Origin of the sequence: Spongiimicrobium sp. 3-5 (assembly GCF_046557915.1) — a bacterium.
Lineage (GTDB): Bacteria > Bacteroidota > Bacteroidia > Flavobacteriales > Flavobacteriaceae > JBHEBG01.
The window spans coordinates 568,708-684,050 of record NZ_JBHEBG010000001.1; the positions used below are offsets into that span (position 1 = coordinate 568,708).

Annotated in this window: 87 protein-coding genes and 2 tRNA genes (2 of these 89 only partly in view); 29 read left to right on the top strand and 60 right to left on the bottom strand. The window is 39.9% G+C overall.

Going from position 1 to position 115,343, the window contains the following annotated elements:
• From ACEQ81_RS02610 to ACEQ81_RS02625, 4 genes are all read left to right on the top strand, one after another.
• Window positions 1-1,329: the 3' end of an aminotransferase class III-fold pyridoxal phosphate-dependent enzyme gene (locus ACEQ81_RS02610; protein ID WP_411029287.1), read on the top strand. It extends 1,713 nt beyond the left edge of the window; 1,329 of the gene's 3,042 nt are visible here — the last part of the coding sequence; the start codon falls outside the window, past its left edge; it ends in the stop codon at window positions 1,327-1,329.
• A 12-nt stretch (window positions 1,330-1,341) separates the two neighbouring features.
• Entirely contained in the window at window positions 1,342-4,479 is a 3,138-nt protein-coding gene (locus ACEQ81_RS02615; protein WP_411029288.1) for a glycoside hydrolase family 2 TIM barrel-domain containing protein, read from the top strand.
• A gap of 253 nt (window positions 4,480-4,732) precedes the next feature.
• A complete protein-coding gene (locus tag ACEQ81_RS02620; RefSeq protein ID WP_411029289.1) occupies window positions 4,733-6,937 on the top strand; it encodes a peptidase domain-containing ABC transporter in 2,205 nt (734 codons plus the stop codon).
• Between the two features lie 9 nt (window positions 6,938-6,946).
• The gene (locus tag ACEQ81_RS02625; protein WP_411029290.1) at window positions 6,947-8,245 is read left to right on the top strand and encodes an HlyD family efflux transporter periplasmic adaptor subunit; all 1,299 of its coding nucleotides are present in this window, start codon (window positions 6,947-6,949) and stop codon (window positions 8,243-8,245) included.
• 21 nt (window positions 8,246-8,266) lie between these two features.
• Here ACEQ81_RS02625 and ACEQ81_RS02630 read toward each other — a convergent pair whose 3' ends face one another.
• From ACEQ81_RS02630 to kduI, 13 genes are all read right to left on the bottom strand, one after another.
• A complete protein-coding gene (locus ACEQ81_RS02630) occupies window positions 8,267-9,181 on the bottom strand; it encodes a thiopeptide-type bacteriocin biosynthesis protein (RefSeq protein ID WP_411029291.1) in 915 nt (304 codons plus the stop codon).
• Complete coding sequence (locus tag ACEQ81_RS02635; protein ID WP_411029292.1) at window positions 9,174-11,438, bottom strand: lantibiotic dehydratase family protein; 2,265 nt, start codon at window positions 11,436-11,438, stop codon at window positions 9,174-9,176. The genes ACEQ81_RS02630 and ACEQ81_RS02635 overlap by 8 nt, the downstream gene beginning before the upstream one ends.
• 7 nt (window positions 11,439-11,445) lie before the next feature.
• The gene (locus ACEQ81_RS02640) at window positions 11,446-12,660 is read right to left on the bottom strand and encodes a lanthionine synthetase C family protein (RefSeq protein ID WP_411029293.1); all 1,215 of its coding nucleotides are present in this window, start codon (window positions 12,658-12,660) and stop codon (window positions 11,446-11,448) included.
• A gap of 128 nt (window positions 12,661-12,788) precedes the next feature.
• A complete protein-coding gene (locus tag ACEQ81_RS02645) occupies window positions 12,789-13,025 on the bottom strand; it encodes a class I lanthipeptide (RefSeq protein ID WP_411029294.1) in 237 nt (78 codons plus the stop codon).
• Between the two features lie 209 nt (window positions 13,026-13,234).
• Window positions 13,235-13,423: a class I lanthipeptide gene (locus ACEQ81_RS02650; RefSeq protein WP_411029295.1), complete on the bottom strand. Its 189-nt coding sequence runs from the start codon at window positions 13,421-13,423 to the stop codon at window positions 13,235-13,237.
• Window positions 13,424-13,761: 338 nt separating this feature from the next.
• Window positions 13,762-14,691: a glycerophosphodiester phosphodiesterase family protein gene (locus ACEQ81_RS02655; protein ID WP_411029296.1), complete on the bottom strand. Its 930-nt coding sequence runs from the start codon at window positions 14,689-14,691 to the stop codon at window positions 13,762-13,764.
• Window positions 14,692-14,826: 135 nt separating this feature from the next.
• Complete coding sequence (locus ACEQ81_RS02660) at window positions 14,827-16,242, bottom strand: RagB/SusD family nutrient uptake outer membrane protein (RefSeq protein WP_411029297.1); 1,416 nt, start codon at window positions 16,240-16,242, stop codon at window positions 14,827-14,829.
• Between the two features lie 19 nt (window positions 16,243-16,261).
• Window positions 16,262-19,783: a TonB-dependent receptor gene (locus ACEQ81_RS02665; RefSeq protein WP_411029298.1), complete on the bottom strand. Its 3,522-nt coding sequence runs from the start codon at window positions 19,781-19,783 to the stop codon at window positions 16,262-16,264.
• A gap of 207 nt (window positions 19,784-19,990) precedes the next feature.
• Entirely contained in the window at window positions 19,991-21,118 is a 1,128-nt protein-coding gene (locus ACEQ81_RS02670) for a FecR family protein (protein ID WP_411029299.1), read from the bottom strand.
• Between the two features lie 131 nt (window positions 21,119-21,249).
• Window positions 21,250-21,840, bottom strand: coding sequence for an RNA polymerase sigma-70 factor (locus tag ACEQ81_RS02675; RefSeq protein ID WP_411029300.1), 591 nt, complete (start codon window positions 21,838-21,840; stop codon window positions 21,250-21,252).
• 359 nt (window positions 21,841-22,199) lie between these two features.
• Window positions 22,200-23,375, bottom strand: a complete 1,176-nt coding sequence (locus ACEQ81_RS02680; RefSeq protein ID WP_411029301.1) for a DUF4861 family protein — start codon at window positions 23,373-23,375, stop codon at window positions 22,200-22,202.
• A gap of 9 nt (window positions 23,376-23,384) precedes the next feature.
• Window positions 23,385-24,179 (bottom strand): gluconate 5-dehydrogenase, encoded by a 795-nt coding sequence (locus ACEQ81_RS02685; RefSeq protein ID WP_411029302.1) that lies wholly within the window; start codon window positions 24,177-24,179, stop codon window positions 23,385-23,387.
• 5 nt (window positions 24,180-24,184) lie between these two features.
• Entirely contained in the window at window positions 24,185-25,024 is an 840-nt protein-coding gene (gene kduI / locus ACEQ81_RS02690) for a 5-dehydro-4-deoxy-D-glucuronate isomerase (RefSeq protein ID WP_411029303.1), read from the bottom strand.
• Between the two features lie 97 nt (window positions 25,025-25,121).
• On the opposite strand from kduI, the gene ACEQ81_RS02695 reads away from it, so the two are divergent.
• Together ACEQ81_RS02695 and ACEQ81_RS02700 are read left to right on the top strand one after the other, a co-directional pair.
• Window positions 25,122-26,150: a LacI family DNA-binding transcriptional regulator gene (locus ACEQ81_RS02695; RefSeq protein ID WP_411029304.1), complete on the top strand. Its 1,029-nt coding sequence runs from the start codon at window positions 25,122-25,124 to the stop codon at window positions 26,148-26,150.
• Between the two features lie 13 nt (window positions 26,151-26,163).
• Entirely contained in the window at window positions 26,164-27,384 is a 1,221-nt protein-coding gene (locus ACEQ81_RS02700; RefSeq protein ID WP_411029305.1) for a glycoside hydrolase family 88 protein, read from the top strand.
• A 100-nt stretch (window positions 27,385-27,484) separates the two neighbouring features.
• Here ACEQ81_RS02700 and ACEQ81_RS02705 read toward each other — a convergent pair whose 3' ends face one another.
• The 8 genes from ACEQ81_RS02705 to ACEQ81_RS02740 form a co-directional block, all read right to left on the bottom strand.
• A complete protein-coding gene (locus tag ACEQ81_RS02705) occupies window positions 27,485-29,872 on the bottom strand; it encodes a TonB-dependent receptor domain-containing protein (protein WP_411029306.1) in 2,388 nt (795 codons plus the stop codon).
• A gap of 114 nt (window positions 29,873-29,986) precedes the next feature.
• Window positions 29,987-30,544 (bottom strand): hypothetical protein, encoded by a 558-nt coding sequence (locus ACEQ81_RS02710; RefSeq protein WP_411029307.1) that lies wholly within the window; start codon window positions 30,542-30,544, stop codon window positions 29,987-29,989.
• Window positions 30,545-30,587: 43 nt separating this feature from the next.
• Entirely contained in the window at window positions 30,588-31,598 is a 1,011-nt protein-coding gene (locus ACEQ81_RS02715; RefSeq protein WP_411029308.1) for an alpha/beta hydrolase family esterase, read from the bottom strand.
• Window positions 31,599-31,675: 77 nt separating this feature from the next.
• Window positions 31,676-32,239: a Crp/Fnr family transcriptional regulator gene (locus tag ACEQ81_RS02720; protein WP_411029309.1), complete on the bottom strand. Its 564-nt coding sequence runs from the start codon at window positions 32,237-32,239 to the stop codon at window positions 31,676-31,678.
• A gap of 122 nt (window positions 32,240-32,361) precedes the next feature.
• On the bottom strand, window positions 32,362-33,846 hold the full coding sequence (locus ACEQ81_RS02725; RefSeq protein ID WP_411029310.1) for a cytochrome C: 1,485 nt from the start codon (window positions 33,844-33,846) through the stop codon (window positions 32,362-32,364).
• Between the two features lie 158 nt (window positions 33,847-34,004).
• Window positions 34,005-37,289, bottom strand: a complete 3,285-nt coding sequence (locus ACEQ81_RS02730) for a protein O-mannosyl-transferase family (protein ID WP_411029311.1) — start codon at window positions 37,287-37,289, stop codon at window positions 34,005-34,007.
• A gap of 81 nt (window positions 37,290-37,370) precedes the next feature.
• Complete coding sequence (locus ACEQ81_RS02735) at window positions 37,371-38,303, bottom strand: helix-turn-helix domain-containing protein (protein ID WP_411029312.1); 933 nt, start codon at window positions 38,301-38,303, stop codon at window positions 37,371-37,373.
• Between the two features lie 179 nt (window positions 38,304-38,482).
• Window positions 38,483-39,532, bottom strand: a complete 1,050-nt coding sequence (locus tag ACEQ81_RS02740; protein WP_411029313.1) for an adenylate/guanylate cyclase domain-containing protein — start codon at window positions 39,530-39,532, stop codon at window positions 38,483-38,485.
• 284 nt (window positions 39,533-39,816) lie between these two features.
• Here ACEQ81_RS02740 and ACEQ81_RS02745 point away from each other — a divergent pair, with 284 nt between their 5' ends.
• Window positions 39,817-40,827, top strand: coding sequence for a S1C family serine protease (locus ACEQ81_RS02745; protein ID WP_411029314.1), 1,011 nt, complete (start codon window positions 39,817-39,819; stop codon window positions 40,825-40,827).
• A gap of 230 nt (window positions 40,828-41,057) precedes the next feature.
• Here the strand turns inward: ACEQ81_RS02745 and ACEQ81_RS02750 are convergent, their stop codons facing one another.
• The 9 genes from ACEQ81_RS02750 to ACEQ81_RS02790 form a co-directional block, all read right to left on the bottom strand.
• The gene (locus ACEQ81_RS02750) at window positions 41,058-42,203 is read right to left on the bottom strand and encodes a porin (RefSeq protein WP_411029315.1); all 1,146 of its coding nucleotides are present in this window, start codon (window positions 42,201-42,203) and stop codon (window positions 41,058-41,060) included.
• 26 nt (window positions 42,204-42,229) lie between these two features.
• Window positions 42,230-42,973: a succinate dehydrogenase/fumarate reductase iron-sulfur subunit gene (locus ACEQ81_RS02755; protein WP_411029316.1), complete on the bottom strand. Its 744-nt coding sequence runs from the start codon at window positions 42,971-42,973 to the stop codon at window positions 42,230-42,232.
• 6 nt (window positions 42,974-42,979) lie between these two features.
• Window positions 42,980-44,890, bottom strand: a complete 1,911-nt coding sequence (locus ACEQ81_RS02760; RefSeq protein ID WP_411029317.1) for a fumarate reductase/succinate dehydrogenase flavoprotein subunit — start codon at window positions 44,888-44,890, stop codon at window positions 42,980-42,982.
• Between the two features lie 9 nt (window positions 44,891-44,899).
• Window positions 44,900-45,568 (bottom strand): succinate dehydrogenase cytochrome b subunit, encoded by a 669-nt coding sequence (locus ACEQ81_RS02765; RefSeq protein ID WP_411029318.1) that lies wholly within the window; start codon window positions 45,566-45,568, stop codon window positions 44,900-44,902.
• A 15-nt stretch (window positions 45,569-45,583) separates the two neighbouring features.
• Complete coding sequence (locus ACEQ81_RS02770; protein WP_411029319.1) at window positions 45,584-46,663, bottom strand: type II asparaginase; 1,080 nt, start codon at window positions 46,661-46,663, stop codon at window positions 45,584-45,586.
• Window positions 46,664-46,765: 102 nt separating this feature from the next.
• On the bottom strand, window positions 46,766-48,184 hold the full coding sequence (gene aspA, locus ACEQ81_RS02775) for an aspartate ammonia-lyase (RefSeq protein ID WP_411029320.1): 1,419 nt from the start codon (window positions 48,182-48,184) through the stop codon (window positions 46,766-46,768).
• A 23-nt stretch (window positions 48,185-48,207) separates the two neighbouring features.
• Entirely contained in the window at window positions 48,208-49,509 is a 1,302-nt protein-coding gene (locus ACEQ81_RS02780; protein ID WP_411029321.1) for an anaerobic C4-dicarboxylate transporter, read from the bottom strand.
• A 205-nt stretch (window positions 49,510-49,714) separates the two neighbouring features.
• Window positions 49,715-50,362 carry a hypothetical protein gene (locus ACEQ81_RS02785; RefSeq protein ID WP_411029322.1) on the bottom strand — a complete coding sequence of 216 codons (648 nt, stop codon included), beginning with the start codon at window positions 50,360-50,362 and terminating at the stop codon, window positions 49,715-49,717.
• 80 nt (window positions 50,363-50,442) lie between these two features.
• Complete coding sequence (locus ACEQ81_RS02790; protein WP_411029323.1) at window positions 50,443-51,027, bottom strand: DUF3313 domain-containing protein; 585 nt, start codon at window positions 51,025-51,027, stop codon at window positions 50,443-50,445.
• 364 nt (window positions 51,028-51,391) lie between these two features.
• Between ACEQ81_RS02790 and ACEQ81_RS02795 the strand changes: the two genes are divergently transcribed.
• Entirely contained in the window at window positions 51,392-52,447 is a 1,056-nt protein-coding gene (locus ACEQ81_RS02795) for an adenylate/guanylate cyclase domain-containing protein (protein WP_411029324.1), read from the top strand.
• 318 nt (window positions 52,448-52,765) lie between these two features.
• Here ACEQ81_RS02795 and ACEQ81_RS02800 read toward each other — a convergent pair whose 3' ends face one another.
• On the bottom strand, window positions 52,766-55,099 hold the full coding sequence (locus tag ACEQ81_RS02800) for a TonB-dependent receptor (RefSeq protein WP_411029325.1): 2,334 nt from the start codon (window positions 55,097-55,099) through the stop codon (window positions 52,766-52,768).
• A gap of 483 nt (window positions 55,100-55,582) precedes the next feature.
• Between ACEQ81_RS02800 and ACEQ81_RS02805 the strand changes: the two genes are divergently transcribed.
• From ACEQ81_RS02805 to ACEQ81_RS02825, 5 genes are all read left to right on the top strand, one after another.
• The gene (locus tag ACEQ81_RS02805) at window positions 55,583-55,879 is read left to right on the top strand and encodes an antibiotic biosynthesis monooxygenase family protein (RefSeq protein ID WP_411029326.1); all 297 of its coding nucleotides are present in this window, start codon (window positions 55,583-55,585) and stop codon (window positions 55,877-55,879) included.
• 69 nt (window positions 55,880-55,948) lie between these two features.
• Window positions 55,949-56,107, top strand: coding sequence for a hypothetical protein (locus ACEQ81_RS02810; RefSeq protein ID WP_411029327.1), 159 nt, complete (start codon window positions 55,949-55,951; stop codon window positions 56,105-56,107).
• Between the two features lie 13 nt (window positions 56,108-56,120).
• Entirely contained in the window at window positions 56,121-56,471 is a 351-nt protein-coding gene (locus tag ACEQ81_RS02815) for a GIY-YIG nuclease family protein (protein ID WP_411029328.1), read from the top strand.
• Between the two features lie 306 nt (window positions 56,472-56,777).
• Complete coding sequence (locus ACEQ81_RS02820) at window positions 56,778-57,857, top strand: hypothetical protein (protein ID WP_411029329.1); 1,080 nt, start codon at window positions 56,778-56,780, stop codon at window positions 57,855-57,857.
• 7 nt (window positions 57,858-57,864) lie between these two features.
• Entirely contained in the window at window positions 57,865-59,763 is a 1,899-nt protein-coding gene (locus ACEQ81_RS02825; protein ID WP_411029330.1) for a PQQ-binding-like beta-propeller repeat protein, read from the top strand.
• Window positions 59,764-59,882: 119 nt separating this feature from the next.
• On the opposite strand, the gene ACEQ81_RS02830 is transcribed toward ACEQ81_RS02825, so the two are convergent.
• The 7 genes from ACEQ81_RS02830 to ACEQ81_RS02860 all read right to left on the bottom strand — a co-directional run bounded on the left by ACEQ81_RS02830 (window position 59,883) and on the right by ACEQ81_RS02860 (window position 67,738).
• Window positions 59,883-61,205: an alpha-L-fucosidase gene (locus tag ACEQ81_RS02830; protein WP_411029331.1), complete on the bottom strand. Its 1,323-nt coding sequence runs from the start codon at window positions 61,203-61,205 to the stop codon at window positions 59,883-59,885.
• Between the two features lie 365 nt (window positions 61,206-61,570).
• Window positions 61,571-61,825 (bottom strand): bacteriocin immunity protein, encoded by a 255-nt coding sequence (locus ACEQ81_RS02835; protein ID WP_411029332.1) that lies wholly within the window; start codon window positions 61,823-61,825, stop codon window positions 61,571-61,573.
• Between the two features lie 82 nt (window positions 61,826-61,907).
• Entirely contained in the window at window positions 61,908-62,570 is a 663-nt protein-coding gene (locus ACEQ81_RS02840; protein WP_411029333.1) for a hypothetical protein, read from the bottom strand.
• An 8-nt stretch (window positions 62,571-62,578) separates the two neighbouring features.
• Entirely contained in the window at window positions 62,579-64,651 is a 2,073-nt protein-coding gene (locus ACEQ81_RS02845) for an AHH domain-containing protein (protein WP_411029334.1), read from the bottom strand.
• A gap of 12 nt (window positions 64,652-64,663) precedes the next feature.
• A complete protein-coding gene (locus ACEQ81_RS02850) occupies window positions 64,664-65,998 on the bottom strand; it encodes a T9SS type A sorting domain-containing protein (protein ID WP_411029335.1) in 1,335 nt (444 codons plus the stop codon).
• Window positions 65,999-66,247: 249 nt separating this feature from the next.
• Entirely contained in the window at window positions 66,248-66,904 is a 657-nt protein-coding gene (locus ACEQ81_RS02855) for a response regulator (RefSeq protein WP_411029336.1), read from the bottom strand.
• Between the two features lie 504 nt (window positions 66,905-67,408).
• Entirely contained in the window at window positions 67,409-67,738 is a 330-nt protein-coding gene (locus ACEQ81_RS02860; RefSeq protein WP_411029337.1) for a YciI family protein, read from the bottom strand.
• Between the two features lie 124 nt (window positions 67,739-67,862).
• Between ACEQ81_RS02860 and ACEQ81_RS02865 the strand changes: the two genes are divergently transcribed.
• Genes ACEQ81_RS02865 through ACEQ81_RS02880 form a run of 4 tightly spaced genes read left to right on the top strand, consistent with a single transcriptional unit; the run spans window position 67,863 to window position 70,582 of the window.
• Window positions 67,863-68,228 (top strand): YciI family protein, encoded by a 366-nt coding sequence (locus ACEQ81_RS02865; protein ID WP_411029338.1) that lies wholly within the window; start codon window positions 67,863-67,865, stop codon window positions 68,226-68,228.
• Complete coding sequence (locus ACEQ81_RS02870; protein ID WP_411029339.1) at window positions 68,203-69,477, top strand: RNA polymerase sigma factor; 1,275 nt, start codon at window positions 68,203-68,205, stop codon at window positions 69,475-69,477. Before ACEQ81_RS02865 ends, ACEQ81_RS02870 begins: the two co-directional genes overlap by 26 nt.
• Before the next feature lie 42 nt (window positions 69,478-69,519).
• A complete protein-coding gene (locus ACEQ81_RS02875) occupies window positions 69,520-69,942 on the top strand; it encodes a hypothetical protein (RefSeq protein ID WP_411029340.1) in 423 nt (140 codons plus the stop codon).
• 22 nt (window positions 69,943-69,964) lie between these two features.
• Window positions 69,965-70,582 (top strand): DinB family protein, encoded by a 618-nt coding sequence (locus ACEQ81_RS02880; protein WP_411029341.1) that lies wholly within the window; start codon window positions 69,965-69,967, stop codon window positions 70,580-70,582.
• A gap of 357 nt (window positions 70,583-70,939) precedes the next feature.
• Here the strand turns inward: ACEQ81_RS02880 and ACEQ81_RS02885 are convergent, their stop codons facing one another.
• From ACEQ81_RS02885 to mce, 8 genes are all read right to left on the bottom strand, one after another.
• On the bottom strand, window positions 70,940-72,187 hold the full coding sequence (locus tag ACEQ81_RS02885) for a phospholipase D-like domain-containing protein (protein WP_411029342.1): 1,248 nt from the start codon (window positions 72,185-72,187) through the stop codon (window positions 70,940-70,942).
• Window positions 72,187-73,023 (bottom strand): hypothetical protein, encoded by an 837-nt coding sequence (locus ACEQ81_RS02890; RefSeq protein WP_411029343.1) that lies wholly within the window; start codon window positions 73,021-73,023, stop codon window positions 72,187-72,189. Before ACEQ81_RS02890 ends, ACEQ81_RS02885 begins: the two co-directional genes overlap by 1 nt.
• Window positions 73,020-74,615 carry an AAA family ATPase gene (locus tag ACEQ81_RS02895; protein ID WP_411029344.1) on the bottom strand — a complete coding sequence of 532 codons (1,596 nt, stop codon included), beginning with the start codon at window positions 74,613-74,615 and terminating at the stop codon, window positions 73,020-73,022. Before ACEQ81_RS02895 ends, ACEQ81_RS02890 begins: the two co-directional genes overlap by 4 nt.
• On the bottom strand, window positions 74,612-76,225 hold the full coding sequence (locus tag ACEQ81_RS02900; protein WP_411029345.1) for a restriction endonuclease subunit S: 1,614 nt from the start codon (window positions 76,223-76,225) through the stop codon (window positions 74,612-74,614). The genes ACEQ81_RS02895 and ACEQ81_RS02900 overlap by 4 nt, the downstream gene beginning before the upstream one ends.
• Window positions 76,222-77,646, bottom strand: coding sequence for an N-6 DNA methylase (locus tag ACEQ81_RS02905; RefSeq protein ID WP_411029346.1), 1,425 nt, complete (start codon window positions 77,644-77,646; stop codon window positions 76,222-76,224). The genes ACEQ81_RS02900 and ACEQ81_RS02905 overlap by 4 nt, the downstream gene beginning before the upstream one ends.
• Window positions 77,647-77,709: 63 nt before the next feature.
• A complete protein-coding gene (locus tag ACEQ81_RS02910; RefSeq protein WP_411029347.1) occupies window positions 77,710-77,925 on the bottom strand; it encodes a helix-turn-helix domain-containing protein in 216 nt (71 codons plus the stop codon).
• 672 nt (window positions 77,926-78,597) lie between these two features.
• Window positions 78,598-78,671, bottom strand: a tRNA-Ile gene (locus ACEQ81_RS02915).
• A gap of 159 nt (window positions 78,672-78,830) precedes the next feature.
• Window positions 78,831-79,235, bottom strand: a complete 405-nt coding sequence (gene mce / locus ACEQ81_RS02920; RefSeq protein ID WP_411029348.1) for a methylmalonyl-CoA epimerase — start codon at window positions 79,233-79,235, stop codon at window positions 78,831-78,833.
• A 50-nt stretch (window positions 79,236-79,285) separates the two neighbouring features.
• On the opposite strand from mce, the gene rbfA reads away from it, so the two are divergent.
• Both rbfA and ACEQ81_RS02930 read left to right on the top strand, forming a co-directional pair.
• Window positions 79,286-79,678 (top strand): 30S ribosome-binding factor RbfA, encoded by a 393-nt coding sequence (rbfA, locus tag ACEQ81_RS02925; protein ID WP_411030363.1) that lies wholly within the window; start codon window positions 79,286-79,288, stop codon window positions 79,676-79,678.
• A 2-nt stretch (window positions 79,679-79,680) separates the two neighbouring features.
• The gene (locus ACEQ81_RS02930; protein WP_411029349.1) at window positions 79,681-80,895 is read left to right on the top strand and encodes an ABC transporter permease; all 1,215 of its coding nucleotides are present in this window, start codon (window positions 79,681-79,683) and stop codon (window positions 80,893-80,895) included.
• A gap of 22 nt (window positions 80,896-80,917) precedes the next feature.
• On the opposite strand, the gene dusB is transcribed toward ACEQ81_RS02930, so the two are convergent.
• Complete coding sequence (gene dusB, locus ACEQ81_RS02935; protein WP_411029350.1) at window positions 80,918-81,910, bottom strand: tRNA dihydrouridine synthase DusB; 993 nt, start codon at window positions 81,908-81,910, stop codon at window positions 80,918-80,920.
• A 56-nt stretch (window positions 81,911-81,966) separates the two neighbouring features.
• A complete protein-coding gene (locus ACEQ81_RS02940) occupies window positions 81,967-84,378 on the bottom strand; it encodes an outer membrane beta-barrel protein (RefSeq protein ID WP_411029351.1) in 2,412 nt (803 codons plus the stop codon).
• A gap of 211 nt (window positions 84,379-84,589) precedes the next feature.
• Between ACEQ81_RS02940 and lepA the strand changes: the two genes are divergently transcribed.
• Complete coding sequence (gene lepA / locus ACEQ81_RS02945; RefSeq protein WP_411029352.1) at window positions 84,590-86,386, top strand: translation elongation factor 4; 1,797 nt, start codon at window positions 84,590-84,592, stop codon at window positions 86,384-86,386.
• Between the two features lie 29 nt (window positions 86,387-86,415).
• On the opposite strand, the gene ACEQ81_RS02950 is transcribed toward lepA, so the two are convergent.
• From ACEQ81_RS02950 to ACEQ81_RS02960, 3 genes are all read right to left on the bottom strand, one after another.
• Window positions 86,416-86,658 (bottom strand): hypothetical protein, encoded by a 243-nt coding sequence (locus tag ACEQ81_RS02950; protein WP_411029353.1) that lies wholly within the window; start codon window positions 86,656-86,658, stop codon window positions 86,416-86,418.
• 130 nt (window positions 86,659-86,788) lie between these two features.
• On the bottom strand, window positions 86,789-88,642 hold the full coding sequence (locus tag ACEQ81_RS02955; protein WP_411029354.1) for a cation:proton antiporter: 1,854 nt from the start codon (window positions 88,640-88,642) through the stop codon (window positions 86,789-86,791).
• Window positions 88,643-88,697: 55 nt separating this feature from the next.
• Window positions 88,698-90,902, bottom strand: coding sequence for an amino acid permease (locus ACEQ81_RS02960; protein ID WP_411029355.1), 2,205 nt, complete (start codon window positions 90,900-90,902; stop codon window positions 88,698-88,700).
• 110 nt (window positions 90,903-91,012) lie between these two features.
• On the opposite strand from ACEQ81_RS02960, the gene ACEQ81_RS02965 reads away from it, so the two are divergent.
• From ACEQ81_RS02965 to ACEQ81_RS02975, 3 genes are all read left to right on the top strand, one after another.
• Window positions 91,013-91,873 carry an MBL fold metallo-hydrolase gene (locus tag ACEQ81_RS02965; protein WP_411029356.1) on the top strand — a complete coding sequence of 287 codons (861 nt, stop codon included), beginning with the start codon at window positions 91,013-91,015 and terminating at the stop codon, window positions 91,871-91,873.
• A 146-nt stretch (window positions 91,874-92,019) separates the two neighbouring features.
• Entirely contained in the window at window positions 92,020-93,669 is a 1,650-nt protein-coding gene (locus ACEQ81_RS02970) for a S8 family peptidase (RefSeq protein WP_411029357.1), read from the top strand.
• Window positions 93,659-95,527: a M1 family metallopeptidase gene (locus ACEQ81_RS02975; protein ID WP_411029358.1), complete on the top strand. Its 1,869-nt coding sequence runs from the start codon at window positions 93,659-93,661 to the stop codon at window positions 95,525-95,527. Before ACEQ81_RS02970 ends, ACEQ81_RS02975 begins: the two co-directional genes overlap by 11 nt.
• 38 nt (window positions 95,528-95,565) lie before the next feature.
• On the opposite strand, the gene ACEQ81_RS02980 is transcribed toward ACEQ81_RS02975, so the two are convergent.
• Together ACEQ81_RS02980 and ACEQ81_RS02985 are read right to left on the bottom strand one after the other, a co-directional pair.
• Window positions 95,566-96,786, bottom strand: coding sequence for a succinylglutamate desuccinylase/aspartoacylase family protein (locus tag ACEQ81_RS02980; RefSeq protein ID WP_411029359.1), 1,221 nt, complete (start codon window positions 96,784-96,786; stop codon window positions 95,566-95,568).
• 3 nt (window positions 96,787-96,789) lie between these two features.
• The gene (locus ACEQ81_RS02985; RefSeq protein ID WP_411029360.1) at window positions 96,790-98,640 is read right to left on the bottom strand and encodes a CBS domain-containing protein; all 1,851 of its coding nucleotides are present in this window, start codon (window positions 98,638-98,640) and stop codon (window positions 96,790-96,792) included.
• 106 nt (window positions 98,641-98,746) lie between these two features.
• On the opposite strand from ACEQ81_RS02985, the gene rnpA reads away from it, so the two are divergent.
• The 3 genes from rnpA (at window position 98,747) to ACEQ81_RS03000 (ending at window position 102,003) form a co-directional block, all read left to right on the top strand.
• Window positions 98,747-99,133, top strand: a complete 387-nt coding sequence (gene rnpA, locus ACEQ81_RS02990; protein WP_411029361.1) for a ribonuclease P protein component — start codon at window positions 98,747-98,749, stop codon at window positions 99,131-99,133.
• A complete protein-coding gene (locus ACEQ81_RS02995) occupies window positions 99,117-100,745 on the top strand; it encodes a S41 family peptidase (protein ID WP_411029362.1) in 1,629 nt (542 codons plus the stop codon). The genes rnpA and ACEQ81_RS02995 overlap by 17 nt, the downstream gene beginning before the upstream one ends.
• A 64-nt stretch (window positions 100,746-100,809) precedes the next feature.
• A complete protein-coding gene (locus ACEQ81_RS03000; RefSeq protein WP_411029363.1) occupies window positions 100,810-102,003 on the top strand; it encodes a hypothetical protein in 1,194 nt (397 codons plus the stop codon).
• 33 nt (window positions 102,004-102,036) lie between these two features.
• On the opposite strand, the gene ACEQ81_RS03005 is transcribed toward ACEQ81_RS03000, so the two are convergent.
• From ACEQ81_RS03005 to ACEQ81_RS03015, 3 genes are read right to left on the bottom strand one after another with little or no spacing between them, the layout of a single operon-like run.
• Entirely contained in the window at window positions 102,037-102,480 is a 444-nt protein-coding gene (locus ACEQ81_RS03005) for a GNAT family N-acetyltransferase (RefSeq protein ID WP_411029364.1), read from the bottom strand.
• Window positions 102,481-102,484: 4 nt separating this feature from the next.
• Entirely contained in the window at window positions 102,485-103,405 is a 921-nt protein-coding gene (locus ACEQ81_RS03010; RefSeq protein ID WP_411029365.1) for a cation diffusion facilitator family transporter, read from the bottom strand.
• 10 nt (window positions 103,406-103,415) lie between these two features.
• Entirely contained in the window at window positions 103,416-103,847 is a 432-nt protein-coding gene (locus ACEQ81_RS03015; protein ID WP_411029366.1) for an RpiB/LacA/LacB family sugar-phosphate isomerase, read from the bottom strand.
• A 615-nt stretch (window positions 103,848-104,462) separates the two neighbouring features.
• Between ACEQ81_RS03015 and rnr the strand changes: the two genes are divergently transcribed.
• The 3 genes from rnr to ACEQ81_RS03030 all read left to right on the top strand — a co-directional run bounded on the left by rnr (window position 104,463) and on the right by ACEQ81_RS03030 (window position 108,087).
• A complete protein-coding gene (rnr, locus tag ACEQ81_RS03020) occupies window positions 104,463-106,643 on the top strand; it encodes a ribonuclease R (protein WP_411029367.1) in 2,181 nt (726 codons plus the stop codon).
• Between the two features lie 76 nt (window positions 106,644-106,719).
• On the top strand, window positions 106,720-107,400 hold the full coding sequence (locus ACEQ81_RS03025; RefSeq protein ID WP_411030364.1) for a head GIN domain-containing protein: 681 nt from the start codon (window positions 106,720-106,722) through the stop codon (window positions 107,398-107,400).
• A gap of 18 nt (window positions 107,401-107,418) precedes the next feature.
• Window positions 107,419-108,087 (top strand): LysE family translocator, encoded by a 669-nt coding sequence (locus ACEQ81_RS03030; RefSeq protein WP_411029368.1) that lies wholly within the window; start codon window positions 107,419-107,421, stop codon window positions 108,085-108,087.
• Window positions 108,088-108,141: 54 nt separating this feature from the next.
• Here ACEQ81_RS03030 and ACEQ81_RS03035 read toward each other — a convergent pair.
• From ACEQ81_RS03035 to ACEQ81_RS03050, 4 genes are all read right to left on the bottom strand, one after another.
• Window positions 108,142-108,212, bottom strand: a tRNA-Cys gene (locus ACEQ81_RS03035).
• A 102-nt stretch (window positions 108,213-108,314) separates the two neighbouring features.
• Window positions 108,315-108,671 carry a dihydroneopterin aldolase gene (folB, locus tag ACEQ81_RS03040; RefSeq protein WP_411029369.1) on the bottom strand — a complete coding sequence of 119 codons (357 nt, stop codon included), beginning with the start codon at window positions 108,669-108,671 and terminating at the stop codon, window positions 108,315-108,317.
• 48 nt (window positions 108,672-108,719) lie between these two features.
• The gene (locus tag ACEQ81_RS03045) at window positions 108,720-109,664 is read right to left on the bottom strand and encodes a type IX secretion system membrane protein PorP/SprF (RefSeq protein WP_411029370.1); all 945 of its coding nucleotides are present in this window, start codon (window positions 109,662-109,664) and stop codon (window positions 108,720-108,722) included.
• 21 nt (window positions 109,665-109,685) lie between these two features.
• A protein-coding gene (locus ACEQ81_RS03050; RefSeq protein WP_411029371.1) for a T9SS type B sorting domain-containing protein crosses the window boundary here: on the bottom strand, window positions 109,686-115,343 show its final stretch. 8,742 nt of this gene lie beyond the right edge of the window; the window shows 5,658 of its 14,400 coding nt (coding positions 8,743-14,400); its start codon lies off the right edge, out of view — the gene reads right to left on this strand; the stop codon is at window positions 109,686-109,688.

Genomic DNA, 115,343 nt, shown 5'->3' on the forward strand with positions numbered 1-115,343 from the left:
TCCAAAACCCTTAAAACAACCAAGACCATAACAAACAGTGATTTAATAGATTATAGGAAAAAACATTTAGGCAAGGGGCTATCGCTTCAGTATAAAACTCCCATTAAAATGGTGCGGGGGGCCGGGCAATTTCTTATAGACCAGCAAGGTCAAAAGTATTTGGATACGGTAAACAATGTTGCTCATGTAGGTCATGAGCATCCAGACGTTATAAAGGCCGGACAACAACAGATGGCAGTACTGAATACCAACTCCCGTTATCTGCATGAGAATATCAACGCCCTTGCTCAAGAATTGATTAAAACATTGCCGCCAGAGCTTAATGTATTACATTTTGTGAATTCTGGTAGCGAAGCCAACGAGTTGGCAATTAGAATGGTGAAAGCAGCAACTGGAGAACAAGATATTATAGCGTCTGAAGTGGGGTATCATGGAAACACGAATATGTGCGTTGATATCAGCTCTTACAAATTTGATGGAAAAGGAGGGCAAGGTGCTCCAGAGCACACCCATATTTTTCCTTTGCCCGATACATTTAGGGGAAAATATCGTGGAGAAAATGCGGGGGAAGAATATGCAAAAGAGGTACAACGCCAAATACAATCTATCCATGAAAAAGGGCGCGGAGTTGGGGCACTGATCATAGAACCCATCATTAGTTGCGGCGGTCAAATTGAACTGCCAAAAGGTTTTCTTTCCAAAGCTTATGAATACGTAAGGGCCGCGGGCGGGCTTTGCATTTCGGATGAGGTGCAAGTAGGTTGTGGACGTATGGGCCATACTTTTTGGGGGTTTCAGCTCTACGATGTGGTGCCCGATATTATTACCATTGGCAAACCCTTGGGAAATGGCCACCCACTGGCGGCCGTAGTATGCACGCAAAAGGTAGCGGAGAAATTCGCCAATGGTATGGAGTACTTTAACACCTTTGGCGGCAACCCTGTTTCCTGTGCCATAGGAACAGAAGTATTGCGAACGGTAAAACACCTAAAACTGCAGGAAAACGCCCTTGCCCAAGGTAATTTTCTTAAGGAAGAATTAAAAAAGCTATCGCAAAAATTTCCGATTATGGGCAATGTAAGGGGCCAGGGTCTATTCTTGGGCTTTGAGCTTGTGGACAAGGACCTGAAACCCCTGGCAAAACACGCCGATTATCTGGCAAATCGTATGAAAGACCATGGTATACTAATGAGTACGGATGGCCCGGACAACAATGTAATAAAAATAAAACCTCCGATGGTTTTTACAAAGGGAAATGCCCAAACATTGATTTTTTACTTGAGAAAAATTCTCGCTGAAGATTTTATGAATAGCTATTTATCCGTCTAAGTGGACTTTACAATGAAACCGAAATTTATCCTTTACCTATATATTCTAACATTTCTTGGATGCCAGAAGCAGCCCTTAAAACTTGTGCCCGAGCAAACGTTCCATTATGATCACAAAATCTTTGAAGAGAACAAATTGCCGCCGAGGGCTACTTTTTTTGGTTTTGAATCCGATACCATTTCAGAAAAAGAGCTTTCTAGTCGTTATTTAAGTTTAAATGGTGATTGGAAATTCAATTTTGTAACCGATCCCAAAAAACGCCCCAATACTTTTCAAAATACCAATTTTGATGATAGCGAATGGGATACCATTCCTGTTCCGGCCAACTGGGAAGTCCTGGGTTACGATCGTCCCATTTATCTTGATGAGCGTTATCCTTTTACCACAAAATGGCCCAATGCCCCCACGGACTACAATCCTGTGGGTACTTATCGCAAAGAGATAGATCTAACCGGAGAGTTTCTAGACCAGGAGACCATCCTTCATTTTGGTGCCGTCAAATCGGCAATGTACCTCTATGTCAACGGAGCGTACGTAGGTTATTCCCAAGGCAGCAAAACCCCGGCAGAATTTAATGTTACCACCTTTTTAAGGCCGGGGAAAAACGTATTTTCCTTGCAGATTTTTAGGTGGAGCGATGCTAGTTATTTGGAGAGTCAGGATATGTTGCGGATCAGCGGTATTGAAAGAAGCGTATATCTCTACACTAGGCCCAAAATATTTATTTCCGACTATCACACATACACTAATTTGGATGATACCTACGCCAATGGAATATTTAAAGGAACGGTAACCGTAACCAACCAGACCACTGAAACGGCCTCTCGAAATATACGCTTGGAACTTTTGGATAACGATACTTGGGTTTTTAAAAAATCTTCTATTGTAGAAATTCCATCGGGACAAACCACTACGATAAATTTAAACCATCTTATCAAGGATGCAAGGTCGTGGTCTTCTGAAATTCCAAATTTGTACGGGTTGCGTATTTCTTTGACAGATTCCATCAATCCAGAGAACAACCAATACATAAAAAATCATGTTGGTTTCAAAAGGGTAGAGATCAAGGACTCCCAAGTACTTATCAATGGGAAACCTATTTATATTAAAGGGGTGGATAGGCATGAAACAGATCCTTTTACAGGACACGTTATTTCCAGAGCTTCGATGAGAAAGGATATTGAATTAATGAAGCAGAACAATATAAATGCCGTCCGAAGCTCGCACTATCCCAATGACCCTTATTGGCTGTATTTATGCGATGTTTACGGGTTGTACGTTGTAGACGAGGCCAATATTGAAAGTCACCCCTTGGCCATTGATGAGAGTACCCAGATCGGCAATGAGATGAGTTGGCTCCCTGCCCATATGATGCGTACGGAAAGGATGTACCACCGAGATAAAAATCATCCATCTATCTATTCGTGGTCTCTGGGCAATGAGGCCGGTGAGGGGCAAATTTTTAGGGCCACTTACAAATGGCTAAAACAGCAAGACGATAATAGAATAGTACAATACGAACCCGCGGGCAAGGAAGATTATACAGACCTGTATTGTCCAATGTATCCCAAACCTGAATATCTTATTGAACATGGCAAATCAGATTCTGACAAGCCGTCCATTATGATAGAATATGCCCACGCCATGGGAAATTCGGTAGGAAATCTGCAAGATTATTGGGATATCATTGAGAAATACCCCAACCTACAGGGTGGCTTTATCTGGGATTGGGCAGACCAAAGCTTAGAATATAAGGATGAAAATGGAAAACCCTATTTGGCCTACGGGCACGACTATCATCCTGATCTGCCGACCGATGGCAACTTTTTGAACAATGGCCTGGTTGACCCATATAGAAACCCACACCCACACCTATCCGAGGTTAAAAAAGTGTATGAACCTGCACATTTTCGTTATCTGGGAAAAGGTATTATTGAAATTGAAAACAAGAATTTCTTTACCGACTTTTCGGATATGGAACTTCTTGTTCGGATTTTGAACAATGGTATTCCCAGTTTTGAACAACAACTGAGTAAAGTGGTAGTGCCTCCCCAAAGTTCTAGAAAAATAACTCTTGAAAAGATTCCGGATGTTTTTATTCCTGAAAACGAATACATTTTGGAAATAAGTTTGCTACAGAAAACTGCAAGTTCACTGGTTCCCAAGGGGCACGAAATAGCATGGGATCAATTTATACTGAATAAAGGGATCAACCAAGTCCCATCGGGCAATACCGGAAACCCACTTACAATTAAAGCCGTGGGAGAATTTATTGAAATAACCAATGATAAAATAAATTTTAGGATCGATGCAAAATCGGGCGAGATAGCTTCTTGGAAATTTGAAGGCAAAGAAATTACGACCCAGCCGATACGTCCTAATTTTTGGCGCCCTCCAACAGATAACGATCTGGGCAACGGAATGGATAAATGGGCCAAACTATGGCAAAACGCCACGTACAATTACTCGGCTAAGCTCATAGAAAACCCTAAGATTACCCAAAATGGTGTGCTTTTGAAGGTATCCTATCTTCTACCAAATAACGAAGCCAAACTGGTCGTGGATTATGAAATAACATCGCATGGCACATTGAATATTGCGTATTATTTTACCCCTATAAACAAAGACCTTCCAAACCTGCCCCGTCTGGGAATGTACCTAACGCTTCCGGATGACTTCACCGAAGTATCCTGGTATGGGAAAGGCCCACAGGAAAGCTATTGGGATAGAAAAACGGGTGTTAAAACTGGGCTGTACTCCGGAAAGACACAAGAGCAGTTCCATCGTTATTCGCGCCCACAGGAAACGGGAAACAAAACTGATGTCCGTTGGATGAAAATATCTTCAAAGGACCTTTACCTAAAGGCCAGAGGGAGTTCGTTGTTGAATTGTAGTGTTTGGCCCTTTGCCATGACCGAACTGGATTTTAGAAGTGAAGAAGGTGGTGCATCGGCATCGGGACTGGTCCCCGTTACCAAAAAGCACGGTGCGGACATAAAAATAGGCAAGACCGTCCAATGGAATATAGATTATTTACAAATGGGCGTTGGGGGCGACACCTCTTGGGGAAGGTTGGTTCATGACGCGTATACCGTTAAACCAAAACAATATCGCTACCGGTTCAGTATTGAGCCGAAAACCAAGGAATAGGATGGACATTTAACTGTTAGATCTGAGTTGTTTTCTTCCCAAGATCCCTGTGCTATCGACTATAGGACGTACATTTATTTAATAACCTTCCTCCCAATAACTTCTCAGGAAAGATCGCTTAAGAGCACTATATAACGCAAGGCAATCTGGTTATTTAATATGTAGTCTTTTCTGTACGTATTTTGAAATCTAAATTAGTCATATTCATGGGTAAATTTTGCTATATTTAGAAATATAAAGATTATATTTTGGCATGTCTTTAAAGAAGTTTCCCTTTTATAAACAGTTGGACCAAATGGATTGTGGGCCTACTTGTTTACGGATGATAACGAAGTTTTACAACAAGACATATTCCATTGACTTTTTAAGAAAAAAAACCAATATTACTCGCGAAGGTGTTTCTTTAGGGGGTATTGCAGAGGCAGCAGAGGCCATAGGGCTCCACACCATGGCGGTAAGTCTAGATTACAATTCCCTGGAAACAGAGGTTCCTTTGCCATGCATTGCCCATTGGCGCCAACGTCATTTTGTGGTTATCTATAAAATAAAGCGAAATACTGTTTACATGGCCGATCCGGCCCATGGGCTAATACAGTACTCCAAAAAAGACTTTGTAAACGGCTGGATAGGAAAAAATGCGGATTTGGATACATCAGAAGGGTATTTGCTTTTGTTGGACCCTACACCAAAATTTTATGAGACGGATGTAGAGGAAAAAAAAGAATACGGATTCAAGTTTTTGTTTTGGTATTTTAAACCTCACAAAAAATATATCCTACAACTTTTTTTGGGCTTAACGGTGGGAAGTTTGCTCCAATTGATATTTCCATTTTTAACGCAAGCCTTGGTCGATTATGGAATTGATTATCAAAATCTAAATTTTGTTTATTTGATTCTTATAGCCCAACTAACATTATTTATTTCCCAGACAAGTGTTGACTTAATCCGAGGGTGGATCTTGTTGCATATGACTAGCAGAATCAATATTAACCTCATTTCCGATTTTCTTATCAAGCTAATGCGATTACCCATAGCTTTTTTTGATTCCAAAAACACAGGAGACATAATTCAACGAATATATGATCATTCTAGAATACAGGATTTTTTGTCGAGTACTACATTAAACACCTTGTTTTCGGCTTTTAATCTAATCATTTTTGGAATTGTGCTTGCCTATTATAATATGGTGATTTTTTCCATTTTTTTCATAGGATCCATAATCTATATTGGGTGGACACTACTCTTCTTGAAAAAACGGGCCGAATTGGATTACAAAAGATTTGATCAGGCTGCGGACAATCAGAGTAGCATTTATCAACTTATCTCTGGAATGCAGGAGATAAAACTAAACGGGTCCGAAAGGAGAAGACGGTGGGAGTGGGAGGCCATACAGATCAAATTGTTTAAGGTCTCCATTAAAAGTTTGGCATTGTCACAAACGCAGAACACGGGCGGGCAATTTTTTAATGAACTGAAAAACATATTCATAACTTTTGTGGCTGCCAAGTCTGTCATTGATGGTAATTTAACCCTGGGTATGATGCTCTCTGTTCAATATATTATTGGACAATTAAATTTACCTATCATCAATTTTATCAATTTTATACAGGCGGGTCAAGATGCCAAGATAAGTCTTGAAAGATTGGCGGAAATCCATGCCAAGAAAGATGAGGAAGAGATTGGGGAGGATTACAGCAATGTACTGCCCAAAGACGGAACCATTAAAATTGAGAATTTAAGTTTTCGGTATGGGGGGAAAACTTCCCCTGAGGTATTAAAAAATCTAAACTTTGAAATCCCCGAAGGAAAAGTAACAGCCATTGTTGGGGCAAGTGGTAGTGGTAAAACTACATTGATAAAACTTTTGCTGAAGTTTTATGAGCCCACGGAGGGGCTTATCAGTGTTGGCACATCCAAGTTAGATAAGATCAGCACTACTTTTTGGAGAAAAAATTGTGGCACAGTTATGCAAGATGGTTTCTTGTTTGCGGATAGTATCTCAAGGAATATCACTGAATCGGATTCTGAAGGGGTCATCGTTAAGGATAGGTTAGCGCATGCAGCGCATATTGCCAGCATAGATGGTTTTATAGAAGAACTTTCTTCTGGTTATAAGACTAAGATCGGGGGTAGCGGCATTAATATAAGCGGTGGCCAAAAACAGCGCATCTTAATTGCACGATCGGTATATAAAAACCCATCTTATATCTTTTTTGACGAGGCAACAAGTGCTTTGGATGCCAATAACGAGAAAGTTATTATGGAGAGGCTGCAAGAGTTTTATAAAGGAAAAACGGTACTTATAGTCGCCCATAGATTAAGTACCGTAAAAAATGCAGATCAAATTGTTGTTTTGGATAGGGGGAAGGTAATAGAGCAAGGAAATCATGCAGAACTTACCAAGAAGAAAGGAGTATATTATTCTTTGGTAAAAAACCAGCTGGAATTAGGAAATTAGATAGCTAAGATGAATAAGGGCAAAAGAAAAATAGATGACTTGAACGAACGCTCGGACCAAGTAAGGGAAATACTTGGTAAAGCCCCCCACTGGGTAATACGCGCGGGAATTACCCTTATATTCATCATTATAACATTGTTGCTGCTGGGTGCTGCCCTAATTAGTTATAATGATGTTGTTACTGCGGAAATTGTAGTTTCTAGCAAAAATCCTCCCGTTTATATCAAATCAGGGGCAAGCGGAAAGCTTATTAACATTTTTGCCGAGCGAGGACAATCCGTGGTCAAAGGAGAAAAACTGGCAGAGGTTGAAAGTAATGCCCGTATTGAAGATGTTTATTATTTAAAAGGAAGCATCAAAGACTTTGAACCCCAGGGAATCTCCTTGGATTCGCTAAAATCACTCTTTCCTACCCACCTAAATTTGGGGGATATACAACCTTCCTATGATAATTTTGTTATCCAATACCAAAACTATGTGCTTTTTAATACTTCGGCCATCAATCTAAAAGAATCAAAAGTAATTGAGCGACAATTACGAGATCAAAATTTCTTTTGGGAAAAACTACAAAAACAAAGGTTGGTTTTGAAACAAAAAATGGATTCGTCCAACAAAGTATACGAGCAAAATAAAAAATTGCATAAAACGGGAGCTATCGACAAAGTGGAATATGAGCGCTTTTCCAATCGTTACCTTACTGAGAAACAAAGCTATGAGGATTTTAGGACAAGTATGTCCAACACCCAAGCGGCCATGGCCAACTTCAATATGCTTTTGAAAAAGTACGTCGCAAGAGAAGATCCTTTTAAAGAAACGCTTGTACAGGCGTATAAGGATTTGAACAGAGAACTTCTTCTATGGGAAAAAGAACATGTGATAAAAAGCCCAATTGATGGAAAAGTTACTGTTTTTGATCTCTGGAAGAAGTCTCACACTATAACGGCCGAAGAAAACTTGTTTACTGTTCTACCCCATAATTTGGAAGAAATAGTAGGAAGGATTGTACTGCCCATACAAAATGCAAAAAATATTGAGGTTGGTCAGAAAGTTATTATAAAGTTGACAAACTATCCATTTAAGGAATGGGGCGGATTAGAAGGAAAAATAACAGCCATCTCCGAAGTGCCAAAACAAGGAGATGGAACTTTTTACTCCATATATGTTAAGGTGAATGGCTTAACAACCTCGCTAGGGAAACATATAGATTTTAACCAAGAAATGTACGGAAACGCAGAAATAATTATTGAAGAATTAACGGTTTTGGAACGAATCTTTTATCAGTTGAGAGAAACTTTTGGGAACATTTAGTTCCCCATTTCTTGCACCCTACTACAGGGTCGCTTTTGTTTCTTTTTTTTGAGATTTTTTTCGAGCTATCATAGACTTGTAATATCGATGCAAAAAATCGTAGCAAACCAATTCGTGTAAGCGGTTTTTGGATTTGAATAGTCGGTTCATGTGCATATGAAGGTAACTTACCATAAGATCGTCCAGACCCATCTGCAAACTTTCCTGTGCATTGTGTTTCAAGATTTCCTTTGCAATTTGTTTGGCACGCTCTTCTTTATCATTTATAACGGCCAAAATGGGCTCATAATCCGAATTATCCTCGAACGTTAGCGCCATGAATTCCTCAATTTTTTTTCGTTCTTCCCTGTATTTTTCATCAAGCTGTTTTTTTAATGGCCGGGATATTCCAAATTCGTTTCCGAATGCGGTTTTTAATCGGTCTAACAGCTCCATTTTTCTATTGTCGTCATATTGAAAACTATTGAGTTGCGCGTCCATTGCCCTAAGTGCAAAAAGCCATCGCAATTCTTCTCCCTCATCTCCTTCTATCATGTCCAAAAAATTAACAATCAGTTGACTATCCCGATAAAACAATTCCTCGGCCAACTCCATAGTATTGTTTCCATAACGTTCCAGTTCCCTCTGATAGGTATCTATTTGAATTTTCCATATCAGGTCTTGGTCAACAAATTTTTTTAGATATGGGTACAGTACATTTATGATGGTACCAATATTTTCTTTGTTGGTATAATGAAAGCGGACTCTTAGATGATGTTTGGGGTCCGCGTATCGAATAAAAAACCACCTATCAATACTGTTGCCTTCCTTTAAGAGTTCCGATACAGGTTTAATAATCTCCGTAAGTACGGTATCCGATGTTTTAGGGCCAGTATATATTTTATAGTATAACCAACTGTCCCCTAAAATAAAATTCCTTTGCGTATTCTTATTCATTTGATGCGGATTTACTGTTAGCTAATTTTTTTTCATTGAAAAAAGAAACGATTACCTGATTTGTATAGTATTCCTCCCCCTGTCTTACAATACCCTTTTCAGAAAACAAAAATTCGGTAAGCTTAAAATCCGATCGCTTGTTTACAATATCCAAAAACATCCTAACCGAGGTGAGGTTTTCAAAATTTATAAGCAATTCATTGTCTCCATCTGCCAGTTTTACATATTGGGGAATTAGAAAATCTTTCCTTAGTTTTTGTATTTCGATCATTAGGGTATCATTATTGTCCTTAAGTTTCAATAACTCCTCTATATGACTTTTCCTTAGATTCCAAGTGGCCTCATGGAGAATAAGGTTACGGTATTCCACTCTTGGAAGAAATTCAGAACTGGTTACAAAAGCACCCAAATTAAATCCTAAGCCGTTTCGTATACCTTGGGTCTGCATATCGGCCAAGAAATGATAAATTGGCAATGAATTGTGGGCATAGTTGTGGGCGTTGGTCAAATGCGGAACAACCTCTTTGTTATGTTTTTTTGATTTTAGTAATATTCCATCTCGATTTCTCAACGATATTACCAAATCATCTAGGGGTAGCCTGTGTTTTTCTGGTTTGATGGATTTTGCCAAATACGGAATTTCATATTTGCGAAAACTTGGTCGCATAAGAATGTTCCCTACCCTAGATTCTGGCAGATGTACTATTTCCGCCAAAATTTTATCATGGTTCATTTGGGTTTCGACCTCGATAATTTCCTTGGTGTATTGGTGAAGCTTTTGGTCGCCATGACAAAAACGTCCCATTAGATTGGACGCGCTAGAACCTCCACCACCCGTGAACTTGATTTTTTCCTCGCCATTTTCGCTTACAATCTCAATCATGCAAGAAAGGGTATCCGGAAGATCTTCCCATGTAGCTTCATAATCTTCAAAATCTTTATCGGTGAGCGTAATTTTATAGGCGTTTGTACTATAGGCTTCCATCAGCTTCCTTTGAAACAAGGAATCGATGGAGGTCCATTTTACATCCCAGATGGGATGTTTCATCTGCTCTTGGTTAAGGACTATGTTATCTACTAAAGGATTTATATCGCCAGAGCCCTGGTCTTGTTTATATCCAATACCAATTTCCACATCTAGGGCTGTGGACAAGGCAACCTCCCGTTCTTCAAACCGTTCACGAAAGGCATCTTTAAATTTGGACAATGTGGTTTCTTGGGGTTGTGCGGAAATTTTGTTCAATAAGGTAAGTCCTTTTTTTAGGTCATTGGTTATTTCTTTGTCTATAGTGTTCTCCTTGCTAGACAACAACAGATCGGTTTGAAATAGATATTTAAGTTCAAATTCGGTTCCCATCGTTTTAAGAAACTCGCTAAGTTGAAGATATTCGTTTGGATCGTTACCAATACACTTATCTATGTTATCTAGTTTTTGATTTACTTTTTCTATTGAGCGCAAAATGTCTTCCACTCCTTCTAGTTTAACAAGTACGGAGCTAATCTGCTCTAAAAACCCCGGACCAGATACCGAAGGCTCCAATTCACTTATAAGTAACTGACTAAATACTAGATCTTCAATGAAATCTGTGGCTTCTTCAATTGTTATTTCATTATCTACCAACAACTTGGCCAAATCTTCCAATTTTGCCCCTTTTGTTGCTTTTTTTAAGACTTTTTCCAAGTAATCGGAAGCATCTACGGCAATAATATGATGATGTCTTTTGCTATTAACATACTTATATTCTATATAGCGTATTTGATTACCCGCCCTATAAATACTGGTGTTGGGAAAAAAAAGGAGTTGTTCTCTAATTTTTTTGTTTATTATTAAGTCTTGGGAAAGGGCCACAAGATAATTCATGTCCAATCTTGTATGCCGTTTGTTTTTTTCTGGTCCACTTAATACTATATGGGTGGTTTCTCCAAATTGTCCAACGGAACATCCGGCAAACAGTCCAAAGGGGGTACATCTAGAGGACATTCTGGAAAGGTATTTTAAAATGGAAAACTTTAGTTTTTCTACTTTCTTTTTATCCTCTACCTCCCCGTTCAACCACCGTATTATTTCATTTGATAAGGGGGGAGAGGCTAAAAAAAGTGCTTCCCTTATAATGGGGTTCTGGCATGTTTCTTTGAAATCTTCATCGGAAATGTCTTTTTTGGAGCTCAATCTTAGATAAAAATCCAACGAAAACAGCGGTGTTCTCAGGATATAATTAGGGAAGTTTTTATACGGATTGCGGTTATCGTTGTTCATTCCTGGGTTAGCTTATCATTAAACATTCATCCCAACGCGTATCAAAATTTGCCAAATGGTCTATAATGGTGAGTCCTATTCCCGCAACTCCCTCCAGCAGTGAAATATCGCATTTCCAAGCTTCCTCCTCACCATTCCATTGCTTATAGCCGGCATACCCGTCTTTATATTTTGCCTTACTAATTCCGTCGTCTATCCAGAAAAGTGCTGTTTCCTTAAACAAGGGGTCGCCCGTATTCTTGTACATGGTATTGAATATTTGGGCGTTTCCGTAAGATCCATGGCAAACGGCGGCATCGATTACCTTAGAACTTTCAGGACTTCTTCGTTTGGCCGCATGTTTTAAGATCTGCAGTGCTTCGCTTTTCCACTTTTCATATCCTTTGATCGTTGATACCTGCCAAAGGGTTAAACCAATGCCCAGGTCTCCGTAGCACCAAGCAAGTCTGCTATTGTATTCAATGCTTTTACCTTTTTCAATAACACTTGGAAACAAGGAAACATCCTCTTGGGTTTCAACTTTAAAATTTAGAATGTAATTTATACTTCCTTCCAATAGGGGGTCAATCTTGTCGTTGAATAGTTCGAGTTTACGAACTTTGGCCAGAAAATTTAATATACTGGGTATTCCGTGAGATAGACTTAGGTTATATCCTTTGTTTGTTCTTGTATGCTGCAAATTCGATGCCCATTTAAGCATATTGTCCTCTTTTATAGCCGTAGAGATCAAATGGTCTATGAGCTCATCTATAAATTCTTTATAGCGTTTCTTTAAATCTGGTTTTTTGGTGTTCCTAAGTCTTTTTAAGAAAAAAAAACCGTAACCAATAGCCCCATGTAGAAAATCAAAATTTCCAATTTTTATGTCCGCAATCATTCTTTTGTACAGGTAATCGTCCAACCCTTCCAAAAGCTCATCATTGTCATTTTCAAAGAGATCTTCTTCCAACAAATGTTCCATCACCCAACCGGCCCCGGCAATCCCTACACAATACGTTGGGTATACATACCCGTTGTTTATTCTGCCAACGGCTTCTGTAAGCATTTCCAGACCAACATCTGCATGGGTGTTGTTATTTTTATACTTGGAATAATAGAATTTAAACAAGGCAATTCCCGAGATGCCCGATAGCACCCCTATTTGTTCATTTTTCTCGTACTTCTCCGATAAAATATGATTAATTTCCTCTAACTGTTGTTCTAAAATTTGTCTTTTTTCCATAAAAAAGCAACGCGTTTTGTCTTATTTCATTTGAACATACTGGTTCATGGAATCAAAAATAGGTTTAACAAAAAACCACCAAAGTGTCTAAACCCTGATGGTTGATTCTAAATGTTACAATTGCTTTTTTAGCAAGAGATTACAACTGAAGTCCCGGATGTGCAACCACAGGTAAATCCTTGCGTAGCCGGTGGGCATGCGCAAGTGTTGTTGCAGGTAGCAACGCAACTGGCTCCGCCGTCGCATGTCTGTCCTGCTGCACCCGTAGAGCCCGAAAACTTTCCTCCGGTGATGGAATTGGAGGTTAAGTTGGAAATGGTCCTTTTTTTAAGGGCCAGCTTTCCAGAAAACTTAGCTTTTTTCATGACGTAATAATTTATAGGGTTAAAAATATAATGTAAGAAAAATAATTATAAATATTAGGGTTTTATGTACGATTTAACAGTAACTTTAAGATATCCCTATTATTTATTGAGTAGAGCAAGCAATGAATTTTACTATCCATTGGCTTTCAATAAGAAACTATTGAAAGAAAACTCGCCCAAAGGTCTTTTGTTATTGTATCTCCCTTGTTTTAACAACAAGAAATTACAATCGATGTTCCTGAAGTACAATTGGCATTCGTAGTGTCTGTTTCACAACCAAGAGATGCCGTGGGACAATAATTAGTAGTTCCCGTTCCTCCAGTAATGGAGTTGGAAGTTAAACTCGAAATAGTCCTCTTCTTAAGAGATAACTTTCCCGAAAACTCAGCTTTTTTCATATGTGTTATTTTTTAAAAATTATGCATCTTAAATGTAGGTATTTTCTTTCATCTATTATATTATTTTAACAAAAATAACATTACTTTCCATTTTTTATTTTTTCATAACATAATAGTTATTATTCCTACATTTTTAAAACAACAACAACTTAACCCTCAACACAAAAGCTTAAACCAATTTTATTAATATCCTAGAAGGATGTGTAAACGAAAACCACCAAAACTATGCTTCGAAGATCTGGCCAAAGCAAAAATCAGTGGTGGTTTAAAATACTTAACAAAGATGCAAATCCTCTCCGAGATGATGATCATGAAAGGAATTGTTATTTAGACTCGTATTACTTGTGTAGTCCTTTGTTTTTGAGATAGTCAATCAATAGTTTGGGCCTATCGGTTTGGATGATATCAACGTTATTATTTAAATACCAATCATAAACGGTAGGATCCAAGACCGCCTTCTCATCATCATGATCCCCGCACAGTCTAGGCCAAAGCGCATTTACCCATACGCTGGTCCCGGCTTCCCTAAGCTCTTTGAAATTGGATATTTGACCTACAGTATCCGTTTTGAATACAAATTCTATGGCCACGGGCTGGTTTTCGTCCATATAGTCTGCAATGGTTTCTGCCGCTGCCGAATTTTCCAGATTAATTATTGGCATAAAGTGTACCTTGTCCAAGTATTTCCCGAATTCCTTTTCTACTTGTGTTTTTGATTTATTACCTTTTATAATTACCTCATCCTGTGTTCCTGTTTCCAAAATAATCTCGTAACACTTATCAAATATGTCATAGCTCTTATCAAGATTCACCAAAATTTTGTTTTTGGAAAGCGTTAGGGCTTCCCTAAGTGTAGGTATTTTTTGCGTGGTTGGTACTCCCAAACCATCTCTTAATCTCAATGTAAGCAATGAGTCTAGTGTCCATTCTTTTACGGTACCGGTGCCCGTTGTTGTCCGATCTATCGTTTTATCGTGCATCAGAACCAACTGCCCGTCCTTTGTTTCCTGTACATCTATTTCAATCATATCTACATTCATTTCAATACAGTTCTGAATGGCTTGTAGTGAATTTTCCGGGGCATTGCGCCAATCTCCCCTATGGGCCACTACTATTACCTCTTTGTTCTTAGCATCCTTAAGGTTCGCAATTTTTTCTGCGATTGTAGAAACAGTCGTGTTTGTGTTTAAAGGCTGGCTTCCGTTGTTGGATTCCTTTCTACAACCTATAAGTACGATAACAATTAGTAAAGCATATAAAGTTTTCATTTTCGAGATTTTTGCGATGAGCTGTTTACGAAATACTTGTTGGTGAAATTCTAATCAAAAGAGGGGATTGCTCCCCTCCCATTGATTAAAAAAAACTAACTCAAACTAACTTAAACTATTTTTAGGTCTTAACCTTTAATATCCGGGGTTTTGGGTTATAGCGGAATCCGCATCGATCTGACTTTGAGGAATTGGCAGTATCAACTTACTGTCATCTATAGTAACATTGGCTCCTGTACTTGTAAAGAACGCATTCATTACGGTTACCGCCGTTCCGTATCGTTTTAAATCGAACCAACGGTGGCCTTCCCCTATAAACTCAAAACGACGTTCTTGTCTAATGGCCGCGCGTACCTCCGCCTGGGTAGTTGCCGTAGTTGCCGCTAGGCCTGCCCTTGTGCGCACGCTGTTCAGCTGTATGATGGCCTGAGGGGTCTGTCCATTTTCATTGAGTGCTTCCGCATATTTAAGGATAACATCTGTATATCTAATAACGAAATAGTCGCTTCCACTGTCGTCGGCACCGGTAGCTGAAACTTCGTATTTTGCAGAGAAGTAAAAAGGGTTTGCTCCCGGATCAACGTCTACATAATCGACCCCTCTTGTGTCTGCAACATCATACGAGTCTATAAACGCCTGTGTTGGCAAGTTATGCCCTTTTGCATTTGCAGTGGTACCCGAAGGTCGAAATTGTGAAGCAGCCGGACTCCCTTCGAAATCTCCGTCAACATTAAAGCCACTGGCGAACTGTATCTCGAATAAAACCTCGGGATTTCCCTCGTTGGCCACTCCGAATATTTCTGCTGTGGTGGCAGCTAGTTCATAGGCATTGGAGCTTACAACCGCCTCTAAGTTAGTAAGTGCCCCTCCAAAATTACCTTGGGTCAACTGAACATCTCCCAATAGGGCTTGCGCCGCTCCTTTGGCGGGTCTGCCCGATTCTTTTTCCAAAGGCAGGTCTTGGATGGCATCTGCCAAATCCGTTTCGATCTGGGTATAAACTTGGGCTGCCGCCGTGCGTCCTTGTCCAAAGAAATCAAAAGGACTCTCGGTTTCTTCTACGACCAAGGGAACATCTCCGTAGAGCCGTACCATATTAAAATATAGTAATGCCCTAATAAACTTCATTTCGCCTATTCTATTGGTCTTAAGGGAGGCAGCTTCATATTCAATATCCACTATTCGGTTCAAGACCGTATTTGCCCTCTGAATGCCCTTGTACGATTCCCTCCAAATGTCGCCCACTAAATCATTGCCTGCGTTGGTAGAAAAATCATCCAATTGCCCAAAACGACCTCCATCATTGGCCGCAATTTCCTCGAAAGCATCCTCTCCCGAAATTTCGCCAACGCCTATAAGATCAAGACCATAAAGGCCGCCGTTCTGCAATTGCGCATAAACACCTGCTATGGCACTTTCCAACTCTTGTTCATTGGAGTAAAAGTTACTGGATGCCTTTTCCGTAATTGGTACTATATCCAGTTCATCTTCACATGAAAACACTCCAAATAAGACAAGTATTAATAGAAATTTATATGTATTGAAATTCATCTTGTTTTAATTTTTTGGTTTAAAATTTAACGTTGAGTCCTAGCGCAAAAAAACGGGTCAACGGACTTGCCGATTGTATCCAACCTCTGGTCAAGGTCTGTTGGTTGCCTGTTGTTCTGGTATCCAACGCATCAGGATTATATCCTCTAAAATCCGTACTATTAAAAATATTGTTCCCCGTTAGGTACACTCTCAGAAAATCTATTTTCAAATAATCGGTAACTGTTTCCGGCAGATTGTACCCCAATTGTAAACTTCTTAAACGGAAGTAATCTGCATCATAAATGGAAAGGCTTGAAGCTCTTGTAAGTCTCCCTGCTGAGGAAAAACTAGAAAAATCTGGCCTTCTGAAAAACCCGTCGGGGTTACGATCAGAGAAGTAGTTATCAAAATAATGTTGCGTGGGCACAAAAAAGCCTTCTCCGCTTTCCGCAAAATAAACCATACGATCCGAGACTTTTCTGCCTTCAACTCCAGTAAATTGAGCACTGAAATCGAATCCTTTGTAGTTGAGGGTAAATCCAAATCCGTAGGTAAAATCCGGGTTAAAATCGCCCTGAGTTACCCGGTCGTCGGGCGTTATGGCACCGTCGCCGTTGGCATCCCTAACTATATAATCGCCAACTTCCGTGCCGGCCAAAGGTGTAACCGTTGCACCATCTATATCTGCTTGGCTTTGGAATACTCCTTGTATATCATAAGCATAGAACTCGGCAATGCTACCGCCAACCTTGGTAAGGAAATCCATACCTCCGTTGTTGGCTATAATTTGCTCTTGACCTTCCCCCAAAGCCAGCACTTCATTCTGGTTGGTGGTAATGTTGGCATTAAACCCAAGGACAAAATCGCCAAGCTCAAAATTGTTTCCTCTAATTTCAAACTCAAAACCTGTATTTTCCAACTCCCCAATATTCTGTAGTGATTCGGTAAAGCCAGATTGTTGTGGTACAGGCACATCCAACAATAAGTCCGTAGTTTTAGAATTATAATATTCTGCCGTAAGCAATAACTTATTGTTTAAAAAGCCTAAATCTAGACCTAGGTTCAAAGCACTATTGGTTTCCCAAGACAAATCCGGATTGGGAGAGGTACTTGTAAAGGAACCCGCAACCAATTGCCCATCAACTACATAATTGTCTGGGTCTATCAACGCAATGGCACCGAAGTCACCAATCTGATTATTTCCTGTTTGCCCCCAACTTGCCCTTAGTTTGGTGAAACTTACCAAACCATCTTCGGGAAAGAAGCTTTCATTGCTAAGGGTCCATCCTGCAGAAATTGAAGCAAAATTTCCATATTTTGTATTTGCACCGAAACGCGATGAGCCGTCTCTCCTAAAAGAACCGGAAAGGGAGTATCTACCATCATAGTCGTACTGCAAACGACTAAAATAGGATTCTAACGCCCACTTACTTCTCTGGGCAATGGCCGAAGGGTTGGTAGCCCCCGCAATGTTCCTTAAATTGTCGTCCGCAAAATTATTGCTCTCTAGCTTTGTCCTAAAAAAGCTTTCTTCTTGATAACCAAAACCCAACAATACATCAACGGTGTGCTTACCAAAAGTTTTATTATAGGTTAAGAGGTTCTCCGTAATAAAGTTTTCCCTTTTTATATTGCTTTCCAACGCCTGTGTACGGTTATTTGCAATAGGTGTTCTATAGTTTCCAATGTTTGATGGAGCAAAGAATTCCGTAAAAATGGTATTATAGTCCCCGCCAAATGACGTCTTGAACTTTATACCGTCCCATGGCTCCACTTCAAAATAAGTGCTTCCGAAAACCCGTAAACGACGTTCAAAAAAATCGGTCAATGATGTTTGGGCCACGGTGTTTTCAGAAATTGGGCCATCCCAATTGTCGTTATGGTCATTTAGCTGATTGGAAATGGCAAAAGAACCATCGGAGTTGTTAATAGGATAATACGGGTTCATCAATATTATCGAAAAACTGGGATCGGGCTGTGCTTTATCACCTAACCCATAATTAGACCAACCAGCTTCTCCGGTGGGGTTGGAATTGATCAAAGAGATATTTGAGGTAATCCCGAATCGGATGCGTTCGCTGATTTGCGAATTAATTTGTATGTTATTGGTGTAGCGTTTATAATCCGAATCTATAATGATATTATCTTGGTCCAAGTATCCAAAGGAAATGGAGTAATTTGTCTTTTCCGAACCTCCACTTAGGTTTAAATAATGATTTTGTTGCGCCGCCGATCTAAACACGGCATCTGTCCAGTTTGTATTGGTCAAACCCGGTTGCCTATCCAAATAACCTTGCAAATACCCCGGAATCCTGCTGCGTTTACCTCCTCCGTTGGCGTCTCGGGTAGCATTGTCATCGGTAACGCTTCGTCCGGTACCTCCAGAAACATATCCAAAATTTCTAGCGTCGGAATCAAACAGCGCGGCATCATAAGCATCTACCAATTCAAAGTTGTCAATACGCTCCTGAAAACCATAGTAGGTATCATATGTTACCTTTAAGCTGCCTTGTTTTCCTTTTTTGGTCGTTATCAGAATAACGCCATTGGATGCCCTAGACCCGTAGATTGCCGCAGAAGCCGCATCCTTTAAAATGTTAATGGATTCGATATCCTGATTACTTATGGAGCTAAAGGAAGAGCCTTCGGAAAGGGGATTGCCATCTATTACAATTAGGGGATTGGTGCCCGCAGTTAACGTACTTAGTCCGCGTATCTGAATTACTGAATTCTCGCCTGGGTTTTTTCCGTTTCCTACAATCTGCACACCCGCAACATTACCGGAAAGGGCTTGTTCAAAATTGGCCGAGGAAAAATTGTTCAATGCTTTATTCTCTATCTTGGAAACCGCACCGTTGAACTTTTCCTTTGTAGTGGTACCGTAGCCTATAACGACTATTTCATCCAATTCGGAAGCATCTGGTTTTAGTTGAACATTGATCTGGGTTTGATCTCCGACCACAATTTCTTGGGTTGTAAAACCAATGTACGTAATCAATAAAATTGCATTTTGATCTGAAACGTTTATCGAGAAATTACCATCAAAATCGGATTGTGTTCCGTTCGTGGTACCCTTCTCTACGATATTGGCTCCTGGTAGAGGCTGCCCGGTTTCATCCGCTATGGTTCCGCTTACCGTGCGCTGCTGTGCTTCTGTTGAGCTAGCCTCCTCCAACGGAACCGATGGGGCCCTGCCTGTTCGCCGAACCAGGTATACCCTTCTGTCGTTTAGATTAAATGTAGTATTTGTGTTCTTAAAGATTCGCTCTAAGACTTCCGCAAGCTTTTCTTTTTTAGCATTTAGAGATACAATACGTTTTAAGTCTACGTCCTCTATCTTGTAAACAAACTGAAATTCCGTACTACTCTCTATTTCATCGATCAATTGCCCTACGGGTACATTGTTTAGATTCAATGTAATCTTTGTACGTTGTCCATAGGTTTCATTGGCATGCATTGTAAATAAAGTTGCCAAAATGAACAATGTACAAAGCTTCATTTTTAGATCGTATTTAAATAAGGGATAAGGGCTTCTTGTAAGGTTAAGAAGTTTTTTCATACTTTTATAGTGTTAATTGTGGTTAATCTTTTTTAGTTTGATCACTTGATCCAATCGGGAAATGGTCGCACATTTTCCGATTTTTTTATGCCTTTTTAATGCAATAAATCATTTAGTGATTTTATCCGATGATTATTTCCTACTTGGTTTTTACTTCATTGGCATTAAATTTTTTATGTTGTTTGTAGTTAGAGTAATTTTTGATCTTCATTTAAGAATTATATTGTCGTCCTCCATAATCTCATAATCAATATCGTAATTTATCTTTAGCTCTTCCAGTACATTTTCAATGGGTTCGTCCCCAAAATTGGCATTGAACTCTTTTTTGGACAGTACTTCGTTGTAGTTAGAAATGGTAACATTGTAGTGTCTCTCCAGTTTTTTGAGGATGTTTTCAAAAGTCATGTTCCTAAACACAAGTTCGCCATTGATCCAAGAAGTATAAATACTTGTTATCACTTTATTTGTAATGATATGGTTCTTTTCTTTGTTAAAGCTTCCTTTGAACCCAGGTTTCAAAAGGGTATTCTTTTCTGTATCATATCCTTCTGTTTCTGTGTATAGGCTTACGGACCCTTCAACGAGTACAACTTCGGTGGTTTCATCTTCTGGATAGGCAGAAACATTAAATTGTGTGCCCAATACACGAACATTTAATTTATTGGCATTTACTATAAAAGGGTGTTCGGGATCTTTGGCAACATCCAAGAACGCTTCCCCGGTAATAAACACCTGCCTTTTAAATCCTTTTATAAACTGTACAGGATATTTAATGGAAGATCCTGCATTAAGATGGGCTATTGTACCATCTGACAATTGCAGCTTAAATGTTTTTCCGTTGGGTACGGCAAGGGTATTGTAAGCAAGTTCTTTTTTGATGTTGGTATCAACATATTTTAGGCTTTTTCCATCTTGCTTTCCAACTACTTTACCCTCTGCGTTAAGTACTTCAACTTTTCCATCTTCCTTAATGACTTTTATATCTCCATTTTCTAGCTCTAATGTAATGGCATTTGCAGGTATTGGATTAGAGATAGCCGTTGTTGTGTTTTGCAAATGGAAATATGCTGTGGATACCAGACCAATAAATACTGCAGCTACGGTGGCAATTTTCCAATTGGCGAATTTTTTCTTTTTAGCGTTACGGGTCTTGGCGTTGATTGCTGTCCACAAAGATTCTTTTAAAGCGTTTTTATCTGCCTTGTTTTTAAAATTAACTTCGTGATTCCCTGAGTTAAGTTCTTTTTTAAACTTTTCTAAAACTTCCAATTCCTCATTGGATATGGATCCATTAAGATATTTATCCAACAAATTTCTAAACTCTTGCTCTTGCATATTGATGACTCTATACTACTATGAACCAAAAAGCTGGGGCAACTCACACAGCTTTTTTAAAATTAACATTTCTTTAACAGTTATGGGCAAAGCACGAAATTCGTCAGATTCTTAGTAAAGGGCAAGAAAAATTACAGTAAAGTAGCGAAGATAATGAGGGATGTCAGCGAAGATTGGGTAAGCGTTAGATTTTCCCGAATAGACTTCAGGGCAATTGACATTTGGTTTTCCACGGATCGTTTTGATATACCCAGGCGCGAGGCTATTTCCTCATTGCTTATAGCCTCCATACGGCTTAGTCTAAAAATTTGTTGACATCTTGGTGGCAATCCCGTTAGGGACTTTTCGATAACAAATTGGGTTTGATCTAGGTTGTGCTGATTTTCAACATTGGATTTTGAAATCAGTTCCAACGATTCTATAACTTGAAGCTGGGCGGCACTGAATTTATTGTCTCTTAAATACTTGAAACACCCATAATTTACAGATTTGTAAACATAGGCTTCAAAATTCCTGATTTCCAGATCCTCTCGTTTTTGCCATAAACTCACCCAAATATCCTGAACGATATCTTTGGCAATACCGTTGTCCATAACAATTGCTTTAGCCTTGACAAACATAGGCTCCCAAAACAAATCGAACAGCTTGCGAAAAGCTTTTTGATTTCCGTTTTTGAATTCCTCCAAAAGCAATTTGTTGCTATTTGATTTTGTTGCTGACATATCAATTTAGACACTTATAGAAACAGATTCTACATGCTAAATGTATAAAAAAATGTCAATACTAATGAAAGAATGATACATTTCATAACCAATTCATAAGAATAAATTAATCATTCTCTTACGAAACTTTAAGCCCAAAATTTGACTTAAGAGCAATACAAATGTGTTTGGGAATCCCTTGTTATGTTGAATCATCATTCCCTTAAAAGTTGAGAATTGGCACACCTAGGGTATGGCAAAACATCTCCAAAAACGGCTGTCATTTATTTCGCCCCTTAATTTCTAACATTAAAAAAACAGTTAAGGGTTAGATAAGTACTTCGTATGGTAAAACTGCTTAATTTCTTTAAAGCGTAGGTTTATGGAACAAGTGAGACTTTCAAAGGGTTATTAATTTTCTTGGCAAACAGGTTTAAATAATCCTCCCAATCCTGCATATTTTTAAATTGTCCGCTTTCTTTCCATCCAAACCCTGCAAAATAGATCGCCTTGCTCCCTTTTACCTTTAAATGGGCATAGGCGTTGCTAAGGTCCTTTTCTTGAACGTCGTGTTTTTCGTATCCCAAAAAACAATCGGCAGAAGCAACGATTGCCGTCCCTAGCTCAGAACCATCGTGGGGTTGCCAATAGCTGATCCATGCTCCGTTCTCATTTGCGGTAACTTGCCCATCTTTTTTATTTAGGGTAAGGCCGGCCGAAATTTTATCCGTACCCTCAATGGAAATTTCAAATCTTGAAAGGTTGCTACCATAATCAAGGCTAATTACTTTAGATTCCTCAATTAAGGTTCCGCCTGCATCCCAAGCGCCTATTTCTAGATAAAAACTGGTCCGGATTGGGCCGGTTGCAATGGTTCTCCATTTCGTGTAGTTTTTTGAAAAATAATACGCGCTATCTTTCTTAATGGCTATACCCCCCACTCCACGACTGACACCCACATGAAAATTATCTAACCCCTCCCCGGTATCCTCATGGTAAGTACCGTTGGTTTCCGTTTCCTTTTTATACCATTTGTCAATGATAGGGTAATCTACTTTTTTTAACCAGGCGTCCACGCCACTTGTTAGGGTGCCTCCCGGAATACCATCCTCGGCCATTTTCTGTGCTGCCGGACCAAACATTCGGAAAGCCACTCTGTTATTTTCCCATGCATAATCGTCCGTACGTTCTGGTACAAAGCGAGCGTAGCAGAAAGTTTCCGATTTTGGCCTTTCATCCTTCGAAATTTCAACTATTTCGAACTTTTTTATGGATTTTGCCTTTATTTCGGTTTGGAATAAAAGCAAATCCATTATTTCGTCCCCATCTTCGTCCACCAGTTGTGTGACCAATAGTTTGTTTGAAGCCAAATCTTTAATTCCAATATGTGTCAGACTATCGATCTTCAAAAAATCTGAGGTCAATTCCATCGTCTCAAAAGATCGGTCTTCGTCCAATGTATTTTCAACAACAATTATCCTTGCTGTTTTTCCGGGAGAACAAGATGCTAGTATGAAAAATCCAATAAGACAGCTAAGAAAGTGTTGAAGTTTCATTAAAAAAAATTAATTTTCGTTGGATGGCTTTCCAATCGTGGCAAGAATACCTCCATCAACATAAAGGATATGCCCGTTTACAAAATTACTGGCCTCTGAAGCCAAAAAAATGGCTGCACCGGCCAAATCGTTTGGGTCGCCCCATTTAGCGGCGGGGGTCCTGTTCACAATGAAATCATTAAATGGATGCCCCTCTATTCGTATAGGAGCAGTTTGTGCGGTAGCAAAGTAACCCGGGCCTATTCCGTTAATTTGAATATTGTGTTTTGCCCATTCCGTGGCCATGTTCCTAGTTAACATTTTAAGCCCACCTTTTGCCGCTGAATACGCCCCTACGGTGTTTCTGCCTAGCTCACTCATCATAGAGCAAATGTTGATAATCTTACCTTGTTTTCTGGCAATCATGCCCTTTACCACATGTTTGGATACAATGAACGGGCTAATAAGATCTACATCAATGACTTCCTTAAAATCGGCAACGTCCATTTCCTCGAGAGCAGTTCTCTTAATGATTCCTGCGTTGTTTACAAGGATATCGATAGGTGCTATTTCTGCCTGAATTTTTTTTATGGCGTCCTTTACCGCTGCTTCATCGGCAACGTTAAACTTGTATCCTTTAGCACTGATTCCGAGAGATTCGTAATATGCTACCGCATCATCAATTTTCTTCTGTGAAGAATTTCCATTAATGACAAGGGTGGCACCAGCTTTACCAAGACCTTCGGCCATTGCCATTCCCAGTCCATGAGTGCTTCCTGTAACCAACGCAACCTTTCCTGTTAAATCAAATAATGATAGTCCCATAGGTGTTATCTCAAAGCTGTTATTTTTGCTACATCCATATCATTATAGTCCAAATTCTCACCAGCCATTCCCCAAATAAAAGTGTAGCTTGAGGTGCCCGATCCACAGTGTATGGACCAAGGTGGGGAAATAACCGCTTCGTGGTTTTGCATCCAGATATGACGTGTTTCTTGAGGTTGTCCCATAAAATGACATACACTTTGGCCTTCGGGTACATCCAAGTAAAAATAGACTTCCATTCTTCTGTCGTGCACATGGGCGGGCATAGTATTCCAAACACTTCCTGTTTTGAGCTCGGTCATCCCCATCTGTAGTTGGCAAGAGGTTACAATACCACCTATAATCATCTGGCTTACGGTACGTTGATTTGCCGTTTCCAAGGATCCTAACTCCAATTTGTTTGCTTCCCCCAAGCTTACTTTTTTAGTAGTATAGGGGGTGTGTGCCGGAGTTGAATTTAAATAAAACTTGGCCGGATTTTTAGGGTTATCACTTTTAAAGACGATTTCTTCGTTTCCCATTCCTATATACAGGGCATCCTTATGCCCCAAAACATGAGTGGTACCGTCTACATCTACGCAACCGCTTTCCCCTACATTGATAATTCCCAATTCCCTGCGCTGTAAAAAGAAGTCTGCCTTAAGGGGATCTATGGCTTCCAGTTTTAGGGGTTCCGTTGGCACCGCGGTGCCAGCTATGTACCGGTCGTAGTGGGTATAGGTAAGGTTGATTTTTCCTGTCTGCATCAAATTGTCGATTAAAAACTCTTCCCTAAGTTTATTCGTGTTATATTTTTTCACAGCTTCCGGACTGGAAGCGTAACGTGTTTCCCATGATGTTTCCATAATTGTAAAGATATATTTGAACAAAAGTAATAAAAAATACAATCGATTGTATTTTTTGTATATTTATACCAGAATTTTAGTTAAGTAGTTAACCTTTATGCAAAACAACAATATAACCATTCATGATCTGGCAAAGGCCCTAAATATTGACGCATCTACTGTCTCTAGAGCGTTGAACAATAGCCCAAGAGTGGCCCGGAAGACAAAAAACAAGATTTTGGACAAAGCCTACGAATTGGGTTATCAACGTAATGTATTGGCTTCGAATCTTCGAAAAAACAGTACCAAAACTATCGGTGTAATCGTGCCGCGAATTTCACGTCATTTCTTTTCTTCAGCAATAGCGGGTATCGAAGAAACAGCATTTGAAGCCGGATATAACGTAATGATCTGTCAATCTTTGGAAACACTTGAAAGAGAGCGCAATCTAATAGACACTATGGTTGCCAATAGAGTGGCTGGTGTATTGCTTTCCGTATCCATGGAAACAACAAACTATGATCATCTACAAGGATTGAAAAAAAATAACACTCCGACTCTTTTTTTTGACCGGCATTGTGATATCCCCGGAAACAGTAATGTGCTGATTGATGATTTTAAAGGCGGATTTGATGCCACCAAACACCTCATTTCCAACGGATGCAAGAATATTGTTCATTTCACCGGGCCCCAGGAGCTAAAAATATATCAAAATCGACTAAATGGGTATCGGGCAGCATTAGAAAAATACAAGATCCCTTATAACCCAGAATTGGTGTTCACTTCTCGACTTATGGAGGAAGATGGAATTGAAAATGCAAAAAGGATAATGTCGCTTAACACAAAAATAGATGGGATTTTTGCCGCCAACGACGTATCGGCAATAGGAGCTATGAAACATTTGAAAAGTGCCGGTGTAAAAATCCCCGAAGACATTGCTATTGTAGGTTTTAGCAACGAACCTATTTCGGAAGTCATAGAACCTTCATTGACCACAATAGATCAATCTGGTCATAAAATAGGGAGCTTGGCAACCGAACTTTTACTCCAACGGATAAAAAATAAATCAGGTTCAATGTCGCCCAAAACACATGTGTTAAAAACTTCATTGATAGTACGCAATTCATCAAAACATATAGCACCTTAAAACAAGTAGTACCATGAATTTATCGAAAATTATTTTTGCAATAGCATTGGTCGGAATGTTTTATTCCTGCAAGGAAAACAAAGCGACCGAGAAAATGGACGCCGGGAAAAGAACGGCACTTACGCCAATGGGGCATGCAGAAGAACAACTGACATTACTGCTTAAGGAGGCCGAAAAAGCCAATCGTATTCCAAGAACCATAGATGTTGATGGTAACGTGCATTGGACAAAGGAAGGCTTTGACTGGACCGAAGGATTTTTTCCCGGAAGCCTTTGGTATTTATTTGAATACACAGAAGATGAAAAATGGCGCCTTGCCGCCGAAAGATTTCAAACCCTATTTGAAGACCATAAAAATTATACGAGCTATCACGATCTGGGGTTTGTTTTCAATTGCTCCTATGGAAATGGATACCGATTGACCAAGAATGAAGCGTTCAAAGATATTATGATAACAGCCGGAGACTCATTAATGACCCGCTTTGATCCAACCGTAGGGTGTATCAAAAGTTGGGACGTTGACAAGGGCTGGCAGTCCGAAAGAAATTGGAGGTTTCCGGTAATCATTGATAATATGATGAATTTGGAGATGCTATTTGAACTTTCCGAACTTACAGGGAATCAAAAATATAAAGAAACGGCTATCCTACATGCCAACACCACCCTTAGGAACCATTTTAGGGAAGATAATAGCTCTTACCACGTGGTAGACTACGACCCCAATACCGGAAAGGTTAGAAGCAAACAAACAGCACAAGGTTTTGCCGATGAAAGTTCTTGGGCACGTGGCCAGGCATGGGGGCTTTATGGCTACACAGTTTGTTATCGGTACACCAAGGACCAAAAGTATTTGGAACAGGCGCAAAAAATAGCCGATTACATGATACATTTTAAAGATACTCCCAACGATGGTATTCCGTATTGGGACTACAATGCCGACAAGATTCCAAACGAACCTAGGGATGTTTCCGCCGCCGCCATTACAGTTTCGGCTTTGATTGAATTGGATGGATATTCGGCGGTTGCGTATCGTTCAGCAGTCGACAAGATTTTATCTTCGCTCGCTTCGGACCAATACACCGCGAAAATTGGAGAGAACAAAAATTTCATCTTAAAACATAGTGTGGGAAGCATTCCGCACGGAGCCGAAATCGATGTGCCGTTGAATTATGCAGATTATTATTATTTGGAGGCGCTAATGAAATACCAAAAAGCCTATTCAAAGCCTAATTGATCTATTTCTTGGAAGTTATATTACCAAGCCCAAGAACATTTTGGTCTTCACGGAGTGCCAAGTAGGTTTAAGATTCTTCGCTCCTTGTGTTTTTAATGGTCTATTGTACCCTTCTTTTTTCTTCGTCGGCACTATTGCCCTTGTATTTTTGTCTTTTTTTATTTCCTCCAAAATCTTTTGTGTATGTCAATGTCACAATTCTCGATTCGGGGAAATAAGTTTCCAGAGTACTGATAAAAGGTTGTGTTGTATTGGTTATAATTTTCCAATTGTTCGAGGCAAATACATTGGCAAAGGACAATTTTAGCGCTCCGTGTTTTTTCCCAAACCGATGTTGAACACCAATATTGACGGCACCCCTTGCTCCGAACGTACTAATTCCGAATAAGGTTGGGGATTGGTAATACCCACTTACCTCCAGTTTTGTATTTTCACTCAATGAAAACTGTTGTGAGGTGGTTGCCCTAAAATTCCCCTTGCTTCTTTTAAAATTGGCCTCATCAAATCTGGTTTCCAAAGTCTCATATAAATAGGTAAGGTTATTTTCTGCCTGCCACCATTGGGTAATTTGAAACGGTATGCCCAAAGAGGCACTTACTATATTTCTTAAATCCAAATTTTCTGCTTTAAATATGTATTGCTGTCCGTTTGTGGACAGCCTTGGTTGAAACTCTGCAATGGCATCTTTTTCGTTCTGGTATTCAAAGGATATATAATTTCCAAGCCAACCCCATTCCACACTATATTTATTGACGAACGCAGGCTGTAGATTAGCATTTCCGGAATATAGGGCATCTGGGCCCAAAAAGATCACAAAAGGAGCCAGATGGTTAAATGTAGGGCGATTGATACGTTTGCCATAATTGATTTTAATGCGATGCGCCTCATTGATTTGATAGGTTAGTGCTGCGCTCGGAAAAAGATTGCCATACCTTCCATTGGTAGGATTTGCTTCTTCTCCCCGATACAGCGTATTCTCGGTATTTTCATAACGCAGACCGGTCGTTAGACTTGTTTTTTCACCAAAATGAAACTGAAGCGAGGAGTATACCGCATTAATTTTTTCACTCATTTGGGTAGAATTGGATAGGTCGTTATCCGGTATAGCCACATCACCCACTGTATTGGTTACTAAGATGTCGTTCTGAAAATTAGAAGAGGTAGTTTTGAAACCAACTTCGGCCCGTATGCTCTTGGAAAATTTGCCCTGGTAATCCAAACTGTAAACATTGAAAGTGATTGGGGTCGTCTTTTGGATATCGACAAAATTGGCTTCCCCTTGTCCGTTAATTTTATAATTGCTCGGGTTATCATCGTTATAATACAGGTGGTCGTAATTAAAGGCCAATTGATGCAACTCCCCATAGGAATGTACAATATGAAAGTTGCCCGAACTATGTTTCCAATGGTTTACTTCGTTTGTTTCAATAGCGAGCATTTCTATCTGGTCTGTATTGATGTCCCTGATGACCATATCCGCAGCCACCATTTCCCATTTGCTGCTATAGCCGCTAAAAACCCCGCCTATTTCCGTATTCTTCAGTAGGGCGTAATCTATTCCGAAGGTATAATTATGTGATATAATAACCGGCTTTCTAAAACTATTGGTCCGTACCGTTTTCTGGCTCATGGGAGCATCGAACTCACCTTCTAACCCCCATTCTTCTGGCGAACGGTTTCTACTAAAAGAATAGCTTCCAAACAATCCCACTTTGCCATATTGATAATGAAAACTGGAAGACCCTCCTGTTTTTTCACCTCGTCCGTAGCCTGCGTTCAAGGATACCGTACCTCCCTGTAAATTGCTGTTTTTGGATTTGGTTATAATATTGATCATTCCACCAGAACCCGCAGCTTCATATTTAGCAGGAGGGTTATTAAAAACCTCCAACTTTTGGGTATCGGAGGTTGGCATACTCTTTAATAGGCTTATCAAAGCCTGCCCATCTACACGACTGGGCTTTCCGTCAACCATAATGGCAATCTGCCCCTTTCCGTTTAAGGATAATGTTCCGTTCTGCTGATTCACAGAAACTCCGGCCATATTGCCCAAAAGATCTAGAACCGAACCTCCAGCGCTAGCAATGTTTTGTTCCACATTTATGACAAGACTATTGGCTCTTCTCTCCTGAAGTTTTTTTCTGCCTACCAATTCAACCTCATCCAATTCAATAGAGGTACTGGACAATTGTAAGATTCCAAAATCTAAAGGACCGTCTTGGTGGGTAAACTTTTTAACGAAGTCTGTATAGCCGATAGCTTCAATTTTTAAAGCATAGGAGCCATATGTAAGATTTTCCATTGTAAATCTGCCGTCAAAATCTGTAACGGCACCAAACACAAAGGTGTTTGCTTTGTAAATCATTACATGAACCAGCGGCACCGGATTATTGAGACTATCATTTACTTGGCCCTTTACTATATTGTTTTGTGCCCATCCAAACAAATGGCAACAGAACACACAGGTTATCAGCACTATTCTTTTCATACTTTTTAAGGGTTTATTCATCCGCATTCCGCATTGATAAAAAGTGCCCATATACTATAGAGAAAGCAATGGGCACTAACACTAATCTAGAAACACTAGTTGTTGAAATGCGGTTTAATACGATTGTAAATTGATAGTAAAGGTGCAATTGAAGGTGACGATACCCTGATCGAAATTTGCTAGATTAATTTCGCCCTCCAAAGAAACAGTACCTTCCATCCCTTCAAACTCAAAGGTTGTGTTTATAACATTGTTTTCCGTTGGAATAAAGACAGTATCCAAATTGAGTTCTTCATCTGGAGGTCGTAACGTTTGCAGCACTTGGTTTTCGGCCTGGATGGTCCCACGTCCGTCAATATTGATAGAAGTTATCACTCTAGAAGAAATGGTACCATCACCGAAGGCCACATTATTGACCACACAATCTTGAAGCGTTCCGATAATCTTTCCTGTATGCGGGTCAATAAGATCCATTAAAAAACAATCGGGCTCTAAAGTTTCCCCTGTCTTTGCATGTACAATGGTCTTTGATTGGCCAATCGCTGTTCCCCTACCAATTACCTCTAAATAAACTTGTTTCGGTCCGGGTACTCTTCCTGTGTTGTCATCGCTATCACAGCCAAAAACGAGGAAGGAAAACGCCGTTAAAAAAATAATCTTGACACTTTTCATGATGTTGATATTTAATGCTTGATGAATTGATATTCTTATTGATCTATTTGGAGTATTGCAGCTGATAAAAAAACCGAACTATGGTTTCAGGGATATTAATATGTCTATTGCTATTCTCTTTCATTTGAGGCCATTCTTTAAAATAGGGATTGGGAAAAGGGTACCCGCCTCTCACTATTTTCAAAAGCGAAATCCTTTTCCCCTTTTCTTTTGAAAAGTAGTCGTGCCGGAAAGCCATGGAATTGTCCTTTTCAATAATATTGGCAGGAGAGGGCCACAGTATTTTCTCGGTACCCCCAAAGAGTTTTAACCAATAACGTAAAGTCTCATCTGTTGACATTACTTCAATGTCCGCAGAACCGTCCGCCGGGGTAACTTTTCCGCCATCATACGGGTTTGTTACATCTGTGATGTCATTGATTAACAGAAGGGAAATAGGGTTATCACCGGAGGTAAGAGGGTCATCTGCTTTTACAGGTAGATTTGCTCCAACCACCGCAAAACCTTTGAATGAATTTGGGATAGACTTGGCCAATTTGTAACACATTTGTCCTCCATCGAAATAGCCGATTGCAAACACATTTTTACGGTCAATACCGTACCTTCTTTCCATCCTTTGAACGATGGATTTAATAAAAAGGACATCGTTAAGACTTTTCTTTTCGTTTTTTTCAACAGCAGTCTCTCTTCTACTATGGTTCCAAAAACTTTTGTGTGCTTCAGGGTATACAATGATGGAGCTTGCATTTTTATCGGCCAATCTGTTGAATTCATAGTCTGTAACCTTTTGCATAAATTTTGTTGTCATGGCACCACCATGTAAAACAACAATTAGTCTCGGGTTTTCAGCAGGGTATAGTGGAACATGATATTCGAAAGTTCTCCAAATACCCGCTACCATCATAGAATCTAAAACTGTATTTTTTTCATAGCCGCCTTGGGCCTTTACACTTGCCGTACAAAGTGTAAAAAATGTTATTATATAAATGATTCTAGAAGTTGGCTCCGTTAATATTCTTAATGGAGAGGTCAAATGAGAAGTTATTGTTTCCAAAATCTTTGGTTTAAAAATTTATGCGGCAAAAGTATGTGCAGCAAAAAACTTAAACCAAAAAAAAGGCTTGACCTATGTTAGGAATTCATTTTGCCCCTTATCCTACTAAGGCTTTCGGGGTGTATTCCTAAATATTTTGCAATTTTATTAACTGGAATGTGCGAAATATATTCGGAACGGCTTTGGAACATTTCGAGATATCTCTCTTCCGCAGTTTTGGTTAAAAGATCTTTTTCCCTATCCGATTTTCTAATATAACCTTGTTCCGTGGCAATTCTTCCAAATTTGTTCGCTTCTAAAGAAATCTCATAAGCGCTCATCAAATCCTTGCGCTTTATTATTTCCATTTCGCAGTCCATTAAAGCGGTGATCTGTACGTCCGTGGGAAGTTGGTTCAAAAAAGAAGTGTAACCACAAAACAATTCTCTTTCAAAAAAAAAGTCAATGACTTTTTCGGTCATATAACTTTTAATCTTCATTTCAACAATACCTTTATTCATAAAATAGAGCGTATCTTCTACTTGTCCGTAAGTTGTTATGGAAGTTCCTTTCTCAACATGAATTTTTTTTACGGGAAAGGGAAGTTTAACTGGGGTTAACGAAGTACTTAAAACATGGTTATAGAATTCTACGAACAACATTTTGTATGGGTATTAAAATGTGGCCACTAAAATACTGTTTTGTTCGCTAGCTTTTTCCTTCTCTTGAAAACAACTATTAAACTTACTTCACCCATTTGCTTTGTTGTTTGGTGTGTTCGTTTTTATAGACACAACATATAGGCAGTAAGTGCTTCTTTTTCTTTTTTATCCAGTTTTAGCTCCAATACTAGATTAAAAAATTCTACGGTATCATCCAAAGTGGGTAATCTGTCGTCATGTAAATATGGAGGCGAATCTTTTATTCCTCTTAGAGGGAATGTTTTAATGGGTCCTTGGGGTCTTCCTTTATAAAAGCGCTCTACTTTTAAATCATGCATATAGTCATCTACAAATGCCGGTCCACCATGACAAGAAACACATTTTGCTTTCCCTCTAAACAATTGTTCTCCAAATAATTCTTGTTTTGTGGATTTTTCAGGAATTAGATTTCCCATCGCATCTAATTTTGGCGCCGGAGGAAAATCGAGCATGGCGTTGAAGTCGCCCATTCTATTTGCAACGGATTTTTGATGTGCTCTTGGTCCTATGTGTTGCATCATCCCCGGATCTCCATCAAAATATTCTTCAATTTCTGCAAAGTGATCCATACTTCTAATTGACCTTTTTGATGCTAACTGCATAAGGTTATAATTACCTCTCATTGATGGCGTGCCCACTCTAAGTCGCGCCAAATGGGGCCTACTATCTGGCGCTAATTCAAATGCGCCATTTGTATGACCATTTACATGACAGGAGAAGCACGAAACCCCTGCACTGGGTTCTTTTGTTACTCTATGGGTAGTTTGATTGAACCAAGTGGTTGCCGTTGGTCTCAATAATTCTTTTAGTCCTTCCATTTGCTCCGGTGTGAGCAATCCATTGAAGATTTCATAATAATTGGCCAAGGTAATTTCCTTCCCATCGGTTACATCGCCAAGTTCTTTATGGGTGGTTAAGAACATTGGTGGGGGAAATTCGGGTAAATATTCGTCCGGATAATCATGGTCTACGTCAATCCTAATATGTTCGGGGTGTGTTTTGTTCCAGCTATCGGGAAAAACCATATGTGCCGTTGAAGCCAGAGGGTGTGCTAAAGGTTTAAACGGAAATAGATCCTTTTCCTTAATTTCTTCCGCAGATAATTTGGCCAACTCTTCAAATGATTTAATCCCTTCTGGCAATCTGGATACAGGACCTTGCATTATTGGTTTTCTACCTCCGGACATAAACTTTCCTTCAAAGGAGTTCATGGTAAAATTATACCGGGAATTCATGTAGGCTTTAATGTCCAACATCAATTCAGGTTTTTGTTTTTCATGAAACTCAACCCATTTCTCCCATTCCATTGGTAGGTTCGGATCCATAAACGAAGACTTCCCTTTTCCGCCATAATTCCATAAATCAAAGGGTGTTCTTTCTCCTTTTTTAATGTCGGGAAAAGGCAGTAAAGAATCTATATGACCAGCCCCCAAACCATAGTCGGGCTCTATATAGTTTTCAATTACTGCTCCTGGGGATTGAAGCAAATGCAACTTGTTCTTTACTATTTGAAAGCTAAAAAGCAATAAGCAACCAATTAGTAAAACGTATCCTAATCGTTTTTTCATGTCTTTTGATATTTAATCTGATGTATAGATCAATGTCGGGAAAATGCCCTTAATTTGCAATCTAAGGACCTAAATGAAGTTTACATATGACTTTTGTCAGTCTTATAAAATAGTCTTAACGAGGCTAGTTGATTATCAATATCTCCTAAAATTTCATCTTATTCTAGTATCCTATCACTGTAGAAATGATGAAACTTTTCTATCTGCTGATTAAAAAGTAAGGTTTCCTCTTTTGCAAACTCCAAATCGTTATTCATAACAAGAATGTCAATATTCCTTCGATAAGCTTCCATGCTCGATAGGATATTTTCTATCTTCCCGTATTGTTCGTCCAAAGGTGTGCTGGCGTAATAATTGAGCCTTTCTTCATATACTTTTTTTAACTTTTGGAACAGGCCTCTTGCTTTTATTGTTTCTCCCACTTTATAATAAGAATCCACATAAGGTTCCAAAAAAGTATAATACCCAAAATAATCTACAGGAATATGGGCCATGGCTATCTCAATTATTTCTTTGGCCTTACTTATTTTGTTTTCCGCGATTAATTTTTCAGCTAGCCTAGCCAAGGCAATACGTAACGTAACTCCTCCTTGTTTTCTGGTTTGTGGGTCGTGATAAATGTTTGGGCTGCCCAAATTACCCCAATCCAATTTTTTTACAATGCGATAACCGAGGTCTTCATCTACCCTGCCCATGTCCAAGCCGCCTTCATATTTGGTCTCTATGGGCACTAATTTGTAAGCGATGCCATCCAATTGCAAATAATCTTTCATCCAGATGTATTCAGCATCATCGTAACTGCCCCCGGAAAAATAGATGGGGCGTTCCCAATTGTTGTTCGCAATTACATCGAGCATCATAATTCTATTTTTAGTAATGGCCGACCTTGGCAGGTCAATATCTATATAATCAACGATTTGTGCGGCATCTTTTTCCCGGACCAGTCCATTTTTTAGAACTACATCTTTATCCACATCTATTCGGATTTTATGTGTGGGATAATATACAAGGTTTAACGTACTCTCTGAAAATTGACTTAGGTCTGCCTCTTGTTTTTCCAGTACATATTTAAGTTTTGTCTGTGGCTTATCACTTCCAATCCAGTTCATAAAATCCTTAATATTCCATCGTTTCTCAGCTATGCCTGGCAATCCTTGATAATATATGGCATCTCTAGTTCCATATCTATAAATATTATGGGTAAGTTGCGATGGAATGGGGTCGCTTTCATACGATTTCCGTTTTGCCTGATCTATATACCAATCCGTTGCAAAATAGCTTGTTACAAGTATGCGGACATCTATCCTATATTCCTCAATTTCTTGGATATACCATAGGGGAAAGTTATCGTTATCTCCAATGGTAAATAGGATAGCTCCGGAGTTTTGCTTCGTAGAATCTAGATAGGATTTGGCCGAGGTACGGGCGGTATATCTATGAGATCTATCATGGTCATCCCAGTTTTGACATGCCATTAATCCTGTAACCGCCAACAGACAAATACAAGATACCGCAGGTGCCAAAATCTTTGGGTTCACCCATTTCTTAAACCCATCAAAGAGGGCATAAGTTCCAAGACCGATCCAAATAGCAAAAACATAAAAGGAGCCTACTAAAGAATAGTCGCGTTCCCGGGGTTGAAATATAGTGGGATTGGTATAAAATTGAATGGCTACTCCTGTAAACATAAAAAAAACGAACAATACCCAAAACAGCTTTGGGTTTTTAGAGATTAGAAAAACAATACCAACAATACCAAGTAAAAGAGGTAAAAAATAATAGGTGTTTCTTCCTTTATTGTTGAGCACCTCACTAGGGAGGTTGTTTTGGCTTCCTAACCGTAATGCATCTATAAAGCCAATACCACTAAGCCATTCGCCATTACCATTATAGCGCCCTTGAACATCATTTTGTCTGCCAACAAAATTCCACATAAAATAGCGCCAGTACATATAACCCAATTGAAATTGGAACATATAATCCATATTGTCCCAAACACTGGGTGGTTGCACTTCTATGTATTCGCTAAACTCTTCCAGAAACTTTACATATTGTTCTTCGTTAATCTCGCCGTCGGCATATCCTTTCTTAAATTCACCAACTGCATTTAGAAGATCTTTATTGGATTTATATCCAGATTTAATATTGAATTCCAACGCGCCAAAATATTTAATATAATTTTCCGCATGCATCTCACTCCACATACGTGGCAAAACACCAATATGCTTCTTGTTGGGGCCTTGTATGGCATCCTCATAAAGATTTACGATTTCGTATTTTCCTATATCCTTATTTCTCTCGTACTTAGGATGATCATCCCTATCTTCGCCTGAAGCTGCAAATCTATCAGAATAGTATGTCCCGTAGAATGGGCTATCCGTACTGGGATATTGTTCTCTATTAAAATAGGCCAATAGCGCTCTGGCATCCGAGGGGTCATTTTCATTAATGGCTACATGGGCATTGGCCCTTAAAGGCAAAACAATCCAAGTAGAGAAGCCTAGGCATAAGAACATAATACTGAGAACAATTGTATTGGTTTTGTACAATCTTTTTTTTCTGGTATAGCTTAAAGCAAAATAAAAAACCGATACCAGAAAAAGTCCAACTATGCCAGTCCCCGAATTAAAGGGCAGTCCAAAGCTGTTAACAAAAAACACCTCTCCCCATCCAAAAAATTTAAGTATATAGGTGAGTGAAAATTTAAAAACCAACATTAAAATGGCTACTGCTGCCAGATTGGCGAAAATAAAATTCTTTAACGTAATGGTCTTAAATTTTTTGAAGTAGTACAGTAGTACAACCGCAGGGATAGCCAAAAATCCCATGAACTGGATACCAAATGTTAAGCCAACAACAAAGGATATAAGTATTGGCCATTTATTATTTCTTGGGTCGTCCAAATTGTCGGTCCATTTTAGTCCCAGCCATAACAATAGGGCCATTACAAGGCTCGCCATAGCATATACTTCCGTTTCCACGGCATTGAACCAAAAGCTATCCGTAAATGCCAAGGTTAGGGCACCCACAAGCCCGCTGCCAAGAACTGCTATTGCCTTGCTATTGGTAAACGTTTTCTCTTTTGGGATCAGTTTCTTGGTGAGATTGGTCACCGTCCAAAAAGTGAATAAAATGGCAAAGGCACTAGATAAGGTGGAAACATAGTTAACCATGAAAGCTATTTGTGTTGTTTCGATGGCGAACATCGCTAAAAAAGCACCGATCATTTGAAGAAGTGGCGCACCAGGAGGGTGTGCAACCTCCAATTTAGCGGATGCGGCTATTAACTCCCCGGCATCCCAAAAGCTAACTGTTGGCTCAATAGTTAGCGTATAAACGATTAGGGAGATACTAAAAACAAACCAGCCCAACCATTTATCCCAAAATTTAAATTCTCGTGAAGGATTAGAAAACAATTCTTTTAAGCGGGTGATATCCTGCATCCTTGTTTTTACGGTGCAAGTTCGCGGCTGACGAAATAGAAAAGGAGAAAAAGCAGTAGGATTTAGGTACTAGTACGGGTACTAATTTTGGGTTTTTTGCAGAAGTTCTTGCCGGTTAGATACCTTTAGCTTACCGTAAATATTGGTAATATGGGTTTTTACCGTACTGAGGCTAATAAAAAGTTCGTTTGCAATCTCCTTATTGGATTTTCCTTCTAGGATCAAATTTTTAACCGTCCGTTCCTGCTTGCTAAGTTCGGGCAAGACCGTTGATCGTTTTCTGGTGTAGAGGCTAAACAATATCAACCCAAAAACCATAACTAAAACAATGTTTACCGTTTTGCTCCAAGCGTATTTTTTCGCTAAAACTTTCTGGGTCAGGAAGGCTAGTTTCTTTTCTAAAAACAAGTATTGAGAAGATGGCATTTCACTCGCTTTAAGTTCGTCTAACAAGTTTAAATAGTATTCTGGGTTTTTGGCAATGTCCTGATCCAATAAACTTTTGTCTTCCAATTGTTGAATGCCTATCAATTTTACTATTAAAATGCGCAGGGAATCTTTGATATAACCTTTTCTTTGCCCCTTATCTTCTGCTGTTTCATAGTCGGGTTTTTGAAGCCTTCTATCAAAGTCTTGTAGGCGTTTCCATTCCTTATCCGCCAAATTGGAAGTACTATACTTTGCAAATTGATGCGCCCCGTGTTGAAACTCTATGTGGTCCCCGCGAGACAGGATAAAGGGCCTGCTTTTGGTAATGGTATCGTTACGTTTACTCCCCAAACCGTTTAAGTGCAATTGATAAACTGCATCCTGTACAGCGATGTGTTTGCTATTGAAAGAAAATGATCCGTCGCGATCTAGAGATGACCATGCAACCTCCTTAGCCAAAACAGGATTCTTAAGCCCTTCCAAATCCAATTTGTAGAGGTAGACTTTTTGATCCGTTGTTTTTTGATCCTGAAAGTCTAGAATACCCGAAATGGCCGTCTGTGCATGGATTGCGCTACTGAACAAAAGAAGGTATATGAGTTGTTTTTTGTGCAAAACAGAAACTTAGTGATTACGAGAATGTTTATTGAACTTAAATTTACTCAAAAAATTTTTAGTTAGGATTTTGAAAAACGGCATTGTTCTTTTTGATTCTTGAGAATGATTTTTAACCTATTGGAAACAGGAAAACTATGGGCCTTTGCCTATGCCTTTTTCAAGGAATACATCTTAACATTCCCCTCTTTTCCTCTAAGGAGAATTTCACCCTCTGCTTTTGTGTGTATCCAACTACCCAAATTTAAAGTGTTCAGCATCGCCTCAGAAATAATAAGTTCAGCACCAAGTCTATTACATTGATCTTGAAGCCTTGCCGCAACGTTGATGGTATCTCCATGATACGCTATTTCACGTTTTATTTCACCGACCTCGGTAACTGTGACCAGACCTACATTTACTCCGGCCTTAAAGACTGGGGTTGTGTTGTAATTGGCCATGTAATAAGCAGCCTTTTCCTCCAGTCGATCTTTAAACGCATAAAAGGCCCTTATGCAATTATCATTGTGAACTCCTTGGTCTAGGGACCAGGTAAGGACGGCCTCATCACCAACATACTGGTACACCTCTGCTTTATAGGCATCTACCACCGCCAAGTCGTAAAAACAATCCTGAATTAATTGACTGTACTTAATATGCCCCAGCCGTTCTGCATGGGTAGTGGAACCTTTGAGGTCTAAAAACATAAAGATATGCTGATGCTCCTTGGGCAAATAGAAACTTCCCTTAATAATTTTTAGTAGGTTTCCTTTCCCTAAAGTTAGATCGATATACATAAAAAGATTGATCGTAAAATTTACGATCAAGGCATAGATGAACGCCAACCAAAGTCCCGGTAGTTCCCTAACAAATACCATAATCGACGTGCTTGTGTCCACAACATCAAAGACCTTGAACAAATAAAAGACTAAGACCACAAGCATAGCTCCCATAGCAATTTGAAGCAGCACAGCATAGATTTGAAGTTTGTAAAAAGGCACCCTGCCTTTTATAAAGCGGTCAATGGCTACGTACAACAGTCCATAAACAATGGCTTGTGCAATCCATGTGACTAAAAACATATAAATTTCACCTATAGCGGATTCGTTTACAGAGGTAATTTCCCTGGGAGTAATGTGGGTTGCCATAAACCATATACAATTGGCGATAAACCAACCGATCAGATAGCTTTTAAGTATTTTGGGGATTTTGGTTCTCACCTGCTTGCTGTAGGAATGATGTTAGTACCCATAGATGTTAAATATACTCACTATCGGGTTAAAAGCGCAAAAATCATCGCGTATATTCCCGAAAAATGGGATATGCACGCTTCAATTACAAGTGCCCAGAGCATCCCTCGTATTACTTGATTTGTTGTCCAAGGAAAACAAGAGTTTATTGTTTAATTCGCTGATTTTCCTGCCTAAACACCGGTAAAAAGCACTATTTTAACCCCATAGAAAACGGCATTCTACTATCTTTACATACCCTAAATAATTTAATTATGCGCTTTTCACTTGTTGGTATTATGTTATTACTTTTTACATCGTCCAAAGCACAGGACCTGTCCAAACTATATGAAACGGTACGGCCTTCGGTGGTTGTTATTTTTACCGAAGAAAAGAAACTTGAAAAACTGGGAGCTACTGTTCAAATGGTCAGTTCCCAAAGTTTGGGCTCTGGATTTTTGATTTCCGATACGGAAATTTTGACCGCTGCCCATGTGGTGGATGTAGCCGAACAGCTTCTGGTTCAGTTTTCTGATGGGGAAATCATTGAGGCGAAGGTAATATCCGCCTTTAAAAGTTCCGATATAGCGTTGATAGCGTTGACCACACCAAAGAAAAATGCTGTTATAGCTACCCTAGGTGATTCGGATAAAAGCAAGGTAGGGGAACGAGTTGTTGTAGTGGGTGCACCCTTTGGACTAACGCATTCACTCTCATCGGGTTATATCAGTAGTTTTATTAAAAACACTTCGGATAAAAACCCTTTCACCAACGCCGAATATATTCAAACGGATGCCGCAATCAATACTGGGAACTCCGGTGGCCCTATGTTTAATCTGGAAGGAAAGGTTATAGGAATTGTAAGCCATATCAAAACCGTTACGGGAGGATTTCAGGGAATAGGTTTTGCGGCTACCTCGAACATTGCAAAAAAACTGCTGTTGGACAAGAAAATCCTATGGACTGGGGCGGAGGTCGTTCCCTTGTCTGGCGAAAGTGCCAAAATGCTGAATGTGCCCCAAAACGATGCATTACTGGTACAACGCGTGGTTTCTAATTCTCCCTATGGCAAAATGGGTCTGCGTGGAGGAATTATTGAAGCGATCATAGAAGGGAGGACCCTTTTACTGGGAGGAGATATTATCCTTGCCGTTAATGGGATCCGTTTTGAGTTTACCGATGAAACCTTGACCAAATTGGGGGACTTTGCAAATACGCTTAAGCCGGGGGACCCTGTAGTTTTGGAAATTCTTAGGGATGGAAAAGTAATTTCACTAAAGAATTAAGCGCACAATTACAAACTGCTTTTGGTTTTGTACATAAGTAATTGCCCCTATTTTCACGTCACAATTTGGTGATTTTCGGAAGCATCAATTCCTTTTTTTCGTGGAACTGTTCCATTTGGGATAGGATTTTATTTAGCAACTGTAGCACATCATTAAAAGCTTGTAGGTAACGGCTTTTGTGCCGGGTTCAAAAACCGCTTGTTGTACTTCTTGGAAAAGAATAATTCTGGCTAAAGCCCAAAGCGAATCCCTATACCAAAAACACTTTGGTTGCGCCTATCCCCAGCTATGTTCTTACTCTGGTCAATTTGGGAAGCGGCAAAAATATGACTGGATTTCTTAAAGTTATAGCCCACTTCTACAATCCCAAATTTCGTGTCAAAATCTCCCAGGCCCTGATCATCATCGGGACCCAAATAATTAAAACCGGCGGCTACATGCCATCTCTTATCGGTGGAAAACTTATAGCGGGCATACAGTTCTATCCCAGTAGCGTCGTAAAAGAAGTCGTCACCGTTCAACGTGGTTCTTTGGTGTTGCTTCAAACTCGCATAGGAGGCAGCAACGGTAAATCGATCTTTTTCGTAGGAGGCCGATGCCACAAAAGCCTCATCCCCTTCCTTTGCCTGATTGGGCAAAGGATCTTCCACACCATCATTTACTTTATTGTAACCTACACCTATTTGAAAACCGTCAATTTCATAATTGGCCCCAAACCCATAGGTGTCTATGCTTTCACTATTTTCGGATATATTTCTTGCCTCGGCCTGCGTGCCAAGGCTCAACCCGTTTTTCTTGTACTTTAGGATAAACACCTGATTTGCTCTTCCTGTGCCCGATATACCGCCGTCCGAAATATTCCACACGCCAATACCTGCACCCCCAAATGCCAGAAATTTATCTACCTGATTGGCCCCCATGGTATAGTAGACGGAGTTCTGTTTTCCAAAGGTAAACTCGAATTCTTTGTATGAGAAGCCCACAAATCCCAAACGGGTAAACACGGCATCGCCCACTTGGGCTATCCCTGCGCCGGGGTCTACGGCGAACGCAACGGTTTCATCCCTTGAAACCAAGTTAAAGCCAAGTTCTACACCCCCCACGACATTAAAGTTCTCGGTTTCGTCTTTGGATAGTGCATGTTTCATTTTAATCCCGGCCCGTGGTGCATTATTCGCAATTCCTATTTCCCCTTCCTCGGCAAAACCGGCCCCGATCCGTATACTACCATAAGGAGTGATCCTGGAAGTGATCTCATCGATCCAATTTGTGTCCGAATTTGTGTCCTGTGAAGTCTGCGCCTGTATTCCCTGTAGGGAAAGCAAGAATACCATAAGCGCCAAAACTCTTGTTAATGTATACCGGTTTTTATTCATAATATAAATGTATTTGGTTGTACATTTTATCCAAAAATTCTAGACTTTGTAAGCCTAGCATTCATTTCCGCAATATTTATGATGGAAATCCCTTCTGGACATTCTACTTCGCAAGCTCCTGTAAATGTGCAACTTCCGAAGCCTTCTATTTCCATTTGATAGGTCATTTCACTAACGCGTTTATGCTGTTCAGCGTGCCCTTGTGGTAAGCCGTTTAAATGATTGATCTTGGCCGAGGTAAACAAGGCCGCGGAAGAATTTTTACAAGTGGCCACGCAAGCACCACAACCTATACAGGCAGCGGCGTCCATGGCCCTATCCGACATTTCCTTCGGTATGGGGATGGCATTTGCCTCAGGGGCCGCACCTGTTTTTGCACTGATGTAAGCACCTTGTTCTATTATACGATCAAAAGCGGAACGGTCCACGACCAAATCTTTGATTACTGGAAATGATGCTGCCCTCCACGGTTCCACCACAATGGTATCTCCCTCTTTAAAACTTCGCATATGCAATTGACAAGTGGTCATATTGTCATGGGGGCCATGTGCCCGACCGTTGATAAAAACACCGCATTGCCCGCAGATCCCTTCCCTACAATCGTATTCATAGGCGATTACTTTTTCATTTTTAAGGACCAGCAATTCGTTCAGATGGTCCAAGGCTTCCAGAAAGGACATATCCTCAGTTAGTCCATCCACGTTATAATCCCTAATGGCGCCCTTGTCCTTAGGGCCCTCCTGCCTCCAAATTTTGAATGTTACTTTCATAGTATGCTACTTATAACTTCGTACCGAGGGTTGTATATATTCAAATGCCAAAGCTTCCTTGTGCAACTTAAAATCTCCTGCATCATATTCCCATGCCGACACATAAGAATAGTCTTTATCTACCCTCACCGCTTCACCATCCTCTGTCTGGTACTCTTCCCTAAAATGTGCCCCGCAGGATTCATCGCGTTGTAATGCATCGGTGCACATGAGAATACCTAACTCAATAAAATCTGCTAAACGCAAGGCTTTTTCGAGTTCCGTATTAAGTTCTTTACTGTTTCCGGTAACTTTAACGTCGTTCCAGAAGGCATAACGGACCTCTTTTATTTGATCAATGGCCTTTTGCAGGCCTTCTTTATTACGGCTCATGGCACATTCCTGCCACATGACCTTGCCCAATTCCCTGTGGAAGTGGTCTACGGTTTTGGTGCCGTTTATCGAAAGTACCCGGTCTATATGCGATTTGACTTCGTTTTCAGCTTCCTCAAATGCGGGATGTTCCGTAGTAGGATGGTCCTCCTTCAAAGCGTTTGCCAGATAATTATTGATGGTGTTGGGCAGTATAAAATAGCCGTCAACACTAGCCTGTAATAAAGAATTGGCACCTAGCCGATTGGCCCCATGATCCGAGAAATTGCATTCGCCCACGGCGTACAATCCGGGAATGGTAGTCATCAATTCATAATCTACCCACAATCCGCCCATCGAGAAATGTGCTGCAGGTGAAATTTGCATCGGCTCTTTGTAAGCATCAATACCCGTAATCTTTTTATACATGGTAAAGAGATTACCATAACGATCTTTTATGGTCTGAACACCAAACTTCTCAATAGCGTGCCTAAAGTCGAGGTAAACCGCATTTTTCAATCTACCCACGCCATAGCCGGCATCTATCCGCTCCTTGGCCGCCCGCGATGCAATATCACGAGGGGCCAAATTCCCAAAGCTGGGATACCGTCGTTCCAAGTAATAGTCGCGTTCATCCTCTGGAATATCGTTTGCGTTTCTCATATCCCCTTGTTTTTTGGGCACCCATATCCGTCCATCGTTGCGCAAGGATTCCGACATCAAGGTTAACTTGGATTGTGCATCACTGGATTGTGGCAAGGCAGTAGGGTGGATTTGCGTAAAACTGGGTGCCGCAAAGAACGCTCCTTTTTTGTGAGCTTTCCATAGGGCACTACCGTTACAACCAATAGCCAAGGTAGACAGCCTAAACACACGTGAATAACCACCGGTAGCAAGCACCACGGCATCCGCCGCATATCTTTTTAGTTCACCGGTGACCAAATCGCGAACGATTATTCCTTTTGCTTTACTACCGATCACTACCAGATCCAACATTTCACTTCTCGGGAACATTTCCACTTTTTTGGCCCGCACCATTTTGTACAACTGGGAGTATGCTGCCATCAACAACTGTTGCCCCGTTTGTCCCCGAGCGTAGAACGTGCGCTGTACCTGTACACCCCCAAAACTTCTATTGACCAGTGTGCCACCGTATTCCCTGGCAAAGGGAACCCCTTGCTGCACGTAATGATCTATAAGGGGTGCTGAAAGTTCTGCCAGTCTATAGGTATTGGCTTCACGTGATCTAAAGTCACCTCCTTTCAAGGTGTCATGGAACATCCGCCAGACACTGTCCCCATCATGTTGATAGTTTTTGGCCGCATTGATACCGCCTTGGGCGGCTACCGAATGTGCCCGGCGTGCCGAATCCTGATAGCAAAAACATTTCACATCGTAACCCAATTCTGCCAATGTAGAAGCCGCTCCCGCTCCGGATAGTCCCGAGCCAACCACAATAACATTGAGTTTCTTTTTATTCGCCGGATTGATCAGCTGGGATTTTACCTGATAGTTCCGCCACTTGTCCTCGAGTCTTCCTGCTGGAATTTTTGCATCTAGTTTCATCCTCCCGTGCTATTTGAAATAAACAATAACTGGTATAATTCCAAAACCTACCCCCATAACAATGGCATAGATCAATGCCACCTTGGCTATCACCCTAAGCCCTTTCTTATGATAGAACCCCAAGGTTTTAAAGGCACTTTTTAAGCCGTGGTGCAGGTGTAAAGCCAATGGAATTACCAATACCGTATAGAAAATTACATAGTAAATGTTGTGAAACAAGCTATTGGTAACTTCGTAAACATCTGTGTTTCCTGCAGCATCCAAGCCAACGGCTTCCCCCATTCCCAATTTGATCCGTGCCCAAAAATTTGCAAGGTGGACAACAATAAAGAGTAGAATCATCGTCCCGATAAGCCCCATATTCTGGGAAGTCCATGTGCTATTCTCTTTGAAACGGTTCAAAACATACCTTTGAGGATTTGCCTTTCTGTTGCGCAACGTAACAAGCAACGCATAAATTACATGAAGTAAAATGGAGGCATAAAGTGCATAGGCCACCAATTTAATCAATGGACTCTCCCGTAAGGTAGTGGAGTACGAATTATATAATCCGCGAGCTGTTTCCTCCGGCAACAATAAAATAGAATTGGCCGACAAGTGCACAATTAAGAATATGCAAAGGAAAAGCCCGGTACCAGCAATAATCGTCTTTCTAAAAAATAGTTGATTAAAGGCCATGATCAGCTTTTAAAATTAATAGGTATCGAAAAGTTCCTGCATTTCGGTCATTTTTTTTCCTTTAGATAGGGCAAGCATCAGTAAAATCCGCGCTTTTGCCGGGTTTAGGTCCCCAGAAACAACGGTGTGATAGTCAGCATCCTTAAACTCGTTATCGCGCAATACCCATCCTGTAGCTACCCTTGTACTTCGTACTACCATAACACCATGGTCTTCGTAGGCTTTCTTGGCCGCTTTTAAAGTGGCATCCGTCATGTTCCCGTTCCCAACACCCGCAATAACGATACCTTTGGCACCGGCCTTTACGTGCATATCTATTAAATCTGGCGACATATCGGCATAGGCGTAGATAATATCCACACGGGGCAATTCTGTAACTCCTGCTACTGAAAATTCACTCGTTTTACCAAATTTTGTATTCGGTTCCCTAAAAAAGCCCAGCCTGCCATAAAAGACACCGCCCAGCATACCCTTTATCGGGGAAGCGAAACTATTCACATTGGTGGTGTTCATCTTGCTTACGTCACGGGCATTGTGTATCTGGTCGTTAAGGGACACCATGACCCCCTTGCCTTTTGAGTCCGTATTTGCGGCTATAGCTACCGCATTGTATAGATTAAGAGGCCCTTCTGCGCTAATGGAAGTGGAAGAACGCATGGAACCCGTCGTAACCACTGGTTTATCGCTTTTTATTACCAAACTTAAAAAATAGGCGGTCTCTTCCTGTGTATCCGTACCGTGGGTTACAACAATACCATCAACATCGTCTGAGGCCAACAACTCGTTAATTCTATTGGCTAATTTTAACCAAATTTCAACCGACATGTCTTGAGAGCCCACATTGGAAACCTGTTCCCCGGAGACATCCGCAATTTTTTTAATTCCCGGTACCGCATTGATCATGGTCTGAATGCCAATTTGCCCTGCGGAATAGCTTCCTGAAGTTGCCGATGAAGCAGACCCTGCTATGGTTCCGCCTGTTGCCAGGATTTTAATGTTGGGGAGTTCGGTATCCGTGTCTTGTGCAAACCCCATGCCAGGGAGCAAGGCTACCCCCAAGAGCAATACCGTCATTTTTATTTTTGACCTTTTCATCTGTTTTTCCTTTTTATTTCTTTCCTGTCCTAGATAATTTATGGATAATACCTCAACGATCCGCGGTTAAATTATTCAGCAGATCGCAAAGGATACCATGGGTTATTTATGTAGTGCCGCAGTGTATTTAGGGTGCATTAGGTTCTCAACACTCAAAATTTTGTCCAGTTCCTCCGCGGTAAGCAATTCCTTTTCGAGTACCAGCTCACGGATGCTTTTACCCGTTTCCACAGCTTCTTTTCCCAAAACGTCTCCCATATGGTGGCCTATGTACGGGTTTAAAAAGGTAATGATCCCTACGGAGTTGAATACCATTTGTTTGGTATGTTCCTCATTTGCCGTAATGCCGTCAATACATTTTTCGGCTAGCGTGGTGCAGGCATTCGATAATAATTCTACAGATTCGAACATGCATTGCGCTATTACGGGTTCCATTACATTGAGCTGAAGTTGTCCTGCTTCGGCAGCAAAGGATATGGTAACATCATTGCCAATAATTTTGAAACACACCTGATTGACGACTTCTGGAATTACCGGATTAACCTTGGCGGGCATTATGGAGGACCCTGCCTGCATTTCGGGTAGGTTGATCTCGTTAAGGCCGCAACGTGGTCCGGAAGAAAGCAATCTTAGGTCGTTACATGTTTTTGAAAGTTTTACCGCCGTTCTTTTAAGGGCGCCGGAAATCATCACGTAAGCCCCGCAATCCGAAGTGGCCTCTATAAGGTTCTCGGCCTTTACAAAACTGGCTTTCGTATACTGCTGTAGATAACCAATGGAAAGTTCCGTAAACCCATCGGGCGCATTTACCCCTGTACCAATGGCGGTGGCCCCTAAATTAACTTCCAATATAAGATCGCGACAGTGTTTTAAATTTTTGGTCTCTTCTTTTAGGTTGGTGGACCACGCTCCAAATTCGTCGCCTAAGGACATGGGGACCGCATCTTGTAGCTGTGTCCTACCCATTTTGAGCACCTTTTTAAATTCGGCCGCTTTTTTATCGAGACTTGTGGTAAGGATATTGATTCGCTCAAGAAGGTGATTCATATAATAATACACTGCTACTCTAAAACCTGTGGGGTAGGCATCATTGGTAGATTGCGACTTGTTTACGTGGTCGTTGGGGTGTAATATCTCATAGCTTCCCTTTTCATGACCATTCAGTTCCAGGCCAACATTGGCAATTACCTCATTGGCGTTCATATTCACCGAGGTACCGGCACCTCCCTGAAATACATCCGACGGAAAAAACAATGCATATTTTTTCAGGTTATCGAGTATATGATCACAGGCCTGTAATATCATGTCGGCCTTATCCGCAGGGATGGTCCCAATCTCTTTATTGGCCGCCGCACAAGCTTTTTTGGTTAATACCAATCCTTTTACAAAAATGGGAAAGTCGCCGATTTTTGCATTTGAAATTCGAAAATTATTAACGGCCCTTTGGGTATGGACCCCATAATATAGTTCGTTGTAAATCTCTAGATCTCCCAGTAGATCGGTTTCTGTTCTTGTTTTCATATCCAGTGTTTTTATTTTTTAAATTATAGTATCAGGCCTCCGATCAGAAATCCAAATATCACGCTTGCCGCAATGGTTACCGTTCCTGGTATGATGAAGGAGTGGTTAAATACGTATTTTCCTATTTTGGTAGTACCCGTATCATCCATTTCCACGGCTGCCAATAGGGTGGGATAGGTAGGCAACACAAATAGGGCACTAACCGCTGCAAATGATGCTATGGCGGCTACGGGACTTACCCCTAGGGCAAGGGCCGCAGGCATTAATGCCATGGTCGTTGCAGCTTGGGAGTATAAGAGCATACTGGCAAAGAATAAAACGACTGCCAACAACCAGGAGTATTGGTTTAAGATTCCTCCGGCAGCTTCTTTGATTTCTTCAATATGGTTACTGACAAAAGTATCTCCCAACCATGCTACGCCGAGTACACATATGGCAGCGCTCATACCGGATTTAAAGGTAGACATAGCCGGTACTTCGCTTAATTTAACCTTGCAGACCAAGGCAATTGCCATTGCGGCCAGCAACATTACGGCCATTATGGCTTCATTACGGCCAATTGCGGGGTTTTCTATCAACCCTACTTTTTTGGAGATCAAACTTGCGTAGGTAACTACGAGAACTATGGCCGCTAAGAAGATACCTACAGACCACTTGGCACTTTTGGCGTCTTCATGATGTTCCTCGCTTTTAAGTTTTACTAGACCTGCAGCAAGCCTTTTTTGATAAATGGGATCTTCGTCTAGTGGTTTCCCCAATCTGTTGGCTACAATGGCACCTACCATACATGCCAAGATCGTGGAGGGAATGGCTATGGCAAGCAATTGCAAATAGGAAACGCCCAAAGGTTCCAAAAAACTTGCAAAAATGACCACAGCAGCGGAAATAGGAGAAGCCGTTATGGCAATTTGAGAAGCCACGACCGAAATACTCAATGGTTTGGAAGGTCTTACATTCCCTTCTTTGGCAACTTCCGTGATTACCGGAAGTGCTGCATAAGCGGTATGCCCTGTTCCGGCCAATAAGGTCATCCAATAAGTTACCGTAGGTGCCAAAAAGGTCACCCGTTTTGGGTTTTTACGAAGAATCCGTTCCGAGAGGTGAACCAGATAATCCAATCCGCCGGCGCTTTGCATGGCCGCGATGGCAGAAATGACGGCCATAATGATAAGGATTACATCTACAGGCACGGAGCCTGCCTTTAAACCAAAAATCAAGGTAAGCACAACTACGCCGGCACCACCGGCATACCCTATGCCAATACCTCCCATTTTGGAGCCCAAAAAAATAAAAAAGAGAACAACAAGTAATTCAATCCAGATCATAATTTAATGGTTTTTAGTTGATGTCTTATATGATAGTGCGTTTAAAAAAATTGAACATCAAAGTATCAATTATTTCGATATTTTTTGATTACGTATTAATATAAATTCAAAATTTTACATCTTTTCGGATGTTCATGGTTCCTAATGGCATCGGGAGCAGGACACGGACCAACCAATCTTCTAAATTTGGGCCTATCACCATAACTTATTGTGCCTTTAGGATGCCGTCGGCGATAAGCTGGTTTACCATTCGCTTAGTAAAACCTTTGGAAGCCGACTCCATTGAAGAAGGATCAACAAGAGAAGATTGACCGGTCCATACCATGGTTTCCTTTCCTTCGAAGAGTTCCCCTTTTAGATTGTATAAAACAGCTTCAATAAGATAAGATTTGGTCTTCGAATAATATCCCGGGGTTTCATAAGCAGCATAACGTCTTACAAGGTATTTTCCAACCCGGTAATAGGAGGGAATGTACCGTGTTTCTCCAGGCTGGTATCTATCCCTTTCATCGGAGTCCACCAAGGCCATGGTAATGACCCCATCTAAATTATTATCCTTGATGATTTTGATGTAATCCGCAGCCGTACGAATTTCCGTTGTTCCTCCTGGAGGGAACAGGACGATTCCTGCTACGGCATTAATCCCTTGGTCCCTTAGCAGGGAAACGGCGTCCTTTTCAAAGGTATTACGTGCGGCCAAGTTTTTCCCAATGCCAACAACGGCTATTTTGGAATAATCGCGCTTGGTATAATCCTTTTTGGTCCAGGTGGAACTCATTTTAGCGGGTGCACATCCTATCAAAATAAACAGGAAACACAGACCATAAAAAATCACTGGCAGGGTTTTCTTCATAATGGCCGACTTTTATCTTACTTTAAACAAATTGGCAGAAATGACTCATGGTAGCGTTGGCTTGGAAGGTTGACCAAGCTTTACTCACCATGCGCCTTGTCTACCGACTCTGCAATGCCTTTCGCCCATTGGTCAAGTGCCGATTCAACGTCGGCCCAGGTAGACCAAGGGGAGTCATTTGCCACACGACTACCTTTAGATCTGCTTACTACAACGGCATCTATACGATTGGAGATAGACTCCCTAAAGGTTCCCTCCACCGTAACACCACCTACACTTAATGCCACTGGTATTAAAACGCTTGTAACGTTTGCTGCGGCATTGGGTACTTTGATACCTGACAAAACAAAGGACATACGTAGGGTGTTTTCTGCCGGGGTACTGGTAATAGTATAACCGCTCCCTTCCAATTTCTTGGTCAAACTTTCAGTGAAGTAGTTTTGGATGCGTGTCAAATCCTCAGTTTTTAATTTTTTAATACTAGCATCTCTGGGGTCCAGAATTACAGGGTCAATGATAAATGCATTATACGCGCTTAAAGAGGGCGCATCTGGGCGGATATATAAGAGTGTGGGTGCCTGACTTTTATCTTCCACAAGCCCTGACAGATCAGAGGTGGCTGTATAATTTTTAACGGCTTTGCCGGATGAACCACATGAACTCATTGCAAGTGCAACAGCTACTCCTAAAATAAATGTATTAAGGGTTTTCTTTTTAAGCATCTTATTCTTTTTTTAGTTAGTTATGTTTTGATAAAAATCTATCGATCCAACCAGAATTTGAAGCATGAAATCCTAGATCCAAATTCGATTGCAATGTAAATGACAAAATAAAGGTGTGTATTATTGACGATGCCCATACCGGAGCAGTCCCCATTTGCTATACATAATTTATGAATATACAATTTCTTTTGCTTTTAAAAAAGATATCATTGTAGCCAAAATACATGGCATTATAAAAAGTAATTTTAATTGAAATATATTTTTATATCTTCATCTTACTTAACGCGTTAATAAACACTGAATTCCCTTGGCCAGAATTAAAGAGTTGAACACCATTAAATCCTACCTGATAGGTTGGCTTATCGGGAGCATCATTTGGCGGATACTTAGGGATACAGATTTAACCCAAGAACCCTTATCCCAACAATTTACCTTAAGTAACATCACTGTATTTGTATTGCTTTGGTTGATAATGGGGGTGCTCTTTGGGTTGATGCATATTGCTATTGCCAAATTTGTAATTGGCAGAATTAAGTATTATCAATTATTACTTTTCACAGTGCTCATACAGTTGGTCCTTTTTATAGGTATCATCGTGGCGTTGATTAATTTCCTAGAGGTTCTTTTAGATGTTGAGCTTCCGGATTCTACTCTGGGATTATTGAATAATTTATCAGTACTCGTAGCATGTATCTATATTTTAATTATAAATTTTTGCATTGGCTTTGTAATGTACGTTAGTGCTATAGTTGGAAAAGAAAATCTTAAAAAAATACTGTCGGGAAAATTTTATACCCCTTTGGTAACGGAAAAGGTTTTTATGTTTATAGACCTTAAGGGGTCAACGCAATTGGCTGAAAAATTAGGGCATATAGCCTACAGTAAGCTAATTCAGGATTGCTTTCGCGATCTGGTAGTAGTACACGACTATAAAGCGGAGATTTATCAATATGTGGGTGACGAGGCCGTACTTACATGGGATGTGGACAAGGCGGTACAATTGAATAACGGAATAAAGGCCTTTTTTGCTTTTCAAAAAAGATTGAATGATAGATCCGAACATTATCTGTCCGCCTACGGTGCGGTTCCGGATTTTAAGGCGGGGATGCACGGGGGAATTATATCCATGACTGAGGTGGGGGAGTTAAAACGGGATATTGCCTATCATGGAGACACTATAAATACTGCCGCTAGACTTCAAGGTGAATGTAATAGGTTGAATGTAAAACTGTTGATTTCCGAAAAACTATTAAACGATTTGGATTTAAATACCGCATTTAGATCCACACTTATGGGTAAGATGCAATTAAGGGGTAAAAACGCTCCCATTAATGTGTATTCATTGGAAGAGGTTGATAGCTAATTGTGTTTTACAATTGCATGGCAGCCACATAGATTTAGAAGATGGTGGAAGGAGAGATTACCTTGGCCAGTAATAAATATTGGTGTTGCTGAAAATGATTGGCACAAATAGATGATGAACAAAATGGATTTTATTATTGTCGAATAATGGCTTTAACTCCATAATTGAAAGTTTATACCGCAGTCCTTAGCTTGTGCTATTTTATTTTTGATCATTCTCCTATTGGAAAAGTATTGATATAATATCCTGGGTCTCCCTGTGTGGTCAAAAAATCTATCGCCACTTGAATTCTGGTTGCTAAATCCGAATTATAAAAGGTTATCGTAGCATCTCCATTTTCATTGGTGGTAACAGCTTGGTTCCAAAATAGCGTTTTACGGTTATCAGCCTTTTTTGTTCTTTGTTTGACTTATCGTAGACCGGGTTATAAAATTCCTTTTCTCCGCTATGGCTTAGAATATATTCAAAGTTAGATTTTGAATTTAAAGAGGTAGCGCCAGGCTTCCCTGTTTTGGTATAAATAAGAATAACACCATTACTGCCCCGCATTCCAAAATTAGCGGCTGATGATCCTTTTAAAACCTCTATCCTCTCAACATTGGATCTTTCCAAGAATTGAATGGGGTTATAACTCCCTTGGGGAGAACTCAAAATTGCCCCGTCTATGACCCAAAGGGGTTCAGTACTCGATGTGAAGGAGCTTGTTCCACCCCTAATGGTAACTTTTGCATCGAGGCCTCCAATTCCTCCAGATACCATAACACCGGGTATACGGCTCAACAACAAGGAAAGGTCTTGTGGATTATTTTCATCCTGATAGACTACCGCATCAGGGACAATGCCATATGTGGAAGGTGATTCTGGTCGCTTTACTTCTTTTTCGGAAACTACTACTTCATCGAGCTCGGTCAGCTTATCAAAAATGGAATCAAAATCACCGCTGTTATAACCCGCCTCCCTAAAAGAATCTATTTCCTTTTTTCTCCCAACACGCATATTGTGAGTATCCAATTTTCCAACGGGAAAAATGTCGTTTTGATCTAGGGTTATATCAACATCGATGGGCTTGTTCTTTCGGTTATAACCGTTGAACGTAACACTTATGGTATCAACGAAGTGCACATTGATGATCTTAAAATGTCCTAAATCATTCGTTATTGCAGGATAAGCAAAAAAACCCGTATCATTAAGCCCAATCATTTTAATCAAGGTGTTTGCCAGAGGTTTTTTATCTCGTCCAAATGCCATTCCCGAGACTGTGATGCCTTTCTCAAAGTAGTGTTTTTTAGATTGTTCGGTACCATTTATTACATGCTGCCATTTATATCTGCGCCAACCATGGGTCATCATTATTAGATCCATATTAAACCGCGTACTCCTTTTTTTATCCCTGAAAAAAGCGTTCGGACTGTCAATATGCCCTTTTACGTCCGACTCCAACAATAAATAGGTCAGAATGTTTCGGTCATCTCCATTTTTCTCTATATAATCGGCATTGGTAACGGCAATCGATAATTGGGTAGAGACGGGTCTGTCATTTTCGTCCTTAATATTAATATGCAGGGAAATCGGGGCGCTCTTAGTAAAGCTATTGGAGCTGGGGGTAACCTTTACCTTAAACTCTTGCTGATTATCAATGAACACCAATCGTTCGCATCTTGGCCTTTTATCTTCGTCAAAAAGAGTAATCGTTAATACGCCGCTAGGCAGCGCATCTTTGGGGATTTCGAGATCAAAAAATGAATTCTGATTCAACACAAACTTGGCATGGAAAACTTTTTGATTTCTATTTGTCCCTACGATATAAAAAGGTTTGTTTTTAAACAAATCACTTGCACTGACCCTTACTTTAACTTTTTCAAAATCCAGATTGTTTAGACTCATTGAATACCCCTTTTGAATGGCAGCGGGCAATTTGTAAACCGACCCGTCATCAAGTATGGCTCTATAGGTATTTCCCGTTTCCGGATGTAACTGAAATAATCCAAACCCTTTGGATGTTGAGCTTATATTGCAAATAAATTTGTCGTTAGCATCAACAATCCGCCCTTTTATCTCTTTTCCCAATCCGTCATCATCAATAGCCTTTAGCGCTACGCGCGATGGTACCTCCTCAACTAATTGACCACCTTCAGGGAAAAACTGTACATTGATCTTGTCATTTAGGGCACGGGAGGGGCTGCTAGCAAAACGATTGTCGGTAACGGTTATGGTCTTATAAAAAAAGAAATCGGCTTCGTAGTTGGTCATCCATTTGGAATATGCTCGCAATAGATAGTTTCCCAACGGTAGTTCTTTGGGTATGGTTATTGAACCATTGCACCTTCCATTAACCAATGCCTGAGTTTGGGAAATGACCACTTCATTCTTGGTGTTGATCAAATCTACATATAGTACTTTGCTTGCATTTGAAAAAATGTGATATTGCCCAAGCGTGAGGTAGGCAGTATACCACAGATCATCCCCTGCGGAAGCAATATGCCGGTCTAAATGTAAGTAGACTTTTTCTATTGGATTTTCATTGTTGTATTTTTCAAGATTATTGAGCAATTCCGCGAATTTTTGGTCATTTTGAGGTACTTGACCACGCTCAACATTTTGAGAAAGACAATTGAGGGTAAATAGAAAGAAGAAGAATACAAATAATTTCACGACTTATCTAACTAGGATATATGAAGATAATTATAAACTCCTAATTGTAGTGTAATTTTCTTACTAGCCGCAAAGGGAGGCCCATGCTTTTAGTCATTTAGTTAAGCTTACCGACCCGTTAAGAAAATTTGGAAGAAATAAAAGTTTTAGGCTAAAAAATAAAAAGTTCCATAAAACGACTGAAAATTTACCCCTAGTAGTTTTAATGAAAGAATTAAGCAACTTCAAGATGGGGCTTATTTAGGAAAAATCGCAAGTATTACAACAAATGAATTGATTCCCTCTTTTGGTTTGGATGTGACGGAAAAAGATAGTTTTGAAATTGCAGAAGATGTTTATTTTTGGTATCATGGGTGAATACCAAAGTCCAAATAAACGATTAGATGACTACTAAGGTTTGTCCCTATTGCAAAGAAGATTCATTTAATTGGAGAAAGATGAAAACCATTTCATGGGCAAGAAATCACTCCTAAACGGTAATAAATGATACGAATAATGTATAGCTGGCAAGTAGAACCAGAAAAATTGGAACTTTTCATTGAGACGTGGAAAAGAACAACCAATAGAATTCATGAAGAGGTTGAAGGGGCGAGAGGTAGTTTTATGTTACAGAATGATAAAGATGCAGGAGAAATAAAGACAATAGCAAGATGGGATTCTCTCAACGACTGGAAGAAATTTTGGAATGATGGCAACCATAGCCAAATGAGATCGATGCATGATTTAGGAGAACGAATCTCCGTAGAAATCTTTAGGGAAGTAGATGATTTTACAAGCTAAAATGAAGTATCAATAATTATGTCATGATACATACACTAGACCGTCACTAAAGTTTAAATAAATAATTGAATGGCATTTACAAAAGAGAAAAAGGATGATGAGCTTTATGTTTATATGAACGGAAAACTCATCTATAAAAGATGGTTGAAAACTGGGCAATCAAAAATCTTCGATATAATGGCCTATGATGAATACACTTTGAAATCACTAAAGGAAAAAGAACAATAAGTTCAAACAAACAATGCCCAAGAAGCAATATCAAGTTTACGTTATAGAGTTATCCAAGAGAGTATTTACGGAGAGCGCAAAGTTCCGAAATGCAAATCCTCAGTTCAATGGCGTTCTACAATGCCTGTATGTTGGTATGACAAGTAAGACTCCCAGAGAACGCTTTAAACAGCATAAGACAGGTTACAGAAATAAAAAAGGCCATAAGCTTTCGTCAAATATTGTTGAAAAGTACGGCATGTATTTAAGACCCAGCCTTTATAATCATATAGCTCCTATGTCAACAAGATCGGAAGCCATTAAAATGGAAGAAAAGCTGGCTTTGGAATTAAGGAGGCAGCGATATGCCGTATGGTTCAATTAGCACAAAATAGTGAACCCATTAAAATTGTTTTGCCCTATTGAAATAGTAATCGTAGGGCCCTAATTTTTATATAATTCAATAACAAGTAGGGAAAATAAGCAAGAAAAACGTTGCACAATAATGGCTGTAATTCACTGCTGCCATTTTGCTTGGTAAATTTAGAAACACCCCACATTAAAAACACCCTAACCAAACCATACCAACAAAATTTCCCCATGTAACCTCTGTATTAGCTTTTGCAACGTCTCTGTCAAAGCATCCCTGGCCCGTTTTATAATTTTATCCCATAACATAAATCTTAGAATTATGAAGCAGACAACTTTAAACCTCATTTTTATACTGCTACTCACCGGTATTACCCATCACGCAATTGGTCAAAACACCTATGAAGACCTCCAAGGTCGTTTTGTCATAGATCTACCCAAGGGTTGGGCCTTGCAGCCTCAAACCAATGATAAACTTTATATCTTCAAAGGAAAAGACAAATCGCTTATCGTTGAATACAACGAAGACAATAATGATACTGACGAATTGTTTTTAAACGGTTTAACAACCTTAAAATCCTCTGGTTTATCAAACCCTGAAACGCATACTGAAACAAAGGACCTGAAAATAAATGGCCTTCCGGCCAAGTGGGGTGTTTACCAATCCGATTATGATGCATCGGGTACTACGGTTACCCTGTACGGATTGTTAGGGAGTCTAGGAATACAGGATCAGGGTCTTTATGCCATTGCAATCCTGAATAAAAAAGATCTTAAGAAATGGGGGGCTATTATAGAAACTATCTTTCAAAGTTTTCGCCTCCCGGGAGAACAGTTAACCGGTGTACAGGAGGTCAGCAGCTTGAAGACCCCCAATGATCCGGATATGTCAGAGCCCCCAATGACCAATGAAACCACCGCCGTTGAAGAAGATAGCCATACTAAAAAAAGCGCTTCCACACGCTGGACCCATGACGAATTTTCAATTACCCTGCCCAAGGGGTGGCAAGAACAAGAGGGTAACAGGGCCATGGAAAAGGAAATGATCGGTTGGTTCAACTATGAACCCATTGCCGGAGCCAACTCCATGTTATTTTGTTACCAAGGAATTATATGGAACCGAAAGTTGATATCGCAAACTGCCGACAAAACCGTAAAGGCCGCTATCCCAGACGCCGAACTTATCAAAAGCTACGTAACCAAATTGGCAAACAATAAAAAAGCCAATGTTCTGGTGTATACCGGAACCGGCGTTTCCAACGGAAATGAGGTTGAGCTGGGTTCGGTAAACATCATTTACCGAGGTGGTAAATGTGTCCTGCATCAATTGGGACTGGGCCCATTAAAAGATATATCCACTTTAGAAAAGCAGCTGTTGGCTATCGCCAATTCTGTAGAATAATGTAATCATGGAAAACAGATCCAAAATAGGGTGGATTTTATGCTTTGTTGTGCTAACAATACACATAGGACATGCACAGAAAGAACTATGGATGTCATCCGCGGACGCCAATATAAATAAAAGAGCGCAAAGGCAACCCGCTCCAAAATTCCAAATTCCGACTGGGGCATCCCATGTTGATAATATGCAATTAATTGGCCCCGATAAGCTTCTGGTAGGATTGCGCGAGGATGCGCAAGGAGTTCCTAACGCCGATTATCTTTTAATAGATACGCGCAAGGGAGAGGTACTCTGGCGTTATCCCCGAGAGAAAGGAGAATATCAAATCTATTTAATTTTTGATGATTTGTTACTTGTAAGGGTCAATGGCGAAAAAAAGACCGATTTTTTGGCCTTAGATCCCACAAATGGTACTGAAAAATGGAGGCGAAGTTTCAAAAGTAAAAATATGTCCTTTTTACCGGTGCTTCCGAGTGGGCAAATATGGGCTTTTTATGACACTTCAAAAAAAGTGCAAATTACCGGTTTTAATATCACCGATGGGCAAACCCTTTGGCAATCGGAAAGGGCCGGATCGAAAGAAAATTCGTCATTACCCGTTGTCCATGACCAATACATCTTTACTACTTTTAATGGCCTAAAAGCTCTTGATCCCCAAAACGGTAGGGTCTTATATAAAATTCCGGACCTGCAATTGAATGCGCTATCACCCCCATTGGAATTTGATGATTCACAGCTATACGTAATCACAAAAAACAATCAACTGGCTATTGTGGATATGGAATCAGGAACGATCATGTCTCGCACTCAATTGCCCAATACTATTACGTTTACCAATGTATATTACCATGATGGTATCTTGTATCTGAGAGGGCTCGATAATGAGGCATCGCATTATTTGATAGCTTTCTCCGTAAAGGATGAAAAAGAGCTTTGGCGGTATACCATCGGCGAACCGATGCTAAGCAACCTAGTGCTGCACGAGGGAAAATTGTTCATTGGAACGGCAAGTTCTTTAATTGCCTTAAATAGCAGTAATGGCAATCAGATGCTGGCCGTGAAGGTAACGGATAGCGGAAGAAATTACCCCGTTACGCTTAGAGAGGTGGCTGGGAGCATTGTTTTTGTGGGCGAACTGGTCATCGCTGCTTATGATGCCACTACCGGAATCCAAAAGTACAAACATGGGATGAGTCCGTTAGGCCCTAACCTACACCTCAACGGTCTTGATGCTTCAATTCCGAATCTCAAGGAAGAACTGGGTAAACTGAAAGCGAGTTCTTCCCCCGGACTTGGAGCCATGGCAAATGCCGAAACACGATCCTATCAGCAAATGGCCAACAAACACTATTCGGATTATTTGAGCTATAAAAACTCTGGAAACTACTCCTCTAGCCAACATAGTTATGCGCGTTATAAAAGCTCTAGTGAGATGGCCAAAACACAGGCAACCGTGGCCATGGCCATTTCACTTGTAGAATTGGGGGGAGCCATTGCAAAGGGGATGCAAGCCGCGGCGGTAAAGGCATCTATTGAGAAGCAAGAGTTGTTCAGAAAATCTATTCTAGACGTGTACTCCCGGTCTCAGTCGGCAGCATATGTCTATAGACCGCATATGGCGTATCATGGTAGCAACGATCAATTCGCGACTTTGAGTTTAATTCACTTGCCTAGCGGTAAAATACGTCGCACCTATTTATCTCCCATATATCAGAGTTACGGCCTTTGGAACTTGGTGGATTTTGAAAACAAAATGGTCTATCATCATGGTATAGGTATGAACCCTGCCCTTTATAAATTGAGCAAAGCCAGAAAATCGACACTGTTTTCTAAAATTAAAACGGTAGAGACTTTTATTATAGCCGTACCATTCATCCAGGCTGATGGCAAGGCAGGTAATAAATAAATTTTACCAGGATAGCGAGACAGGATTAGCTTCTCGGCTATTCCAGTAGTGGCAATAAAATTTTCATCGATCTGAGAAATCCCTTGGTTTATCCTAACGGCACCGGGCGGGCAGTTCATTCACTTAAAGTCAACATTCTCCAACTTTACCACAATCGGATTGGGCCATTTACGATCATTGTAAATCCTATGCGCCCGCATCACCGAGATTAAAATACCGTCTTCAGTGTTCTTTACGGTCGGTTTGGGATCCACATTGGGGTTATATTCCAATACCAGGCCATCATGTCCCAAAACGGAAATATCCGTATTCTTGTTTGCGGTCAAGGATTGTATATGAAATGTCTTTCGTTCGCCAAAAACCCAGTCCTTTTCCAAAATGAACGCATAAACCGTGTTTTCGTCCCGCTTCTTCAAGAACCAAATATTCGATTCATTGGTCACCTTAAAAGGGACTGTATTTTCAAATGCTTCCTGATTAATGAACATCCATAGGGACAGTTCGTTCAACCCCCCTTTCTGTTCTAGGGGAAACCTTCCTAATTCATCGGGACCAAAATTCAATAGCAAATTGCCTCCCTTGGCCCTAATTTCTATCAATTTTCGGATGGCATCGTTCGCAGACTTATAGTTTTCATTCGTTGGTCTGTACTGCCACTGATCACCAAAGGTATAATTGGCCTCCCATGGGGCGGGCAGCGGGGTATTGGGTATTACTTGCTCGGGTGTTTCAATCGCACCTCGGGTCACAACTACGTCTGGATCAATTTTCCAGCATACTTTGGCCAACTCTGTCTTTGCGTATTGTTCCTGCCCGTCCAGAAATACCATATCGATCTTTCCGTACTGTGTCATCAACTCTCGCATTTGTTCTTTGGCATACTTGTTCAATGGTTCATTACCGGAAGCAATTGCTTCCGCCCTTTCCCTTGAAATGAGTGTCCCTTGTTTGTACAAAAAATAAAAGTCATCTGGGGAATAGTAAAGCCCAATGGCGAGCCCTTCTTCCCTAAAAGCATCCACCACCTGCTTTGTAACATCTTTTGCGTAGGGCGTATTCATTATATCAAAATCCGTAGTCTTGGTATCGTACATGCAAAATCCATTATGGTGCTTGGTTGTGAATACCACATATTTCATCCCCGCCAAACGGGCTGCTCTTGCCCATTCTTTCGCATTAAACAATTTTGGATCAAAGGTTTTTGGAAGCTCGTTAACGTAACGCTCCAAATAGTCGTCAGAAGCCCCGACCATGCTATGGCTTATCACCATACCCAGTTGCACATCCATACTCCAGTGGATGAACATTCCAAAACCTAATTCTGTAAACCATGCCTCTCGTTCCGGTTTATTTAGATTCAATGGTTTCTCTTGGGCTGCAATCTGAAAAAATCCAAGAAGAAGCAGTGCTAACCCTATTTGTTGTTTAAAGTTTTTCATCATTGTATTTAGTGAGATTTGTTAAATGAGCGCCAGCAATTGCCTATAATCATTGATTACATGTCTGTAATACGAATAACACTAAATTACCATATTTTAAAGAAATATAATTTGTCCCATAAACGGCCGGTTTACAATACCACTTTATAAAACAACACGTTTTCGTAGGTCGGCAACGAAACTTTAAACTGCTCTGGAAAGTCTTATTTTAAGCTGTCCTTTTTAATTTCAATAATACTTATCGGTGGGCAAAAATTAAGCAAAGAATAGATAACACTTATGTTTGCATCTTGGCCCTAATTAATTTTTCAATTTTAAAAAGACACAGATTTAATTTCTGTGCCTTTTATTGTTTAAGCATCTGTAAACTACCTTTTTGAAGGTGGCGGAAGTACTACTGGATTGTAGTTTAATGCTAAGTCCACAACATCTTCAACAGAAGGATTATAACTTTTCAAATCGTCAGTTCTAGCGTTGAAATTTTCAGGATAGAAGAATAGATTGGCACCATTTGGATGCGGGACGTTTTTATTGAACTTGTCAATCATCTCATTAATTTCTACCTCCGTACCTTCACAGTTTACAATTTTATTTCCTAAAACAACTAATTCATCTCTAGTCATAAACTTGTGCTTTTGGACTAACTTTTATAAGGACAAACAATTGATTTCAGACTTCAGTAAATACTTTCAACATTATGGTATTTCATTCATGTACGCTGAAATCTTTAGTCTCATAACCTGTAATTCCGGCACTCTCAAAAGCATTTATTAATCGTTGACTTACTATTGAGTGCATACTTGGAAACAGAGTTGTGAAAAAATCTAGATTCGGGAAATCGTTATTAAAAACTAGTCTTTCCCAATAATAGTTGGTCAAACTCGGTTTTGACCTTGCCATCTCCATAAAACCTTCTAAATCATTATCAAGATTGGCTTCTTCAATGATTTTATCCCTCTCATCAGGCAATATACTCCGTAAGTACAATTTCGTTTCTTTTTTATCTACCCAATCCCAAAACTCATTGTTTATAAAATGAAACCAGAAATAATCCTTTGTCTCCATTTTTGAATGGACTTTAATCGGATAGAAGGCCCTAGATGGTAATTCGTACTGTTCAATAATTTGTTTTAAATCACTACTTATTATAAAACCATGATTGGGCCCTACACTGGATAGAAAATCCGTCCACCTCGCTTTTGGATTTAACTCCAATTCAACATGTGGTAAAAAATCAGGAAAACTATTCCATCGTACTAATCTATATCCATTTGTCCCCTCAGGGTCTACATCCTTCTTTGGGTTGCATTGGGGATATTCTCCAACGATAGATGGCTCTGTACTGAATCTAAGTTTAAAATAACGCATAGGGGAATTTACAATAAATCTCTAAAAAAATCATTTAAGTTTTTACCCGATTTTTTTGCTTTTTCAATTAGTTCTTTCAACTCGGGGATCAACTCTTTTTCTAAAAATTTCTTCGCAGCATCACCGTCGTAGCCAGGGTTTAACTTTTCCCATTCTCTAAGCCTATCAAATACATATTCGTTGTATTTAGGATGGTGTGCATGAATGCCACCAACTCCCTGAAAAAACTTTTTTAGACCTAAACCATTGATTTTATCATTCATATGAAACCCCCAATCAGCAGCTTTTTGCACAACATCATTATTTCGCCACGCCCAAGGGATAATATGATGAGCCTCTTCCCCTGCTTTTACTCCAACTATTTCCCTGAATCTACTTCTTCCACCAAATTCAATGAAATTTCCAACTCTCTTATATGATAGCTTGACTGTCTTATTACCAACTTTGATCTTTTTAGCCACTATCTTGAGTCCTCCTTTTGTGATTTTGGCGACGGGTTTAAGCAGTCTTGTACCCGGGACATTACCAATAATTAGCCATACACCTGCCTCAACCTGACTAACTTGATTCCCGTCAAAATCCTTTCCATCAATCAGAATGATAACATCTTCAAAGGGCAATGCATATCTTCCTACACCCTTCATTACTTCCCAAAAAGCTACAGCCAAATAGGGGTCACTGGATGGGGTATGTCCCTTTGCCGGAAGTAAAATCTCATGCCATCTTTTTGTTCCTTCATCATATACATAGTAATAAAAACCATCATCATTCAGGCTCGGCTCGGAAAAGGAATTACCTCCATTAATGCCTTTTCTTGGAGAATTGGAACGATAGACCCATCCACCATTGTTTAGCTCATAAAATCTATTAGGTCCACCATCATCCAATGTCCAATTTTTGTACGCCAATGCATCCCAACCGCCTATTTTTCCACGGCCATTACCTTTTCGGAAACCTTCACGTAGACGGCCAAGTTTTCTGGTCAATCCAAACTCACTATTAGAGGAAAGGTCTTCCATATGGTCTAAAATTACCTCCTCTCTTAGTTTAGTAAGTTTGTCATAATTTTTGGCACATAAAGATTGCTGGAGACTGGATGTTGAATTGATACATCTTTCCGCCTCATTCTCAAAAAAGTTTCTCTGAAAGATTCTCTGGGAATCTGTAAGGGCACGAGCCTTCTTTTTTCCCATATCCAGAAGTGTATTATTGTTCCAAAAATTCGGAGGTGTATACTTGCTTATCGAAGGCTTCAATACACTGGGTAGGTTCCGATTATTATATTGCGTGAGGTAAGTTGTCATGAAAAAAATCTTGTCTTGTAAGCTACGTCGTCTGTAGTAGCTAACATGTTTGTTGGCCATCTCGTTTGAAAGACTTCCGTCAGCAACGATTTTATTCAAACCTTGCGCCCATGATCTAGTCAAGGCAGACTCATATTCTTTTACGGAAAAATCCGCTAAAACTTTGTCCCAAAGCATATTGAGTGAGCTGGTGCTTGTAGTTCCAAGGCGGGTACCCCTAATACGCTTATCAAAAAGATCACATTTGACACGGATGCCATTTCGAGGTGCACACGCGTCTTTTATGTATCTCCACTCATCTATCAAGTTAAACTCATTGGTGAAGTTTTCCTGTTCTTTATCAAAACCTTGCGCCTTCTTTGAATGGCTTGTAGCTACCGACCGAGCTGAACGCTCAACGCCCCTTAAATTTTTTTCATAGTTCTTGAAGAAATCTTTTTGCGCGGTACTGAAAGAGGTGTGTTTTGTTCTTAATTGCCTATTGATTTCTTTGAGAAAATTACGTTCCTGTTTTTTGAGCCATTCATCAACTTTTTTCTTTTGTGCTATTCTGATCGCACTTTGCATGTTCAACAGCACCTGCATGTTATTGAATGTAATATTGAAGTTAAAAGGTTCTTCTGTTTTTGCTCGTAGTTTTTTATGTCGCCTAACATCTTCGTCTTCATTGTCAATGGCCTTTTTTTTCTGTTCATACGTTTGATACTGTGCCTGGATGGAATGGTTACCTATGGAGAAAACCACAAGGAACATTATGGATAGAAATATTTTTTTCATCTTTCTTCGAGATTATTTTTTGATTACCAGTTTGGAATGTGTCTTGCCGTTTACATGTACCTGTACAACATAAAGACCTGCTCTTAGATTGCTATTTGATAAGGTATGGGTATGCTCACCCGACTTCAGGTACGAACTGGTGACTGTTTCAACACTAGTTCCACCATAATAATCCAATAGCTTTACCTGTACATTGGAATCGGAACCCAACTCATAGTGGATGAGCAAATCTTCTACAAATGGATTCGGGTACAGTTTTATAAAACTCTCTTCTTGTTCTGTGAATGAGGCCAGGGCCTCATCTGAAAGCTGGACATTTTCCTTGGTTAAAACCAAGGTCATTGGCGGGCCGGGTTCCGACCATTGTAAAATTTGGGATTCTAACCTTCCTATTAGATAGGTGGTACCGTCAACATCCCTTTCGGTAAAAGAAATCGATAATAGACTATAATCCAGGATTTTGAGATCTGGGTGATCTGTATATTGTTTTTCGAGACTGATCTGGCTGTCAAAAAGTGTCAACGTGCCATCTTTCCAGATTGCTTCACTTTCATTTATGGTCTCGTTGATTTCAATATTGGTCTTAACCGTGCCATGCGCATCTTCTATTTTGCCCACAGAGAGACCGATGGGAAAACTTCTTGATATGGAATTACCTGACCAATCCATTTCTATGAGGTAGCCTTTCCATACCCCTTCTATATTGGAAGGAAGGGTGGACGCAATGGCATCCAATTCATCAGAATCGTTTTCTGTATTACGCTCTCCTTCTTCTGAAAGATTATTGATTTCTTGTGAGGTGTTGCCAGCTTCATCATTAACAACTAATTGTCCCAATAACACTTCGCTATTGTAAATTAGATTGTCTCTAAGGAGCCCAACCGCTTTTTGTTTGTCTTTGTGCACCCCATAACCGAAATAGTACATTTTGGCAAGCCAATGTTGTGCCATGGGATAATCGCTCTTTTGGAACCACTCTATTGCTTTTTGATAGTCTTGTTCAATATTTCCCAAGCCCTTAAGGTAGAGATAGCCAAGGCTATATGCGGCTTTTCCACTTCCCATTTCATGTGCTGCCTGGAATTGTTCCCTTGCCTTATCAAAACTTAAAGGTGTACCTACGCCATCCTTATAGAGAATGCCGAGCATACATGCTGCTTCAGCATTTCCTTCATCTGTTAGGCCTTTCATTAATCTAAAAACCCTCTTGGATTCTTTTCTGTTAAGATTGCCGCCATATATGTAGTTCTCCACCGATTTTACGATGGAATCGTTCCCGATTTCCTGGGCTACGACTGAAAAATCGAGTGCAATTACCATGATTGCGACCATTGAATATTTAAACATTGGTATTGGATTATTGGATTAGTACTATGTGGAAAAAGGCGACAGCATAAATTTTATCGGCCTTTTTCTTTAAATGTTCAGAAAGTTGTAAAGTAATTTTATGTCATAAGGTTAGGTTTATATGGTGATAAGTCTAAATTGCAAAAACCCTAATTTTAGGATTAGGAAAATTAAATCAAAGAAATTCTTTGAAGCCGTATCATGCCTTGGTTTTACTAAGGAGCATCCTTAGTTTCGATGAAGTGTTGTTCACAGAAGATTTGCGTATCTGGCCTTTTCCAGCAGCTGAGGAGTATGGGTTGTTGCTAGACCTAAAATTTTTGCCAACTTTCGCTTGCGCCATTCAATACCTGAAGTGGAAAGGAAGAGCTTTTCAACGAGGTCCTTTGTGGTTGCGCCTTTCGACAATAAAAAAAGTAATGTTCGGTCGGTTTCATCAAGACTTTCAGCAGCCTCCCTTTCATTTTTCAAGAATTCGCTAATCGACTTACTAAAATAAGTTTCTCCATTAAGTACTTTTTGCACCGCATTCTTTATTTCAAAAAAGTCCAACTCACTTTTGATGATGAAACCTTCCGGATTGATTTTTTTAAAAATGGAATAGTACCTGAACCTTTCGCTTATAGATGTTAGGAAGACAATTTTTGTGTCTGTAGAAGATGACCTCAAAATCATTGCAAAGTCTTCCCCGGTTTCAGGATGATCTCTTCCGAGATTGACATCCAGAATTGCTAAGTCGTAAGTAAACCCACGGTCTATTTTTTCCAAACCTTGATGGTAGGTATTGCATATTTCAACCTGAAAATGGTAGCCCTCTTTAGATTTAGAAAAGTCATCGAGTGCCATTTTAAGAGCATGGCATGTTAATGGCTCATCTTCAAGTATTAAAACTTTTAATGTAGTCACCTTTGATAGTTTGCATTAGTTATCTCAAAATTTTCCTATATGAGATTTTAATTCAGCTATTCTTGGGGAACCGTGACCTTAGTCCTAACAAACGGTATAAGCGTGTCAAATATTATGCAAAAGTGGTTTCTTTTCACGAAGAGGAGGTTTCATTATCCAAAGAATTTGTTTTTGGGAAATAATTACTTGACAGCGAAAAAATAAAGAATCTTTCATGAGAATGAACTGGTAAAAGCCCTGATCTCATTGGCTTGAATCGAAAAAATATATACAGAAAAGGTAGTATTTTGTTATGCGAAAGGGAAGTTTAAATGTATGCCTTATCAGAATTTATTTATAATTGGTGGTCTTTTTGTTTTTATCTTCTTGCTAAGGCCCTGACACTAATTTGATCATTATTTACAATTACTTTGAAAGCCAAAAAGCAAATCGTAAAGTGTGTGTTTTTAAAAACAACACGTTTTCTTAGGTCGGCAACGAAACTTTAAACTGCTCTGGAAAGTCTTATTTCATTTCCAATATCGGCATTACCACAATTGAGTTAAAAGCCAGTAAAGGACATTCTTCTGCAATTTGGACCGCTGATTCTAGCGTTTCAGCTTCAATATGGATATAACCGGTAAACAAATTAGACCCTTCAAGGAACTCTCCTTTATACAAACGTTTGCCCTTACCATTTACCAATACTCCTTCCTTGTGAAACGGGCTACCATTTAAGTAATTTCCTGATTCGGAATAATGCCTCATCCATGGAGCATAATTGCCAATTAGGTTTTGCATTTCCCCTACGGAAGGTTCAACACCCTTGCTCTTGACTATCAAAATAAATTCCATCTTATTTTAGTTTACGTTTTATAAAGAACAATGGACATTATAATTAGGGGACAGTTATGTCCCCATTTATTGGGGTTTTTTGTTTTAATAAAGTAAATTGTTATGTATCATTAAAAACTAAACAGTGCAAGAATATCTATTATTGATTCACGGAAGTGGATACAAGGACGAATCACCCGAAATGTTAAAGAAACACATGGAGAAGTATATCAACTGGATGAACCGGTTGGTGGAAAAAGAACAATTTGTGAAGGGGCATAGATTGGACAATAGTGGTCACTTTCTAGTCGATAAGGAAACCATAATCAGTGATGGTCCGTTTCTTGAACCTAAAGAAATTATCGGAGGATACATCATTATAAGGGCAATTGATTTGAATGCAGCAACCGCCTTCGCCCAAGCATGCCCTCTGAGTGACGAGTTTCAAATTTCCATTCGGCCCATGTTTAACACTCCTAACGAGCATGAGTTCCCAAAAAAATCAGGTTAGTGTCATCATAGAGAAATTATTCCGTACAGAATACGGAAAAATGGTTTCCTATTTGACCAATAAATTTGGCTTTAACTTTCTTGAGAACGCGGAAGATATCGTTCAAGAAACACTATCGGTTGCATTCCAAAAATGGACTTACAGCGGTATCCCAGAAAACCCAGAGGCATGGATTTTTGTAGTAGCCAGAAACAAGGCCCTCAATCTTGTGAAAAAGGAAAGCAGAATAACTCATATGAACATTACAAAACTTGTTGAAGAGTATTCGGAAAATCATACCCAACTGCATTTGGCACAGGAAATTGAGGACGGCATGTTAAGGATTATGGTTGTATGCTGCAATATGGACCTTCCTGTTCACAGTAAAATCGTCTTCATTCTAAGTTGTCTTTGTGGTTTCAGTAGGAAAGAACTTTCGCAGGCATTGTTGGTTAAGGAGGAAACGGTAAAAAAGCGTTTATTTAGGGCCAAAAGCAGCATACGTCTCCAAGAGCTTAACATCGCATCCCCAAAGGAGGAGCTTCTTTCTTTACATGCTAACGTAATCTGTAACGTCCTTTACATTCTTTACAATGCTGGGTATAATTCTTCCGGAAACAAGTCTTTAATTAGAAGGGAAGTGTGCTTTGAGGCTATGCGATTGACAAAGCTGATCCTAAATCAGGATCCGGGCAACCCAAGGGCCCATGCCCTGTTCGCACTTATGTGCTTTCATAGTGCCAGGTTTGATAGCAGGATTGACAAGGAAGGGGCAATAGTGCTTTTTAAGGATCAAGATCGTAATTTATGGAGTAAAGAACTTATCAACGCTGGCATGTACCATTTGTCCAAAGCCTCAAATGGGGCTCGACTTTCCGCATATCACATGGAGGCAGCCATCGCAGCAGAGCATTGTACATCATCAAATTTTGAAAGCACAAACTGGGATTTAATACTGTCGCAGTACCAACAGTTGTATCGACTAAAACCCACACCTATTATACTTCTTAATTTGGCCATCGTACAAAGTATGTTGGGCAAAACTAGCCATGCGATTACCGAATTGGTCAACCTTACCAAAAACAAGCAGCTTAATTCCAACTATTTGCTTCATGCTACATTAGGTGAGCTCTATGGAAAATCGGGACAGCACAAACGGGCAATAGAAGCTTTGGAAAAAGCTTTGGCCCTTACCAATTCCAAACAAGAGAAAGCACTCTTACAAAAGAAAAGGGAAAATCTGCTGCGTTCCGTACAAAAAGAAATTTAAAGTCCCCGAAATAGGAGAATGGTTGTCTTCATTATAAACACAATGATGAAGCAACCTTTTTTATTACTCTTTCTTACCTGGGCATTTATGGCAAATTCCCAATATTCGGATGTCCGCCTTGGCAACCTAAAGATTAATCATAACATTCAAGATACTTTGGAGGTACGTAGTTTTTATAGGGATGTGCTTGGGGTGGATCTACATACTCCCTCTTCTAAAGTGCCAAGAGACTACTTACGGTTTTCCAATGATTTTAGACTTAATATCATTTACCAAAGGGAAGGTGCTCCCAACCATGAGGATTTCATGAAAGCACTGTGGATAAGGATCCATGTGAAGGACTTCAAGATCTTGGCGAACAAGGTTCGGGGTTCAAAAGCCACTGTCTTCAAAGATAGGCCCGAAACTAATGAAATCTATTTTCAAGCGCCAGGTGGCCAGGTATTTAGAATGGGTAAACTTTAACTTTAATCTTAATAATTACACAATGAAAAAAACCATCTTTTTTGTTTTTATGACTTTCATGGTTGTGCATATTGCGGCCGGGCAGAACGGAACCCAGTCCAAGTTTGATAAAAAGCTTGCACTGGATATGTTGAAAAGAACGTTTGAGGAATTAGAAACCCGTGTGGCCCCTCTGACCGAGAAAGAATTGCGATATATACCCAAGGATGGAGGCTGGACTGTCCTAAACTGCTTGGAACATCTTGCACTGGTGGAACCTGTTTTGGTGGGTGAAATAAAAAAAATGATCAATGATAACGCTCCGGATTTATCCAAAGACTTAAGTGAAAACGATGGCTTGATAATTACATATATTACAGATCGCACCAAAAAAGTGACTACTGCGAAACCCTTTAGGCCTTTGGAAAAAAATCTTGGCAAGGGAAAAGAGGATTTTCTAAAAGAAATTAAAGCTTCCAGAACCGAAATGATAAAGCTGCTTACCAAAACCAAGGCGGATTTAAGACATCTTTTTGGGCCATATCCCTACGGGGAAGCAGATGCCTATCAACAATTTATAATTGCGGCTGCCCATTCCTACAGACATGTCCTGCAAATTCAGGAGATATTGAGTGAATTGAGGCCAGAGAAGACCAAATAAGGGATATATGATGGGGGAAGCAAAATATTAAGAAAAAAGTCGGGACAGTTGGTCGAACAATTATAAATATTACGGTTCCACAAAAGGGCCGTTTTAGGAGACGCTATTCCAAAAACCCAAACTTTACCCCAAAGTGTCCCAAATGTGGTCTCTTATAGTCCTTTCGTTAATTCACCTCTTATGGGATGCTTTTAACCTCTTTACAAAAAGTGGATTTTGTAAAGAGTTTTAGTTTTTTGAGCTCTGTTTTATAAAGTCCAACTAATATTATGTAAAGACGCCCAATAGGCGTAATGTAAAGAGCTGTGAAAATTGTGCTTTTAAGAATGATTCACAAATATCTTTTAATGCTCGCTTTTATTTGTGTCTCATAATTTCATATAGCGGATAGAGTTTTTTAAACTCTTCAAGAATAGTGGTGGAGAGACTATTAGAAGATAGTCTTTTGTCAAGCCAATCAATATTCCGCCCAATTATGAAGTATTCTTCAAGTCTTTCTTTCTGTATTTCTTTTAATAGCTCCAATCGTGTTTTGATATTCTTTGCAAAAGGTCCATTAGGTTGATTGATCCAATATTCATTTCCAAGTTTATTAAATGAATCAAAAAACTTCTTTTGAGTTGATAAATTTTTCATTTGATTTCGAAAATAGTCCCTATCAATTTTACTTCCTTTATTCCGGCCTAATACGAGCCAAATACCGATACTGTCTTTATGGATTATAACCTGTATTCGAATATTGTTTATAAATGAATCTGGCTTGTTAGTTGACTTGTCCCCATTAAAATATTTCCCCAGCTGACTTTTTGATTTCCCATAATGAAGCCACATAGCGTTTATATAATTACCACTATAATCATTGAAGTAATGTCTACTTACTATTTGCGCTTTATTATGATGGCAATGTAAGTCTGTCAATCCATAGGATGGAAATTGCGGATAAATTATATTATGTAATTCAAGAAATTTGAACCTAACTTCCGATCTTACATTTTGAAGATCTATGCTCTTTGTTCTGTGGTATGTTTTATTAAATATTTCATGGTGATTTTTTGAAAAGTATTGCTCTTTATTTTTAGTCAAGGAAATTTTTAGCGATAAGGCTTCTTTTTCTATTTCTTTTACCTTGACTGATGCTCTTATAAATTTGGCCTTGTAATTATCCGCAAAATTCTGAGTGATTAAATAACCATCTGAATAGAGGTTATTAAACCGTCTAATTAATTTTTTGCACTCTTGTTGATCATGAATTTGATAATTCATTTCCACATTCTTTTCTAAACCCCAACTTGTAGTATTAGAAGAACCAATAAATGCGGTAAGAGAACTATTATCTTTCTGAATAATATAAACCTTTGGGTGAAAGGTATATTTAGTTTCATAAACACGGGCATTTATTTCTGTAAGTTGAAGAATGGAATCAAACACCATTGGTTCGGTAGCTAAGTCAATTCCGATTAAATAAAACTGAGTAGCAGAATCAGATATGTTTTTTTGAAGAAATAACCAGCCGCTATTTGTTATCATTGCTGACGCAATCCATATTGACCTACAATCAATTAGCTCTTGCTTAATACTTGCTTTTATATCAGATGAAATAAGCATTATGCTGCCATTCTAATTTTATTCTTTTCAATACAAGCTAAAGCTACAGCTGAAAACTCTGAAGACTTTGATGCCATTTCTCTCAGTTCTTCTTTAATTATTTCTATTCGTGCATTATCACCAGCTGTTCTAAGTTGTTTCTGATTAATCTGTTTTATTTGATTAATTTTTCTTTGACAAAGATTCCAAACCACTAATCTAGCATCTATTAAAGGTGTATGATTTAAATGATATACATCAATAGAAATTTTGGCTCTCGAAAAATTCCATGGTTCATCCTCTTCTTCTACTGAAGGAATAGCTTTTCCATCTTCTGAAAAGAACAATAAATCGGGATCATTTGGATTGATTGGGTCTAAAAGGTATATAACTTCGTCATCTAATTCTGCTAAACAAGTGGCTGCATTGCAACCATCTCTTAAGGGAAAAAAAGAACCTTTACCATAAGATTTGTCTTCTTCCGTATGTTTATCTTTTCTAAACCTATTTGAATAAATTGAGCTTAATCTATAATTTCTCCAGTCATACGCTAACCACCAATAACCATCTCTTATGATGGACTTACCATTACTATCTATATTTTTGGCTTCATTTTTTGGTCTAAAATGATCAACATCCATATCTGACATGACTTCTTGGGCTTCAGAATACCAACATTTATTATTTGATAAACCCTTTAAGACCAACAATAGATCTTGCCAAATAGGGCTTGCCTTAAAAATTGCTCTCCTTTGCTCAGCAGTTTTACCATTTAATAATGCATTCAAGGTTTCGGCATTTTCCTCCCAACCTTCGGGCAATAAATCTTCTAAGTTACTTACGTCTATTGTTCTCATTCTGAATCTTCTTTTAAAAGATCCTCCAAAATCGAGATAGTTAAATCATCTTGCTTTTGTTTCTCTTCTTTGGTTCTAGGAATTGACTTAAATTCTGAAAGAGTAGCAGTTTTTTCAATAAACTTAGCATACAATGGATCTCGTGTATATTTATTGAAACCTAATTGGTCAAAATATTTAGTGTATTTGACTAATAAAGATTTCTCTTCTTCAGATAAATCTCCTTGTTTTTCTTTAACCTCTAAAGAGCGATACTCATTTAATTCATTTTGTGTATCCTCGTCTAAAGTACTTGGTAAATTAAAAAACTCACTTGTCAGAATACCCGCGACACCTAAACCTTTCGGATCAAAATCTGGTTCAAAGGTTTCAATATGTTGATACTCTTTTCCTTCTTTATCTTCTTTCTTTACCGAATGAAATATTCTTATTTCTTCTTTAGTTAACCCCCCTATAACTAAAGGATCGTGGGTAGTCATTAAAATTTGACTTGACTCATCTTTACCGGAATATTCTTCTAGCAAATTCATATATTTCCATTTCCATAAAGGGTTTAAATGCGTGTCAGGCTCATCTAAGAGAATTAAAGATTCATCTTCTTTGGTGAAACGCAGTAGACCTAAGACTGTCAAAAGTTGTTGTTCTCCTTCTGAAAGTTCTTTAAATGTGATGTCTCCATGAACGTTTACCTTTTTTACCTTAACTCTTACCTCTTGAATTAAATCTGATATATATGTACTTTCTAAGCTTTTAAAAAATTCAGTATTTGTCCCGTACTTTTTTGCAATTTTTTCAAGTTTTGCCTGATTTGAGATAAATAAATACAATTGCTCTTGTTTGTGACTTCTTCTAAAATCCTCTCGAACAGTATCTTCGTCTACAATAGGAGCCATAGAAGCTTCAAATAATTCATCTAAAAATTCACGAACTACACCTTTGGCTTGCCAGAAATCCAAAGCTTCCGCTTTACTTCTTGCCCATACAGGTTTTTTTAGTACAAATAAAACAGATTCTAAGCCAACAATTCCTAAGAATTCCTTTAAAAACTTACTTGCCTTTTCATCTGAAAATGCATAAAACGCCATTAAAACAAAATAACTATGAATTTGGCGCGCATAGAATAATGGTCGATGAGGGGCATTTATGCCTTTAATTAATTCATCATAAAAACGTTTTTGATGTTTATCGAAATGCTCCAAAAGACGATTACTGATGCCAGAATAATACGAGAAAACATATTTTGGTAAATATTCAGACTTATTACGTTTTATTACTGCTTTAGAGATTATAGTAGAATAGATAATTTCTCCATCTTTCTTTTTCCCATTATAAAAAACATAGTTCCCTTTTACTTGCGGACCGCCATCTACTTTTAACAAATTATTTTTACATTCATATTCTATACTGTAGTTGAAATCTGTCTTATCATCTAAATCTAGGTCCCTAAAAATAATCACCAAAGCTTCCAATAAATTAGATTTACCTGCGGCATTTTGGCCTAGGAATACGGTACTCATATATTCCTCATTGAGATCAATTGAGAAATTTCGGAGATTTTTAAACTCTTTTATGTCAATTTTATCTATTCTCATGCTAGTTCTAGATATCCTTTTCTGTTTGCAACTTCCTTGATAGATTTTACTTCCTCTATTTGCTTTTTTAACTCTGAATAAAAGGCATCAATATCATTAGGATATTTAGACATTTTCCAAAGATCTTCTGCGTGCAGTTTACCATTTTCTTTTAATAGTTTTACTAAATCCATGAGTACCGTTTTACTATTGTATTTTATTTCTCTTGAAGGCTTTGTCTCTTCTTTTCTAGAATTTGGTTTGTTTACTAAAACATTGTTTTCTTCTCCCAATAACTCAATTAAAACAGATTGCATCAATTTTTCAGCATTTCCTTTACTGGCTTTTATTTCTTGCTTGAGTACCTCACAATTATCTAAAAGTTGATTTGCTTTTTTTACAATTTCTGTCTGTTCCTCAAATGGGGGTAATGGAATAGCGAAATATATCATTCTTGTTAATCCTAAATCTTTATTGCCAATACCATGAGTTTGTTCTTGAGACTGTTTGTATACTAAGGGGCTTGCCAATGCAAGCCTTAAATAATACGGGTTAACAAATTCTTTTATCACTTTAATTAAGGCTAGATGTACCCATATACCAAATCGTTCTGTAGTTTCAACAACACATGGTATACCAGTTGTACCTCCTTTAGTTAAAATTACATCTCCAACTCTTGGCATTCCACGTTTGGTAAACTCAATATGGTCTTCCAGGCTAACATATTTGGCGGTACTAAAATCTAAGCCATTGTTAAATGAAACATTTCTTGTAGATAGTATTGGAATACCTTCAGGAACATAGTTAGGTGAAAAATGAGGCCCATCATTTATACTCCAACTAATTTGCCCTAGGCTAGTCCATATCCACGCTTTGGGCAATTCAAACAAAGCGTCAACCCCTTTTGATTTACCTCCTACATCTATATTGACTCCAGGCTTATAATTAAAAGATTTCTGTCCTCTTTCCATGCTAGCCTTTTGTTGATATATCTTTCTTAACTCTTCAAGCTCGCTTATCTCAATTTTGTCCTGAGTTTTATCATACCGCCATTCTTTGGTTAATTTACCTTGCACAGCATCTTGTAAAATTGATTGGCGAAGGTTTATTAAGTTTCTTTCTTGAGAAGTTATTTCCTCAACTAATTCACGATTAGTTTTTTCTACTTTTTCAATCTCTTCTAATATTTTCTTTTGCTCTTTTTTAGATGGTAAATAAATGTCTAATGCATAAATCTGTTTAGGATGAATTCGTTTAGAACCAACGCCTTTTGCCAAAGCTTCAAGTTTTAAATAAAAATCACCTTTTTTAAAGAAATAAAAAACCCACTCTGGATAACAAGAATCATGAATATCAAATGCTGGAATGTCTAAACTAGATTCAAAACCGTCTAATTCTTTAGGAACAATACCGAAAGCTCCTTTATGTAAATTTTGTTTACCATATATAAATTGACCAGCTTTTCGTGTATAATATTTTGTTGCGCCCTTTTTCTCTTTCGTAACAGGTCTTTTCTCAACTCCAAGCACATTTAATTTTACTCTGAGGCGCTTAGCTGTACTAGGTTTTGTTGAAATGACTTTAGATTCTGTTAATATTGTCCCTAATTTTACTTTTCCCCAGTCTTTCATATAAGTGCTTTTTTTATTTTAGATAATAAAGTAGCACTTTTTTGAAATGAAGTATCCATTTTAACCAGTAACTCTTCTGTTGTAAAAACTTTTTCTGCTATAGAAACATGTGTGTTTTTTATATCTAGATTGAAATTTCGTTCTTTTATTTCATCAATAGAGACTTTCCAAGCAAATTGATTTTCTTTACGACCTTTCCACCATTTCTTAATATCATCAAAATGCTTAATATCAATAGGTCTTGACCTGCTAAAATTCTTTATACCTTTCGGATATGGCATTTCGTAATACCATATTTCTTTAGTGGGTTTTCCTTTATCAAAAAACAATAAGTTTGTATTAATTCCTGTATAAGGATTGAAAACCCCTTTTGGTAGGCGTACTATGGTATGTAGGTTACATTTTTCTAACAATTCTTGTTTAATTCTTGCTTTAACCCCCTCTCCAAATAAGGAACTATCTGGAAGAACTACTGAGGCTCGTCCATTTTTCTTTAAGATTTTTATTATTAATGCTAGAAATAATTCAGCTGTTTCTTTTGTTCTAAACTCTTCTGGAAAGTTTTTCTCAGTATCATCTTCTTCTTGCCCTCCAAAAGGTGGATTGGAAAGTACAAGATTCACTTGATTTTTGCCTTTCCAATTTTTATATGGTATGGTTAATAAATTACCTTTAGTGATTGCTGGTTTTTCAATACCATGAAGTATTAGATTAGTTGTGCATAAAAGGTGTGGTAATGGCTTTTTCTCGATTCCTCTAATAGAATGTTGAACTACAAGGGAATTTTGATCAAATCCATCTTTCTTTGATAAATTGTCTAAAGTACAGGTCAAAAAGCCTCCAGTACCACATGCTGGATCTAATACTGTTTCTCCAATTTGAGGGTCTATTACATCGACCATAAATTGGGTAACAGCTCTTGGAGTATAATATTCACCAGATGAACCAGCACTTTGAAGCTCTTTTAAAATTGATTCATATATGTCATTAAAAACATGTCTCTCTAAGTTATTATTTGAAAAATCTATTTTGTTAATTTCATTAATTACTTGACGGAACAGAGTTCCTTTTTTCATGTAATTATATGTGTCATTAAAAACTGATTTTACAATTACAGATTGATCTGTATCTGTGGGCTCAATTGTTTTTAATATCGGGAATAATTCATCATTAATAAAAATTATTAATTCGTCTCCTGTTAACCCATTTTCATCAGCCGCCCAATTTTGCCACTTTAATTTTTCGGGCAATGGACTTTTGTATGTCTTTCTTGATTCTTTCCATTCTTCTTCTTTATCGGCAAATATTTTCATGAAAAGCATCCACACCATTTGAGAAATACGCTGCGCATCACCGTCAACTCCTTCATCTTTTCTCATGATGTTTCTAATAGATTTTACTATTGTTGTTATGTTACTCATTAAGCTTTTTTGTATAGTTTGCTACCGTTTTTACATGAGTCATTTTTGACTGTTATATTGGTTTTAGCTTTCCAATTTCAAATCATTAAAAACCTCTTTAAACATTTCCCCTGGATCAATATCAATGGCCAAAGCAATCATATACAATTCATCTGCACGTAGTTTTGTCGATTCATTTGAAGTCAATTGTGAAAGTCGAGCTTGGCTGATTCCAGTTCGTCTGGAAACCATTGCTCTATTCACAGATTTTTTAGTAAGATATAGGCCTAAAGAAGTCATAAAACTTATGAATTTATTCAGAAAAATATTTATTTATTAAACAATAATATAGAATATCTAAATTTTAATTTTTATTAAGATAGATAATCGATAGATTTATGTAGAAAGTCTAAACAATTACAAGAAAGTGTCCTGATTTTGGCAGATGATCTTTTGAAATAAACTGAAAATAAATAGTTTGATTACTAACAATACTCTTTACAAATCACACCTTATGTAAAGAGTACAATTGAAGCGCCAGCTTATACTCTACCCTACTTCAGATTTGTTTGAAAAAAACTAGTGTTTAATGCTGTAGTGTTACAACTGAAGGACAAAATCGTCTCTTTTTTCTTATTATCGAAGAAGATATATTAAAACTTATATAAGGCACAAAATGTACACAAATAAATACAACTTTCATCGAAGTGAATTTTAACTTTTTTGCGTGCAAATTGCGTGCAAATGAAAAAAGCTTCGAAGTTTTAAAACCTCGAAGCCTTTAATTAATGGTGGTCCCACATGGGTTAGATCGCTTCGCTCTTGGACCAAAAGTCCCCGCTCCTGCAAATGCAAAGCCCATGGCTTTCAGCCTAGGTATTTTGTTTTGGATCAATTCGTATACCTTAGGTATTCCCATGCTCCAAAACAAAAGTCCAACCTCCTGAAGGAGATTGGACTTTGCGCTTGATGTGGTCCCACATGGGCTCGAACCATGGACCCCCTGATTATGAGTCAGGTGCTCTAACCAGCTGAGCTATAGGACCAATACTTTTATTTCAATAATTCATTAAAAACATACGACATCAAATCGTATATTTCCTTGGTGCTCTAACCTCCCGATAACTATCGGGATGAGCTATAGGACCCGAAAACGGGATGCAATATTACTACTTATTTTTAAAGGTTGCAAACAATTGTGCCCGCTATTCCCCTATTTCTTGGCATAATTCTACCAGCACGCCATTAGCGCTTTTTGGATGTAAAAAAACCACTAACTTATTGTCTGCCCCCTTCTTGGGCGTTTCGTTTAAAACAGTAAACCCCTCCGCTTTTAATCGGCTTACCTCAGCCTCAATATCGTCCACCGCAAAAGCGATATGATGTATTCCTTCTCCTTTTTTCTCCAAAAACTTTGCAATAGGGCTTTCCGGATCGGTAGCCGCCAACAACTCTACCTTATTGGGCCCTGATTTAAAAAAAGACGTCCTTACCCCTTCCGAAAGCACCTCTTCCGTTTTGTAATGTTCCGTCCCCAATAGTTTTTTGAACAACGTATTGGAAGCATTCAAATCCTTTACGGCAATCCCTATATGTTCTATTTTATTCATTATCTATGGCTATAAATCTAAAATACGCAATTTGTGCGTATTTTTGGCCCATGGAAACACAGCGACAGAAAAAAATAGCAGGGGTAATTCAACAAGACCTGGTAGACATCTTACAACGGGCCGCTACCGATGGTGGGTTGAAGGGTACTTTAATCTCGGTTTCCAAAGTTTCTGTTACCACGGACCTTTCCATAGCCAAGGTCTACGTTAGTATCTTCCCTACCAAAGATGCCCCGGCGCTTTTGGAAGGAATACAATCTAACCAACCCCTTATTAAACACGAATTGGCACAGCGCACCAGAAACCAGTTGCGCCGTATCCCGGAACTATCGTTCTTTTTGGACGATTCCTTGGAATATATAGATGGTATAGACAAATCCTTAAAAGGTGGGGACAACCCAATAGAGAATCCGGATTTACTGGACAAAAGAAAAAAATCGTAAGCGTGAATTTCTCGCTCTACATAGCGCAGCGCTACGTGCGGTCCAAAAGCAGTCAGAATGCCGTAAACATTATCAATTTTATTACTTTTCTGGTTATTGTGATAGGCTCTGCGGCCTTGTTTATAGTTCTTTCGGGCTTTGCGGGCCTAAAAACCTTTAGCCTTTCTTTTAGCAATACTTTTGACCCCGATCTAAAAGCACAGCCCTTAACCGGCAAATTCTTTTCGGTATCTGAAGAGCAAGGTAGGGCCTTGGACAACTTAGACGGTCTGGTATACTACGCCAAGGAACTGGAAGAAAAAGTATACCTAACCCATAGTAAAAAAGGACATATGGCCAGCATAAAAGGTGTAGATGCCAACTATGGGAAGGTCACCGCCATGGATAGCATGATCTATCTGGGCAATTGGCAAGTAGGGGACCAACAAGGAGTCGTTGGCCTCGGTATTGCCAATCTACTAGGTCTTACTATTAACGATTTTCGCCGCCCTTTGGTGATTTTGGCCCCAAAACCGGGTAAAGGCTCCCTTTCGCAACAGGCATTGGATCGTAAGCCTTATAACGAGCTAAACATGGTGGTTACCGGTATGTATGCCGTGGAAGACAATTTGGACCGTAAATATGTTTTTGCCGATCTGCCACTTGTTCAGGCCTTGTTAGAGAAGGAAGACACTATGGTTTCGGGCATCAATTTTAAACTGGAGGATACCGCGGATGTGGCAGCCGTTAGGGAACGTATATCCGAGGTTTTTGCTGGGAAAGTAATCCTCAGAAACAGACAGCAACTCAATAGCACCCTTTACAGAATGCTGAACACCGAAAACTTGGCCACCTATCTCATCTTTACCCTGGTATTGATTATTGCTCTTTTTAATGTGGTAGGTGCCATTATCATGATGATCTTGGACAAACAACAAAATTCCAAGACCCTTTACAATCTAGGCACCACAATTAGGGAACTCCGTAGGATTTATTTCGTGCAAGGCGTTCTGGTCACTGGTATGGGCGGACTTATCGGTGTTTTAATCGGTTCCTTGCTCATTGGTTCACAACTGGCCTTTGGATGGTTGAAAATAACCCCTTCCCTCGCCTATCCTGTGGAATATAACGTGATGAATGTTTTGGTTGTTTTGGCAACCATTATTGTGCTTGGAATAATTGCCTCTAAAATTGCAAGCAGTAGAATTAATAGGAAATTGATTGTAACTGCCCAATAACCCTATTGGTATTGGTGCCCAATTAGGCAAATTGATGGTCCCCAAACTTTTCCATTACCTCATCAAAGGCGGCAAAAACGTCCCTTGCATCATCACTGGTTACCATTTTCATTCTATACTCCTTAAAATTAGGAATGCCCTTAAAATAATTGGTGTAGTGCCTTCTGGTCTCAAAAACCCCTAATTTTTCCCCTTTCCAATCAATGGCCATCTGTAGATGTCTTCTTGCAGCGGTTACCCGTTCTTCCATTGTAGGCGCGGCCATATGGGTGCCCGTATTAAAATAGTGCTTTAACTCCCTAAAAAACCAAGGGTAGCCTATAGAGGCGCGCCCTATCATGGCACCGTCCAAACCATAGTCGTCCCTCATTCTTTTTGCAGCTTCCGGACTGTCCACATCCCCATTTCCAAAGACTGGGATATGCATTCTTTGATTGTTCTTAACTTCTGCTATGGGCGCCCAATCCGCAGATCCTTTATACATCTGTACCCGTGTGCGACCGTGTATGGCAATGGCCTTGCATCCCACATCTTGCAGGCGTTCCGCAACCTCTACTATCTTAATGGTATCGTTGTCCCAACCCAGTCTTGTTTTTACGGTAATTGGCAAATGAGTATGTTCTACCATAGCTTTGGTAAGCGAAACCATAAGGTCTATATCTTTCAAAATGCCGGCCCCGGCCCCTTTACTGACTACCTTTTTTACTGGGCAGCCAAAATTAATGTCTATAATATCCGGGTTGGACTTTTCCACTATCTCCACGGATTGCAACATAGAATCCAAATTGGCACCAAAGATCTGAATGCCTACCGGGCGCTCTTTTTCATAAATATCCAACTTCATAACGCTTTTAGCCGCATCGCGGATAAGGCCTTCGGATGAAATGAATTCGGTATATACCACATCTGCCCCCTGTTCCTTACAAAGTGCACGGAAAGGAGGATCGCTTACGTCTTCCATAGGGGCAAGAAGCAAGGGAAAATCGGGTAGTGCTATGTTACCTATATTGGGCAATTGCTATAATTTTTGGTCTGCAAAAATACAAAATTATCGTGGAATGGAGGTTTTTCCTATTCTTCCTTAATTCTGTCGCGCTCTATTTTATCAATATCACGCTGATTATCCACCAATCTAAAATTGCCAAAGTTATAGGTAAGCCCCAAACGAACATATCTGGTTTCTGTTCTTGCAAAAAAGGAATTGTCCTGGTTTAGGTATCTAGATGTTACCGCGCTATTGGCGGTATTAAAAATATCGTCCGCTGTTAGGCTCATTAACATTTTCTTGTTCCAAAAAGACTTTCTAAGCCCTATACTAAGGTTAGAAGTTTCTTCTTGCTTATAAGATCCCTGCAAAAATCCGGACAAATGGGTGAATTTTACTTCCCCTTTAAAGGTACCATCCTTGGAAAGGCTTAGGTAATTGGTTAGGTCTATGTAGTATCCGTCAACATTGTTGGTAGCTATTTGATTGTTGCTTTCCAGAGCCAAAAAAGTCTCATCCTCATGGAAAATAGAAATATAACTATACAGGTAAAGCCACTTGGTTATGGCCTTGCCGTAGTTAAAATCAAATCCGTAGGAAGTGCTCTCCAAAACGTTTTGGGTGATGTCCCTTAGGGTTAGGTTTTCATTGTCTTGAAACCCTAAGGTAGAGATGTATTTGCCATTGTCCCTATAGTAAAAATCGAAGAAAAATTCTTGGTTTAGGGTGTAGTTCAAATTAAAGTTATTACTGAAATTAGGGACTAGGTCGGGGTTGCCATCCGTAAAATTGTTTTCATTGATAAAATATCTAAAAGGGTTTAAATCCTCATAACGGGGCCTGGTCAATTTTCTGGAATAATCAAAGGCAAAACTATGATTGATACTTGGGGTAAAAAGGATATTTAGCGTGGGGAAAAGCTCAAAATACTCTAACCTATTAATGGTAGCCAGGGCCACCGAAGTCCCGGAACTTATGGTATGTTCGGCTCGTAGTCCGGTTTTAAGGCTCCATTTGTCCCAGTCATTGGCGATGCTTAGGTAAGCAGCGTATACATCTTCGTCATACAGATAATTGTCGGACAGCGAAGGGTCTAACGTCCGGGCACTATTGAGTACAGTAAAATAGTTGAGCCCACTTTCAGAATTGATAAAAGAGCCTTTTAGCCCGGTTTCTATACGGGTGCTTCCCGCCATTGTTGAAACATCGAGCTGGGAGGTAAAAATCTCAATGTCCTGTGCGGCATCGGTTGAAAAACTGAAGTTCCTAATAAAGACATCGTTGGGGTCAAAATAATTGGAACTTGCATCCTGTGTGCGGTCCAGATTAAATTTGGTATAGTGCCCGTTAACCTGTATCTGTCCTTTTTGTTTAAATCGATGTTTAAACGTAATGTCCCCAGAAAGATTTTTCCGGTCTTCATCTAGATTACTGTCCGTAGTAAAAATTGAATCCAATACACCGGCACCATTACGGATATCGGTAGTCTGAAAGTTATTGAACTTACGATAGGGAGAAAGCTGGGCAGAGGAAGTAACATTAAGTTCGTTCCGTTCATCAAATTCATAATCCAAACTTAGGTTTGCACTATGGCTCCTAAACCTCGATGTTCTATCAAAAGCCGTGGCCCATCTAGAAAAGATGCCGGTTCCGTCAATAAAGTTGGTTTCACTGGACGTGGTCTTAAAGTCCTTTCTTGGGCTAAACAAATAGCTTGCGTGCAGGTTCAGCTTTTTGGTTTTATAAAAGTGCGACGTGCCAAAACTGTATTTTGGAAAAACCGCTTGGGTATAGTTAGTGCTTACATTTCCTTTATACCCCAAAGAAATATTCTTGCTGGTTACTATATTTAGAATTGGGCCGCCTTCGGCATCGTATTTGGCGGGCGGATTACCAATGACCTCTACGGATTTTATATACTGTCCCTGATAGTTTTCCAACAGTTCCTTAACTTCAAAAGAAGACAGCTGTACCTTTCGGTCGTTGATATATACCGTTGCCGCTTGGTTCCGTATCTGTAATTGGTCTTGTAGCACTATTACTCCGGGGGTGCGCTGCAAAATTTCCCAGGAGCTTCCTTGTGACAGTACCGTATTTTCTACATTGAACACCAACCGATCTACCTTTCTTTCAACAACCGGCCTGTTAGAAGTTACAACAACCTCGTCTAACATTTCAATCTCCCGATCTATGATCAAAGCACCAATAACAACGTCTGCCGAAATATCTATACCCAACAATTTTGAGGTCTTTCCTATATAACTGGCCCTTAGGTAATATACATTTGGAGGTACATTCTGAATGGTAAATTTACCGTTCTCATCGGCCGAGGCCCCTTTCACAATAGTGGTGTCCGAAATCCTCAAAACAAATACATTGGCAAAGGGAATGGTATTGTTTTGAGCGTTCTTAACCTCTCCTGAGACCAAAAAAGTCTGCGCGCATAGGCCTTGTGAACCGACCAAAGTCAGTATAAAAAGTAGAAAAAGAGGTCTCACTTAGTACTTGGGTTGAAAATCAAATCTAACAAAATATTAGTTGTTTCGTTACAAAACACACAATCTTTGTTGATATTGGATGCCAAAGTTTACCTCAGATTTTATAAACATAAGGTAGATTGCGGTCTATAAATTAAGTTATATTTGCAGTTGCTTTATGATTTAGTTTTTATTAACCGGATCAAGGGTAAAGCAATTCTATGTAATGGCTATGAAAAAAATTAGAAACTTCTGTATCATCGCCCATATTGATCATGGTAAAAGTACCTTGGCAGATAGGTTGTTGGACTTTACCGGTTCGGTTACCGAAAGGGAGAAACAAGATCAGTTGTTGGACACCATGGATTTGGAACGCGAACGCGGGATAACCATAAAGAGCCATGCCATTCAGATGGATTATGTCTATAAAGGGGAATCTTATATCCTTAATTTAATAGACACCCCCGGGCATGTAGATTTTTCATATGAAGTTTCCCGTTCCATAGCGGCCTGCGAGGGAGCCTTGCTTGTTGTTGATGCAGCACAAAGCATACAGGCCCAAACAATTAGCAACCTGTACCTTGCCCTAGAGAACGATTTGGAAATTATTCCTGTCCTTAACAAAGTAGACCTCCCAAGTGCAAGTCCTGAAGAGGTAACGGACGATATTGTAGATCTGCTTGGATGCAAACCAGAGGATGTTATCCCTGCCAGCGCCAAAGCTGGGATAGGGATCGAAGAAATCCTAAGTGCCATCATAGAATTGGTACCCCCACCTTCCGGTAATTTGGAGGAGCCGTTGCAAGCCCTGGTTTTCGATTCAGTTTATAACCCCTTCCGCGGCGTGGAAACCTATTTTAAAGTAATCAATGGAGAAATAAAAAAGGGGCAAAAGATTAAATTTATAGCCACCGACAAAAGTTATTTTGCAGATGAAGTTGGCACCTTGAAACTTACCCAGGTTCCCAAACAGAGTATAAAGGCAGGGGATGTTGGTTATCTGATTACCGGGATAAAGGATGCAAGGGAAGTAAAAGTAGGTGATACCATTACCGATGCCGCAAAGCCTACCCAAAATGCCATTGAAGGTTTTGAGGATGTTAAACCGATGGTCTTTGCTGGGATCTACCCTGTAGATACCGAAGACTTTGAAGAGCTTAGGTCTTCCATGGAAAAATTGCAGTTGAACGATGCTTCCTTGGTGTTTACTGCAGAGAGTAGTGCTGCCCTAGGTTTTGGTTTCCGCTGTGGGTTTTTGGGCATGCTGCACATGGAAATTATACAGGAACGTTTAGAACGGGAGTTTGACATGACCGTAATTACCACGGTGCCCAACGTTAGCTACCATGCGTATACGAGAAAGAACCCGGAAACTCCTTTGATAGTTAATAATCCTACCGATCTTCCTGATCCTTCTACCGTAGACCGGGTAGAAGAACCTTATATAAAGGCCACGATAATCACTAAATCAGATTTTGTAGGTAACGTAATGTCCTTATGTATAGAAAAACGCGGACAGATCACCAACCAGACCTACCTTACCACAGAGCGCGTAGAACTCAATTTTGATATGCCTTTGGCCGAGATTGTATTTGATTTCTATGATCGTTTAAAAACGGTATCCAAGGGGTATGCTTCGTTTGATTATGCGCCTATTGGTATGCGCGTTTCCAAATTGGTGCGAGTAGATATTCTCTTAAACGCACAGCCAGTAGATGCCCTCTCTGCCCTAATACATTTTGATAATGCCACCAATATTGGTAAAAAAATGTGCGAAAAGCTAAAGGAACTTATTCCAAGACAGCAGTTCGATATCCCAATACAAGCGGCCATTGGATCTAAGATTATATCCAGGGAAACCATTAAGGCCCTCCGAAAAGATGTTACCGCCAAATGTTATGGGGGCGATATCTCCCGAAAGCGGAAGCTCTTGGAAAAGCAGAAAAAAGGTAAAAAAAGGATGCGTCAGGTAGGTAATGTAGAAATACCACAGCAAGCCTTTATGGCCGTTTTAAAATTAAACGACTAAAAGGCCGCTTACTACTCCTTGTACTTCAATTATTGCCCGACGCAAATTAAGTCTACAAAAGCTTGGGGAGATAATCCCAGTAACTGCTCGGATGAAATGGTATCCGTTTCGTCTCCAGAAGTAAATGTAAAAGTATCATCGCCATTATCGCAAATCTCAACTTTTTGCCCTTCTACGGAACAAGATCTACAATCGCCGTCATCGTTATCGCTAGAACATCCTGCGTATAACAAAATTGAGGCCAAGGCCAAAAATGTGATGGGGTTTTTCATGGGGTTTGGTTTGGGGTTAAAAAATTCAGCTTGAAAATAACGGGCCAGGCATTAACATATTGTCAATTGTGGAGTTATTGATCCGTATTTGTTGTGAATAAAAAAGAATGTGTTGTAAAAGACAGTACGGTTAGCCAACGTCCTTGGATAGGTTAAGCCGATCCAAATCAAACATTTTGCCCATATAGACCAGTTTGTACCCTTTTCGTATATCATTGAACTCGGTGCTAAAGGAAGATATAATTTTTAAATCGCCTTCCAGGGTCTTTAAAAAAACAGGTACAATGTCTATATCGGCCTTGGTAATAGCTATAAGGCTATCGTAATGTTCCTTTCCTTTGAGAGTTACCTCGTGTACAGCAGGATATTTTCTGGCGGTATCCGTTAACCGTATAAAGTCGTCCGTATGGGAAAAGAGCCCCTCTTTTGGGTTGTTATCAGGGTTGTTCATTTCGTCCGTGTTCACTAGGCGGAAAGAGCCGTTTTCGCCAAATTGTTTTTTAAACTTCTCAATGGCATAGGTGTTTATTTCCGCATTGCCCGTTAGTGCCATTAAATACCCCATATCGTTCAATTCGATATTATCTGCTAAGGTATCCGAATAAATATTGGCGGTTATGGCCTCCAATCCCAACCGCTTTGCCTTTTCAACATTGGTGGGGTTGTTGTCTATAAGCACCACATGCCTATTGTTCTTCATGAGGTAATTCCCAATGAGCCTGGAAACTTTAGAGGCGCCAATAATCAAAATCCCTTCGGATTTGGTAAGAAAAACTCCGATAAGTTTCGAAAACATCCTTGCTGTGGTAGCGTTGAGAAGCACTGTTCCCAGCACAATCATAAAGACCAGCGGGGTTATATATTCCGCGCCCGGCTCGCCTTTGGCCAGCAGTTTGGATCCAAAGAGCGAAGCGATGCCCGCAGCAACTATTCCTCTTGGGCCTACCCATCCTATGAACAGTTTTTCGTTAAGTTTTAAAGAAGAACCTTGTGTGCTTAAAAATACCCCAAGTGGCCTTATCAAGAAAACGATGACTGCAAACAACCAGACCGTATTCCAATTGTACAATAATTCTAGGTCGGTTATATTAATGTTAGCCGCCAAGAGAATGAAAAGAATGGATATTAGGAGTACACTTAAAGATTCTTTAAAATAGAGCAACTCCTTTAAGTTTGGCAAATTCATGTTGCCCATGACCATGCCCATGACCACCACGGCCAAAAGGCCCGATTCGTGAGCAAAAATATCCGACTCCACAAATACCAAAAGCACCACGGAAAGGGAAACTACATTCAGTAAATAATGGGGAATCAGGTTCTTTTTAATGGCAAAGGCCAAAGCGTGGGCAAAGGTAAATCCAAAGGTAGTGCCAAAGAGTAATATCTTGCCAAATTCTATCAGGGCGGTCATTGTATATGCTTCGCTTTCTCCAACGCTAATAAACTCAAATACCAATACCGCTACCAAGGCTCCAATAGGGTCTATAAGGATTCCTTCCCATTTTAAAACCGCCGAAACATCCTTTTTTAATGGAATGTTCCTTAGGATAGGGGTTATTACCGTAGGTCCGGTAACTATGATAAGGGCAGAAAATAAAAAAGAGATTTTCCAGCTAAGGCCAAAAAAATAGTGAGCCGTAAAACCTGCGCCGAAAAAAGTGACTATAGACCCAACGGTAATCAATTTGGTGATAACGGGGCCTACGTTGACGATCTCTGATCGCCTTAAAGTGAGACCTCCCTCAAAAAGTATAATACTAATGGCCAAGGAAACAAAGTAATAGAGTCCTTCTCCGGGAAACAAGCCTTTTTCACCATTCCAAATAGGTTCTATAAGCTTACCGCCGTCATCGGTAAACAAGGTGGCTATTGGGCCCACCAATAAGCCTATCAAGATTAAAGGCAAAATTGCAGGCAATTTTAAACGCCAAGCGAACCATTGGGCAATAATTCCCAGTATTATTATTCCGGCCAATTCTAGCATCTAACCCTTTTTTTATAAAAATACTAATAAAATTGTTCTATGTCGCGATCATAAATTAGTTGTCCCTCATTGTTAGCCGTAAAACCGAACAGGCCGATTTTTCGGTATACATATCCTTTCCGGTCCCAAAAAGCACGCTGATCCAATTGTCTTTTTGAGGGGTTCCCAAAATAAGAAGGTCATAACTTGCCGAGGCCTTGGAAATGGCTGTAATAGAATCGTCATTAACCACTATTTCTACTTTGCTTTTTGTTCTGGCCTTTTCCAGTAATTTTTGGGAGGTTTCCTCCATTTGGCGTATTGCTGTATTGTCCATACTTTCTGGAACCACGTGTAAAAGCGTTAGGGAAGCATTATAGAACTGACATATCCTATCTGCCACGGCAATAAAGTTCTTGTCCTTCCTTCCGGGACGTAAGGCCAATAAAACCCTGCTGATATAACGTACCCCATCATCCTTGAAAAGGGCAAAGTCAGAATTTATATGGGTTAACAACCAGCCGATAGGATTACTTACCAAGATACCGCTGTGGGCCCTGCCGTTCCACCCCATTACCAGCCAATCGCAATGGGTTTGATCACTGAGCTCATGAATGGTGTCCGAAATCTCGTGGGTTACCACCGCTTCAAAATCTATTTCTATCTCCTTGGATTGTCCCAAGCGGGCTATACGCCTTTCCAAGGAAAGAATCCTCGGGTTTTCCTCTACAAAGGCATCCAAAAAAGTTTGGTTGGGTACTTCGGTAATATTAACCGCCTGTATTTTTTTCTTTTTATTGATGGCCGCGCCAATTTCTACCAGCATTTCGGGCGATTTTTCATTACCCAATAACGCTACCGCTACACCGGCATCCGATGCCAACTTGCCATCCAAATTCTGGTTGTTGCCCGATTGATTTTGCCTATACGTAATTTGTTTGTTGTCCTTTCTTTTGTAGAAAAGATATAGTGCCGGGCGATGCCCATATTTGCGAAGAATACCCGTACGCGTGGCATTCTTTCCAAAAAAATAATAGATGCCATATCCGATAACAAAAATACTAAGGACCGCAATAAAAGGACCGCGCCCCAGAAAGACCAAAAGCACAATTCCGCTGATTATACCAAACAATTGTACAAAAGGATATAAAGGCGATCTAAAAGGGGGGTTATACCATTGCGCCGCTGTTTCTCTTAAAACAATTACGCAGGCGTTCACCAAAATGAACATCATTACCATAAAGGCACTTGCCAACTTAGCTATTTTTTCTACATCAAGAAATAAAATAACCAATGCCATTATTATGCAGGTCATCACAATAGTAACAACAGGCGTTAAATATTTGGAATGTATTTTACCCATAAACTTGGGCAGCAAACTATCTATTGCCATGGCAAAAGGAAAGCGGGAAGCGGCCAGCACTCCGGAATTGGCCATTGAAATAAGCGTTATGATACCCACCCCTGCCGCAATATAGCCCACATAGGTGCCTCCCAACAAATTGGCTATGGTGTAAATAGGTCTAATATCCCTTTCCAGAGCTTCCATAGGAATATTGCCCACAAGCACAAAGGCAACAAAAACATAAATTGTGGCCATAATGATCAGCGAAAAAATCATAGCTCTTGGTAAATTCTTGCTAGGATTCTTTATCTCACCGGCTATTGCCGCTACCTTGGTAACACCGGCATAGGAAATATACACAAAGGCCACGGTAGAGACCAGGCCCATGTTTCCCTTCAGCATAAAAGGCTCCAACAAGGCAGGGGAAACCTTAGGAAGCCCAAAAACCAAGATCAGTCCAAGTGTAATTACACTGATGGAGACAATTACAATTTGGACCTTGCCCACTTTCTTTACGCCAAAAATGTTTAGAAAGAGTATAATCAGCAGAAAAACAAGTGCTATATATTTTGTAAGCCCATTTTCGATATTTACCAAAATTGATAGATACGCCCCAAAACCAACAAGTGCAAAAGAACTTTTAAGAAGTAGGGATAGCCAGAGTCCTATGCCTGCAATTGTACCAAAAAACGGCCCAAAGGCCCTTTCGATATACACATAAGTTCCGCCAGATGATGGCATGGCGGTGGCCAATTCGGATTTGGATAATGCAGCGGGAAGAATGCATAAGGCCGCCAACAAATAGGCAAGCCATAGGGAAGATCCTGTCTTCGCAGCCGCCAAACCGGGTAATACAAAAATGCCGCTGCCCAGCATGCCGCCTATACTGATCGCTATCACGGAAGTCAACGACAAGCTGCGTTCTAATTTCCTCAAATCACTCTAGAATTAACTCTAAAAATAGGCTTTTTTTTAACAATTCATAATATCTAAAATATGTAGTTGAAGATTAACCGGTTCCCTATGGATTTATTAATTTGCAAAGCATGAGGTTATACCCTATAGAAACCGGAAATTTTAAGCTAGATGGCGGGGCCATGTTCGGCGTGGTTCCAAAATCGCTTTGGAGCAAGACCAATCCTGCCGATTCAAACAATATGATCGATATTGCCGGACGGTGTTTATTGATCGAAGATGGGGATCGACTTACTTTGATAGACACCGGAATGGGAAATAAACAATCCGATAAATTCTTTAGTTATTACTACAAATGGGGCAACCACTCTTTAGATGCCTCACTCAAAAAAGCCGGATTCCACAGCGATGACATTACCGATGTCTTTATGACCCATTTACACTTCGATCACTGTGGCGGAAGCGTACAATGGAATAAAAACAGGACAGGGTACGAGCCGGCCTTTAAAAATGCCGTATTCTGGACCAATGAATCGCATTGGGCATGGGCAACGGAGCCCAATCAGCGAGAGAAAGCTTCTTTTCTAAAGGAAAATCTTTTGCCAATGCAAGAAAGTGGTCAACTTAAATTTATAGCCAAAGAAAACACTGGTTTCATCACCGGTTCCGAGTTGAACTTTGACATTCTTTGTGTTGATGGCCATACAGAAAAACAGATGCTTCCACATATTCAGTATCAGGGAAAAACCTTGGTCTTTGTAGCAGATCTTATCCCTACCCTTGGGCATTTGCCCGTTCCTTATGTAATGGGGTACGATACTAGGCCGCTGCTTACCTTGGACGAAAAGAGCAAATTTTTACAAAAGGCCATAGCCAATAATTATTACCTGTTTTTTGAGCACGATGCCACTAATGAAATCTGTACCCTTCAAAATACCGAAAAGGGGGTAAGGGTAAAAGAAACCCATACCTTTAATGAACTTTTCACTTAAAAGCACTAAGGTTCTCTTTTTAATCATAATGAAATGCTACCAATTTTATGATTTTTTAACGGGTGGGGCTATCAGTTTACGGCCCCATGTTGGTGGAAATTTGTACATTACGGGCGCAAAAATGTATACTATTTAAATCTTAATATATGACAATTTCATTTTCTAAATCGATTGTAGGCCTTTGCTTAGCAGCCTTGGTACTATCTGGTTGCGGAGCCACCGCATTGGTATCTACCCCCATTGAAAACATAGATACCATTCCCCTAAAAATTTCTGAGCTTACCGAAGCGCAAAAAAAGAGTTGGGGGCATGCAGATCTAATTACCGATACCATTCCGGGCATGAGCGTTAATAAAGCCTATGCCGAGATTATAGGGAATAAAAAAGGCGCCAAGGTAATTGTAGCCGTACTCGATTCTGGTATAGACATAACACACGAAGATTTGGATGATGTGCTGTGGACCAATAAAAAAGAAATTGCCGGAAATGGTAAGGACGATGATAAGAATGGATATGTAGATGATATTCACGGATATAACTTCTTGGGCGAGTCCTATGACGAACAACTAGAGTATACCCGTATCCTAAGGCTAAAACTTGGTGATGCCGCTATGCAGGCAAAAGCAAAGGCCGAGTTGGACAAAGGGTACCCAAAAGCGGCACAAGGTAAAGAGCGCTATGAGCAAATTTTACAATCCGTAAAAAACGCCGATAACGCATTGAAGCAACATTTGGGGAAAGATACCTATGACAAAGAAGATCTTACCGCTATAAAAACGGAGGACGAGACCATGCAACAGAACATCGGCGTTCTAATGCAGATGTTAGGATATGGTGACACCATACCCGAGGTCATTGAACAATTGGAAGAAGGGATTACTTATTATTCTGGTCGTCTTAACTACCATCTTAATGTAGATTTTAACGGTAGAAAGGTTGTGGGCGACGATCCTTATGACATTTCCGATACCGATTATGGGAATGGGAATCCACAAAACCGGGTTGAAGATGAGAGTCATGGAACGCACGTGGCCGGAATAATTGCTGCAGAGCGCAATAATGGTAAAGGCGCCAATGGTGTGGCCAATAACGTGGCGCTAATGAGCCTTAGAGCCGTTCCCAATGGAGATGAATATGATAAGGATATTGCGCTGGGAATCCGCTATGCGGCAGACAACGGGGCAAAAATTATAAACTGTAGTTTTGGCAAATCGTTCTCGCCCAATGCCACATGGGTATATGATGCCATTAAATATGCGGCCACCAAAGATGTGCTGATCGTACATGCAGCAGGTAATGATGGTTCCGATCTTGATGATCCCACTAACCCAAATTTCCCCAACGATCAGATCAACAATGGTCCGGAAATTGCAGATAATGTAATTACTGTGGGTTCTTTGGATAATAAATACGGCTCGGAAATGGTTTCTTCCTTTTCAAATTATGGTGCAATCAATGTAGATCTGTTTGCACCCGGTGGTGCCATCTATTCTACTTTTCCAGACAATTCCTATGAGTCCATAGGAGGAACTTCCATGGCTGCACCTGCAGTAGCCGGTGTAGCGGCGCTAGTGCGGTCTTACTATCCAAAATTAAGTGCCTCGGAGGTTAAAAAAGTTTTGATGCAATCTGGTCTTACCACCAAATCGCCCATTATTTTAGGGGGTGACACCGCCAAGACATCTACCTTTAGCGCTATTTCAAAATCTGGTAAAATGGTGAACGCTTACAATGCGTTGATCCTAGCGGATAAGGTTTCTAGGGGAAAAGTAAAACTCGTTGGAAATGCAAAATAAACACAACGCCCTCTTAGGGTGTCTTGCCTTGGTGTTTGGTTTTTTAACAACACTTCCGGCCCAAAACAACACTGCCTATTGGCAGCAGCACGTAGATTATACCATGTCCGTTGACATGGATGTTGAAAATTATACCTATAAAGGAACCCAAAAATTGGTCTATACCAACAATTCCCCCGATGTACTCAGCAAAGTATATTACCATCTCTATTTCAACGCCTTTAAGCCGGGTAGTGAAATGGATGTGCGGCTTCAAAACATTAAAGATCCAGACGGTAGAATGTTCGTTGATAACAAGAGTAGGATCGCCGATCTTTCTAATGAAGATATGGGCTTTCTTACCGTTTCTTCTCTTTTACAAGATGGCGCGGCCACTTCTTTTAAGGAAGAGGGTACGGTATTGGAAGTAACATTACAAAACCCGATAGCCCCTGGGGCAAAGACCACTTTTGAAATGGTTTTTGAAGGACAGGTTCCTGTACAAATACGTCGTTCGGGCAGAAATAACAGCGAGGGTGTTGCCCTATCCATGAGCCAGTGGTACCCTAAAATGGCGGAGTACGATTTTGAAGGGTGGCACGCAGACCCCTATATTGCACGCGAATTTCACGGGGTTTGGGGGAATTTTGATGTAAAACTGACGCTCGATAAAGACTATGTCGTAGGTGGTAGTGGTTACCTTCAAAACCCTCAAGAAATAGGGCATGGTTATGAAGCAGCTGGAACCAAGGTGAAAAAACCTAAGGGCAAAACACTTACTTGGCACTTTAAGGCCCCAATGGTGCACGATTTTATGTGGGCCGCAGATCCGGATTACCTACACGACACCTTAAAAGTAGTAGGTGGGCCAACACTACATTTCTTTTATAAAGATAAGCCAGGAATACTGGAAAATTGGAAAAACCTACAACCCAAAACCGAGGCCGCAATGAAGTTCTTCAGCAAGAACATTGGCCCTTACCCGTATGAGCAGTATTCGGTAATACAGGGTGGCGATGGTGGAATGGAGTATGCCATGAGTACATTAATTACCGGAGAGCGTAAATTTGGTAGTTTGGTGGGGGTAATGGTCCACGAAATGGCGCATTCCTGGTTTCAGCATGTATTGGCGAACAATGAAGTGAAGCATGCTTGGATGGACGAAGGTTTTACCACCTTTATTTCTAGCCTTTGCATGAATGAAGTTATGCAACAGAACAAGGAAAACCCCTTCGAGGATGTTTACAAGGGTTATTACGCCTTGGTAAATTCTGGGAAAGAACAGCCACAGACTACCCATGCCGACCGCTTTGAGCATAACTTTGCCTACGGAATATCTGCCTATAACAAAGGTTCCGTCTTTTTATCCCAATTGGGATATGTTATTGGTCAGGAAAAATTAATGGAGACCCTACGGCAGTATTTTGAAGATTTTAAATTTAAGCATCCGCTCCCCAACGATATCAAAAGAACCGCCGAAAAGGTATCTGGTCTGGAGCTGGATTGGTACCTCACGGATTGGACCCAAACCACCAATGTTATTGATTATGCGGTTAAAAATGTGACCGCTGACGGGAACAGCACTAAAGTAACTTTGGAGCGTGTGGGATTAATGCCCATGCCCATGGATATATTGGTGGTGTATGATGATAATACACAAGAAACTTTCTATGCGCCGCTTAGAATGATGCGTGGTGAGAAAGAAAACCCATATCCAAACCTTAAACGAACTGTTTTGCCAGATTGGCCGTGGGCGTATACCAGTTATCAGTTTTCCATAGATAGGCCCCTGGAAAATATTACCGCCATTGTGTTAGATCCATCGCAACTAATGGCAGACGTAAAGAGGGAAAACAACATGTATCAACCTCAACAATAATGTAAATGTGATATCCGCATGGGGTTAAAACAGTTGTTTTAACCCCTTTTTTTAAACCATGCGGCCTTTCTATAAAGTTCATTTTTGGCTTTATGCTCCCTATTGGTCATTATAATATGGGTTTGGTCCAATGTCCTGTTTCTATATCCCAAAAGATGAAAAAAAGGTTTCGTCAGAAATTTGGCTACTCTTCTATTGACCAAAAGGCCTTGAGCATCATGTCCGGTCCAAGAAATTCCGGGTAGGATTGTCAACGTTCTATGTAGTCTAACTTTTCTTAAAAGTGAGGAAAGCCAAAGTGCAAACACCGGTATTTTACGAATTAAAAAGAACCCTTCCTCGCCCTGGTTTTGATATAGGGGCATAAAAAGTATGGTCCGTTTCTTGGCCCTTATACTATTTTCGTTTTTAGTTGTTGCCAGCAAGGTGCCTTTGGTAATCCGGTCAAAGCTCTTAAAGCCAGGTATCATCCTAAAATCATCTTCCGCACTTATAATCTGTCTATGAACCACTTCATAAAAACTGGTGTTCCCCCCAACTTCTTTTTGTAATTGCCGGTAATACTCTTTTATATTTTGGACTTCCCTACTATTGATTACGCCACTAAAAACTAGCGCAAGCCAAATAAAAGCTATGCCATTGTGTACAGTTTCTTCACTGAAATGTTGACCTGCCTCAAACCCTAAGGAAACATAGCCCATCTCATTAATATAACTTAGCAAGGGGCCTTCCAAATATTCTTCGATTCCAAGAATAATGGGCACTGAAAACTGTTTGGAAAACTTGCGGTTTATTAGTGCATCGTTAATTGTTATAAAAGGAAGTGTTCTGCTCGAAGTAGAGTGCAAATCAATAAAATAGAAGCTAGATGATGGGTTTCCCGCATCTAGGATCCCCCTAATCATTTCAAGTATTTCCAGCAGTGCTGTTTCCTCAATTGTTCTTTCTTTTTCAGGGGTTCTTTTAATACATTCAATATTGGTTTTGGTCCATAAACGATTTAAATCCTGATCTAAAAAACGCGTTCCTTGCAATTGTGCCCTAATGTTGCCACTGATACCAAAAATATTTCCGTGTATTGGAATAGGTTGCTTTTTTAGCCTTGCAAAAACCTTTTGAAGGGCAGCTACGCCCGAAGGCTCATTACCATGTATACCGCCAAAAAAAACTATTGTGGGGCCATTTATATTTCCTTTAAAATGACCTATGAGATGGTGTTCTTCCTTTTTTTTCTTTGGGTTTACAATTGTATGGGCCATGTATCAAAAATCGTTCATCGTTATAATTCCCAGAAGTTTTTTTTCTTTTACCACCGGAAGGCAATTGATCTTATTTGTGCTCATCACCCCTTTGGCTTCGGCCAGGGAGGTATCTGGCCCTGTAACAATCAACTTTTTCCTCATGGTGTCTGAAACCTTGGTATTAAGGTCTGCAGGGTCTTGAAGGTGATTTTCTAGGTCTGTCCATGTCAACAGCCCGGTTAAATTTAAATCGTTGTTAAGAACGGGAACATGATGTATCTCTTTCCATTGCATCATTCTAAGTACCAGCGCAAGGCTGTCATTTTCTTGTGCAGTAATGGTCTTGGTCTGCATAATATGCCCTACCTTTTGTTGTTCTTTCTTTACTATTTCTTCATCATTTCGTGGTAACTCCCAACTATTTACTGGATATCCCTTTATTTGGTTCTTGTACATAGCTGCCGTTAATATGTTGAGCGCTTTTCGGGGTTTATGCGTTCTCCTCAGTTTTCGGTATCCATTTATCGTCCATCTAGCCCCGTTTCCGTTTTTAATTCTATTCTCTATTATCGATAGATAGTTTTCAACATCTTTTGCAGAAACTTTCATGCTATAAAGTCCTTTATATGCCATGGGTAAAAAGTGGTCTAGAAGCAACTCTTGGCAAGAAATTAGTTTTCCGTCCCAGTAGAATTGGGAGGCCATGCCATACCTGGCAGCATTGAAAAAATTGCCTTTTACGTCCTTAAAATCAACCTTATCGTGAATGTTGTCATAGGTTTTGGGCCTTCCCAGCATAACACCTACCCAAAACATCATGTTGGCGATCTCGTCCGAGGTAGAAGGCCCCGCAGGGATGTACCTGTTCTCTATACGTATATGCGGCTCTCCTTCACTTACCCCATAGCAAGGTCTGTTCCATTTGTACACAGTTCCGTTATGAAGGCCTAATGCCTTTAATTTTGGGATATTTCCGTTGGCAAGGTCGGCAAAGCTATCGCGGTCATAATCTGCTCCGATAATACTTCTAAAACCAACCACGGAATCCTTGTAAAAATCTACCACACTACCCCTGGCCCATTCATTGCCAAAATTTACTCTAGACTCCCGCTCATTCAAGAAAAAGGTACTTGCCCTAGTGTCTACACTTTGGGTAAATAACGATATACGGGTCTCTTCCCATAACTCTCTGCCAAGCAACAACGGGGAATTGCAACAAACGGAAAGTATGGGTCCGGCAATAGCCTGCGACCAATTATAGGCTGCCCTAAAATCTTTGGGATCTATTTGTAGATGACATTGGAAACTGGTATTACATCCCTCGTAAAGAATAGAATCGTGGTGAAGGTTTAGTTCGTCCACACCTTTAATATGTAGCTCTATATTGTCTTTTCTGATTTCGCGTATGGCTTCGTTAAGTATTCTATAGCGGGCCACGGGTGTCATATACTCCCCTTCTAGGTGTTTGGTTTCTATAGTGGGCAAAATACCGGTAAGTAAAACCTTTGACCCGTGTACCTCAGCAGTTGTGCTCGCTTTGTTCAAAAAAAACTTTAACTCTTTGTGCATATCACTAAAACACCGGTCTTCCAAGATAAGCGGATCCAAATTAACCTCTAAATTGTATAGTGTCAATTCTGAGGTGAAATGAGGATCTTTTAATGTTTTCAAGATTTCTTGGGCCTTATTGGAAGGTTCCCAAAACCGGTCTACCAGACAAAATTCTTGCTCAGCCCCTATACGGATAGGACTTTGCTCTAACAAGTCATTATTTAGCATATACTCTAGTGCATCTATGTCCGTGAGCAACTGTTGTATATAAATTCCTTTATCGAGGCTGTCCTTAAGTTTTTTTACTTTTAATTCGCCCACAACTCTAGTTTACGTTTCAAAGCCAAGATACATTGCTTGTCTACTTTGAAATATGATAAGTATCATGTCCTTAAACTGTGGTTTTTATTTATAATTTTGCATGATTATGGCCTATACCTTCCCGACACAAGAAAAACTTAAGAGCAAAAAGTTAATAGACAAGCTATTTAAGGAGGGTAAAAGCGTTTCCAAATATCCTTTGAAACTCATTTATAAAGAAATGGCCTTGTTGTACAACGTACCGGCCCAAACAGCGATTGCCGTTCCTAAAAGAAGTTTTAAAAGTGCGGTGCAAAGAAATAGGATAAAAAGATTGATCCGAGAATCGTACAGGTTAAACAAACAGACGGTTTTTAACAACATGGAGGGAAACTTTGCGTTTCTATTTTTATATATTGGTAAAGAAATGCCCTCATACCAAGAGGTTGAGGAAGCCATGGTGGCGTTGTTGCAAAAATTTATAACAAAAATCAAGGATGAAAAAGTTGATTAGCAAGAAAATACTTATTCCGGTTACCGCAGTGGTAATATTGATTACCGCAAGTAGTTTTAAAGGTGGTTTTTTTGAAATAGCAAAGCAAATAGAAATTTTTACCACACTCTTTAAAGAGTTGAACATGAACTACGTGGATGAGACCAACCCGGCCGAACTGATGGATACGGCCATTAAAAATATGTTGGACGACCTGGATCCCTATACCAAGTTCCTTAACGAACAGGATGTAGAGGCTTATAAAATAAATAATGCGGGGGAATATTCCGGGGTAGGCGCCCTTGTACGTTCCTATAAAAATAAATTGCTGGTCATTGAACCCTATAAGGATTATCCGGCAGACAAGGCTGGTCTTAGGGCCGGGGATGAAATTATAAAAATTGGTGATATTACCATCGCAGATTTTAAAGATAGTGCCAGCGACCTTCTAAAGGGGGCAAATAACACCAGCGTTGACATCACCTATAGACGGCAGGGCGAAATTAAAACCACCACCCTTACCAGAGAGGCAGTTGAGATAGATGCAGTACCCTACTACCATATGGTAGATGACAAAACGGGGTATATTGTTTTGGCAAAATTTAATCAAAAAGCATCTGGGCAGACGAAGGCGGCACTTATTGACCTTAAAGGCAAGGGTGCCGAACGCATTGTTCTGGATCTAAGGGGCAACCCCGGAGGGTTACTGTCCGAGGCCATAAACGTTACCAATTTGTTTGTGCCAAAAGGAGAGCTTATCGTTACCACAAAATCCAAGGTTAAAAAGTTCAATCGCGAATACAAAACAAAAAACCAACCTTTGGATGTAGACATTCCTCTAGTGGTGTTAGTAAACGGCAGGAGTGCTTCTGCCAGTGAAATTGTTTCGGGCAGCTTGCAAGATCTGGACCGTGCAGTTATTATGGGGGCCAGAAGTTTTGGCAAGGGCTTGGTGCAACGTCCTTTAAAACTTACGTACGGCACGCAATTAAAAGTTACCATATCTAGGTATTATACCCCTTCGGGAAGGTGCATTCAATCCTTGGATTATTGGAATAGGGATGAGCTTGGTAAGGCGGTTAGGAATACCAATTTTTCGGATTTTACCACACGCAATGGCAGAAAGGTACAGGATGGCGGCGGTGTGCTACCAGACATTGAAGTAAACGCCGTGCGCACCAACACGCTCACAAATGCGTTGTTAAGGAACAATGTTATCTTCGATTTTGCAACCGACTTCCGTTACAAAAAAGACATCGAAAAAATAGATGATTTCCAGTTCTCCGAGGAAGATTTTAATGCCTTCAAAACGTTTGTGGCGCAGAGCGATTTTACCTTTGAGACACAGACCGAAAAGGCACTAAAAAAAGCAATGCAGAGCAAAGACAAAGAGATTTTTAATGTCGGGGTGCATGAAAACTATAAAGCGTTTTTAGCCGAAATAAACAAAAGTAAAATAGCTGCCCTGGATACCTATCAGGAGGAAATTAGAAAAAACCTGGAAGACGAAATAATTAAGCGCTATTTTTACAAGGAGGGTCTTTATGATTATTATCTTACGCACGATGATGCAATTTTGGCTGCTACCACCCTGCTTTCTGATGACGCATCTTATTCGGATATTTTGGATTAACTTTTTATACATTCCCAACAAACGTGGCTCCGGGCCAGTTCTGGAGTATGCTTTTCTTTAATCTATGAAAAGATGGCTTTTCTTGTTGTTCTTTGGGCATTCTTTAATAGTAGCCGCCCAATTGTCGGTTAAGACAGGTGTCGTTTACGATTCTGTGCCCATCCCAGGAACCGATAAAGAAACTTATGCCCTATACCTCCCCAAGTCTTTTGAAGCCTCCCAATTATCGCCTATAGTACTTATTTTTGAGCCTGCTGCAAGGGGAAGAATAGGTGTTGAGGCGTTTATTGAAGTGTCCGAAACCTATGGATATATTCTGGTTTGCTCCAACGATTCCAAAAACGGGCCCTACAACCGTAACTTTGACATTGCAAATAGACTTTTTACCCATATCTTTTCGCGTTTCAACGTCTATGAAAATCAGATTTATGTGGCCGGTTTTTCGGGCGGATCCAGATTGGCTACCGCCATTGCGTGTTTGGCCGAAAACATTACAGGTGTAATCGCCTGCGGTGCGGGGTTTTCCCATTTGCCAGCGCACAAACCCACTGCTCAAAACTTTTCTTATGTAGGCCTTTGCGGCAATAGGGATATGAACTACAGCGAAATGGTAGGGGTAAATACATACCTCCAAAAACTAAACTTTAACCACACCATGATTACTTATGATGGCGACCATAGCTGGCCACCTAAAGAACAGCTGTTAACGGCTTTTCATTGGTTGGAAACGCAAGGCCACCTAAAAGGAAATAAAACCCTGCCCGAAGCGGAGCTTTATAAAAGCTTTTCATATCATTATAATTTGGCGGCGGATGCTGAAAAAAATGGTCGTTTATTGGAAGCGATGGAACATTATGTCAGAATTGTGAAAACATATGGCAGCTTATATAACATTGATAGCATACAAAAAAATGTGTTGGAACTTCATAAAAGAAAAAAGTATAACAGCAATTTGAAGGCACTTTCAACGGCCTTCGAAAAAGAACTGATATTGTCCAAAAAGCTTATCGAGCGTTTTGAAAAAGATCTAAAAAACCCAGCAAAAGCCAAACTTTCTTGGTGGGATAAAGAATTGCAAAAACTGGATAAATATACTTCGACGGGTTCCGAGATGAAAAAAATGGTAGCACGGGTAAAAAATAAGGTGTTTGCCTCGGCCTACTCTAGAAACAACCCAATGTTGTATCGGTCCAATGACGATCAGCGTAAGTTTTGTTCGGCTATTTGTAAGCTGATCTATCCGGCCTTTGGAAACTGATAATTTAAAATTAAGTCGATGGCTGTGTAATCATTAAATGGTTTTCACCATCTTTAGGTGTGGTATTCCGTCTTCCAAATACGCTTCCCCTTCCGATACAAATCCTAGTGAACTATAAAATTTAATCAGATAAGACTGGGCAGAAAGGCAAATCTTATCGCTATTAAATCTTTCCGAAATGGCCCTTATGGATGCTTCCATTATAAGTTGCCCGTACCCATATTTTCTTTCAGAGGCCCTGACCATTACCCTTCCAATGCTTGGTGAGCTAAAATAATCGCCCGAATTAAACACCCTTGTGTATGCCACAAGCGTATTTTTCTTAATACCTAGAACGTGAAGTGCTTTCTGGTCTTTTCCGTCTACATCCTGATATGCACAATCTTGTTCCAAAACAAAAACCTCGCTACGCAAGCATAGCACATCATAAAGTTCTTGTTTGGATAGTTCTTCAAAAGTTTTAACGGAGACAGTCATACCTTTAATCCTGAACTATTACTTTTTTGCTATCACATTTCCCAAACTCTGGTTGTATGTTCACGTGGTTAATACCAAAATTATGGTAAACCTCTTCCTCTATTTGGTTTAAGACCACATCAAACTCTGACAGCTTTATATCTTTTTTAAAATCTATATGGGCCTCTAAATGAACTTCGTCCTCGTTCAGTTGCCAAATATGAACGTGATGTACATTTTTAACCGGCTCTATATTGCCAATGGCCTCCACTATCTGCTGTACTTCTATGGTCTCTGGGGTAAATAGCATCAGTACTTTTGTAGAAGCTTTTAGCAAGTCGTAACCCATATAAATAAGATATAAGGCAATAGCCAGGGTTAAAGCAGCATCTACCCAATACATACCAAAAAATTTCATCAATATACCGCCAACCAAAACAGCCACAGAGGCCATCATATCGGTTAATAAATGTAAATAGGCAGATTTCATATTCATGTTTTTGTCAGAATCCTTTTTCAATAGAAGAACACTAAAACCATTGGCCAAGATGCCTAATAAAGAGAGCCAGATAACCAGTTCCGATGCTATTTCCTGAGGTTCCAAAAACCTTTCCACGGCTTCTTTAATAAGAATAATGGCTACAATGATCAATGTGGCCGCATTAACGAATGCCGCTATTATTTCAGCTCTTTTATATCCAAATGTTTTGTTTGTGGAAGCTTCTTTTTTGGAAAGCAGGGTGGCAATGTAACTTATAATCAACGATAGCACATCACTGAAATTATGAAGAGCATCCGATAATAGGGAGAGGCTTCCAGAAATAATTCCACCGATAACCTGGGAAACGGTTATCACTACGTTAAGCAATATGGAGATTACAAGATTTCTACCCTTTAAATCTGGATGTGGGTGATTATGATGGGAGTGGGGGTGCGTGCCTGCCATTGTTCAAAACTTACTGGCAAGGTATTTTCTCTACTCTTCGTTCGTGCCTTCCGCCTTCAAACTTCGTTTTTAAAAATGTGTTTACCATTTCCAAGGCTTGCGGAAGTGCTATAAAACGAGCAGGTAAACTAAGAATATTGGCGTCATTATGTTCTCTCGCCAACTGAACTATTTCTTTGGTCCAGCATAAGGCCGCCCTAATCTTTTGGTGTTTGTTAACGGTCATTGAAGCGCCATTTCCGCTTCCACAAATAATAATACCAAAATCGGCCTTGCCATTTTCAACATCCGATGCTACCGGATGTACAAAATCTGGATAATCCACACTATCCGTACCATCCGTACCATGGTTTATTACTTCAATATCCATAGATCTTAACAGGCCTAATATCGCAAGTTTATACTCTGTACCCGCATGATCATTTCCTATCGCAATTTTCATATGAATTCTGTTTTTGTGCACAACAAAGGTACAAATACCTACGGTTTCAACGGTTATTTAGGTTTATCAACAACTTAAAGTATAATAAATACAAAATTCGTTGTTTCTTGGGGTCTTATGCAATTTCATAGTTTGTTAACAAACGGCGCATAAAAAGTTACTATTAAATTTTTGTTTTCTACTTTAAAATTGCCTTATGAAAATTATCTTCAAACCAATACTATATTTCTAAAAAAGTATTGATAAGATATTAAAACTTCCAGTATACTAGTTAACATTAAAAAAACATTTACTTATTAAAAAAATGATGTTGAAACAAGTTATCAATAATGGTTAATAAGAAATCTAAACTTTTGATTTTTAAATAAAAACAATATCAAAAGGACTAAATAAAATGTAAACAAAAAACCTTTTTTGTTCAAAGCAATTTTTATGGTAATTATTTGTTTCTACTATCAACAGACAATAATCAACATCATTTATATTTTAAAATTCAAAAAAAAATAAAAGTAATATGATTATATGTTCATAAGATTATCCTTTGGTTTAAGGTTATGGTATCTGCCGATCTGCAATGAATTATAATTTGTACTTTCCCCAAAATTATTAAAGTTAATGACGAAGAAGAAAAAGAGAGCGAAAAGTAATAGAAAAAACGAGATTACAAAAGGTATCTTTACCGTACTAGAGAAAGAAACCGATAAAAGCTTCAACTACAAGCAAATAGCTGCAAAACTACAGATAACCGATACAAATGATAGGAACCTGCTGATTAAAAAATTGGTACAGCTTAAAGAGAAAAGAAGAATTTTGGAAACTTCCCGGGGCAGTTATAAAGCTTTGGCATCATCAAAATCATATCATACCGGAAGAGTGGATATCACAGGAAGGGGAAATGCTTACATCGTTATCGATGAAATGGAGGATGATATTTTTGTTCCGTATAACAAACTTAAAAGAGCTTTTCATGGGGATACGGTTAAAATTTACGTGTTCCCGAGGAGAAAAGGAAAAAAGCCTGAAGGGGAAATTGTTGAAATTTTAGAAAGGAAGAAAAACGAATTTGTGGGTATTGTGGAGATGCAAAAGACCTTTGCATTCATACGCCCTACGGATATGCGAATGTATACCGATATTTTTGTTCCGAAAGAAAAAATAGGCAAAGCCGCTAATGGTGATAAAGTGGTTGTGAAGATTACGGAGTGGCCAGAGAATGCCGATTCGCCCTTTGGCACGATCATAGGTGTATTGGGGAAACCTGGAGAACATCAGACAGAAATACATTCCATTTTGGCCGAATATGGATTGCCTTATGAGTTTCCTGCAGAGGTATCATTGTATGCAGACAAGATGGATACCAGTATTAAACAAGAGGAAATTGCAAAAAGAAGGGATATGCGCGAGGTGCTTACCTTCACTATAGATCCCAAGGATGCCAAAGATTTTGATGATGCATTGTCTTTTCGCATTTTGGATAATGGTAATTACGAAATTGGCATACATATAGCAGATGTTTCCCATTACCTGGTTCCCGATACAATTTTGGATAATGAGGCTTACGAAAGGGCCACTTCCGTTTATTTAGTGGATAGGGTGGTTCCCATGTTACCCGAAGTGCTGTCTAATAATGCTTGCTCCTTGCGACCCAATGAGGAAAAGTACACATTTTCTGCGGTGTTTGAACTAGACGAAAAGGCCACTGTTAAAAATCAATGGTTTGGTAGAACAGTTATAAATTCCAATGAACGTTTTGCCTATGAGGAAGCACAATATATTATTGAAACGGGGGATAACAATATTCCTGCTGAAGTATCCATACGAGGTGGTTCCTATGAAGTATCCAAACCGGTTGTAGAGGCAACATTGACATTAAATAAACTGGCGAAGACAATGCGCTTGGGGAGGATGAAAGCCGGGGCAATATCCTTTGACAAGGTGGAAGTACGCTTTAACCTCACCGAAAACAATGAACCCCATAGTGTATATTTTAAAGAAGCTAAAGAGGCCAATAAGCTAATTGAGGAATTTATGCTCTTGGCCAACAAAAAAGTGGCAGAGTTCATAGGGAAACAGAAGCCCGAAAAAACTTTTGTATATAGAGTTCATGACGAACCGGATGAAGAGAAATTAATAGCGTTAAACGGAATAATTTCTAGATTTGGACATAGACTTAACTTTAAGGACAAAAAAGCCATTAGCAACTCTCTAAACCAGCTTTTAGAGGATGTTAAAGGCCAAAAAGAACAGAACTTGGTAGATACCCTGGCCATTAGAAGCATGAGCAAGGCAATTTATACTACAGACAACATAGGGCACTATGGTCTGGCATTTGATTACTACACGCATTTTACCTCTCCCATCCGTAGATATCCGGATGTAATGGTACATCGGTTGTTACAACATTATTTGGATGCTGGAAAAACACCAAATGCCGAAATTTATGAGGAAAAGTGCAAACACTCTTCCAATATGGAAAATTTGGCGGCCAACGCGGAAAGGGATTCCATTAAGTATATGCAGATCAAATTTATGCAAGATCATAAAGATCAAGAGTTCCTAGGTGTAATATCTGGCGTAACCGAATGGGGTATTTATGTGGAGATCATTGAGAACAAATGCGAAGGTATGGTTAGGATAAAGGATATAAAAAATGATTATTTTACCTTTGATGAAAAGGAGTACGCCATTGTAGGAGAACGAACAAAGAAAAGATATCAATTAGGAGACGAGGTAAGGGTGATGGTTAAGAGTACGGATTTGGTTAAAAGACACTTGGATTTCAGTTTATTGGAATAGATGAAAATACAGAACATTTTTTGGAATAAAATTTGTGTCCCATAACGCGAAACACCTAAAAACTGAGTTTGAAATGATGAAAAAGATACTTTTTTTAATAGTATTGATATCCGGATTTCAGGTAGCGACCGCGCAGGAAGAAAAAATTACCCAGGAGTTGCAAAACTTTTCGCAGGTCAAGGGGTTTGATGGTCTATCTATCAAGTTGATAAAATCGGATGTGAACAGAGCGGTTATTACCGGTGCCAACACGCAAAAGGTGGCTATTGTTAACAATAATGGCGTACTAAAGCTGCGAATGCAGATTGATAAGCTATTCAGTGGTTACCGTACCTTTATAACACTTTATCACACAGATGAATTATTAGTGATAGACGTTAACGAAGATGCTCGAATAACTTCTGAGCAGTTGATAAAACAAGACGTACTGGAGTTAAAAGCGCAAGAAGGAGGAGAATTGGCCATCAATGCCCAAGTAGAGCAATTATTGATAAAGGCCATAACAGGTGGATTGATAACCACTACCGGATTTTCAGATAACCAAGATGTTGCCATTAACACAGGAGGAGACTACAAAGGCAAGGAATTTAAAACAAAATTTACAACGATCAGCGTCAATGCAGGTTCTAGCGCCGAGGTTTATGCCACAGATTACGTAAAGGCTACAGTAAAGGCAGGTGGTGAGGTATTGGTTTATGGCAACCCTACAAAAATGGACGAGAAAACTGTTTTTGGAGGCAAGATCAAAAGAATGTAATACGAGAATAGCAATACCATGTTAGAAGATGTACAGGCGGCAATTCCGCTGGGTTTTTTATTAAGTTTTATAATTGGGCCCGTTTTTTTTGTACTCTTGGAGACTAGTGCCATAAAAGGATTTAGAGCTGCCATATGTTTTAATCTTGGCGTTATTGTGGCGGATGTGCTGTTTATTACCATTGCGTATTTCAGTAGTTATCAGTTGTTGGAAAATCTAAGCAATCAGCCAGGACTTTATGTTTTTGGAGGGGTCATCTTGCTGGTCTACGGAATTACCACATTTATTAAAAAACAACCTACCGAAACCTTAAAGTTAAAAGTGACCAAAGGCGATTATCTAAGCTTGTTGGGAAAGGGTTTTTTGTTGAACTTCATAAATATTGGTGTTCTTGTCTTTTGGCTTGGGGTAATCATTGTTGTAGGACCTAGTTTGGACAACGACCCTTACCGCATAAAAATCTTTTTTGCAACAATGCTGGGGGCATATTTTATAACCGACCTGTTCAAAATTCTTTTAGCGAAACAATTAAGAAGAAAGCTTACACAAAAAAGGATATACTTTGTAAAAAAGGGTTTGGGAGTACTACTTATTATCTGTGGGTTGGTATTGATAACTAAAGGATTTTTGCCTAAGGATAAGCTAAGTCTAGAGAAAGGTATAGAACTTATTAAGGAAAAAGAATAGTACGGATATTATTGGAAAATAAAAACCCATCCTTAACAGATGGGTTTTTTGTTGAGGCATCGAGCGGATTCGAACCGCTGTACAAGCTTTTGCAGAGCTGTGCCTAGCCACTCGGCCACGATGCCGTTTTGAGAACGCAAATTTACAAAAAATTAATTCTAACACACCTAATAGGAACACTAGTTTTTATTGCAAAGATTTTACGCTTCTTTTGTTATTATATTGGTTTATCTGTGGGCTGTTAATTTGATGGAAACACTTTCTACATCCCCTCCTATTGGAGGGTTAATCTTTGCTACTGAAACGCTTACTGTATTTACCATGGAAATTTCGGAAAAAATCCTGTCCAATATCCTTTTGGCCACATGCTCCAAAAGCTTGGAGGGTATTTTCATCTCTTCTTTAACAATGGCATTGATTTGTACATAATCTACCGTATCCGATAGGTTATCAGAAACAGCAGCCTTGGTGAGGTCGGCCCCTACTTCCACATCTACCCTATAGTCGCTGCCGATAAGGGTTTCTTGAGGCAAACAACCATGATAGGCATACACCTTTATGTTAGTAACTGCTACGTTTCCCACGGAAAAATCAAGTTTTTACAAATACAAACTTAACCCATTCCTATGAAATTAGTACATACATCTACAGTTACTTAGTCCTTGGAAAAGATCTACTCCCAAGGTAACCACATGGGTACCGGTACTATAGCCTAATATTTCGTTGAGAATGACTTGATAGGAATACCCAAAATAGAAATTGTTCTTTTTTAGGCCTATTATAGGTGCTATATAGAGTGGATCCCCAATTTGATCGTTAAGAAAACGATAGGTGACCCCCGCATAGTAGTAATCTTCAAAGTCGTACCATCTAAACTTTACGTTTACATCGGTTACAGACCTGCCATCACTTTCAAAAAGTTGGAAGAACACCGAGGGTTCTATTTCCAAATCACTGTTCTTGTTCTTTTTGTAACGATAGCCTGTATAAATAAAATAGTTTCTGAGCGTATTGGGCTCAAAGACAGGATTAAACTTGGCCAAATCCTTTCCTAATAGGTTAGAGGCATTTAAACTAAAATAGAATTTATCTTTTCTATAAAGTAAGCCCACATCAAAATTATGATTTGTAGTAGCCCTATCATCGGTTACACTTGGATCTATGGCACTAAAGTTTTCTATATCTATTCTAAATTGATTAAAGTTATACGATATCCCAAAAGAAAGAAATTCATCGTCATACCTGTCCAGAGTAAGATGGTGTGCAAAAGATGCACGGGCTCCCCTTTGTTTAGTCTCACCATTGCTATCATTGTATAGGAGCATTCCTATACCGGACCGGTTGCCAACCCTTGCATCTGCTGCCAAGGACTGGGTATCTGGGGCATCCTCTATACCCACCCATTGTGTAAGCCCATTGATCCTAATTTTTACATGATCACCAATACCAGCGTAGGTAGGCGACATAACAAAGGGATTGTCCGCCAGGTATTGTGAAAGCTGCGGTATGGTAAGCTCTTGGCCCCATGAGGCCAAGGTGCTTACTAGGAGCGCAACGGTTATTAGTTTAATACGCATAGTCTTTTTAGGTTAAGTTTTTTATCGATATAGGGTAAAATGTCCTACAAACTCTCTGTCGTCTTCTTCTCCATTGAGCTTTATAATATACCAATAATCACCAGTGGGCAACTCAGTGTTATGGTAAAGACCTTCCCATCCTGGATCGTTCTGACCCATTCTGTAGACCTCCCTACCATAACGGTCAAATATGATGGTTAGTATCTCTGGGAATGCTTCTAGGTTCTGTGGAACCCACAAATCATTTAATCCATCACCATCAGGCGTAAAGAAATTAGGGATTTCGATATCAATAAATTCCATGAATATTTCGGCTGTTGCCTCGCATCCATTTTGGTCTATTACCCGCACGGTATAGGTATCCGTTCTGCGAATGATATAGGTATTGTTGGGGCCATTGTCCTCATCGTCGAAGATAAAGGTATATTCTTCCAAACCTCCTGTAGCGATTGCAGTAATCTCATTGATGTTGTTTTGCTCCAAACTCAAGGTTAACGGTTCAAAAGCGGTTATGTCAAAATCAACCGTAAACACACACCCGTTTGCATGGGAGATAGCTATATAATGACTACCCGGTGCAGTGTCCCTAAAATCTGGATTCAATTGCATGTCTAGAGGATCTGTAGAATCCAAGGCATACATTACAGACCCTAGGACAGAATCGTCTTCCAAGGTGATATTGACGTAATTGTTTGTAGTATCTCCCGTACATTCGTAAACAGGCACCACTGTAGCATTTAGGTTTACACCAGGGTCTATCTCTACAATTAGGTTAGCCTCACAGTCTTGGGCATCCTTAATGAAGATTACATAAGTCCCCGCTGCAAGATTTGTAAAAGATGTTCTATCCTGAACAAAATCAGCATCATTATTAGTGTTTAGACTTGTTCTATATGGAGCAGTTCCTCCAGAAATAACTACATCTATAGAACCATCCTCGCTACCAAAACATACTTCTGGCAAGGCTGTAAAGGAAGCATCTATCGGAGCGGGTTCAATGAGGGTAAACTGCAACGGAATAAAACATCCGTTTTCATCCTGTGCAATGACGTCATAAACGCCCGGCCCTAGATCGGTGAACACATTTTCGGTATCAAATTGATTGAGGTTTGGCGTAATTGCATACAAGATGTTGCCGGTTCCGCCAGAAACCTCAACGGTTATGGTACCATCTGCCTGTCCGGCACAAGTAACATCCGTAAACTCTTGTCTATCGATCTGCAACGGAGCGGGGTCCGTAATTATGATTTCGTGGGAAACATCAATACAATCTACACTGGTTACGCGTATGTAATAGCTTCCAGCTATCAATGTACCGAAAGTCCCGGACGCTTGTGGTCCGACCAATAGGTTGGTCAATGCGGCGTCGGAGAACAATTCATAAGAATAGTTTCCTAACCCTCCGATAGCAGTTGCCGTAATAGTTGCGGTTGCTTCTCCGGTACAGTTTATTATGGCCGCACTTTCATCAATTACCATATCGAGCATTGGCACTACATCAACGGAAACCTGATTTGATATCATGGTCTCGCAACCCAAGGCATCTATTACATAATATTGATAAACACCTTCATTGCCCGCTGCAATATTGAATGTGTGTGTATTGCCACCAGCCATTGGTGTAAACGTTATATTGTCCGCACTAAACTGATAGGGTGCGCCATTACCACCTGTTGCGGTCAGTAATAAGGTAGCATCCGTGGTACATGTCAATGGACTGGTCTGAACCAATGTACTGGAAACTTCATTGGGCTCGCTAACGGTAGCACGTAATGGGGTCTCTATCCCACAGTTCCACCCATCGGTAATGGTAATGCTATAAATACCGGCACCTAGATTGTCGAAGGTATCACTCGTCTGAGCACCACTTGTAAACAGTATTGCGGCACCTGCGGCATCATAATAGTTTAATTGGTACTGATAATTACCAGGTCCCTGACCACCAAGAACATTGATTGCCGATACGGAGGCATTGGTATCGCCGAAGCAGCTAAGGACCACATCTGGTGAGATACCCGCACTAATTGATGTTGGCTGTATCAAAGTTTCGGTATCGTTGAAAACACATCCACCATCATCGGTAATTGCTACGGTATAGTTGCCCGCTGCAAGGCCTGTAAACAGATTGCTCAGCACATCCGTGGCATTATAAACCTGGGTCGTTGTTGTGTTCGTCAACACAATATCATAGGGAGGATATCCACCTACAGGGTCTACCAATATTTCTCCTTGATCATTGGTACAGGTTACATTGGCAACCTCGTTTGTTGTAGCCGTAAGTGCTATATCAGGAGAAATTATGGTAACCACATTAGAATTTTCTCTACATAATGGATTGGCCGTTTCCGTAAGTCTAACAAAATAGTTGCCTCCAGAAAGCCCACTGATAGGGGGAGACGGGTTTGTTGTGGTATTGCCAGCTCCTGTGATACCCGTTGTTACACCTGCGGCCGTAAACACTTCATACGTATAGGCGCCGGTATATCCGGTAACGTTTATTTCCAACGCACCGTTGGTGTCACCAAAACAAGTAACAGCAGTGGTCGCCGTTGCCTGTACCGCTACCAAATCAAAAGGAGCGATAGTATAGGGCGCAGTGTCCACATAACAACCCGTAGCGGTATCTGTAACTCTAAAAACATAGCTTCCTACGGCATTAAGCTCAAATTGAGTAGTTGTGTTTAAAGCCGTTGGCATCTCATTACCGTTAGGATTTCCTAAAGGCAACAGTTCAAAGGTATATGCATTTGCAGGATTGGCATTGTCCGTTACAGCAATGGTAACTTCTTCTGGCCCTGCACATGTTATGGCGGTGGCCAAGGAAACTACAGCATTGAATACGTTAAGCGGTTGAATAGTTGGAATTGCAAATGTATTTGCACAGTTATTATCGTCCGTGACGTAGGCCGTAATATTCTGGGCAAGCCCAGTATCTATAACCTCAAAGGTATTCGATGTTTGGAAATTAACATTGTCCAAACTATAAAGATAAGGTCCTGTTCCGCCTCCGGCAGTTATGGTAACCGTGGAAGTATTGGCAACATTACTTGCATTACAATCAAAAGGTGTTGCCGTTGCGCTTACGGTAAGCGCTGCAGGCTCGGTGATTTCAAAGGTCTGTCTGTTCAAACATCCTCTAGAGGACGCTACTTCTACCTGATAAAAGGCAGCCGAAAGTCCTGAAAAATCTGGATTGTTTTGCGTTGGCTGTACAACTGTTGTACCAACGGCGTCATAAAGCGTATAGGTGTAAATTGGGTTGTCATTTATTCCTGCCGCCGTGGGCACAAGGTTTACAACTACGGATCCGTCCGAACCACCGTTACAAGAAACGTGTGTTCTGGTAGGAGGGTCGAAGGTAACCAGTGTTGGTGTATCCAAGACTTCGGTAATGGTTTTTGCACATATTGGTGTTGTAGTATCCTGATCGGTAACTAGAAAGCTATAGGTTCCTGGCTGCGTAAGTCCGGTAAAGATCCCGGTAGCATTATTTACGATAGTAAAGCCATCTGGGAAGGTAACCTCAAAGTCTAAATTGGCCGACCCACCATTTACGGTAATCGTTATTTCTCCTCCAGGATTTACTGTACAATCTATAGGTTTAACCACGGTAGCGGTAAGGTTCATTTCCTCAAACAACACTTCCGTACCAATTACGGTTGCACAAGACCATTGGTCGCTGATACGGACCTGATAGCTGCCGGCACCCAAACCACTAAACGTTGTGGTGTTTTGTGGCGCGCCAAAATCTACACCATCTTTTATCAATTGATAGGTAAAGTTGCTGTTTTGTCCACCAGTGGTACCCACCACTTCAAGTTCTCCTTGTAAGTTGGTACAGTTTTCTTGATTAATCTGCAAGGTAGCTGTAATGGCAATTGGATCTGCAAAAGCTAGACCGTTTTGTACCATATGCTGACATCCTTCGCTGTCCAACACCCAAGCCTCATAGGTGCCTACGGCAAGATTCTCAAATCTTGGATTGGCAAGGTAATCTCCTGGGCCGGCAGGAGCTGCGGTTCCCACAAAGTAGGTATAACCACCCCATCCGCCAAGGACAGTCGTAATTTCGATAACACCATCGTTGCCAGCACAGGTAATAGGTTCTATTAGTGTGTTGCCTGTAATTGCCGCCGACGGGCCGTTTATACTAAACGCTTCTGTGTTTACACACTGCGGGTTGTTGGTCTGTGAAATGGCCACATAGTAACTTCCTGCCGGCAAGTTTATTCCTGCAGTTGGTCCAAAAGCCGCTTCCGTTCCCGTATTTATAGAGATATCATCGGTTAAATCTACCAAGGTTCCGTTGGTATCAAAGATTTCCCAGTCGAAGCCACCTCCGTAGGTAGCGTCCAACAATTCAAAGGTTACCTCTCCGGTAGCAGTTCCAAAACAGACTACATCATCAATTTTTTGCACGTCTATGGTGAACGTGTTTGGATCCACTATTGTTTCTGAAGTAGTTATTATACAACCGGTGTCTACATGTCTTATCAAGAAGTTGTGCGTACCAACATCTAGCCCTCCAAATACATTTGAAGCCTGATAAGTTGTACCGTTGTTGATGCTGTACTCAAATTTTGAGGTATCGCTGTTTGTGGACGTAACGGTGATGGTTATTTCACCATCCAATCCAGGGCTACAGCTTGTGGCATTTGTTATGGCTGCCGTTGCTGTCAATAGTTCGTCATATGGAAGAATAGTAATAGTTGCTGTTGTAGAACCTACACAACCGTTGTCGTCATAAACATAAACGATATAGGTGCCACCAGCTACATTGGTCTCAGTGTATACTGTGTTAGAACCAGACTGAACAAGGACATCATCACCCGTAGGTGCAGTACCTTGGTCATTGTAGAATTCATAGATTACATAGGTGCCGCTTCCTCCCGTTATAGTGGTGTCGTCAATGGTAATGGTGGCATTGTCCGGATTATTTCCTGCAGAACAACTAAAGTCTACTACTGCCACATCTGGAACCGCAATGGCATTAGGCTCGCCAATTATTATTCCGGCAATATCCGTAGTACAGCCGTTTGTACCGGTAGCGGTAACGGTGTAGGTGTTTGGCGGTAAATCTTCATACGTATTGGTGGCAGCTATAAAATTGCCAGCTACAGGAGAAATACTATATGTTAATGGGTTAATGCCATTATCTGTTTGGAAGAGGGAAATGGTGCCATCATCCGCACCGTTACAGCTAACATCTGTAAACGTATGCGTAAATATTGGTTGAATGGCCGCTGGCACTGTAATTGGGAATACCCTATTACAAGCGGGCGTTGTATTATTGTCATAAATGGTAATGACATAGTTCTCGGCGATAGGTGCCAAGAAGGTATATGGGTTGCTAGGCAGTGCGGTTTTGGCCACAACGGTGCCTGTACCATCGGTTATCTCATAATCGTAATCTAGAGAACCAGCGGTTACGTTTATTGTTATTTCCGCATTTGGGGAAACGGAACAATCCAATAGCTTGGTGAGGGATACGTCCGCAGTTAATACAGGATACACCTCAACCGTACTGGTATCGGTACACCCATTGCTGTCTATAATCGATACATTATAGGTGCCTGCGGTAACATTACTGAATATGCCGCCATTGTTCAAATAAGTTGTTCCTCCGTCTATTGAGTATAAATATGGCGCAAGACCGTTATTGGCCGTAATGGTAATGCC

Bases quoted from the DNA above. Each gene is read 5' to 3' on its own strand.
- ACEQ81_RS02725 (WP_411029310.1), bottom strand. From the start codon at position 33,846: ATGAAAAAACGATTAGGATACGTTTTACTAATTGGTTGCTTATTGCTT.
- ACEQ81_RS02980 (WP_411029359.1), bottom strand. From the start codon at position 96,786: ATGGCCCATACAATTGTAAACCCAAAGAAAAAAAAGGAAGAACACCAT.
- ACEQ81_RS02780 (WP_411029321.1), bottom strand. From the start codon at position 49,509: ATGATCTGGATTGAATTACTTGTTGTTCTCTTTTTTATTTTTTTGGGC.
- ACEQ81_RS02845 (WP_411029334.1), bottom strand. From the start codon at position 64,651: ATGAAAAAAATATTTCTATCCATAATGTTCCTTGTGGTTTTCTCCATA.
- ACEQ81_RS03015 (WP_411029366.1), bottom strand. From the start codon at position 103,847: ATGAAAATTGCGATAGGAAATGATCATGCGGGTACAGAGTATAAACTT.
- ACEQ81_RS02900 (WP_411029345.1), bottom strand. From the start codon at position 76,225: ATGAAAGACTGGGGAAAAGTAAAATTAGGGACAATATTAACAGAATCT.
- ACEQ81_RS02815 (WP_411029328.1), top strand. From the start codon at position 56,121: ATGCCCAAGAAGCAATATCAAGTTTACGTTATAGAGTTATCCAAGAGA.
- ACEQ81_RS02880 (WP_411029341.1), top strand. From the start codon at position 69,965: ATGAAAAAAACCATCTTTTTTGTTTTTATGACTTTCATGGTTGTGCAT.
- ACEQ81_RS02905 (WP_411029346.1), bottom strand. From the start codon at position 77,646: ATGAGTAACATAACAACAATAGTAAAATCTATTAGAAACATCATGAGA.
- ACEQ81_RS02785 (WP_411029322.1), bottom strand. From the start codon at position 50,362: ATGAAGAAAACCCTGCCAGTGATTTTTTATGGTCTGTGTTTCCTGTTT.
- ACEQ81_RS02910 (WP_411029347.1), bottom strand. From the start codon at position 77,925: ATGACTTCTTTAGGCCTATATCTTACTAAAAAATCTGTGAATAGAGCA.
- ACEQ81_RS02890 (WP_411029343.1), bottom strand. From the start codon at position 73,023: ATGAGAACAATAGACGTAAGTAACTTAGAAGATTTATTGCCCGAAGGT.
- ACEQ81_RS03025 (WP_411030364.1), top strand. From the start codon at position 106,720: ATGAAAAAGATACTTTTTTTAATAGTATTGATATCCGGATTTCAGGTA.
- ACEQ81_RS02640 (WP_411029293.1), bottom strand. From the start codon at position 12,660: ATGGAAAAAAGACAAATTTTAGAACAACAGTTAGAGGAAATTAATCAT.
- ACEQ81_RS02665 (WP_411029298.1), bottom strand. From the start codon at position 19,783: ATGAAAAAACTTCTTAACCTTACAAGAAGCCCTTATCCCTTATTTAAA.
- rbfA (WP_411030363.1), top strand. From the start codon at position 79,286: ATGGAAACACAGCGACAGAAAAAAATAGCAGGGGTAATTCAACAAGAC.
- ACEQ81_RS02995 (WP_411029362.1), top strand. From the start codon at position 99,117: ATGAAAAAGTTGATTAGCAAGAAAATACTTATTCCGGTTACCGCAGTG.
- ACEQ81_RS02790 (WP_411029323.1), bottom strand. From the start codon at position 51,027: ATGAGTTCATGTGGTTCATCCGGCAAAGCCGTTAAAAATTATACAGCC.
- ACEQ81_RS02895 (WP_411029344.1), bottom strand. From the start codon at position 74,615: ATGAGAATAGATAAAATTGACATAAAAGAGTTTAAAAATCTCCGAAAT.
- ACEQ81_RS02635 (WP_411029292.1), bottom strand. From the start codon at position 11,438: ATGAACAACGATAACCGCAATCCGTATAAAAACTTCCCTAATTATATC.
- ACEQ81_RS02680 (WP_411029301.1), bottom strand. From the start codon at position 23,375: ATGAAACTTCAACACTTTCTTAGCTGTCTTATTGGATTTTTCATACTA.
- ACEQ81_RS02770 (WP_411029319.1), bottom strand. From the start codon at position 46,663: ATGAAAAGGTCAAAAATAAAAATGACGGTATTGCTCTTGGGGGTAGCC.
- ACEQ81_RS02840 (WP_411029333.1), bottom strand. From the start codon at position 62,570: ATGCGTTATTTTAAACTTAGATTCAGTACAGAGCCATCTATCGTTGGA.
- ACEQ81_RS02645 (WP_411029294.1), bottom strand. From the start codon at position 13,025: ATGAAAAAAGCTAAGTTTTCTGGAAAGCTGGCCCTTAAAAAAAGGACC.
- mce (WP_411029348.1), bottom strand. From the start codon at position 79,235: ATGAATAAAATAGAACATATAGGGATTGCCGTAAAGGATTTGAATGCT.
- ACEQ81_RS02825 (WP_411029330.1), top strand. From the start codon at position 57,865: ATGGAAAACAGATCCAAAATAGGGTGGATTTTATGCTTTGTTGTGCTA.
- ACEQ81_RS03030 (WP_411029368.1), top strand. From the start codon at position 107,419: ATGTTAGAAGATGTACAGGCGGCAATTCCGCTGGGTTTTTTATTAAGT.
- ACEQ81_RS02710 (WP_411029307.1), bottom strand. From the start codon at position 30,544: ATGAAAAGTGTCAAGATTATTTTTTTAACGGCGTTTTCCTTCCTCGTT.
- ACEQ81_RS02720 (WP_411029309.1), bottom strand. From the start codon at position 32,239: ATGTTGTTCGTAGAATTCTATAACCATGTTTTAAGTACTTCGTTAACC.
- ACEQ81_RS02760 (WP_411029317.1), bottom strand. From the start codon at position 44,890: ATGAAACTAGATGCAAAAATTCCAGCAGGAAGACTCGAGGACAAGTGG.
- ACEQ81_RS02830 (WP_411029331.1), bottom strand. From the start codon at position 61,205: ATGATGAAAAACTTTAAACAACAAATAGGGTTAGCACTGCTTCTTCTT.
- ACEQ81_RS02950 (WP_411029353.1), bottom strand. From the start codon at position 86,658: ATGAAAAACCCCATCACATTTTTGGCCTTGGCCTCAATTTTGTTATAC.
- kduI (WP_411029303.1), bottom strand. From the start codon at position 25,024: ATGGAAACATCATGGGAAACACGTTACGCTTCCAGTCCGGAAGCTGTG.
- ACEQ81_RS02695 (WP_411029304.1), top strand. From the start codon at position 25,122: ATGCAAAACAACAATATAACCATTCATGATCTGGCAAAGGCCCTAAAT.
- ACEQ81_RS02970 (WP_411029357.1), top strand. From the start codon at position 92,020: ATGACAATTTCATTTTCTAAATCGATTGTAGGCCTTTGCTTAGCAGCC.
- ACEQ81_RS03010 (WP_411029365.1), bottom strand. From the start codon at position 103,405: ATGGCAGGCACGCACCCCCACTCCCATCATAATCACCCACATCCAGAT.
- ACEQ81_RS02885 (WP_411029342.1), bottom strand. From the start codon at position 72,187: ATGCTTATTTCATCTGATATAAAAGCAAGTATTAAGCAAGAGCTAATT.
- ACEQ81_RS02660 (WP_411029297.1), bottom strand. From the start codon at position 16,242: ATGAATTTCAATACATATAAATTTCTATTAATACTTGTCTTATTTGGA.
- lepA (WP_411029352.1), top strand. From the start codon at position 84,590: ATGAAAAAAATTAGAAACTTCTGTATCATCGCCCATATTGATCATGGT.
- ACEQ81_RS02810 (WP_411029327.1), top strand. From the start codon at position 55,949: ATGGCATTTACAAAAGAGAAAAAGGATGATGAGCTTTATGTTTATATG.
- ACEQ81_RS02835 (WP_411029332.1), bottom strand. From the start codon at position 61,825: ATGACTAGAGATGAATTAGTTGTTTTAGGAAATAAAATTGTAAACTGT.
- ACEQ81_RS02650 (WP_411029295.1), bottom strand. From the start codon at position 13,423: ATGAAAAAAGCTGAGTTTTCGGGAAAGTTATCTCTTAAGAAGAGGACT.
- ACEQ81_RS02730 (WP_411029311.1), bottom strand. From the start codon at position 37,289: ATGCAGGATATCACCCGCTTAAAAGAATTGTTTTCTAATCCTTCACGA.
- ACEQ81_RS02705 (WP_411029306.1), bottom strand. From the start codon at position 29,872: ATGAAAAGAATAGTGCTGATAACCTGTGTGTTCTGTTGCCATTTGTTT.
- rnpA (WP_411029361.1), top strand. From the start codon at position 98,747: ATGGCCTATACCTTCCCGACACAAGAAAAACTTAAGAGCAAAAAGTTA.
- ACEQ81_RS03045 (WP_411029370.1), bottom strand. From the start codon at position 109,664: ATGCGTATTAAACTAATAACCGTTGCGCTCCTAGTAAGCACCTTGGCC.
- ACEQ81_RS02630 (WP_411029291.1), bottom strand. From the start codon at position 9,181: ATGAATAAGAATACGCAAAGGAATTTTATTTTAGGGGACAGTTGGTTA.
- ACEQ81_RS02755 (WP_411029316.1), bottom strand. From the start codon at position 42,973: ATGAAAGTAACATTCAAAATTTGGAGGCAGGAGGGCCCTAAGGACAAG.
- ACEQ81_RS02750 (WP_411029315.1), bottom strand. From the start codon at position 42,203: ATGAATAAAAACCGGTATACATTAACAAGAGTTTTGGCGCTTATGGTA.
- ACEQ81_RS03000 (WP_411029363.1), top strand. From the start codon at position 100,810: ATGAAAAGATGGCTTTTCTTGTTGTTCTTTGGGCATTCTTTAATAGTA.
- ACEQ81_RS02675 (WP_411029300.1), bottom strand. From the start codon at position 21,840: ATGTCAGCAACAAAATCAAATAGCAACAAATTGCTTTTGGAGGAATTC.
- ACEQ81_RS02870 (WP_411029339.1), top strand. From the start codon at position 68,203: ATGAGTTCCCAAAAAAATCAGGTTAGTGTCATCATAGAGAAATTATTC.
- ACEQ81_RS02620 (WP_411029289.1), top strand. From the start codon at position 4,733: ATGTCTTTAAAGAAGTTTCCCTTTTATAAACAGTTGGACCAAATGGAT.
- ACEQ81_RS02745 (WP_411029314.1), top strand. From the start codon at position 39,817: ATGCGCTTTTCACTTGTTGGTATTATGTTATTACTTTTTACATCGTCC.
- ACEQ81_RS02655 (WP_411029296.1), bottom strand. From the start codon at position 14,691: ATGAAAACTTTATATGCTTTACTAATTGTTATCGTACTTATAGGTTGT.
- ACEQ81_RS02860 (WP_411029337.1), bottom strand. From the start codon at position 67,738: ATGGAATTTATTTTGATAGTCAAGAGCAAGGGTGTTGAACCTTCCGTA.
- ACEQ81_RS02685 (WP_411029302.1), bottom strand. From the start codon at position 24,179: ATGGGACTATCATTATTTGATTTAACAGGAAAGGTTGCGTTGGTTACA.
- ACEQ81_RS02700 (WP_411029305.1), top strand. From the start codon at position 26,164: ATGAATTTATCGAAAATTATTTTTGCAATAGCATTGGTCGGAATGTTT.
- rnr (WP_411029367.1), top strand. From the start codon at position 104,463: ATGACGAAGAAGAAAAAGAGAGCGAAAAGTAATAGAAAAAACGAGATT.
- ACEQ81_RS02955 (WP_411029354.1), bottom strand. From the start codon at position 88,642: ATGCTAGAATTGGCCGGAATAATAATACTGGGAATTATTGCCCAATGG.
- ACEQ81_RS02820 (WP_411029329.1), top strand. From the start codon at position 56,778: ATGAAGCAGACAACTTTAAACCTCATTTTTATACTGCTACTCACCGGT.
- ACEQ81_RS02850 (WP_411029335.1), bottom strand. From the start codon at position 65,998: ATGTTTAAATATTCAATGGTCGCAATCATGGTAATTGCACTCGATTTT.
- aspA (WP_411029320.1), bottom strand. From the start codon at position 48,184: ATGAAAACAAGAACAGAAACCGATCTACTGGGAGATCTAGAGATTTAC.
- ACEQ81_RS02805 (WP_411029326.1), top strand. From the start codon at position 55,583: ATGATACGAATAATGTATAGCTGGCAAGTAGAACCAGAAAAATTGGAA.
- ACEQ81_RS02975 (WP_411029358.1), top strand. From the start codon at position 93,659: ATGCAAAATAAACACAACGCCCTCTTAGGGTGTCTTGCCTTGGTGTTT.
- ACEQ81_RS02625 (WP_411029290.1), top strand. From the start codon at position 6,947: ATGAATAAGGGCAAAAGAAAAATAGATGACTTGAACGAACGCTCGGAC.
- ACEQ81_RS02965 (WP_411029356.1), top strand. From the start codon at position 91,013: ATGAGGTTATACCCTATAGAAACCGGAAATTTTAAGCTAGATGGCGGG.
- ACEQ81_RS02615 (WP_411029288.1), top strand. From the start codon at position 1,342: ATGAAACCGAAATTTATCCTTTACCTATATATTCTAACATTTCTTGGA.
- ACEQ81_RS03005 (WP_411029364.1), bottom strand. From the start codon at position 102,480: ATGACTGTCTCCGTTAAAACTTTTGAAGAACTATCCAAACAAGAACTT.
- ACEQ81_RS02670 (WP_411029299.1), bottom strand. From the start codon at position 21,118: ATGCAAGAGCAAGAGTTTAGAAATTTGTTGGATAAATATCTTAATGGA.
- ACEQ81_RS02875 (WP_411029340.1), top strand. From the start codon at position 69,520: ATGATGAAGCAACCTTTTTTATTACTCTTTCTTACCTGGGCATTTATG.
- ACEQ81_RS02765 (WP_411029318.1), bottom strand. From the start codon at position 45,568: ATGGCCTTTAATCAACTATTTTTTAGAAAGACGATTATTGCTGGTACC.